Genomic DNA, 112,642 nt, shown 5'->3' on the forward strand with positions numbered 1-112,642 from the left:
GGAAGTGGGCAGATCTCATGGCCACCAGCGGGCAGTTCTACTGGCCGTCAGCGGGCAGTTCCATGGCCGCCTATGGGCAGCTTGTCATGGCCGCCGACATCAGGCATCGACATCGCACCCGCGATTCTTACTACCTGCTTGGTTCACACGCCTCCGTTGCATATCCGCAACGTACTCCACCGACTTCGGAATAACATCAATCGGCACAAACAGATTCGCATCGTCACGATCCCGACCCCCGTTGGCTACACCAGGGAGACGTGCCGTTCGCGGTCTGACACCTACTTCGTCATCATCAGAGATCGTCCAGGTCCGGGTCACTCCATTCGCAGTCCGGGACTGCGATCGTTTCCAGGTACCCGTTCTGGCTCGGGGCGGAAGCCAGCACTTCGAGATTCGAGAGGTGAGTGACGGTCTCCGACGCATCGGGTTCAGGCCACGGTGATTCTTCTGGAATGACCAGGAACGGGCTTGCCGGTGCGAGGAGCAACGTTGCAGTCACGATCGTGCCGTTGATGAGAACAACGGGAATGCGCGCGACCGCGGAGCAGCTCTTGACATTGAGGACGACCAAAAGGGCAACGAGTGCGTCACCGATTCGATCTGCCGTCAAGAACGAGGCGCCACCGAACATAATTCGTCTCATGCTCCCACGCTGAACTCGTTTGCGGCCGGGCACAAGGCCTTGCACGCCCGTGCTGGGCTTGGGGCACCTGACAGTGTCGCAACGGCCCTCGATCAGATGGCCTGCAAATCGGATATTGCCAGAATATTGCCAAACCCGAAAACGACCCTTCCGGGGCGCTTAAACAAGAAAGCCCGGTTCCCTCTATTTTCAAGGGAACCGGGCAATTGTGACCCCAGCGGGATTCGAACCCGCGTTACCGCCGTGAGAGGGCGATGTCCTAGGCCGCTAAACGATGGGGCCGTTTTTGCAACTTACCGAGTATGCCACACGGATCGGGTCCGCTCCAAACCGAGCAGACGACACGGCACGTCGTCGGCTTGCATCACCCGGCCATCTGGGTATTAGCTCGGTCCAGACACCCGACAGAACGGACCGAAATGAAACTGACCAAGCTCGAGCACGCGGCCCTGATCGTCGAGGTAGCGGGACGCAAGCTCTACATCGATCCGGGTTCCTACACGACGGCAGTGACCGACACGGCACGGGCGGATGCCGTCGTCATCACACACGAGCACCCGGACCACTGGACCCCCGAACAGCTCGACCGCATCATCGCCTTCAGCCCCGATGTGCGGATCTTCGGACCGGCGGGGGTCGTCGCAGCGGCATCGGGATACCCCGTCGAAGTCGTCCACGACGGCGACACCGTGACGGTCGGCGAGTTCACCCTTCGCTTCTTCGGGCGCACCCACGCCGTCATCCACTCCTCGATCCCCGTGATCGACAACGTGGGCGTGCTCGTCAACGACCGGTTGTACTACGCCGGCGATTCCTTCACGGTCCCGGCAGGAGTGGATGTCGACACGCTCGCCGTTCCGGCCGGCGCGCCCTGGTTGAAGATCAGTGAAGTGATCGACTACGTGCTCGCCGTGAAGCCGCGCCGCACCTTCCCGACCCACGAAATGCTGCTGTCGCGCGCAGGCAAGGACCTCTCCAATCTGCGCATCACCGCGGCGACCGAACAGGTCGGTGGGGAGTTCTTCGCCCTCGAACCGAACGAGACCCTCGACCTCTGAACCGCACCGGCCGACATCCGCTGGCGTGACACCCGGAATGCACGTCGTACGCTGGGATGACTGGGAGATGAATGTCGGCTGGTTCCCAGTCGTCTCCCAGCGAGCGCCGTGAATGTGCAGCTACTGTAAATTTATTGTCTGCGCACTGTTTTCGCCAGCATCCGCTGGCCATGACGGCTTCCGCGGGTCGAGCGAAGCGCTCCAGTCACCCAACGAAGGAAAGCCAGCATGAGTGTTCCCGTCCTGTCCGCGCAGGTCATAGGCAAGTCCTATGGCAGTGGAGCCAACCGCTTTGATGCGCTCAAGGGCGTTTCCCTCGACATCCAGGCGGGCGAGTCCGTCGCCATCGTCGGCAAGAGCGGCTCGGGCAAGTCGACGCTCATGCACCTTCTCGCGCTCCTCGACGATCCAGACTCCGGCGTTCTCCTCGTCGAAGGCACAGACGCCAAGAAGCTCAAGGCGAAGGAACTCAACCGGCTCCGCAACCAGGACTTCGGTTTCGTGTTCCAGCAGTTCTTCCTCACCGCGAATGCGACTGTGCTGGAAAACGTCGTCCTTCCCCTCACGATCGCCGGCGTCGGGGCCAAGGAGCGCAAGTCCCGCGGCATGGCCGCACTGGAACAGCTCGAACTGGCCGACAAGGCCAAGAACAAGGCGAAGAACCTTTCCGGTGGCCAGAAGCAGCGCGCGGTCATCGCGCGCGCGCTGGTGAACAACCCCAAGGTCATCTTCGCCGACGAGCCCACCGGAAACCTCGACTCCGCCACTGGAGCGGTCGTGGAAGACATCCTCTTCAAACTCAACAAGGAGAACGGCATCACGCTCATCATCGTGACCCACGACACAGAGCTCGCAGCCCGCTGCGACCGCCAGATCTTCATCCGCGACGGCCTCGAAGAGACCGCCGACTCCCCCACGGGAACCCACAAGAGAGGCGGGGCCCACTCGTGAAGTTCCTCGATATCGTCCGCTCCGCCATCCAGAACAGCTTCCGCAACAAGCTCCGCACCGGTCTCACCGTCGTCGCCATCTTCATCGGCGCCTTCACGCTGACGATCACGAGCGGCATCGGCACCGGCGTGACCGCCTACATCAACGGACAGGTTTCGGCGATCGGCGCCGCCGACGTGCTCACCATCACCAAGGCAGCGGATGCGACGGCCACGGCCAGCGACGGACCGGCTGCCTACGACCCGAGCAAGTCCACGACCGTGAGCCTCGGCAACGGGTCGCGCCCCGGCTCGACCATCCAGGCGCTGACCACGGCGGACCTCGCGAAGATCAAGGCGACCGCAGGCATCCTGAGCGTCGACCCCGCCGTGCGGGTTTCGCCGGACTACGTCGAATATGCCGGAAACGGAAAGTTCGAGCTCACGGTCAGCCAGACCGGGACCATCACGACGGCAGACCTCGCCGCGGGGGCTCAGCTCGACAACAGCAGTTCGAGCGACCAGCTCCTCCTGCCGACGACCTACCTCGACAACCTCGGCTACGCGGACGCCAAGGCGGCCGTCGGCACAACAGTCAGCATCGGCATCACCGACTACACCGGAACCCAGCAGACCGTCACGGCCACCGTCGTCGGCGTGCAGAACGAGACGCTCCTCGGCAGCGGGGCCGGGCTCAACCGGAGCCTCGTCGCCCACCTGCACACCGTCGCAACCACCGGTGAGCCCGCTGGAGTGTCCGCCGGCTATGCGACCGCGGTCGCGCACTTCGACGTCTCGGCGACGAAAGCACAGATCACCGCGATCAAGGATGACCTCAGCGCGCAGGGCTACTCCTCGCAGACAGTTGCCGACACGATCGGCGCCTTCGAGACTGTGATCAACGTCATCATCGGCGTGCTCAACGCTTTCGCAGTGATCGCCCTGATCGCCGCCGGATTCGGCATCGTCAACACTCTCCTGATGAGCGTGCAGGAACGTACCCGCGAAATCGGGCTGATGAAGGCCATGGGCATGAACGGCGGCCGCGTCTATGCCCTGTTCAGCATGGAGGCGGTCTTCATCGGCTTCCTCGGCAGCGCACTCGGCGTCATCGCGGCGATCGGTGTGGGTTCGCTCATCAGCAACCTCCTCGCGAACGGGATATTCTCGGCCCTGCCCGGTCTCCAGGTCGTGCAGTTCGCTCCGGCCTCGATCGCCATCATCGTCGGGGTGGTGATGCTGATCGCGTTCCTCGCCGGCACCCTGCCTGCGAGGGCCGCCGCACGTCAGAACCCCATCGACGCGCTGCGGTATGAGTAGCTCCGCGGCATCCACGCAGAGCACCCCCACCGGCCCGGGGCCCGACGAGGGGCTGCGCGCCCGCAAGCGCGCCGCCACCCAGGCCGCGCTCGAAGCAGCCGCGATCAGCCAGGCCAGTGAACACGGGTACCACCACGTCACCGTCGACATGATCTGCGAAGCAGCCCAGGTCTCCCAGCGCACCTTCTTCAACTACTTCGCGACGAAGGAGGCCGCCTTCCTCGGAGCGTCCCCTCCCATTCCGTCCGAGGGCGCGGTGAAGAGATTCATCACGGGCAACGGTGGATCCGTGCTCGCCGAACTCGTCCTGATGATCGAGTCCGCGATTGTCGCGAGCGAGCCGGACCGCGACGTTCTCCGGGCCAGGCGCACGCTCATCGAGAACACCCCCGAATTGTTCTCAAGCGAGATCATCCGTCTTGCCGAACTCGAAGACCGGCTCGCGGGCATCGTCCTCCAGCGTTTCGAGGCCCGCGGACGCACGGAGGCGACCACGCCGGACATTCTCGACGAGGCGCACATGGTCGTCGGTCTGGCGGTCAGCATCCTCCGCTTCGCGATGCGCAAGGCATCGGAATCCGACTACTCCGCCGATCCCCGTGCCATCCTGCGCCATGCCATCGGGCTTGTCGAGCGCATCACCGGGGTCAATCCGTTCACAACGGATGCCCGTGAACCTCGGAGAGACTAGCTCACGGTAAGAGCTCCCTGTGTATCCACACACTGCGGTTGCAAAACGTGAGGAATTGTCTACTTTGGTTCAGTAGAGACCTCACGCCGCGCTCCTGGGTGCGAACGGAATCTCGCAACTGAATCAACGCACACCTTCGACGAGTCAGCCCGTGGTAACGCTGACCAGCACAATCGAGCACAAGGAACCCGATCCCTATGCCACCAGAAACGACAGTGTCCGCTGACCCCGGCTACGCGTTCGACTGGGGCGCCATCGGGAATGCGGTTGTGCACGACGAGGCAGTCGTGGCTTCCTATTTTCCCCTGGCGATTGCCGGAACCATCGTCTGGGGACTCTGGCTCTACCGCTTCATTCTGTCGCATCGGGCCCCGCCGATCGTCACCGACTTCCGGACGTCGACCTCCGTGATCGTGCCCTCATTCCACGAGGATCCGGACATCCTGTTGAGCTGTCTCGATACGTGGCGGGCCCAGAATCCCGACGAGATCCTGATCGTGCTCGACGTCGCGGACGTCGACACCTACGAACGCATCGTCCGGATCGGCGATCCACGTGTCCGGCCGATCCTCTTCCACCACGTCGGCAAGAGGTCAGCACTCGGGGCCGGGATCAGGGAGGCGAGGCACACCCTGCTCGTCCTGACCGACTCGGACACCTGGTGGGAGCCTGACCTGCTCCGGAACGTGCAAATGCCCTTTGAAGACCCCTTGGTCGGGGCGGTCGGCACCCGGCAGAACGTCTACCAGAGCGGCACGAGCGTCTGGCGACGGATCGCAGACTGGCTGGTCGACCTGCGCTACCTCGACTACGTCCCCGCCATGGGACGGGCAGGGGCTGTGCCCTGCGTGTCCGGACGGACCGCGGTGTACCGCCGTGCCGCGGTCCTGCCCGTGCTCGACCATCTCGAGAACGAATTCTTCCTGGGCCGACGCTGCATCTCCGGCGATGATGGCCGGCTGACGTGGCTCGTGCTCGCCTCGGGCTACAAGACCGTGCACCAGGCATCCGCGCGCGCTCTCTCGATGTTCCCGACCGGCTTCCGTGCGTTCGTGAAGCAACGCGTGCGCTGGAGTCGCAACTCCTACCGGTGCTACCTCACGGCCATGGCCAGGGGCTGGCTCTGGCGGGTACCGTTCATCACCAAGGTGACCGTCCTGCAGATCCTCCTCACCCCGCTCACGATGGGTATCACCCTGTTCTACCTGGTCTTCAGTCGCCTCGAGTTGAGCGTCGCCGGGTTCGCGGCAGCCATCGGCTGGCTGCTTCTCGGCCGCGGCATCCGTGGGATCTCACACCTGCGCCGCCACCCGAAGGACCTGTTGCTCCTGCCGCTGCTCGCCCTCGCCGTCATCCTCGTCGCCCTCCCGATCAAGACGTATGCCCTCGTCACCATGAACAAGCAGGGCTGGCTCACCCGCCACAACGACACCATCGGCGGTGACGGCCAGGACGCGCGCACCCTTACCCAGGCGGCGGTGGCCCCGTGACCCGGACCAGGGTTGCGCCGGTCCGGGTTCCCCGCACCCGGACACCGAGGGTGACGGTGATCGCGAGCAGGCACCGCCAGTCGGGGCATCCTCCCGGCGCACGTTTCGTGCTGCTGGGCATGCTTGCCGGCATCCTCGCCGGGGTACTCGCGGCAGCGCTCATCCTCGTCGCAACGGGAGTGTTCCGCTCCCCCACGAGCGCCTTCGGGCGGGCCGAGATCGCGCGCAACGGAAATGTCCAGGGCGTGCTCTATCCCGGAGACCCGACCCGCGAGACGAGCCTCGTGAACGCGGAGAAGGCCCGGCTCAGTTATGTCCGCAGCGTCTCGGCATCCGCCCAGTGGCGGGTCGCCGGGCTCCAGGGCCCCTACCGACTCACCACGGGCAGTTCCGTGACCCTCGTCCTGCCGGCCCGTGCACAGCCCTACCTCGTGTCCGACCTGCTCACCCTCGCCCCGACGACCTTTGTGCGGCAACCGGACGGCGGTTATCTGCTCTCCGAGAACATCGTCGTCCTGACCGGCGCGACCCTGTCTCTGACCGCGACGGATGGGCTCACCCTGCGGCTCCGCAGCGACCCGAGCACGTTCGTGTCCGTGATCGGACTCGGCGGCTCCGTCCTCATCAACGGCACGGCGACGGCCCCCGTGGCGATCGAGAGCTGGAACACCCGGACCGGGGCGGTCGACACCGACACGTCCGACGGTCGCGCTTATCTCCGGATGATCGACGGCACGGTCTCGGTCGGGCACGCGCGCATCGCGAACCTCGGGTTCTGGAGCGGGGAGACGGGCGGGCTCGCGCTCTCAGGGACGGATGCCTCCGGTACGGACACGTCAGGAGCCGACGGCTCGGTCACGGCGGATGCTTCCGGCACGGCCGATACCTCCGCCCCGGCCGGCGCAGGCCCGCTCGCAGGCGCCCCTCTCGCCGGCGCCCCCGTGCTCCCTCCCGAACTCCTGCGTGCTCCCGCCGGATCCGTCGCCTCGAGCGGGCCCTCCGCAGCGACCCTGTCCGCCGGGTTCCAGGACGTCACGATCGACGGCAACGCCTTCGGTCTTTTCATCACGCACGCCGCCGGCGTCACCATCACCGACACCCGGATCATGAACAGCCTCGTCGACGGCCTCGTCTTCCATCGGTTCGTTACCGACACGACGGTAACCCGGACGAGCTCCGTCAACAGCGGCGTCGACGGATTCACGGTGGCCAGATCGAGCTCGGGGATCATGTTCGACCAGATCACCGCAACGGACAACGGGCGTAACGGAGTGTCGATCGACGGCCGCTCGCTGGCCGACGGTCCGAGTGCCATCGGAACCGGTGTGGAATCCTTCGGTTCGAGTACAGTGACCCGCAGCACGGTCGAAGACAACCGGAGGTACGGGATCGAACTCAGCGGAGGTCAGGCGCTCGGGGTGTACTCGAGTCTCATCGCACGCAACGATATGGGCATCGTGCTCGACGACGGGGCATCGGGTGTCGTCGTGGCCGGAAATACCCTGAAGGACCAGGCCCGCCAGTCGATCGCGATCCGGGACCGGGTCACCGACACGAGTGTGCGCAACAACGCGATCAGCGGCAGCCAGACCGGCGTGTACGTTCGAAACGCCGGTGCCAGTGTCACCGACAACACCATCCGAGCCGTCTCCAACCACGCCGTGAGCCTCGTCGGGGACGCCAGGTCGGTGAGGGTCGTGAGCAACGCGCTCTCGGGCTCCGGCGCCGTTCCGGTGTGGGACGAGACCTCGTCGGGGGCCGTCGTCGCAGGCAACAACCTCGCCGGCTGGCAGCGCGCGACGACGGCAATCACCGTTGCGCGGTTCGTGTTCCAGCCACTCACCGTGGTCTGGCTGTTGCTCGCGCTGTTGCTTCTCGTGACGGCACTCACCCGCAGCGGTCCCCAGTTCGGTGCGATCCGGCATCCGTACGCCGAGCGTGTACCGCTCACGTCGCTCTCACGCGGCATCGTTTCGCGCGAGTCCGTCGGCGGCGCCCCCTGATGCCCGATAGCGACGACCGGGCGGATGCCCCGGCGCGCCGCCGCACGCCGTCGCGCCTCCAGTGGGTGCTCACCGTCGGCATCCTCGGCCTTGCGATCATCGGCGTCGCCGTCATGGCCATCGTCGCCATCACCGGCCAGACCCAGAACATCACCCAACCCACCTCACCCCCGTCGACGGCACAGGCTCCTCCGGTACCAGAGACCGTGGCCGGCTGCCCGCCGTTCACGGTCACGGTGACGACCGCGCGCGAGCTTCAGGCGGCCCTCGACGCTGTGAATCCCGGGACCGTGATCGGTCTGGCCCCCGGCGTCTACCAGGGCACCTTCACGCTCCGCAGTGGAGGCACCGCCGATGCGCCGGTTGCGCTCTGCGGCACGGCAGGGAGCATCCTCGACGGTGGCGGCGTGCAGGGCGGATACGTGCTTCACCTCGATCGGGTCGCCTACGTGCACCTGGTCGGGTTCGCCGTACGCAACGGCCAGAAAGGCGTGATGGCGGACCAGACCCGGAACTCGCTCATCCAGGGCCTCCAGGTATCCCAGATCGGCGACGAGGCGGTGCACCTCCGCAACAACAGCACAGACAACCGCGTCGCCGACAACCAGATCAGCGACACCGGCCTCCGCCGGCCGAAGTTCGGTGAGGGCATCTATGTCGGAACGGCCGAGAGCAACTGGTGCGACGTGAGCGGGTGCGAGCCGGACCGGAGCGACCGGAACACGATCATCGGCAACAAAATCTCGGCGACGACCGCGGAAAGCGTCGACATCAAGGAGGGCACAAGCAACGGAATCCTCCAGCAGAACAGCTTCGACGGTTCGGGAATCACCAGCGCCGATTCCTGGGTCGATGTCAAGGGCAACGGCTGGATCATCGATGGCAACACCGGCGTCAACTCGCCGATGGATGGGTTCCAGACGCATGAGATCCTCGACGGCTGGGGTGTGGGCAACACCTTCCGTAACAACGAGGCCACGGTGAACGGCCCCGGCTACGGCTACGCGCTCAAGCCGGCCAACAACAACGTAGTCGAGTGCAGCAACACGTCCGCCGACGCCGGCGAGGGTTCCTCGAACGTCCGGTGCGCCGACGGTTGACCCCCGGGAAAACCAAATGTTCATTTGAGTTTTCCTCAGGACCGTGTATCGTCGTGTGAACTAAACGTTCCAAGTTTCCGGCAGCATTCTTGCCGTAATCTGCAGGCTGCTGTTGATCCCCGCCCCGCCTCTGCCATCGTGCACGCGACCGGTTCGGCTCCTGTCTTATTACAGGGTGCTGCCGATGTCACTTGCCTTATTCTGTCGACGCTTTCGTACCGTCGACGACGTTCCGTAGTGCCCTGTCCACTCCGACGGGGAGTTGTCGATCTCGTGGTCCACCCGAGGTTCGACCGGTTAGGCATTCTTCCTGTTCCACACCACAGGAAGCTGCTGATTTCGTGCTCCACTCATTCACCCACCCGTCCCGCTCATTCCCACTCTCCCCCGACACCCGGCGACTTTCGCCGCGCCGCATCGCCGCAGCCGCCCTCCTGACCGGCGCCGTCGCGGTGGCGGGGGTCGTGCTCACCCCCGGACCGGCCCACGCCGCCACGGTCACGAACGTGTCGACATCCGCTCAGTTGAAGACCGCACTCGGCAACGCGAAGCCCGGCGACACCATCCACCTCACGGACGGCACCTACACCGGCAAATTCGAGGCCTCCTCCGTCGGAACAGGTGCGGCGCCGATCACCCTCACCGGTTCACGAGCCGCCGTGCTCACCACCGGGTCGACCGGTTCCGGTTACGCTCTGCACGTCACGGGAGGACACTGGAACCTCACGGGGTTCCGGGTCGACAAGGCCGCCAAGGGCATCGTTCTGGACGATTCCGACTACACGGTCATTTCCAGCGTCGACGTCGGACACATCGGCCAGGAGGGTGTGCACGTCCGCCACAGCAGCACGAACGTCGTGCTGCGCAACTCCTACGTGCACGACACCGGACTCACCTCGGCGAGCTATGGCGAAGGCGTCTACGTCGGCAGCGCGAACAGCAACTGGAGTTCTGTCATGGGCTCCTCGTCCAGCCCGGACAAGTCCGACAACGTGCTGATCCAGGACAACCGGATCGAGGACAACCCCGCGGAGGCGATCGACATCAAGGAAGGCACGACCGGCGGACGCATCACCGGCAACACCTTCCGCCATTCCGGCTACTCCGGCGACAACTCGGCCGATTCCTGGGTCGACGTGAAGGGTAACGGCTATTCGGTCTCGGGCAACTCCGGATCCTCGACCCTCGAGGACGCGTTCCAGGTGCACTCCGTGCTCTCCGGCTGGGGCGGCGGGAACGATTTCGCCGGCAACACGGTCACCGGCGGCGTCCCCGGCTACGAGGTCAACAACGCCTCGAAGACCGCGGGCAACGTGGTGCATTGCAAGACCTCCGGTGCCGGAAGCGGCCTCACCAACAAGGGTTGCAAGTAAGTCTCACGCCTCCGCACGGAGTTGCGGAGAAAACACATTCCCACCCCCACCGAGGTGTTTTCTCCGCAACTGACCGACCGCCCAGTGGCACCTCGCATTGACCGCGCGACGCAATGGCCGCATGATGGCCACACAGGGCGAGCCGTCCTGCCGAGAGAGCGGACGAATCCCATGAGTGACACCGGTGCGTTTCAAATTGTTGTGGGCGTGGACGGATCAGAGCCGTCAGTGAAGGCGCTCGAGTGGGCGATCGTCGAGGCGAAGCTGCGGAGCGCAGAGCTCACCATCGTCACGACGTGGTCGTATCCGATCATGGCGGGGACCCCGGGAGATATCGTTCCAGAAGACTCCTTCAAAGAGGTCTGTGAGCGCATCCAGGCCGAGGCTCTCACAGCCGCGACCGATGCCGGCCTCACCGCGACAGGCCGCATCGTGCGCGGTAGTGCGGTCACCGTGCTCCTGGAGGCCGCCGAATCCGCCAGTCTCCTCGTCGTCGGCTCGCGGGGCCGCGGCGGCTTCACGGGCCTGCTGATGGGGTCGGTCTCCAACCAGCTCGTGCATCACGCCGCGTGCCCCGTGCTCGTCGTCCGGTCGAAGCGCGCCCCGCTGTCCCAGGGGTGACACCAGCGCCCGGGGCCCTGTGACTATCTACTCGGCCGGCAGAGCAGCACGATCAGGATGATCACACCGACGATCGGGAGCAACAGGAACCAGAGCCATTTCCAGGAGAAGCCCGCATCCCGCAGGCGCCGGACCGCGACTGCGAGGAACGGCAGCACGATGACCACGATCCAGAGCGTGGAGAACAACCCGAACGCCGACGTGGGATTGATCGTCGAATCCAGGGTGCTGAGCGCGAAGTCGACGATCGTCACGAAGAGCACCCACCACCAGTACTCTGAGCGGCGGGCGACTCCGGTGAACTGGCCGTATTGGCTGAACACGGACGAGATCGCTTGGCCGAAGGTCATTGGGGTTCCTGACTCAGAAGATGGATGCCGGTGCTACCGGACGTCCTTTCATCCTCCCAGATTCCGGCTAGCGGGTCTTGAGGTGGCGCATCTTGACGATGCTCACGGCGCCGGCGCCCGCAACGCCGTGCAGGCGAACGTGGACGTGATCACACGCGCTAGGTAATCCTGAAGGCCGCCATGGCGTTGTCGAGGAACTCACCGAATGGCCGCTGCTGATCCGACTCAAGCCACGCCACGCGTGCCGCCTGAACGATGGCCGCAGGTCGAGGGTCGCTCGCAGTCACGCTCCCGGCGAGCCGGGTGACCACTCGCCCGACGAGCAGCTCCTGCACCCGCTGCATCTTTTCGAGGTAGCGAGCGTTCAGCTGGGCGCTCCCCCGCACGATGCGCTCCATCGCATGGTTCGTCACCGGTTCGTCCACGGGCTTAGACCGCCCCGCGCCGGGTGTTCTTCGGCGAGATGGCCACGCAGGCCGTGCCCCACCTGCTCAACCAGCGTCTCGCCGAGCTGGCCGAGTGGAACCCCGTGTCGCTCCTCGCCGAAGGCAAATAACACCGTGGCGACCGTGCGGGCACCCTCATCAACCGAGCGATGCCCGCAGGTGAATCGCCGAGGACGGAGTCAGGAGCGGGTCGCGACCTCATCCCGCGAAAGCTCGATTCCGGCGAATGTGGGGTCGTCGTCGAAGGACTTGATGCGAGCCACCTGGTAGATGATCAACGCATAGACCGCCTTGGCGAGAATATCGGCGACGGAATAGCCGACCTGCTTGTAGACCCAGGCATCCGATCCGGAGATGTTGAGCAGCGGCAGCAGGTACGCGATCGGGTAGACGCCCCAACTGAGCAGGAGCAGGAACCGCAGCTGGCTCAGGATCTTGCGGACACCGGTCGGCTGCTGGTCGAGGGACTTGCTCAGTTGGACGAAGAGCACGAAGAGGATGTAGGCGAACGGGATGGTTGACAGCAGACCGAACAGTCCGCGAAGGCCATTGTCGCCGCTGATCTCCCCCGGATAACCGAGGATGATCATGAGCGCCGCGGCGGGAACGAGCCTCCGCAGGAGCGCCGACTGGACGGACCGCACGAGGGCGAGTACGGCGACGAGCTCGACGAGGAGCAACGGAACGGTGAGGAGCCAGTCGACGTAGCGGTAGCCCTCGTTGAAGCCGGCGCCGACGGCCTGAGAGTAGTCGCCCGTACCGCCGACGGCATCGGTCACGAACGCCGCCTTGAACGAGTCGAAGATGCGGAAGTAGTGGTAGGCGGCGATGCCGCAGACCACGATGGCCACCGTGATGGCCTGGCGGTACCGCGGCAGGATACGAGGCAGGGCGATCACGAGGAAGACAGCGGTGAAGAGCTGCGCCGCGATGACGAGCGACAGGAAGTTGTAGACGGTCTCGTACTGTCCGTGCGAGAGGATATCTGGAATCATGGCGTACTCCGTAGAAGTTCAGCGTTCCCTAGATAACTTAGTGTTTCAATTACATAGTAAGTAAGCTAAATCGTCAACATCTTTTTGGCCCGATTTCGCTAGGATCAGGTACACCAGTCGTGACGACACAAGGCTCGCTCCAGCGCAGGCCGGAGGAAACATGGACCACTCGGAACGGCCCCCGCACACGCTCAGTGGCTTTCCGGCCGCAGCTACCGAATTCGTGAGCGCCCTCGACGGCAACCGCCACCGCATCGCCGAGCGCGCCGGCGTCTCCGGAACCGAACTCCGTGCGCTCTTCCGGATCGCACGGATGGGGTCCATCACTCCGAAAGACCTCGCAACCCACCTCGGAATGACGACGGGAGCCGTGACAGCGATCTCCCGCCGCCTGGTCGACATCGACCTGCTTCATCGAATCGACCACCCCGGCGATCGCCGCAGTCTCTACCTGGAGCTGACTCCCCACGGACACGACGTCATGGGCGAGATCCACCGCGACTTCACCGACATGCTGTCGGCCTCCACCACGACACTGGACGCCGCGCAGCTCGAAGCGTTCACCGCTGCGCTCGCATCGGTAGCCGCTGAGGTGCGGATCAGATCGGCACAGCTCTGAGGCCTGGCCTGAACCTACACTGTCGGCGGATGCGTCATGTCGGTGAACGACAGAGCCGAGTCCCAGGCGAGACGACTGGAGGCCTCTCCCCGACCTGTGCGCACCCGATAAGCCGCCCACCGCGCGTAGCGCCCATCGGCCCGCCGCGCCAGCACCGGCACGGCACGCAGGTGCACGCCCTCCCTCGGCAGTTCTTCCCCCGGGAACGTCAGGGGCGTTGGACGTAGGGTGATTCCCCTCGGCAGGACGGGAACTCCGTCGCGCAGCAGTGCGGCTTTGCGCAGCGATACCTGACCGGGCGTCAACGCCACGGGTGCCAGCGGGATCCAGTGCGCGGGCACGACGGATTGCAACCTGTACGCCCGCTCCCCCTGGGTGAGGCCCTCCGGCCACGGATCGGGGACGGGCGGACGCTCGCTCGCGCGCCGCCGCGGATCCCCGCTTCGCCCCTGTACCGAGTTCTCGATGGCCCAGGCCATGTTGGCCATCTCGTCGCGCAAGAACAGCACGTCTTCGAGGGCCTCGCCCACGAGTGTGCCGACGGCCACGGGAGGCAGCACGATGCCGGGGAGCATCCGTCCGGCCGCCGAGGCAACGCCGAACATGGTGAACGCGGGATCGGCGAGCTCCGGAACCGTCACCACGTCGCCGAAGTCGTCGGTCAGGGTGACGGTTCCGACCCTGTTGACCGCGCCGAGCAGGCCGTCGACAGGCACGGCCAGCCAGTCGTCACCCGAGGACAATGCGAATTCGGCAAGGCAGAGCCGTGCGAGGTCATTCGTCTGCGCCTCGATGGCGCCCACGTCGACCGCGCCGTCCTCGAGCTGCCAGTAGCGGTCGGCCGGCATGCCGGGGAACCGCAGCGGAGTGGCGAGCATGGTCGCCTCGCTGCCGACGGGGGTGCCGGTCGGTGCCTCGTCCGGCAGCCCGGCGCTGGCGCCCTCGACCCATTCGAGGTCGCTCCAGCGTACGGATGCCGAGCCGAATTGGGTGCCCCGGGCGAACACGGCGTCAGCCTCGTCACCGAAGCGCAGCGCGAATCGGTACTCCAGGCGTTCGGTCGACCAGGCGCCCCCGGAATCCGGCTCGCCGCCGAGCCAGGCCAGCCACTCGGCGATCGCCGAACGTGCGGCCGCGGCATCCGTCGCCTCGTCGATCCAGCCGGGATCCCCGGCGCGCAGCTCGGTGGCGAGTGTTCCCCCGTCGGGAACGGCGCCGCCGAGTACGACGAAGAGGCGGGCGGCCTGCGGGTCGTCGAGTCCGAGTGGATCGTTCGGGTCGTCGTCGAGGGCGAGTGGATGGCGACCCGTGAGCGTGCGTGCGAGCGCTTCTTCGCCGACGTCCGCAAGGAGGTCCACGAGCTGGGCTCCTGCCTCGGCGCGCTGTCGCAGGCCGTCGCCGAACGCGAGCTCCGGCACGTCCTGGATGAGCTCCTCGAGAAGCGCCCCCTCGCGCCACGGCCGCCAGTCGGCGTCTGCCAGATCGATCGCGGCGCCCGGCAGGGGGGCCCAGGCCGTGATCGGCAGCGCGCTCGACGCCACGTGCACCGACACGACGGATCCGGCATCCTCGCCGCTGAGTTCGCCGAACTGCCACTGCCGACCGAGCATCCACGCGGCATCGCCGATGCGCGCCTCGGCACCCGGGGCAGGGTCGCCGGTGACCGAGTCCGGCTCGAGCCGCACCATGGCCGGCGGGTCGGCAACCTGCAGCAGCTTCAGGATCCCCGCCAGGTTCTGGTCGGTCACCGCGCTGACCATCATGTCGATGGGAATCTTGACGGCCATCACTTCACCTCCGACAGGAACGGGATGCCGACCCCGGACCATTTCACCTTGGCCAGCTCCGTGAACTGGAGCCCTGTGCGGATCTGCAGCCAGGGGCTCGCCACGTAGATGGCGGGCAGGATGGCCGCGTCCCCCGGCGTGTGCTCATAGGTCACCAGCCGGGCCTTGGCCAGTTCCACGGCTTCCAGAACCGTCGCCACGACGGAATCGGTCGTCCACCTGGTGCCGTCTGGCGACACCGCGGAGAGCAGCACCTGCGGCGCCCTGGCCGATGCCTGGTTGGCGTGTACGGCGAGCCCGGTGGTGGCCCTGGCCGCGCGCAGCGGGTTGTCCGGCGCAGCTGGATCGAATGCTTTGGGGTCTGGTTGAAACGGCAGTGTCTCGGCCCAGCCGTCGATCGCGAGTCCGGCAAATGGGCCGGCGAAGTCGTCATGGCCGCCGACGAGTTCGACGACGAGGTGGCTCGCGGATGCCGCCGGCCAGGGGACGTCGTCGGGGAGAGACCCGGCCAGCCAGCGCTCCGTGCCCGCAGCCGGATCTCCGGTGGCGTCGTCGTGCTCGGTGAGCTGCACGATGCGGAGCGGGATCGGGATGCCGAGGGCCCCTCCGAGCAGTTGCGCCTCGGCGAGGCGGCCGACGCCGGCCTGGACCGTCGCGTGATCACGCAGGAAGGCGTTGATGTGTGCATGGGCCGGCTGTTTCTTCATGGCCGGCGTTACGATGGCGGTGTGGAATGAGTCGGTACCGGCGGGCTCCGTCAGCAGGGGCAGGAGCAGGAAACCGTCGCCGAGGATCCCCTCGGCCACGGCGCGGCAGGCGTCGACGATCTCGCCGGTGGTCGCTGGGACGTCGCGCGCCGGGTCGCGCAGGGCCACGAGCGTCGCCCGTGCCTGACCCAGGCGTGCGAACGCCGCCTGCCACGCGCCGACGGCCCAGGCGACGTTCGCGGGAATCGCAGTATCCGGAATCAGGGGGACGCCGAAGGCCGCGAGCCCGCGCACGGCGTCGATCACGTCGGCCACGGCATCCTCTTCGACCGCGAGGTCGTCGGAGTCGATGGCGGCGATGACCGCCTGGCCGGAGGCGAGCACAGCAGCGAGGGCGTCGAGCACAACGCCCACACGCGCGAGCAGCTCGTCGGTGTCGATCCGGCGTTCCGGGGCAACGCCGGTGCGCACGAGGGAGTCGGGGCCGAGCGGCGTTCCACCGGCAGCGAGCGAGCGAAGGCTGCCGGCGAGAGTGGCGGCGCGCAGCAGCCCGTCGGCCAGCGGCGAGTCTCCCAGAACGGGTATGGCCGCACGCAGCTCCCGGTCGAGTGATGCCGCGTCGTCCGCGAAGACCAGGTCCAGGGCGGCCCAGCCTGCCTCGGCGAGGGTGTGACGGTTGGGGGCTTCGGTCACCGTGATGCCGGCAGGATCACCGAGGCGACGCGCCGCCCACGCTTCCAGCCTCGGTTCGGCGAGCGCGCGCGGGCGGGTGCTCGACCAGCCGGTCGCGCCGGCCGGGATGGCCGCGAACACGCCGTGGGTGAGGATGCGACCGGTCTGGCGCACGCCCAGGATACCGAGGTCTGGATCGACGGCGGCGCCGCTGGCCATGGCATCCATCGCGGCAGAGGCGCGCGACGGGTTGCCCGAAGAGTACTGCAGGACGCTCTCACTCAGAAGGGCATCCGAGACGGCGTCGAGTGTTGCCGCAGCTCCGCGCATGGCTGCGACCAGAAGGTCCCACTCAGCGTTCGACACGGGGTCCCAATTCTCGACGAAGGCGTTGTCTGGCTTCCGGGTGAGGCGGGCGCGCAACGGCGGGTTGACCACGGTGAGCGTATCGAGCGGGAACAGCCGCAGGAGTTCTGCGCCGTCGACGACATCGGCGGCGGCGACGCGCGCTGCCGCGACTTCCTGGGCCTCGTCGTTGCCGAGCTGATCGGTGGCCGCAGGCGCGATCTGCCGCAGGCTCAACTGGAACCGGGCCGCCGAGGTCCCGGCGAGGCCGCGTTCGATCTGGTACCCGAGCAGGGCGCCGATCGACTGCCCGGCCGCGACCCCTTCGAGCACGCGCCGGAGCTCGACGCCGCGCCGACTCGACAGGTCGATGGCGAACGGTTGTTTCCCCGGCAGTGCGCCGATGTTGGAGCGGTGAGCGCTCGCGAGGACGCCGGCGGCGACGGCGTGCGAGCTGCTGGGCGCGTGGATCCAGCCATCCGGATCGCTTCGGTTCGTTCCAAGACGGATCTGCTCGACGTAGCCGAACGCGCCGATGGTCATTCCGACGGGGGCGGTGGCCGCCAGGGTGGCCCGGCGTGCCGTCGCGACGCCCGTCGCCCACGCGTCGACTCGATGGGACGCCAGATCGAGCGCAGAGGCGACGGCGATGCGACGCTCGTCGAGCGTCGCCGCCGCGAGCGCGATCATGGCGGCGCGAACCTCGCCGCCCACGCCGAAGGCGTAGAGCAGTTCGGTAATGGCGCTGCTGCCGAGCCACCTCGCCTGCGCCGTGTCGCCGAGGTCGAGCGCCACCTGCGCCAGGGAGGTGCGGGCCTCGGCCACTGGTTCGATGGCGGCGATGCTCACACGCTCGGTCGGCTGGCCGTCGAAGTGCTGCACGGCAGCGACCCGCTCGGCGGCGGCGAAGAAACGCTCAGGGGCCGTATCGTCGACGGCGGCGTCGGCGGATGCCGCCACCGTGATGATCCTCCTGATCTCGGGGTCGAGCTCCACGAAGTCGATCAGCGGGCCGACGAACTCCTGGGGCGCGGCGCGGAACCTCAGTCGCTTGGCGCCGTCCCATGCGATGTCGAGCAGGGCCTGCAGCACGCTGTCGACCTTCGGTGTTGTCCCGGCCAGGATCTCGGCCACGACGTCGGCATCGCGCTCCGAAACGAGGGGCAGACCGATGGTGCGGGAGTCGTCGTGCGGCGCCGGAGTCTGCAGGATCTTGGCGGCATCGACGGAGAACTGCGCCAGCACGGCCGTGCGCAGGTGAGCCTCGGCCTGCAGTTGGGCGGGATCCGCTCCGGTCGCGGCGGCGAAGGACGCGAGCTGAGGGCCGTCGACCGCCGGTCGGGCGCGCACGCCGGTGGCCACAGGGCTGGTGCCGAGCATGTCGAGCAGGTCCTGGTCATCGAGTTGGCCTCCGGGACGCACATGGGGAACGACGGGTGATCGGCTCACCCAACGGGCGAGCGTGCGCCGGATAAGAGGTACGAGCTGCGCCGTGGTCTCGCCGGAGCGCGGCTGCCAGGCGTCGAGATCCGTGACCGGCAGCACGCCGTATGGCTGGGCGCCGATGCGCAGCGCGGGGGCCGCCCCCGCTCCGCGCACGTAGTCGCGGTGCAGGCGCCTGGCCGACTCGATGCTTCCCGGGGTGACCGCGGGGATGGCGAGGTCGTCAAGGCGCTCGAGCACAGGCTCCCAGGTCGCGAACCAGAGTGCGGTATTGGCGGCGGCCTGGGCCTCGTCCAGGGTCGAGACCGGTCCGGCGGGGATGAGATGCTCGACGGATGCGGCGTCGAGACCGAGAGCTGCCGCGAGCAGGATGGCGTCCCGCGACGGCGTGCGCGATTCCACTGGCGGGGCGCCGGCGCTCGCGGCCGGACGATAGGGCGAGCGTTCGGCATCCGCATTGTTGGTGGCGGTTCCGGCGGCCAACAGGGAGACGCCGTCGCTGAACCGGTGACTGGTGAGGAGGTCGACGAAGTCGGCGGCGTTGGCCTCCTCAGAGACCGAGTTGCGCGTTCCGACCACCACGATGCGGTCGATGAGCGTGGTGCCGCCGGGCAGCTGCACCTCCACCCCCAGGCCCGCCTTCTTGGCCGCCTCGAAGTCAACTGTCCACTCCGAGCCGACCGGCACGGTGAGGCCGGCTACCTGGCTCAGCTCGTCGTCGCCGAACGCGATCGGCGAGAGCGGCACGTCGGTCGCCACCGGCGAACCGGTCACCGTGATCGGTGCTGCTCCGTTCGGAAACACCCGCACCACGAACTGGTCGGGAAGGCAGCGGGCCACGGTGCCGTGGGCCACCTCCTCCGGTGATGCAGGGAAGATCGGGGCGCCCTGTCCTCGGGTGGCGAGGTTGGTGGGCGTCGTGACTTCGGCCACCCACCCGGCACGGCGTTCTCCCACGGCCGCGCTGAGTGCGGGCCAGGCGACCGCATCGGCGACGTCGGTCCAGACGGCCGACCAGTACGCCGCTCCGGCGGCGACCTCGGCATCCGTCACCGAGCGCAGCAGGCTGTCGATGTGCGCCTCGTCGGGCGAGATGCGCACCCGAAGCGTCGAAGTGCCCGGAGTCAGCTTGCTCTCGATGCGGACGGGTAGCAGCACCAGCGGAACCTCGGGAGACGCATCACACGGGTCGAGGCGGTCCCGCAACCCGCCGATGATCTCGCGCAGGTCGTCGTCGAGCGCGAGGATCTCGCCGCGCCGAACGTGGTCGGCCGGCCGCCGGATGAGCGTTCGGCGCTTCTCGGCAAGGGTGGCGATGCGCTCGCGAACTCTGGCCAGGACGGCTGGGGTCTCGACGGGCATGGTCTACGCCTCTCTCACGATGAGGTCCGTCGCCTGGAATGCGACCCGCACCGGACGGTGCAGGTGCTTCTCGGCATAGGCGGCGGAATGCGGTGCTGTGTCGGTGAGGTGCTTCTGGTCGGCCGGCAGCTGGGCGTCGGCCGGCCGCTGGAATCGGGTGGCGCTGGGATGCTCGGCGATGGTGATCCACCACTGCTCCCCGTCGAGCTCGTCGACGGAGAGGTCGACGCCCACGAGCGCGATGTCGGGATCGAGCACCTCGGAGAAGAGCACGGGGGCGGTCTGCTGCGGAGAGCCGACCTTCTCAAAAACCGGATCGCGCACAGTGCCCTGGTTCTTCACCGCCTGGATGATGAGATCAGGGAAACGCCGCACAAGCTCGCTCTTGACCACGATCACGGCACGGCCGTCGCCACCGCCGAGGGAGATCTGCGCCGCGAGAGGCGTCGCCGGGAACAGGTGGATGGGTGTCGCCAGCTCGTCGGCTGTCGGGTTCCAGAAACGGTGGAAGTAGGTGCCGCGCTGGTCGGTCGGGTAGCCCCGCCAGAGCAGCTCCCGGCCCATTTCGTCGCTCAGGCCGACGAAGAACGCCGCCATGAACTCACTGTTGGTGGAGAGTACAGTGACGAAGTCGCTTGCCGGCAGAAGGCCGAGCCCGGGGACGAGCCACTCACGGTCGTACTCCTCGAGTGCGCGGTACATCGGCCGGTCGAAACGCGGCGCCGCCATGATCGGTGCGATACGCGGCTGGGCGAACCAGCGATCCGCGAGGCCAACGCTGAGGTGAAGTCTCCCGGCGAGGGAGGAGCGCACGGTGTGCCGGGGATCGATCTCCCCGATGATGGCGGCGGATGCGACGGCCAGGGCGTCGCGGTGCGGCACGGCATCGATCGTGAGCAGGGCCCCGGGATCGATGAGCGACGTCATCTCGGCGCGCAGCACGTCGAGCGGAAGCTCGTTGATGCGATCAAGGGCGGGGGTGAGCTTCACCTCGGCCAGGTCTGCGAACTGGGCCAGTCCGGCATCGAGTTCGGCCACGTCCCTCATGTCGCCGAGTTTCTTGAGGTGCTGCGCGTCGATGACCCTGAGGCCGCGTCCGCCGATGAGCACGTGGCCTTCGACCGGGACGCGACGGAATTCGCCGCCGCCGAGGGGAACCCGCACCGCGCCACCGCCCTGCCGGAGGCGGCCCACCGCGCCGCCGATGGGTGATCTCCTGATGATCGGCGCGCGCGGGTTCAACGGTGCGACGATTGGGCCGACCTCGAACGGGTGCAGGTCGACAGGGTGTACGTCAACGGGGTGTACGTCAACGGGGTGCACGTCGACCGGGTGCAGGTCGACAGGGTGTACGTCAACGGGGTGCACGTCAACGGGGTGCACGTCGACAGGGTGCACGTCGACGATGCCGAGGTCGACCAGCACCCGGTCGTTCAGCTTCACGGCCGTACCTTTCAGGCGTTCGCGCAGCGGGCTGGCGATCGTCGCCTTCGAGAGCGAGAGCTCGGCGGCGAGCGGGCCGATGCGCTGGGCACGGATGGACTCGATCGCGGGAACGGATGTCGAGCGCAGCAGCCGCTCGCTCCACCTTGTGGCGAGGTCCGCGCGCAGGTCGAAGCCGGTGTCGACGGCCTTCCAGCGGCTCGGCTCGGTGAGGTAGGTGGCGAAGCCGCCCGTACCCTCGACGCGTGCGTTCGCCTCCTTCAACAGTCCGCCGATGGTGTCGATCGGAGCGCCGATCGCCGCACTGACGAGCTGCAGGTCGAGGTGGGCGACGACATCGGCCGTGAGCCGCCCGATGCCCTCGGGGTTCGCGTATACCCGGGTGAAGTCCCGGAGCCCCGCGTCCGTTCCCACGACGTTGCCCGCGCGTTCGCGGGAGGCGGCATCCGTTCTCCTGATCATCGGTCCGGCCGGGCGGGTGACCCGCCGAAAGGCGCTCGTCGTCGCTGCGACCGGGGTCGAGCTCAGGACCACATCGGCGAACAGCGTGCTGCCCGCAGCGACCGAGATCCGGGTGGCGAGAGGAGCGGCGACCTGCAGCAGGTGCCCGGCCTGCAGCTCACTGATCCTGCCGTGGAGCCTGGTGGCGAGCAGTTCTGCCAGCTGTGCCAGGCGGATGGCGCGATTCGCCGCCTCCACCTCCCCGAGCTGGGCCCACGCCGACTGCATCAGACGCTCCTGGTCCCTCTGTACCACCCGGGTTCCAAGCCCGCCCACGATGCGCTTCACCGGAGCGAGGTTCAGCTCGGCGAACCAGTCGGAGCCCTCGATGACGGCACTCCCGCGATGCAGCTTGGCGTAGATGCGCGGGCCGATGATGGGCAGGTCGGGCACGCCATCCGTCTGCTCCTGCGTGCCCTCGATGGCGGCAGGCAGATCGAGTTCGGCGCGCAGGCCGTCGACCATTTCGGCGGGCCAGACCGCCGTCTCCGCGATCTGCTGCTCAGGAGTTGACGGCGCGCTCGGCGAGAACAGGGCGCAACGCAGCACCTGCTTGCGCCCGACCTCGTCGGCACCGAGGGCCCGCAGTGGCTTGCCCGGCTGCGACGTGTCGATGAACTTGCGCCCGACCTCGTAGGGTGCGGCGATCCCCTGAAGCTTGATCGCGAGCGAGCGGAAGTCGCCGTCGGGACCGGTGCGGAACTCCCAGCTGTCGTAGACCGGGAGTCGCACCGGGTCTGGTGAGGAACTGGTCCAGGCCGGGTCGAGGGTGCCGCCCGCGAGGCCGAGACCTCCGCGCACGCCCACGTCGGTCGTCGGCACGAGGGCCGCGATGTAGTCGGTGTCCTGTTTCAGGATGCGCGGTGAGATGACCCGGGACAGGTTGACGGGAGCGTGCGCTGGTGAGAACCGGGCGGAGAGGTCCTGCCCTGTCGTCGTGGCCGGTACCTGGGCATGCGCCCACAGGTCGGCGCGAGTGAGCGTCGGCAATTGCGCGAGCGCCACCTGGAACACGGGGAGCAGTGTCCTGGACGCCGGCTCGCGCATGACCGTCGAACGCTCGAGCACGACGAGAGTAAGCCAGGGACGCATGACCGGAGCCTGCTGTGCGGCGCTGAACGCCCACGGCAGCTCGGGGCGATCGAATTCGATGTGGGCCAGCACGGTCTCCTCGGCTGTGCGAACGCCCGGGGCGGGGAAGCGCCGCACGATCTGCGCCGGGTCGATGCCGCGCACGTCGCCCGGACCGTACAGGGTCACCGAGAGGTCTGCGGATGCCGATCCCCCGGCGCTGTCGGTCAGGGGAACCTTCACCTCGGAGCTGGAACGCACCTTGCCGGGGGGCGGAGCGCTCGCCGCTGCGGAGAGGCCGCCGACGACCGTCGACGCGAACTCGAGCGACTCGATCGCAACGGCGCTCTCATCGAAGTCGTCCTCAGGAGCGATCGCCAGGGCGAAGGCGTCGCGCACCACATGAGTGGCCGTGCGGTCGAGCGGCGCGACGACGCTCGCTGCGATGGCATCCAGGTCGGCCATCAGGTCACCCCTTCACGATCATGCGCGTCGCAGTTGCGGCGCTCTCGGTGTTGATTGCCGCTGTCACGAGCGCGGCCTGCGTGGCGCTCAGTTCTCCGAGGCCGGCGAGCAGCGCCGCACCGGTGGCGGCATCCGCGATCCTCGACGAGCCCTTGTCGGAGACCGTGACACCGGCGTTCGGCGGAGCCGGCTGCGTGTACGGATTGCCGACCTCGCGCACAGCCCTGCCCACGTTGGTCTTCGTGGCATAGGAGTTCGCGATGGTGGCGAACGTCCCCGTGAACTCGATCATCGCCGATGGCTCGTCGGGATTGCGCACGTAGGTCTGGTACGCCACGGTCGCCGACGTCGGGGTTCCGACCTTCGGGGTGGTCGCCGCGGCGATGCGGCATCCGCCGGTCATGTCCTCGAAGCCCGAGCGGGCGAGCAGGGACTCGCCCTCGAGCGCGAAGAACTGCCCGGGGGCGAATGCCGTCCTGAGCTCGCTGACGGCGCCGACGAGCCCGGAGTCTGGGGTCGCCGTCGGAGTGCCGATGGTCACCATGTCGGCCTTCACCGATGCCGAGCCGATGCGCGCGATCTTGACGCCCAACGGCACCTGGGTCTGCGACACCTCGACTCCGGCCAGCGGATGCCCGATTCGGCCCTCGACGTCGTCGACCTCGGCCAGGGTGACGAGTTGCGCGGCGTGGTCGGGCAACTGTACTTTCCAGGCGTCGGGCTCGTTCATCGCCGCTGCGGCGATCTGGAGGGCATCGACCGTGGCGATGAGCGGCGGCGGCTTCTCACCCCACTCGACGGGACCGAGATCCTCATCGAAGGTGGGGAGGAACCAGACGTCGACCTTGATGTGCCCAGCCAGGCGGAACGGTTTGGTCCCCTCGAGCGAGCCGCGGAAGACGATGGAGCAGAGCGTGAAGCCGAGCAGCTCAACCTCGACGCCCACCTCGATGGTGATCTTGAAGGCGAAGCGCGGCGCCCAGATGAAGATCATGTCGAGCGTGAGCCAGGCCTTCGCCACGATGACGGAGAAGTCGGCGTTGAGGCGCCCATCGACGCCGAGCATGACCGAGCCCGCCGTGATGGCGAAATACGCCTTGATGACAAAACTGATCGCCTTGGACGGCGAAAGGTCGATGGTGACCCTGTCCATGTCACCGAGCTTCGGCTTGCCGCCCGTCAGCTTCTCGTACTCGGGGTGAAAGCCGCCGACCGAGAACTCGAACGCTCCGTTGCCCGACCACTGGATGTAGAGGCCGAGGTCACCCGAGATCTTGATGCCGGCCACGGTGGAGTCGCGCATGCTCGCGAACAGCAGCAGGTAGTCGGGGGTGATCGCCACGAAGACGTCGGCGCGGATGTCGGTGATCGGCGCCTCCTTTGTCGGCACTCGCACCCGCAGGGAGCCGAGAATGACGATCATCGGATCGGGAAGCGCGAGCACCACGCCGAGCTTCATCTCCACGAACTTCGCCTGCGAACCCCAGCCGAGTTCGACGATCGGGCCGAAGACGAAGCCGCCGTCCTTCGGCGGGAACACGTGCGCCACCTTCTCGAGCAGCTTGGGCGCCTCGGCGACGGGGTTGTCGGGGAACAACATCTTGTCGAGGATGTGCTCCTTCATCCCGGAGCGGAGCTCTTCGAGGTCGAGACCGCGGTTGAGCGCCAGGATGCCACCGATGCCGTTCAGAGTGAATCCCATGCTGAGGTCGATCGCCACGGGGAAACGCACGCCGATGACGAGCACGATGGAGAACGGGTCCGGCGAGAGGATGACTATGGCCGACAGGCCGAACTTGAGGATCTGAAGCTGGACGACCCCGCCGAACTCGACCCGCTTCACGTCCTGCCCGCCGACCTTGTATGTGCGCTCGACGCGTTGGATGAACCCGCCACCCGTGACGGGGCCTGCCTTCACTCGCAAGCCGATCGCATCCGGCCAGCGAGGCGAGACGGGGAGGTTGAAGACGGCCTGCTGCTCGGCCTCACCCTCGGGTGTCACCACGAAACCGGAGCCGACGATCTGCAGCCCGATGACATCCCCCAGCTTCGCGGCGATCGACGTGGTGAGTTCGAATCCGGTGACCTCCCGAGCCGGGTTGCGCACGAGCCCGAACGCCACCTCGCGCAGTTCGACCCCCGGGAACGAGAAACGCGTGGGCAGAACCGCCTTCTCATTACCGCGGCCGTCACCGATGTAGAACCCCTGTCCGGTGTCGAGCGAGACCGTCGTGAGGGTCGTGGCCTTCGGGTCTTCGGAGCCCGGCATGACCTTCGCCAGCAGGGGGTCGCTCGTGAGGCCGGGCTGCAGGATCGTGCGGAAGCGCAGACCGAGGATCGCCACATCGCCGATGAACCACTTGCCGTCGCGCTCCAGCAGGCTGGTCTTCTCCTCGGCCGTCGGGTTCGCGATCTCGCGGTCGCTGAACTGCAGGAACGCCTCGAACGTGACCTGGTCGAGCGTCATCGCGCCCAGCTTCACCTGGCCGGAGCGGAGGAATGTGGCAGCCAGGAGGAACTTTCCGTCGGTGCGGTCGAGGGCGAGGTTGTCGCCGAGCTTCTTCACCAGGTCATCGACGCCGAGCACGTTCTTCCCGAAGCTGTTCAGAAGCTTGCCGGAACCGGCGCCGAGATTCTTGAACGGTTGCGCCCACGGGTTCCAGAGATCCATCAGGCCGGAACGGATGGTCTCGTCGACGGTGCCGTCCGCCTTCTTGGCCAGCTCCTTGGCGACGATGTTGAACGCCTCGTCCATCGCGGCGAGGGCCATGCCGATGCGCACAGCGACCCTCGCGGCGGTATCGACGTTGAAGTCGTCCTTGTCGATGTCATCTGCCGACTCCTTCACCATCTTGGCGATGAGCTCGGTCTGCTTCTTGATCTTCTCGGCAATCGGTTCCACCAGGGCGACGGCGGCCTTGATGTCGGCCTTGAGCTTCTCGAAGGTCGGCTTGACGTCGCCGACGGCGCCGAAGGTGACGATCGACTCGAGGAACGGCACCGTGTCCTTGAAGGACGTGCCGCTCATGGCGCCGAGGCGTGAATTGGCGAAAGCTTCGATCCCGTTGAGGAATCCGGTTCCGATGTCGGTCATCGTGTCCCACTTTGTGTTCAGGAGCAGCGCTGGCCTGCAGTCCTGGCTTCGTGCGTCCGTCCGCAGTGCTGCGGACGTTTCGGCTCCGGGCGCGGAACGACGAGTGTGCAGACTCGAAGCGCGAGCGGAGGACGCCCGAACACAGCGGGCATCGCGAGAATTCAGTTGTTCCGGGGGTGGTCAAGTGGCGCGACGTTGCGGGAGCTGAGAACTGATCTGGGCAAGAGCATAGACCCGGGGCAGGGCGGGCGTCTAGAGCACCGTCCCTCCTCACGTCAGCACGAATGGCAACGTCGTACTATCGGAGAATGAAGGTCATCGCGGTCTACAGCACCAAGGGTGGGGTCGGCAAGACAACGACGGCCGTGAACCTCGCATGGGAAGCATCCCGGAACTCGCGTGTTCTGCTCTGGGACCTCGACCCGCAGGGAGCCGCGACCTTCGTTCTCAACGTCAAGCCCAAGGTCAAGGGCGGCGTGAACTCGCTCGTCACGGGCAGGACAGATGCAACGGCATCCGTTCGGGCCACGGCATACGAGCGACTCGACGTGCTGCCCGCCGATGACAGCTACCGTGACCTCGACCTCGTGCTCGACGCCGCGAAGAAATCGACACATCGTCTCGGGCGCATACTCGAGTCGGTCGCCAGAGAATATGACGTCGTCGTGCTCGACTGCCCTCCGGGATCGTCCCTCGTCGCAGAGAACGCCCTCCGCGCAGCCGATGTCGTGGTCGTTCCGCTGATTCCGTCCCCGCTCTCCCTGCGGTCGCTCGACCAGGTGGTCTCGATCGTCACGGAGTCCGCGAAGTCCACACCCATCCTGGCGTTCCTTACGATGGTCGATCGGCGCAAGACCGGGCACCGAGTCGCAGCCGAATCATTGCACGGCGCCCGACCGGAGGTGCTTGCGATCAGCGTGCCCGCGACCGTCGTGGTCGAACGGATGGGTGCCGAACGAGCCCCGGTCGCAGCCTTCGCCCCGAACACGACTGCCGCCCGCGCCTACAAGGACCTCTGGACCGCAGTCGCCGCAGCGGTGCATCTCACGAAGCCGGCCACAAAGCCCACGAAGAAGAGCCACCCCAAGGCCCATTGACACGCGACCCTGCCGGGAGGCTGTATTCGACCGCTATCCCGTGGTCTGGCGCTCTGGCCGCAGGAAACGGGTCTGCAGGGATGCCCAGGGGCTAGAACTGGGCCGGTCGAGAGGCCGAGCCATAGCCTTCGAGGGGAGGCGGGTAGCCGTGCATCGCGAGCAGCTCCGGCGCGTACTGCTCGTCACGGCCGCCAAGGATGATCGCCCAGACGAACGGCAGGAACATGCCGAGCACGAGCATCCCGGAGTCTTTTCGGAACGCGATCCCAATGCGGTACATGCCGATGTAGACGAACACGGAGGAAACCACATTGCCGCCGGGCACAAGCCCCAGCCACACCCAATTGCCGCTCTGACCGCCGAGCCGCAGCAGCGTCCACGTCTGCAGGAAGGGAACCCACGCCTTCCAGGAGGGTATTCCCGTCTTGCGGAACAGTGTCGCGAGGGACGCAGCAAGGAGGAGGTAGCCCGCGAGGAACGACACGAACACGATTCCCGCGGTCGCGGTGAGGACCACGCCCAGTGCCGGTGCGAGAGCGCCCAGATCGAAGCGGCTGAAAGGCCCCTGGCTCGCGAGCGTGGCCAGCGGCGCCGAGAGCGCGCGATCGTTCGCATCGATCGCGAGACAGGCGACAAACCGGTCTCCGACGGCCCACTCCTCTTCCGTCGGATTGAACCAGATGTACGTCAGCCAGCTGGGCACGCCGGAATCGAAAGCTGCACCGCAGCGAGATTCACCGACCGAATTCAGCTGAGCCGTCGACGGGTAGTCGCCGGCAGGGAAGGTGAACGTGTTGTACACCTCGCTGCCGTGCGGGGAACCGCAGTCAAGGATGTCGACCGTGTCGTAGACGACTGTATTCGCGGAGATGTCCGTGCACTGTCCTGGCGTGAGCTGGCTGAACGGTTCCGTGTCGACGACCAGAGAACCGTGTAGATCGGGAGCACCGGGCGCCCCGCTGCTCCCTGCAGATGACTGCGGCCACGCGCATCCCGAAAGGGCCAGAAGCGCGAGCACACCGATCATCCCGCCGAGGACTGCTCGTCGTGCCACAAGTGCGGGCCGCAGCGGGCCGGAGCGTGTCGTCATCGACATGATCCTATGGGCGCGACGAACAATGATCCGGGCACCGATTGTCCGGCGTGTCGCCGAGCCCAGACTGGCGAGAGGTTGTGGCACCCACAGCGGCACTTGTGGCGAAAAAAACCTGTGCCTGGAAACAAAAGAACCCCTGGTTTCCGCGGAAACTCAGGGGTTTTAAGCTGGGGTACCTGGACTCGAACCAAGAACAACTGAACCAGAATCAGTCGTGTTGCCAATTACACCATACCCCATTGGCCGTTGGCCTCTCCGAAGATCGGCCGACTCGTAACTCTAACCCACAGAGCGGATGCTGGCCAAACTGAGCGCCACATCGGCGGGTTGCGAGCCCCGAATCATCGGTTCACGCCCGTCAGCTCGCGACCACCGGCGAGCTCGCCGCGTCAGCGGCCACGACCGCAGAGAGCACTCCGAGCCGCGCGAGCGACTCGCCTCGGCCGAGGATCTCCATCGACTCGAACAGCGGCGGCGACACCTTCCGGCCCGAGATCGCGACGCGCAACGGCCCGAACGCGACCCGCGGCTTGAGCCCGAGCCCCTCGATGAGCGCAGCGGTGAGCGCCTCGTGCACCCGGTCGTGGGTCCACTCGGCCTCGGGAATGCTCTCGAGGGTCGTGACGGACGCCGCGAGGATCTCGGCGGCATTCTTCGGGAGGCTCGCGAGGGCATCCGCCTCGTGCACGAGCGCGTCGCTCGTGACGAACAGGAACCCGAGCATACCCGGCGCCTCGCCGAGCAGCGCGATGCGCTCCTGGATCAGCGGCGCCGCGGCCGTGAGCACGGCCTGGCGGGCGTCGCCCAGCGGCAGGTCGACGACTCCGGCGGAGACGAGGTAGGGCACGATACGCGCGGCGAAGTCAGCTGGCTCGAGCAGGCGGATGTGGTCACCGTTGATCGACTCGGCCTTCTTGAGGTCGAAGCGCGCCGGGTTCGGGTTGACGTTCTCCACGTCGAAGGCGGCGACGAGCTCGTCGACGCTGAAGACGTCCTGGTCCTTGGAGAGTGACCAGCCGAGCAGTGAGAGGTAGTTGAGCAGCCCCTCGGGGATGAAGCCGCGCTCGCGGTGCAGGAACAGGTTCGACTCGGGGTCGCGCTTGGAGAGCTTCTTGTTCTTGTCGCCCATCACGTAGGGCAGGTGGCCGAAGCGCGGCACGAAGGTCGTCAGGCCGATCTCGATCAGCGCGTGGTACAGCGCGATCTGGCGGGGCGTCGAGGACAGCAGGTCCTCGCCGCGCAGCACGTGGGTGACGCCCATCAACGCGTCGTCGACCGGGTTGACGAAGGGGTAGAGCGGATGCCCGTTGGGGCGCACCACGACGAAGTCGCTGAACGAGCCGGCCGGGAAGGTGATCTCGCCGCGGACGAGGTCGTCGAAGCTGATGTCGGTGTCCGGCACCTTGAGCCGCAGCGCGGGGGCGCGGCCCTCGGCACGGTAGGCGGCGCGCTGCTCCTCGGTGAGGTCGCGCTCGAAGTTGTCGTAGCCCTGCTTGGGGTCGCGGCCGAGGGAGACGTTGCGCGCCTCGATCTCCTCGCCGGTCGCGAAGCTCTCGTAAATGTGGCCAGAGGCCTTGAGCTGCTCGACGACGTCCCGGTAGATGTCGTAGCGCTCGGACTGGCGGTACGGCCCGTGCGGTCCCCCGGCGTCGACGCCCTCGTCCCAGTCGAGCTTCAGCCAGCGCAGCGCGTCCTTGAGCTGCAGGTAGCTTTCCTCGCTGTCGCGGGCGGGGTCGGTGTCCTCGATCCGGAAGATGAAGGTGCCGCCGGTGTGCCGCGCGTAGGCCCAGTTGAACATGGCCGTGCGAACGAGACCCACGTGCGGGGTTCCGGTCGGTGAGGGGCAGAACCGTACGCGAACATCCGTGCCGGTCGCGGTGGAAAATGGGTACACAGTGGTCTCAGACATCGGTATCGAGTCTACTTGGCGCGTCGATCACGCGGTGGGTGCACGCGGGGACAGGTGCGTGCCTGCGTGCGTGCGGGGCACTATCGGGCGGATACGGTGAGCGATACGAGTGCGCGGAGGGTCTCCCCCAGCGCCGGCACGCCAATGGCCCCGTCAGCGGTGACGGCATGGAGCGTGCGATACTCTCCCGGCCGGGTCGGACGGATCAGCACTCCCGACCGAGCGCCGACGGAGTCGATCGCGAGCGTCGGCAGCACGGCGACGCCGATGCCGGCGCCGACCATGCCGAAGACCGCGGCGACATTGTCGGTCTCGTAGGAGATGTCCGGAACGAACCCGCGCCGTTCGCAGAGCTCGAGCAGGTGCCCGCGGCAGCGCGGGCAGCCGCCGATCCAGCGCTCGCCCGCGAGATCGCCGAGGTCGATCGACTCCGCATCGCCGAACCGGTGGCCGGCCGGAACCACGAGCAGCACCTCGTCCCGTCCGAGCGTCGTGACCGAGAGCCCCTCCGCACTGTCCCGGTGCGGGTCGACGAGGTCGCCGGGGTAGCTGAACGTGATCGCGAGGTCGACGCGGTTCTCGCGCACGAGGGCGACGGCCTCGGGTGGTTCGGCTTCGACATAGGTGATCGACAGCCCCGGATGCCGCCTCCCCAGGTCGGCGAGCAGGCGCGGCACGATCGTCGCGGACGCAGAGGGAAAGGCCGCAACCCGCACCAGGCCGGCCCGGAGACCCTGGAGTTCGGCGAGGTCACCTGCGGCGGCGTTGAGGGCTCCGGTCACGGTACGGGCGTGCCGGGCGAGCAACCGGCCGGCCTCGGTGAGACGCACACCCCGGCCGACCCGCTCCACCAGGGCGAGTCCCACCCGCAGCTCGAGGCGCTTGAGTTGCTGGCTGACCGCGGGCTGGCTGTAGCCGAGGGCGCGGGCCGCTGCCGTGATCGAACCGTGCTCGGCGAGAGCCTGAACGATGCGCAGCGAATGGGAGTCGAGGGCGGAATCGGCGAGAGGCATCCTCAAGGATAACGCTGGGTTATGGTTTCTATCACTCACTGGCGATTGTCGAATGAGTGCGAGCGGCGGATGCTGGAGGAATGACCAGCCCAGCCTCCCCCGACACGACCCGCTGGCGAATCGACGGTCCGCCACTGGGCATCCCCGCAGCCCGGGCGCAGTTCCCCGGCGGGCGCGGGTACCTCGCCGCCTGCACGCTCGGGCTGCCGACGGCCGGAACGGTCGCGGCCCTTCGCGCAGACCTCGACGCCTGGGCGAGCGGCTCTGCCTCGGCCGCAGGGTACGCCGCGCTCGTCGAACGGGTGCGTGCCGTCTACGCGCGGCTCGTGATGGTACCGGTGAGCCGGGTGGCAATCGGTTCCCAGGCTTCCGTGCTCGCGGGCCTCGTGGCCGCGAGCGTTCCGGACGGGGCGGAGGTGCTCTGCGTCGACGGCGACTTCAGCTCGATGGTCTTCCCGTTCCTGAACCAGGCCCACCGCGGCGTCACTGTGCGACACGTTCCGCTCGCGCACCTGGCCGAGAGCATCACGGGTAACACCTGGTTGGTCTCCTGGTCACTCGTCCAGTCCGCGACGGGCACTGTCGCCGAGACGACGGCGATCATCGCCGATGCGCGCCGTCACGGGACCTTCACCCTGTGCGACACCTCACAGGCAGCCGGGTGGATGCCTGTGGACGCCTCGGTCTTCGACGCCACGATCTGCCACGCGTACAAGTGGTTGTGCGCGCCGCGCGGCGTGGCTTTCCTCACGATTGCCGAGGGGTTCGGCTCCGTCGTGCGCCCGGCCCAGGCCGGCTGGTACGCCGGCGAGGACGTCTGGGGCTCCTGTTACGGGCCGGGAATGCGGCTCGCGGCCGACGCCCGTCGTTTCGACGTGTCGCCGGCGTGGCAAGCCTGGGTCGGTGCGGAACCCGCCCTCGAGTTCTTCGGCACACTCGACCTGGCCGAGGTGCGACGGTACGACGTGGGCCTCGCCGACGCCTTCCGCGCCGGACTCGGCATCGACCCGACCGAACAGACCGGCCAGGCCACCGTGACGTGGGCGGATGCCGCGGGCACCGACCTCGCGCGCCTCACGGCGGCCGGACTCACGGCATCCGGTCGGGCGGGCCACGCTCGCGTGGCCTTCCACCTCTGGAACGATGCCGACGACGTTCAGGACGCGCTCCGCGCCCTCGGCCGCTGACGCCGCAGCCGCTGACAACGCGACCGCCGGCACCGCGTGAGGTGTCGCAGATCGAGGTTCGCGGGCCTCCGGAACCTCGATCTGCGACACCTCAGGCGCGCGTGCTTCTACTACTTTGCAGCGACGACGGCGATGATCCGGGCCGCGAGCTCGCCGGAGGATGCCGGGTTCTGACCGGTGTACAGGTTACGGTCGACTTCGATGTGCGCGGTGAACGGCGCCGCCTCGACGAAGTCCGCGCCGAGGTCCACCAGGCGGGTCTGCACGAGCCAGGGCGCCTTGGGCGCCAGTCCCCCGATGACCTCTTCCTCGTTCGTGAACCCGGTCATGCGATAACCGGTGAACGGCCAGCTGCCGTCCGCGCGCTTCGCGGCGAGGAGCGCGGCAGGGGCGTGGCACAACACGGCCAGGATACGGTCGGTGTCGAGCGCCTCGGTCATGAGCGCGCCGGACGTCGCGTCGACAGCGAGGTCCTCCATCGGGCCGTGGCCACCGGGGTAGAAGACCACGTCGTAGTCGGCGACATCGATGTCGTCGATGCTGCGCGGGGCGTCGAGCTCCTCGCCGATCGACCCGAGGTAGGCGATGATCTCGGCGGCCCGGTCCTCCCCGCCCGCGGCCTGGGGGGTGAGGCTGCCGCGGTCGATCGTGGGCGCGACCCCGCCGGGAGTCGCGATGGTGATGGACCATCCGGCCTCGCTGAATCGCCGGTGCGGTTCCGCGAGCTCCTCCGCCCAGTACCCGGTCGGGTGCAGGGTGCCGTCATTGAGGGTCCAGTGGTCAGCGGCGCTGACGACGAAGAGTACGTGGGCCATGATTCTCCAATGTTCAAAAATGGGTGGATGCGTGTCGTGGAGCGGGATCGAGTCGGCTCAGACGGTCGTGCGCACGACCATCTTGCCGGTGTTCTCTCCGCGCATGAGGCCCAGGAAGGCCTCGACCGCGTTGTCGATCCCGTCGACGACGGTCTCGTCGAAGACGACGGCGCCGCTCGTCAGCCATCCGGACATCTCGGTCGAGAACGCGCCGAAGTGCTGCAGGTAGTTGCCGACCGTGAACCCCTTCAGGGTGAGCCCGCGGGTCACGATGTTCGACATGTTGCGGGGTCCCGCGGATGCCTCGGTCGTGTTGTAGAGGGAGATCGCGCCGCAGAGTGCAGCGCGTCCGCCGTCCTTGAAGGCGCCGAGGGCGGCCTCGAGGTGCTCTCCCCCGACGTTGTCGAAGTACACGTCGATGCCATCGGGTGCGGCGAGGGCGAGCTGGCCGGCGATGTCGCCGTCCTTGTAGTTGAAGGCGGCGTCGAAGCCGTACTTGCTCGTGAGCAGCGCAACCTTCTCGGGCGTGCCTGCGGAACCGACAACGCGGCCGGCACCCTTGAGGCGGGCGATCTGGCCGACCATGCTGCCGACGGCCCCGGCTGCGCCCGAGACGAAGACCGTGTCGCCGGGCTTCATGCCCGCGATGTCGAGGAGGCCGACGTAGGCGGTGAGAGCGGTCATCCCGAGCACGCCGAGGTAGGCGGAGAGCGGAACGCCGGGCAGTTCGGGCACGACGCGGAAGCCCGCGGCGGGGGCCTGCACGAGGTCGCGCCAGCCGTACTGGTGCACGACGACGTCGCCGACGGACACTCCGTCGGCGGCAGATGCGACGACCCGGCCGACCGCGCCACCGGTCATGGTCTCGTCGAGTGCGTAGGGCGGCGAATAGCTCTTCACATCGTTCATCCGGCCGCGCATATAGGGGTCGACGGACACGAACTCGTTGGCGACGCGGATCTCGCCGGGCGCGAGCTCCGGCAGGTCGACGTGGACCGTGCGGAAGTCGGCCGCCGTCGGCCATCCGACGGGGCGTGCGGCGAGCTGGATCTGGGTGCTGGTATTCGCTGTCATGGGTGACTCCTGAACTTCTCTGTGCCGAACGTGGGGCTCGGAACGTTTTTGTACCGACTGGTTTACTATATGCTGAATCGAACGGTACACAAAAACCCGACCACTGACTGGAGACCGAGATGGGCCGCACGCCGAGCTTTGACGCTCCCGTCGTCGTGACCGCGGCACGCGACCTGTTCTGGGACCGCGGCTTCGAGGCGGCGTCCCTCGCCGACCTCGAGCGGGTCACCGGGCTCAACAGGTCGAGCCTGTACCACGCGTTCGGAAGCAAACGCGGGCTCTTCGACGCCGCGGTCGCGGACTACCTCGAGACGGTCATCCGCCCGCGCCTGCGCCCGCTGCTCGCCGAATCGGCCGGCCGTGCCGCCCTGCTCGCGTACTACGGCGACCTGAGCCTGGCCGTCGCCTCCCTGCCCGACGATTCACCGCGCCGGGGCTGCCTGCTCGTCAACTGTGCAGCGGGACTCGCCGGCCACGACGACCCCGCCAGGAAGGTCGTCGACGACTACCGCGCCGAGCTCACGGCGGCACTCCGCAACGCCCTCGCGGGAGCGGCGGCCGAGATCGCTCCGGGCACGGATGCCGGGGCCGCTGTCCTCGACGAACGCGCCCGCACGCTCGCCGCCTTGTCGATGAGCGTCATGCTGCTCGCCCGGGTGAACCGGGACGAGTCGCTCGCACTCCTCGCCACGGCCGCGGACCAGGTCCGGTCCTGGCACCCCTGATCTATTGCTCTAGAGGCGCTTGACCGGGTTCGTCAGGATGCCGATGCCCGGGATCTCGATCTGCACGGCGTCGCCGTCGTGGACCTTTTCGGCGCGGTCAGGGGCGCCGGTGAGGATCACATCGCCCGGCAGGAGCGTGAAGACGCTCGAGACGAACGCGACGACCTCGGCGACCGAATGCTTGTAGAGCGCAGCCGTCCCCTTCTGGAACTTCTCGCCGTTGACCCGACCGGTCAGGTGCAGGCTCGTCCAGTCGTACTCGGTGTCGATCACGGGGCCGAGCGGGCAGAACGAGTCGAAGCTCTTGGCGCGGGCGAGCTGCCCGTCGCGCTCGAGGAGATCGCGCGCCGTCACGTCGTTCGCAATCGTGTACCCGAAGATGACGTCTTCGGCGTTCTCGACCGTCACGTTCTTCGCGATCTTGCCGATCACGATCGCGAGTTCGCCCTCGACGCGCACGTCGTGGGACTGCGCCGGGAGGAAGATCGGGTCGTCCGGCCCGATCACCGAGGTGTTCGGTTTGAGGAAGAAGAGGGGCTCGCGCGGTTCGGCGTGCTCGCGTTCTTCGTCGTCGGAGAAGAACGCATGCGCCATGCCCACGATCTTGGAGCGCGGGATCACGGGCGCGAGCAGCTTCACGTCGCGCAGGGCGATCCGGTCGCCGGTCGGGTCGTACCCGGCGAACATCGGGTCGCCCTTGAGTACGACGAGCTCATCGTCGTCGACGATGCCGAAGGCGATGATTCCGCCCTGGCTGAACCGCGCGACCTTCACGCCTGGTCCGCGGGTACGTCGAGGCGGGTGAGCCAGCCGTGCCGGTCGGGCAGCAGCCCGTACTGGATGTCGGTCAGCTCCTGGCGGAGCGCCATCGTGATCGTGCCGGCCGGCGCATCCGCATCGCCGATGGCCAGGCCGCCCGGTCCCTTGAGCTGTGAGATCGGGGTGACCACGGCGGCGGTGCCGCACGCGAAGACCTCGGTGATGGCACCGGATGCGATTCCGTCGCGCCAGTCGTCGAGGGTCACGTCGCGCTCCTCGACAGTCAGTCCCCGGTCACGGGCGAGCTGGATGATGCTGTCGCGCGTGACACCCTCGAGGATGGTGCCGGTCAGTCGCGGGGTGACGAGCGTGTCGGTGCCGTACACGAAGAAGACGTTCATCCCACCGAGCTCGTCGATGTGCGAACCGGTTTCCCCGTCGAGGAAGAGTACCTGGGCGCAGTCGTTGTCGTATGCCTGCATCTGCGGCAGGAGCGAGGCGGCGTAGTTGCCACCGCACTTCGCGGCCCCGGTTCCGCCGCGGCCGGCACGGGCGTATTCGGTCGAAAGCCAGATCTTGATCGGGGCGACGCCGTTGGCGAAGTAGGCGCCCGCAGGGCTCGCGATGACGTAATAGCCGACCTTGTGGGCGGCGCGCACACCGAGGAAGCTTTCGTTGGCGATCATGAACGGTCGCAGGTAGAGACTCGTCTCATGGTCCGACGGCACCCAATCGCCGTCCACGGCGATCATCTGCCGGATCGATTCGATGAAATCGCTCTCGGAGAGCTCCGGCAGGGCGAGCCTGCGTGCCGAACGCTGGAGCCGGTCGGCGTTCTTCTCCGGGCGGAAGGTCCAGATGGAGCCGTCGGCGTGGCGGTAGGCCTTGAGCCCCTCGAAGATCTCCTGGCCGTAGTGCAGCACCGAAGAGGCCGGGTCGAGCTGCAACGGGCCGTACGGGATGACCCGGGCATCGTGCCAGCCCTCCTCGACGGTCCAATCGATCGAGACCATGTGATCGGTGAACTTTTTGCCGAAACCGGGGTCGGCGAGGATCTCCTCACGCTCGGCCCTCGTGCGCGCCATCGTGGACGGCGTCAGGCTGAAGGTCAGCGGGAAGGCGCCCGTGGTCGCGGCGTCGGTCGTGGTGCCTGTGGTGGTCTCGGTGGTGGTGTCGCTCAGTGCTGCCTGGCTCATTGGAGTCCCTTGTCTGTCATTCGAGTCACGATGGCGTCGCCCACCGCGCTGGTACCGCGCGACGCCGTGAATGCCCCATTTTCCGTACGGGCCGCGATATCGGCGACCACCGCGTCCCGGACCCGGGCCGCGGCATCCGTCAGGCCCAGGTGATCGAGCAGGAGGGCGACGGAAAGGATGGCGGCCGTCGGGTCCGCAAGCTGCTTGCCCGCAATGTCGGGGGCCGAACCGTGCACCGGTTCGAACATGCTCGGGAACCGGCCGTCCGGGTTGATGTTCCCGGATGCTGCCAGGCCGATGCCGCCGCTGATTGCGGCCGCCAGGTCGGTGAGGATGTCGCCGAAGAGGTTATCCGTGACGATGACATCAAATCTACTCGGATTTGAGACGAGGAAAATCGTCGCAGCATCCACGTGCAGGTAGTCCACCGTCACGTCGGGGTATTCGGCGGCGACGGTCGTCACGATCCGCTGCCACAGGCCGCCGGCGAAGACGAGCACGTTGGTCTTGTGCACGAGGGTCAGGTGCTTGGCGGCGCGGCCCCTGGCGACCTCGAAGGCGTAGCGTACGACGCGTTCGACGCCGAAGGCCGTGTTGACCGAGACCTCGTTGGCGACCTCGTGCGCGGTGCCCTGGCGGATGGCGCCGCCGTTGCCGACGTACGGCCCTTCGGTGCCCTCGCGCACGACGACGAAGTCGACGTTGCCGGGAGCCGCGAGCGGGCTCGGCACACCGGGGAACAGCACGCTCGGTCGCAGGTTGACGTAGTGGTCGAGCGAGAAGCGCAGCCTGAGCAGCAGGCCCCGCTCGATGTTCGCGTTCGCGAGGCGCGGGTCGCCGGGCACTCCCCCGACGGCGCCGAGCAGGATGGCGTCGTGGGCGGCGATCGCCCCGAGGTCATCATCGGTGAGCACGTCGCCCGTCTCGAGGAACCGGGTCGCGCCGAGCGAGAACCAGGTCAGCGCGAATTCGACGTCGTCGGCCGCTGTCGCTGCGCCGAGCACCTTGACGGCCTCGGCGACGACTTCGGGTCCGATCCCGTCTCCGGGAATGACGGCGAGCTTGATCTGACGGGACATGGGACTCCTGGGGGCTCGAATTGCTGTACCCAAACCCTACTGCGACGCGTCAGGTCGGGTGATCCCCGCGTCTTCGTCACTCCCGGAATCGACGCCGGCTCACCGCGCCGAGCGCAGTGCGACCCAGGCGACCATGGCCGCTACGACCACGAGTCCGGCTCCGATCCAGGCGGTGGGACCGATTCCGGTGAGGAAGGCCTCCCGCGCAGACTCCAGCAGCATCCGGCCGGCTCCTGCCGGCAGCTCGGCCGCAACGGCGACGGCCCCGCCGAGGGTCTCCCCCGCCGCGGCCCGTTGTCCGGCGCCGAGCCCATCAGGCAGCACCACCGCGGAGCGGTATGCCGAGGTGAGGATGCTGCCCAGGACCGTGGTGCCGAGAACCGCGCCCAGTTCGTATGCGGTTTCCCCGACAGCGGATGCAGCGCCCATCTTCTCCGGCGGTGCGCTCGCCACGATCAATTCGTTCGACACCGTCTCGGCAGCCCCGATCCCGATCCCGAGGGCGACGAAGGCGACGGCCACACCGGCAGGGCCGAATCCGGCTCCGCCGATCGCGAATGCCGCGTACCCGGCCGCAGAGAACAGCAGCCCGGCCGGGATCACGATCGACGGCCGGATCCGCCTGGCGATCGGGACGACGATCAATCCGGCCAGGATCATCGCCACCAGGCCGGGCACGAGTACCAGGCCGGCAGCGAGGGGCTCCAGGCCGAGGACGAGCTGGAGGTATTGCGAGACGAAGAACAGTCCGCCGACGAGCGCGACGACGCTCAGGAAGTTGACCCCGACCGCGCCGCTGAACGAACCGCGACGGAAGAGTGCGAGGTCGAGCATCGGCTCATGGAGACGCCGCTGCCGATGGGCGAAGAGGATGCCGGCAACCAGTCCCACTGCGGTCGACACGGTTCCGGCGACGCCGAACCCGGAGTCGGCGAGCGTCTTGATGCCGAAGACGATCGGGAACATCGTCAGGAGCGAGAGCAGGATGCTCGGCACATCGATCGCACCCGGGTTCGGATCCCGGGATTCCGGCACGATCAGCGGCGCCACCACGAGCAAGGGCAGCAACAGCGGGACCGCGAGCAGGAAGACGGATCCCCATTCCCCGTTCTCGAGGATGAGTCCGCCGACAACGGGGCCGAGTGCGCTGCCGGCCGCGAAGCCGCTCGCCCAGATGGCGATGGCGAGGCGGCGCTCATTGCGTTCCGTGAAGACGGACCGCAGGAGTGCGAGCGTGGGCGGCATCAGCATGGCCCCGAACACGCCCAGTGCAGCACGGTCGAGGATGAGCCATTCGATGCTCGGCGCGAAGGAGGCGATCACCGACATCGCTCCGAAGCCGGCGGAGCCGATCAGCAGCAGTCGGCGCCGGCCGATCCGGTCGCCGAGGCTGCCCATCGAGACCAGCAGCCCCGCGAGTACGAGGGGGTAGATGTCGATCACCCAGAGCAGCTGGGTGCCGCTCGGGCTGAGGGCCTCGGAGATCTGCGGCAGGGCAAGGTTCAGCACGGTGTTGTCGATCGAAACGAGCAGCACCGGCAGCATCAGCACCGCAAGGGCCCACCAGCGGCGCACGGGCGCGGCGCCGGGCTGGACGGGGATCCGGGGGCGGGTCGGGGTTGACACGGTGCAACAACTTTCCGGGCAGGGGACGGGTGGACCCGTCGCAGAAGGGGGACGGCACAAAACTATACCGTCCAGACGGTACAGTAGCACCATGACACCCTCGCCCGTCCAGCCCCCGCTCCGGTCAGCCGACCATTCCCCGACCCGGGACCGGGTCCTCGACGCGTTCACCGGGCTCCTCATCGACCAGGGCGAACGTGCGGCCACCCTCGAGGGTGTCGCCGCGGCGGCCGGCCTGTCGAAGGGCGGGCTGCTCTACCATTTCGGGTCGAAGGAGGCCCTGGTCCGGGGACTGCTCACCCGGCTCGAGGAGCTCGTGGCCGACGACATCGTACGCATCCGCTCTGCGGCGGCCGGACCCGTTGACTACCTGATCCGGACCTCGATGAGCGAGGGCACTCCCCTGGACCGCACCATCGCGGGAGCCGTGCGCCTGGCGCAGGGATCGCATCCGCTGGCCAACACGGCCGTTGTCTCAATGCGGCGCCAGTGGCTGGCCGTGATCGAGGAGACCGTCGGGGATCCGGACGTCGCAGAGGCGATCATGTTGATCAGTGACGGACTGTACTTCGGTTCCACCATCACGAGCGCGGCCTATCCCGCCGCCGACGTGGTGTCGGCGGCGAGACTGGACCGGTTGCTCGCCGTGATCGGTCGAATGACCGACCGGACCGCTAATCCGTGATGGCGATTTCGACCATCACGTCGGCCGAGATCGCGTCGCGCACGGTGGCGAGCAGGCTCGCCGAGACGGGTGAGTCGACGGTCAGCACGCTCAGCGCCTTGCCGCCGGCCTCGTGGCGGGCGATCTGCATGCCCGCGATGTTGATCTGGGCGTCGCCGAACTCGCGGCCGTAGACGGCGACGATTCCGGGGCGGTCGGTGTAGACCATCACGATCAGGTGCTCGGCGAAGGTGACCTCGACGTCGTACCCGTTGATCTCGACGATCTTCTCGATCTGCTTCGTGCCGGTCAGGGTGCCGGAGACGGAAACCTGTGAGCCGTCTGCGAGGGCGCCACGAATCTGGATGACGTTGCGGTACTCCGGCGATTCCTTGTCGGTGAGCAGGCGGACCGCGATGCCACGCTGCTCGGCGAGCAGCGGCGCGTTCACGTAGGAGACGGTCTCGCTCACGACGTTCGTGAAGATGCCCTTGAGTGCCGCAAGGCGCAGCACGCTCACGTCGTAGTCGGCGAGCTCGCCGCGCACGTCGATGTCCACGCTTGTGAGCGGGCGCTGTGCGGTGAGGCCGGAGAAGACCTGGCCGAGCTTCTCGACGAGCGGGATGCCGGGGCGCACGTAGGGGTCGATGACGCCGCCGGCGACGTTGACCGCGTCCGGCACGAGTTCGCCGGAGAGGGCGAGGCGCACCGACTTCGCGACGGAGACGCCGGCCTTCTCCTGGGCTTCGTCGGTCGATGCACCGAGGTGCGGGGTGGTGATCAGGTTTTCCAGGCCGAGGAGCTTCGACCCGGTCGGGGGCTCAGACACGAACACGTCGAGGCCGGCCCCGGCGATGGTGCCGGCAGTCAGGGCGTCGTAGAGGTCGTCTTCGTCGATGAGGCCGCCTCGGGCGACGTTGATCACGAACGCGGTCGGCTTCATGAGCTTGAACTGCGCGGCTCCGATCATGCCGGTCGTCTCCGCCGTCTTCGGCATGTGGATGGTCACGAAGTCGGACTGCGCGAGGAGTTCTTCGAGAGTCACGGGCACAACGCCGAGCTGCTGCGCACGGGCGGAGGTGATGTACGGGTCGAACGCGATGATCTTCGTGCCGAAGGCCTGCATTCGAGCGGCGATGAGGGCGCCGATACGGCCGAGGCCGATGATGCCGACGGTCTTTTCGTACAGTTCGACACCGGTGTACTTGGAGCGCTTCCACTGCCCCTCTGCGAGGGCGCCACTCGCGGCGGGGATGTGACGGGCGAGGCTAATAATGTGACCGACGGTCAGTTCTGCGGCAGAGATAATGTTCGAGGTCGGTGCATTGACGACCATGACGCCTGCGGCCGTCGCAGCCTTAATGTCCACGTTGTCGAGTCCGACACCGGCGCGGGCGATCACCTTGAGCAGGGGTGCAGCCGCGATAGCCTCGGCGTCGACCTTCGTCGCGGAGCGCACGAGCACGGCGTCGGCCGTTGCGAGCGCGGCGAGCAGGGCCGGCCGGTCCGTGCCATCGACAGTGCGGACCTCGAAGTCGGGTCCGAGTGCATCGACGGTTGCGGGTGATAATTCTTCAGCGATAAGAACGACTGGTTTTGACACGAAAACAGAACCTCCGATAGCAGCAGCAATTGTGGCTCGCGCCGCGACCGTGGGGCGCCAGTATTGGGTCGAGTCTATCGGCCGTAATATTCCCCAATGAGCACTGTTACGTTGGACTCCCTCCAGTTCGTCCTGCGCTGCCTTCTGGCCGTCTTCTTCTTCGGCGCGGGGATCACCCACTTCATCCCGGTGGTCCAGCGCACGATGGCTGCCATGATCCCGCCGGGACTCCGCTTCACGGGATTCTTCGGCGCGCGTGGCCCCGTCGTCCTGGTGATCTTCACGGGCGTCTGCGAGATGCTCGGCGGCCTCGGCCTGCCCTGGCCGCCGACCACCGGAGTCACCGGAGTCATGCTCGTGATCTTCCTGATCGCGGTCTTCCCGGCCAACGCGTTCGCCGCCCGCGACCCGCTGCGCTTCGGCCGGGCCGCGATCCCGCTCCGGACCCGGATCATCGAGCAGGTCGCGCTTATCGCCCTCGTCGTGCTGGCGATTCTCTGAGCCTGCGATCCCGGTCCGACGCCTCGATCAGACGATCAGGCTGCCGAGTCCGAACTGGTAGATATCGAGGGCGAGGGCGGATGCGAGGGCCAGGCCGACGAGGAACAGGGCGGCCTGCGCGTACAGTGGCCTGCCCCGTCCGATCCGGGCGGCGAGCAGGAAGACCAGGATCGGCAGGAGTACCCCGGCGATCAGGATTCCCCAGCCGAACCCGCTGAGCTGGGTGTCGAGGGACCCGGCGGCGAGGTTGAGGCCGATCAGGTTCCCGAGGGCCGCCCAGACATCCCAGGCGTAGAACAGTCCGAAGAAGACGGCGACGACCAGGAACGGCCAGGAAGGCCTGCGGCGCTGTGGTGCGGCGACGGTCTCGGTCGAACCGGTGCCGGACGCATCGGGACCGGACGGGTTCGGGAGTGCGACGGGCTCGCTCATGCGACGGCCCCTCCGCTCACGAGGAGCGGGAGCGGAGCGAGCAGCACGACGCCGAGGAGCAGCCAGAGGATTCGTCCGCGCGGCCGGGTCGGGGTCAGCCAGAGCGTCACCGCGAACCACGCGACGGGGGCCGCGACGGCGAGCCAGGTTCCGAGGCTGAACATGAAGCTCGCGAGAGCGTCGCCGAGCGGATTGTCGATCCGGCTCACGCCGATGAACCAGCCGATCGTGAAGAGCAGGTAGATGCCGCCGAACACCCCGAGGGAGATGAGGGTGAATGAACTCATCGGCGAGCGTTCCGAGTTGCGGGCCGCGGCATCCGCTTCGATCGCAGCGGTCGGGCCCTTGACGCTCCAGCCGTCCGGCAAAGCGGCGTAGACCGGAGCGCTGGCCGGTGCGGAGGCAACGGGGTCTGACTCGACCGGCGTGCGCGAGTTCTCGCGGGCGTCGGCGTCCTCCGACCGGGTTTGCAGGGTGGGATCGTCGTCGCCGGCCCAGCCGAGCGCGTCGTCGTCGCGCGGATTTCCGCCGCGTGGTGCTGAAGTCATAGGGCCAGATTAGCCGTCGGAGTGCGGCGCCGCGTCAGGCAGCGGGTCAGGAGACCTGGAGGGGGGCGTGGCGGTGACCGCTGTCGGGGCATCGTTCGGTGGCTGCGGCAGCCCCATGAACATGGTGTGGTGCAGGGCCTCGACGTGCGCGCGGGCGATGCGCACGGCATCCACAGGGTCGGAGCGGCGGAGCGCGGCAACGAGGTCGGCGTGGTCGTCGTTGACCCCGTGCAGGAAGGAGATCGGATAGGGCAGGAAGTATCGGTAGAGGGCGGCGAGGGCGGCACGGTAGAGGGGAAGAGCGAAGTCGAGGCCGCTCGCGACGGCGACTCCGACGTGGAAGCTCTCGTCGGCCAGGTGGTACTCGGTCCAGCTTCTGGCCTCCCGCATCCGGGTGATCTGCAGGTCGAGGACGGCGAGGTCGGATTCCGTCGCGGCGAGCGCGGCGTGGTGCACGACGGCGCACTCGAGGAGCACCCGTCGGTCGATGAGATCGTGTACTTCGGCGGCGTCTGCGAGATAGCTGCGGATCTCGGCGACGGCCGAGTGGGCGGGGACGTCGGCGACAAAGGTTCCGCCGCCTCGGCCCCTGCGGCGCACGAGCACGCCGTCGTCCGCGAGGCTTTCGAGCGCTCGCCGGGCCGTGATCGGGCTAACGGCGAGAGCCTCCGCAACGTCGTCGACGGGCGGGACACGCTCCCCGGGCAGGAGCAGGCCGAGGTCGACGGCGAGGGCGAGCCGGGCCCGCACGGTGTCGATGGCCGCGAGGCGGGTGATCCCGGTGACGGCGGCGGCGGTCAGGGCCGCGAGGCCCGATGGCGCCGCTTCAGTGTCGCCCGGTATCGATGTGGTCACGACACCACAATAATCGACACGAAACGCGCCGGTAATGTTCAAAATGATCTAATTTAGGAGAACTCGGAAGGACGAAGGATGAGAACCCTGAAAGTGGCCGCCGTGCAGGCGGCTCCCCAGCTGATCGGAGCCGCGATCGAGCCGTTCGCCGCCGAGCTGCGGTCCGTGCTTGCCGGAGCCCCCGATGCCGACGTGGTGGTGTTTCCCGAGTTGCATCTCTTCGGCTCCCCCGCGGACCGCGGCGACGTCACGTCAGAACCTGAGTCGGCCGACGCACGGAACGCGAGCCTCAGGGCATCCGCCCAGCCCCTCGACGGCCCGCTCGGCGATTCCCTCGGAGCGCTCGCCAGGGAGGCAGGCATCTGGCTCGTTCCGGGGAGCGTGTGCGAACTCGGCCAGAACGGGGAACTCTTCAACACGGCCGTGGTGTACGCCCCGACGGGGGAACGCGTGGCCTCATACCGCAAGATGTTTCCCTGGCGGCCGTTCGAACCGTACGATCCCGGCGACCGGTTCGTCGTCTTCGATGTGCCCGGTGTCGGGCGGCTCGGCCTCTCCATCTGTTATGACGCCTGGTTCCCCGAGGTGACCAGGCATCTCGCGTGGCTCGGTGCAGAGGTGGTACTGAACCTCGTGAAGACGACGACGGACGACCGCGCCCAGGAGCTCGTGCTCGCCCGCGCCAACTCGATCGTGAACCAGGTCTTCACCGTGAGCGTCAATTGCGCAGGTCCCGTCGGCCGGGGTCGGAGCATCGTCGTCGACCCGGAGGGCCACGTCCTCGACGAGAGCGCTGACACCAACTCCGACGTGCTTCTGACCACCATCGACCTCGACCACGTGACCCGGGTGCGAGTGCAGGGAACCGCGGGTACCAACCGACCGTGGGCGCAATTCGCCGACACGGATGCCCCGATCGAGCTCCCCCTGTACGGCGGCCGGATCTCTCCTTCCAGCTGGCAGCCCCAGTCCTGGTCCCCGACCTCTCCAGCCCCGCTGATCTCAGTAGTAGCCCCCGCAGTTCGCCCCGCCACCCCAACCCAGTAAGGACGACCCATGGTTACGCCAACGCACCCCAGTCCCACCCTCACTCGTTCTCTCACGCTCTCCTCTGTCGTAATCTTCGGCCTCGCCTATATGACGCCGATCATCGTGCTCGGGATCTTCGGCATCGTCGCCGAGGTCACCGGCGGCGCCACGCCCGCCGCCTACCTCGTGGCCCTCGTCGCGATGCTCTTCACCGCATCGAGCTATGGGCGGATGGCCGCCGCGTACCCGGTCGCGGGGTCGGCATACAGCTACGTGCGCCGCGCGATCGACTCCCGCGTCGGTTTCCTCGTCGGCTGGGCCGTCCTTCTCGACTATCTCTTCCTGCCGATGGTGATCTGGCTGATCGGTGGCGCGTACCTCGGCGCTCAATTCCCCGACGTGCCCGGGTGGATCTGGATCCTCGGGTTCATCCTCGCGACGACCGCGCTCAACATCATCGGGATCCGGGTGGCACAGAAGGCGAACTACATCCTGATGGCCTTCCAGGTGCTCGTGATCGTGCTCTTCGTGGCCCTCTCGATCGGCTCCGTCCTCACGAACTCCGGCCCGCTTGCCCTCTTCAGCTCCACGCCGTTCTTCAACGACACGGCGAGCCTCACCGGCATCTCCGCAGGGGCCGCGATCGCCGCATACTCCTTCCTCGGTTTCGACGCCGTCACGACGCTGACAGAGGAGACGATCAACCCGCGGAAGACCATGCCGCGCGCGATCATGCTCATCGCCCTGATCGGCGGAGCGATCTTCATCGTCGTGGCGTACACGACGACACTCGTCCAGCCGGGCGGCGTCTTCGAGAACGTGTCGTCCGCCGCCTTCGACATCGCTCTCACCATAGGCGGCAACGTGTTCGGCGCGATCTTCATCGCCGGGCTCGTGCTCGGCCAGTTCGCCTCCGGGCTCGCCGCCCAGGCCGGAGGAGCCCGTCTTCTCTACGCGATGGGCCGCGATGGCGTCCTCCCCCGCCGAATCTTCGGCACCATCAGCGAGCGCTACCGCACGCCCGTGATCAGCATCATCATCACAGGAGCCGTCGGCCTCATCGCCCTGTTCCTCGACGTGGCAACCTCGACATCGTTCATCAACTTCGGCGCCTTCACCGCGTTCACGTTCGTGAACCTCGCCGTGATCGCCTTCTTCATCCGCGAGCGCAGGGCCGGCCGGCACCACAACGTGTGGCTGTACGTGGTCGTGCCCGCGATCGGAGCCGTCATCGATGCATGGCTGCTCACCAAGCTCGACGTGAACGCGATCACGCTCGGCCTCACCTGGCTCGGCGTGGGCGTCGTCGTGCTCGCCATCCTGACCAGGGGCTTCCGGATTTCGCCGCCCGACCTGGCCTTCGAGGAGGCTGAAGAGGCCGTCCTCACCGAGCACTGACCCTGCGGGGCGTTACGACGAACGGCGGGGCTCCTCGGGTAGAGGGGCCCCGCCGTTCATGGTGCGGTGCGCGGTGCGTCGTGCGCGATGCGGTGGTTAGCGGGCGGCTTCGCCGTCGACGTAGTCGTCGTCGTTCGAGGCGTTCCACGCGAAGAGCTTGCGCAGCTCGCGGCCGGTGGCCTCGATCGGGTGCTCTTCGCCCTTCTTGCGGAGAGCGAGGAACTCGGGTGCTCCGGCGTCCTGGTCGGCGATGAAACGCTCGGCGAACGCGCCGCTCTGGATGTCGGCGAGAACGGCCTTCATGTTCTCCTTGACGTGCGGGTCGATCACGCGCGGGCCGGAGACGTAGTCGCCGTATTCCGCGGTGTCGGAGACGCTCCAGCGCTGCTTGGCGATGCCGCCCTCCCACATCAGGTCGACGATGAGCTTGAGCTCGTGCAGCACCTCGAAGTAGGCGACCTGCGGCTGGTAACCGGCCTCGGTCAGGGTCTCGAAGCCGTACTGGATGAGCTGCGAGACGCCGCCGCAGAGCACGGCCTGCTCGCCGAACAGGTCGGTCTCGGTCTCTTCGGTGAAGGTGGTCTTGATGCCGGCGGCACGGAGCCCGCCGATCGCCTTCGCGTAGCTGAGAGTCAGCGGCCAGGCATTGCCGGTCGCATCCTTCTCGACGGCGACGATGACGGGTACGCCACGGCCGGCCTCGAATTCGCGACGCACGGTGTGGCCGGGTCCCTTGGGGGCGACCATGACGACGTCGACGCCCTCCGGTGCGGTGATGTAGCCGAAGCGGATGTTGAACCCGTGTCCGAAGACGAGCGCCTTTCCGGCCGCGAGGTTCGGAAGCACGTCAGCGGCGTAGAGGTGACGCTGCACCTGGTCGGGCGCGAGGATGACGATGACGTCGGCCCACTTGGCTGCCTCGGCGGTGCTGAGGACGGTGAAGCCGACCTCTTCGGCCTTGGCCTTCGACTTCGAGCCATCCTTCAGGCCGATGACGACCTCGACACCCGAGTCGCGGAGGTTCTGGGCATGCGCGTGTCCCTGCGAGCCGTAACCGATGACGGCTACCTTCTTGCCCTGGATGATCGACAGGTCAGCGTCTTTGTCGTAGTAAATCTCAGACACGAGTGGTTATCTCCTAGTTGTTTGGTGAAGAAAGGTCGGTGAAGAAAGGGGGTGAGGGGCGGACGCTAGCTCTTGAACACGCGTTCGGTGATCGATTTGGACCCGCGGCCGATGGCGAGCAGTCCGGACTGTGCGATTTCCTTGATCCCGTAGGGCTCGAGCACGCGCAGCAGCGCCTGGGTCTTGCCGGAATCCCCGGTCACCTCGATCACGACGGAGTCAGGGGCGACGTCGACGACCCGCGCACGGAACAGCGTGACGGCTTCGAGCACCTGGGACCTCGTCGTGTTGTCCGCACGCACCTTGACCAGCAGGTGCTCGCGCTGCACGGACTGCGCGGGGTCGAGCTCGACGATCTTGATCACGTTGATCAGCTTGTTGAGCTGCTTCGTGACCTGCTCGAGCGGGAGGTCCTCGACGTCGACGAGGATGGTGATCCGCGACAGGCCGGGGATCTCGGTGTGGCCGACCGCGAGGCTTTCGATGTTGAAGCCGCGCCGGGCGAAGAGGCCGGCGACGCGGGTCAGCAGGCCGGGCTTGTCCTCGACGAGGAGGCTCAGGACATGGGAACTCATGGGCTTACTCCTCTCCCCAGGTCGGTGCGTGGTCTTTCGCGTACTGCACGTAACTGTTGCTGACGCCCTGGGGCACCATCGGCCAGACCATCGCATCGCGGCTCACGACGAAGTCGATCACGACCGGGCGGTCGTTCGTCGCGAGGGCGAGCTTGATCGCGTCGTCGACCTGGTCCGCGCTCGTGACGCGGATGCCGAGCGCACCATACGCCTCGGCGAGCTTCACGAAGTCGGGCACCATCGCCGAGCCGTGCCCGGTGTTCAGGTCAGTGAAGGAGTGCCGACCGTCGTAGAACAGGGTCTGCCACTGGCGCACCATGCCGAGCGAGGAGTTGTTGATGATCGCGACCTTGATGGGGATGTTGTTGATCGTGCAGGTCGCGAGTTCCTGGTTGGTCATCTGGAAGCATCCGTCACCGTCGATCGACCAGACCACCCGGTCGGGTTCTGCGACCTTGGCGCCCATCGCCGCGGGAACGGAGTAGCCCATCGTGCCGGCACCGCCCGAGTTGAGCCAGGAGTTGGGGCGATCGTACTTGATGTACTGGGCCGCCCACATCTGGTGCTGGCCGACGCCGGCGGCGTAGACGCCCTCCGGCCCGGTCAGTTCACCGATGCGCTTGATCACGTACTGCGGGGCGAGCAGGCCGTCCGTCGGCTCGGAGTAGCCGAGCGGGAACTCCTCGCGGAGACCGTTCAGGTAGCTCCACCACTCGGTGAAGTCCGGGGTGGTGGTCTTGAGCACCGCGGAGAAGGCGACGGTCAGGTCGGCGAGCACGTCCTTGGCGTCTCCGACGATGGGCACGTCTGCGGTGCGGATCTTGGAGATTTCCGCGGGGTCGACGTCGACGTGCACGATCGTGGCGTGCGGCGCGAACTCGCTGACCTTCCCGGTGACCCGGTCGTCGAAGCGGGCGCCGAGCGCGATGATCAGGTCGGCCTCCTGCAGGGACAGCACGGCGGGAACGGTGCCGTGCATGCCCGGCATGCCGAGGTGCTGGTCGTGCGAGTCCGGGAAGGCGCCACGGGCCATCAGCGTCGTGACGACGGGCGTGCCGGTGAGTTCGGCGAAGGCGAGGAGCTCGGCGGATGCGCGGGCGCGGATGACGCCGCCGCCGACGTACAGCACGGGCTTCTTCGCATCGGCGAGCAACTGGGCTGCCGCCTGCACCTGCTTGCCGTGGGCCTTGGTGATCGGACGATAGCCGGGCAGGTCGATCTTCGGCGGCCAGATGAACGGCGCCGTCTTCTGCTGGGCGTCCTTGGTGATGTCGACGAGCACAGGGCCTGGCCGGCCGGTCGAGGCGATCAGGTAGGCGGATGCGATCGCACCGGGAACGTCTTCCGGGCGCTTGACGAGGAACGAGTGTTTCGTGATCGGCATCGTGATGCCGACGATGTCGGCCTCCTGGAAGGCATCCGTGCCCATCAGCGTCGAGAAGACCTGGCCGGTGATGCACAGGATCGGCACCGAGTCCATGTATGCGTCCGCGATCGCCGTGACGAGGTTCGTGGCGCCGGGGCCTGAGGTCGCGATGGCGACGCCGACGCGGTTGCTCGCCGAGGCGTAGCCCTCCGCAGCGTGGCCGGCGCCCTGCTCGTGGCGCACCAGGATGTGCCGGATGGCGTCCTGGGTCATCAGCTCGTCGTAGAGCGGGATGACGGCGCCGCCGGGCAGGCCGAAGACATCCGTCACGCCGAGCAGTTCGAGGGTGCGGATGATCGCACCGGAACCGGTGAGGAGTTCGGGCTCACCGGATGCTGCCGCGGCGGACGACGTGGCGGCCGAGGTCGGCGAGGGCGTGGGTGATGGCACGGGGTTCTGTTCCGCGGTCATTGATTCAGGTCCCTAAGGTCGAGTACGAATGGTGAGCGCTACCCCGTGACGGCGCCAACGGCCGCCGATTGCACGAGCTTCGTGTACTTGGCGAGCACGCCGCGGGTGTAGCGCGGAGGGAGAGGCGCCCAGCCGACTCGTCGGGCGTCGAGCTCTTCAGGGTCGACCAGTAGGTCGAGCGTGCGAGCTGCGATATCGACCCGTATGAGATCACCATCGCGCACGAAGGCGATCGGACCTGCGTCCACCGCTTCGGGTGCTATGTGGCCGATACACAGTCCGGTTGTGCCGCCTGAGAATCTGCCGTCCGTTAACAGTAGTACATCGGCACCGAGCCCGGCGCCCTTGATGGCCGCGGTGATCGAGAGCATCTCGCGCATGCCGGGGCCTCCCTTGGGGCCTTCGTAGCGGATGACGACGACGTCGCCCTTTTCGATGGTGCCCTCGGTGAGGGCGTCCATCGCCGCGCGCTCGCGCTCGAAGACGCGGGCGGGTCCGGTGAACACGTCACTGTCGAAGCCGGCGGTCTTGACGACAGCGCCCTCCGGCGCCATCGAGCCCTTGAGGATGGTGATGCCGCCGCTCTTGTGGATCGGGTTGTCGAGCGTGCGGAGCACCTCGCCGTCGAGGTCGGGCGGGTCGATCTCCGCGAGGTTCTCTGCGACGGTCTTCCCGGTGACGGTGAGGGCGTCCCCGTGGATGAGGCCGGCCTCGAGCAGGGCGCGCATCACGGCGGGCACCCCGCCGTGGCGGTCGACGTCGTTCATGACGTACTTGCCGAACGGCTTCAGATCGCCGATGTGCGGAACCTTGTCGCCGATCACGTTGAAGTCGTCGAGGCTCAGTTCGACCTCGGCCTCGCGGGCGATGGCGAGCAGGTGCAGCACCACGTTCGTGGAGCCGCCGAAGGCCATGGCGACGGCGATCGCATTCTCGAAGGCCTTGCGGGTGAGGATGTCCCTGGCCGTGATGCCGAGGCGCAGGAGGTTGACGACGGCCTCGCCGGAGCGGTGCGCGTAGTAGTCGCGGCGGCGGTCGGCCGAGGCGGGGGACGCGGATCCCGGAAGGCTCATGCCGAGGGCTTCTGCGACGCTCGCCATGGTGTTCGCGGTGTACATGCCGCCGCAGGCACCCTCGCCGGGGGCGAAGGCGCACTCGATCCGCTTGGCGTCGGCCACGGACATCCGCCCGGCCTTGACGGCGCCGACGGCCTCGAACGAGTCGATGATGGTGATGTCTTTTTCGGTGCCGTCCGAGAGCTTGACCCAGCCGGGCGCGATCGAGCCGGCGTAGAGGAAGACACTCGCGAGATCGAGCCGGGCAGCGGCCATCAGCATGCCGGGCAGGGACTTGTCGCAGCCGGCGAGCAGCACGGAGCCGTCGAGGCGCTCGGCCTGCATGACGACCTCGACGGAGTCCGCGATGACCTCTCGGGAGACGAGGGAGAAGTGCATGCCCTCATGGCCCATCGAGATGCCGTCGGAGACGGAGATGGTGCCGAACTGCAGCGGATAGCCGCCACCGGAGTGCACGCCCTCCTTGGCCGCCTGCGCGAGGCGGTCGAGGGACAGGTTGCACGGTGTGATCTCGTTCCAGGAACTCGCGATGCCGATCTGGGGTTTGTCCCAGTCCGCGTCGCCCATCCCGACGGCACGGAGCATTCCGCGGGAGGTCGTGGCTTCGATTCCGTCGGTGACGTCGCGACTACGCGGTTTCAGATCGATCTCAGGCATGTAGTGATTCTAGAACCTGTGTTTCGGGAACTTTGCCGCAGGGTTACCGTTCGCTGGGAGTTCCGGGGGTTCCGGGAGCTGGGGCGGCCTCCCGGAGGTCGGCGATCAGCTGCAGCACGATCGGCACTTCCTCCGGTCCGCGCACCCGGTAGCCCGCGAGGGAGGTGCCTGCGCCGATCTTCAGTCCGAGGTCGCCGGGGTGCAGTGCGGTGAAGGCGTCTTCGTCCGTCACGTCGTCTCCGGCGTAGAACACCCGGTCGGCGCCCGTGTATGCACGGAGCCGTTCGAGCGCGTCACCCTTCGAGCTCGAGCGCACGGAGAATTCGAGCACATTCTTTCCCTCGCGCACGGTGAGGTCTGGCAGCACGGCGCCGAGCTGCACGCGGGCGTCGCGTTGCACGGCCTGGCCGGCCTGCGCGGTCGACTTGCGGGTGTGCAAGGCCAGGCCGGCGGGCTTCCGTTCGATCCACGCACCCGTCACGGATGCCGAGACCCGTTCGAGCACGCGGGCGAGCGTGTCGAGCTGGTCGAGTTCGTCCTGGTCGAGTCCGAGCTCTTCGCCCGGGGTGTCCAGCTGGACCTCGATGCCGTGTGAACCGGTCAGAAGCACCTCGACCTGCGGTTCGGCGACCTGGCGCAGGCTCGCGAGCGACCGGCCGGAGACGAGGGCGACACGCACGCCGTCGAGTCCGATCAGGCGTTCGACGGCCTCCCGGGTGCCGGCGACGGCACGCGAGTCCTGGGGGTTGTCGACGATCGGGGCGACGGTGCCGTCGAAGTCCAGCGCGATGAGCAGCGAGCCCGCGGAACTGAAGTCGCGGAGGGCGTGAGCGAGATCATCGGGAACGCCGGGCTGCACGGCGGCACCCTCCCGGAGTGTGCGGAGGAAGGACGACGACCAGGCGGCGACGTCGTTGTCGAACACCTTGCGGCGCAGGGCGCGCATCCGCCGCTGCCGTTCGGGGCGCGGCATCGCGATCGCACGCAGGATGGCTGCCTTCATGCCGTCGATGTCGTGCGGGTTGATCAGCACGGCCTGCTTGAGTTCGTCGGCCGCCCCGGCGAATTCGCTCAGGACGAGCACGCCGTCCTTGTCGTCGCGGACGGCGACGTATTCCTTCGCGACGAGGTTCATCCCGTCGCGGAGGGCGGTGACGAGCATGACGTCTGCGGCGAGGTACAGGGCGACCATTTCCTCGCGCGGGTAGCCGTGGTGGTGGTAGCTGATCGCGGTGTGGCTGATCGTCGAGTAGTCGCCGTTGATCCGGCCGACGGCGAGTTCGATCTCGTCGCGGAGGGCCATGTACGCTCCGACCCGTTCCCGGGACGGGCTCGCGACCTGCACGAGGGTGACGTCCTCGACGGAAATCGACCCGTCCTCGAGGAGCTCGCCGAAGGCCTTCAGCCGGTGGCCGATGCCCTTGGTGTAGTCGAGCCTGTCGACGCCGAGAATGATCGTCTTCGGGTTGCCGAGGTCCTCGCGGATGCGGCGCGCGCGGGCCTGGATCTCCGGACGTTTCGCGAGGTCGGCGTATGCGACGGCGTCGATCGAGATCGGGAAGTGCTTGGCGATCACCCGGCGGTGGTGTCCCCCGGCGCCTGGAACGTCGATCGCGACACCGCGGGTGGTGTATCCGAAGAGGCGACGGACCGCGCGGGAGAAGTTGCCGGCATCCGCCAGCCGCTGGAAGCCGATCAGGTCGGCGCCGAGCAGGCCGTCGAGGATCTGCTTACGCCACGGGAGCTGCGCATAGATGCCGTACGGCGGGAACGGTATGTGGTTGAAGAAGCCGATCACGAGGTCGGGGCGCATGTCCCTCAGCATCCGCGGCACGAGTTGCAGCTGGTAGTCGTGCACCCAGACGGTTGCACCGGCTGCCGCGGCCGCGGCGGCCGCTTCGGCGAACCGGCGGTTGACGCGCACGTACGCCTCCCACCATTCGCGGTGGAAGCTCGGCGGGGAGATCACGTCGTGGTAGAGCGGCCAGAGGGTGTCGTTGGAGAAGCCCTCGTAGTAGTCCTCGAGGTCGGCGTCGGTCAGCGAGACGGGAACGATGTTGATGCCGTCGTTTTCGAAGGGGGCGAACTCGCGGTCGGCGACGCCGGGCCAGCCGACCCACGCGCCGTCGGAGGAGCGCATCAGCGGCTCGAGGGCGGTGACGAGTCCGCCGGGTGAGGTCTTCCAGCTTTCGGTGCCGTCCTCGGCGACGACGAAGTCCACGGGCAGCCGGTTCGAGACAGCGACGAGGGCGTATGTCACCTTCGGCTCGGCGGCGGGCGTGTTAACGGCTTCAATCGAAATGGCTGGTCCGTTCCGGTACCTGCACGGCGCACGCACCTCGGTGAACTTCCAAGGATACCAGCAGCCCCGGCGGAGCCCCCTGACTATTCGGGCGCGCGACACCCGTTGTTCAGCAGTCGGGTTTACTCTGGCGCCAATGATTCGCATCGGCATGAGCACGACGTGCGCCTATCCGCTCTCGACGGAGCACGCCTTCCGGCTCGCGAAACTCGCGGGCTACGACGGCATCGAAATCATGGTCTCCCGCGACGACGTCACCCAGGATGCCGCTGCGCTCCTGGCCCTGTCGCGGAAATACAAGCTGCCGATCTTCTCGATCCACGCTCCCGTGCTCCTGCTCACGCATTTCGTCTGGGGTCGGGACCCACTCGTGAAGCTCGAACGCTCGGCGGCGCTCGCGGCCGAGGTCGGGGCGCGAACCGTCGTGGTGCATCCGCCGTTTCGCTGGCAGGCCGACTTCGCCGTCACGTTCCTCGACTCCGTGCGCGAGATCAGCGCGGACAGCGGCATCGAGATCGCGGTCGAGAACATGTTCCCGTGGAAGTTCGGCGGCCGGGGCATGAAGGCGTACTCCCCCGGCTGGGACACCACCCGGATGGACTGCGACGCCGTCACGCTCGACTTCTCGCACTGCGCCCTGAGCGGGCTCGACAGTCTCGCGATGGCGACGGAGCTCGGCGACCGTCTCCGGCATGTGCATCTCTGCGACGGCTCCGGCTCCCTCGACGAGGGCAAAGTCTTCGACGAGCACCTGCTGCCCGGCCGTGGCAGCGAGCCGGTCGCCGAGGTGCTCAACCTGCTCGCGCGCACCGGCTGGGACGGCCGGATCGTCGCGGAGGTCAACACCCGCAAGGCGCGCACCGAGCAGGAACGCCTCGTGCTGCTCGTGGAGACCCTCGCGTTCGCGCGCTTGCACACCGCCCAGCGCCGGGTGCGCCGCGCCCCGCGGTCGCCCCGCGCCCACGAGTCCCTGCGCCCCGGACAGCAGCACTAGCCCCGTCCCCACGCGCGAAAGCGGGTGAATCGTCGGTCTGGTCCGCTCAAACCGACGTTTCACCCGCTCTCGCGGAAGGAGCTCGTGCGTCAGCCGCGGGCGAGGGCCAGGGCGAAGGAGCGCGGGCCGCGCTTGGCGGCAACGGCCCAGAACGTCAGGCCGATGCTGACCACCGCGAAGAGCAGCAGGATGCCCACGGCATTGAGCGCACCTGCTCCCCCTCCGGAGACGATCCCCTGCATGCCGCTCACGGCCCAGGTGAGCGGCAGGAACGGGCTGATCGCCTGGAACGGCGCCGAGACGAGCTCGATCGGGTACAGTCCGCCGACCGCAGTGAGCTGCAGGGCGAGGAGCACGAGGGACACCACGATGCCGACCCGTCCGAACGCCACGGTGAGGAACTGGTGCACCGCGACGAAGACGAACGCGAGGAAGACCGCGAAGCCGAGTGTCGCCGGGAGCAGGGTCCAGGTCACGCCGAGCGAGGCGTGCAGCAGCGCGACGACGACGACCGCCTGGGCTGCGGCAAGGCCGAACGCCCGGCCGAAGCCACGCGAGACAAGGCGCCCTGTTGAGGCGGTCGAAGCGAGAGCGGTGCTTGTCACCGGGCGCATCACGAGGAAGATCGCGAGCGCGCCGATCCAGAGCCCCACCGGCACGAAGACCATCCCGAGGAGCGGGCCGATCGTCGCGATCGGGTTGTCGCGGCTCGTGGTGATGGCGACGGGCTCGGAAACGACCGAAGCCGACTGCGCAGGGTCGTCCTGGTTCAGCTTCTTCGCGCTCTCGGCTCCGGACGCGAGCCCGGTCGCGAGCTGGCTCGCGCCCGTCTCGAGCTGGTGCACCCCGGTGGCCGCGGCCGCGGTCCCCGTCGCGAGTTGGGAGACGCCGCTCGAGAGGCTCGAGACGCCGGAGGCGAGGCCGGTCGCGCCCGTCCGCAGCGATGCCGAACCGGCTGCGAGCTTCGCGGCCCCTGTCGCGCTCTGCGCCACGCCGCCCTGCACCCCGGTGAGGGCGGATGTCGTCTGCTGGCTGAGTCCGGCGCCCTGCGTCGAGAGGGTGTCGAGTCCGCCCTGGAACTGTTTCAGTCCGGCCTGGTAGGTGTCGAGTCCGGCCTGGTACTGGGCGATGTAGGCGTCGGCGTTTGCGGGGTCAGCCTTGATCGCCGCGGCGACGCCGGCGAACTGGCCGGCCAGCGTCGTGAAGCCCGCCGAGACCTTGGTGAACCCGGTTGCCGCCTGCGTGACTCCCCCGGTGTACTGGGCGACGCCACTGCTGAGGGCGCTGAGACCTGCCGTGCCGGTGTTGAGTTTGCCGAGGCCCGCACTGAGCGCATCCACCCCGTTCGTGTACGCGGTAACCCCGGTCGCGAAGCTCGACGCTCCTGTCGAGGCGGACGCCGCCCCGGTTGCAGCGGAGGCCGCGCCCCCGGAGAGGGAATCGAGGCCGGTGGCCACTCCGGTGACGCCCGTCGAGACCTGGCCGGCGCCATCCGCTGCCGTCGTCAGCGAGCCGCCGAGCGTTGACAGGCCGGAATACAGGCCGCTCAGGTACTGGGTCGTGATCTGCCGGCCGAAGACGCCCGTCATCGCGGAGCCGACCGTCCCTGCGACGGTTCCGGCGAGATAGGAATGCGCGTCATCGGTGCGGATGGCGAGCTCGGCCTGGGTCGGCGCTGCGGTGCCGATCGAGGTGATCGACTTGGAGAAGTCTGCGGGGATGGTGAGCACCGCGTATGCCTTGCCGGAGGCGAGTGCCGCCGCAGCGTCCGCGGAATTGGAGATCGTCCAGGCGAACCCGGTCGACGCCGTCCGCGACGAGGCCGGCGCGGTGAGCTCGGTCACGAGCAGGCGCCCGGCGAGCACGGTCTGCTTCGTGCCGTCCGCGGCCGTCGTCGTCACGAAGGTGTCGTTGTTGACGACGATCGCCGGCAGGGTGTCGAGCCGCTGGTCGGCGGTCGCGAGCGCGCCGGCGAAGACGCCTGCGACCGCAAGGGGTACCACGATCAGTCCGGCGAGTACGGCGCCGAAGGTCCAGCGGCGCTGTCCCGGCGTGTGGCTGAAGAGTCGTTCGAGCGTGGTGCTCATCGCAGTGCGGCCTTTCCATCCAGGGCGTCGGCGCCGAAGACGGCGTCGCGGGGGTCGAGGGTGTCGGTTGGCCGGGTCGCATGACGCGGCTCCGGGTCGAGCGGTGGGTATCCGCCGAGAGCTCCGCGGGCGGTGGGACCCGCCGTTTCGACGGGCTCGAGCGTTTCGAGGTCGACGACGAGCACGGCCCGGCCGGCTGCGGCGAGCGGATGCTGCGACGCCGCCGCGATGATGAGCGTGGTGTCTGCGGGGGCGAGCGTCGCGACCACGACACCGATGCTGAGTCCTGCGGGATCGGCGGGGAGTCCTTCGCCCAGGTCGATGACGACGACGCCAGGACGCTCGGCGAGCGCCGCCGCGACGAGGACCGCGGCACGGGACACGGCGGAGAGGGAGGACACCGGGGTGTCCGCGGTGAGGGGTGCGACCGGGGCACGGTCGTGGGCGATGGCACGGTTGATCCGTCCGATCCAGCCGTCGAGCTGACCGCGCCGGCTGCGGGAGCGGAACCGTGGCTGGGTGAGGTCGAGCCGCTCGGCGAGCAGTTCGCCGATGGTCAGGCCGTTGTCGCGGCTGTCGCCGACGTCGGCGAGCGCGACGACGCGCAAGGCGCGGCCGCGTTCGGAGGGCAGCGGGTAGCTGAGCACCTGGAGCCGGCCGGAGACCGGGTCGAGACGGCCGGCGAGCGTCGCGGCGACGACCCGGCGATGGGCGGTGGTCCCGGTGAGGACCAGCACCGATCCGGTCGGCACGGAGACGGTGAGCGGGCCGATCGTGCTGCCCGGCAGGCCGAAGACGGCCTGGTCCGCCGTGATGGCGCCGTCCTGGGCCTTCGCCCAGTGGCTGTCGAGCATGTGGTGGCGAAGTCCCTCGCCCTCGATGTCGACGTTGGGGAGCAGGCGGTCGAGCCAGCGCGGCAGCCACCACGCCGCCCGGCCTGCGAGGGCCATCGCTGCGGGCACGAGGGTCATCCGCACCAGGAAGGCGTCGAGGAACACGCCGACGGCCAGGGCGAATGCGATGCCCTTGATCGCCCCGGTGCCGTCGGGTACGAAGGCGAAGAAGACGAAGAACATGATGAGTGCCGCAGCGGTGACGACGCGGGCGGCGTGTGCGAATCCGTAGACGACGGCCTGGCGCGGGTCGTTGTTCTTGACGTACTCCTCACGCATGCCGGAGACGAGGAAGACCTCGTAGTCCATGGCCAGTCCGAAGAGCACGGCCATCAGCAGGATCGGCAGGAAGCTCAGGATCGGACCGGGCGTGCTCACCCCGAGCAGGTCGGCGAACCATCCCCACTGGAAGATCGCGACGGTCGCACCGATCGAGGCGAAGACGGAGAGCAGGAACCCGACCGCGGCCTTCACCGGAACGAAGACGGAACGGAACACCATCGTCAGCAGGATGATCGAGAGCCCGACGACGATGAGCGCGAACGGGATGAGGGCGTTGCTGAGCCGGTTCGAGATGTCGATCGACACGGCCGTCGCTCCCGTCACCGTGACGGGAGTCCCGAGTTCGGAGTCGATCCCCGGCGCGAGGTCGCGGATGGCCTGGACGAGATCCTTGGTCTTGGGGTCGTTCGGCGCGCTGTTCGGCATCACCTGGATGATCGCGGTGTCGACGGTGGCGTTCGGGGTGCCCTTGCCGACGAAGGCGACGTCGGGCAGGGTACGCAGCTTGGCGCTGATCGTCTCGAGGTCAGGGAAGATGTTCGTGGTCTGGGTGATGTCGACGACCACGATGAGCGGGCCGTTGTAGCCGGGACCGAAGCCCTCCTCGATCATGGTGAACGCCTTGTGCTGGGTCGAGTCGACCGGCTCGGACGCTCCGTCCGGCAGGTTGAGGTCGAGGCTGAGCGCGGGGATCGCGAGGGTGCCGAGGATTCCGACGACGAGGATGACGGCGACGATCGGCGCCTTCATCACGAGGCCCACCCAGCGGCGGCCCATCGTGGGCCTGCCCGTGTCCGGCATGGTCGCCCGGTTGTGGGCGCGCCCGCCGGGTTTCGGGGTGAGGCGGCCCTTGGCGAGGCCGAGAATCGCGGGCAGGAGGGTGATCGCGACGAGGATGGCGATGAAGACGGCGACCGCGGCTCCCACACCCATCACGCTCAGGAACGGGATTCCGACGACGAGCAGTCCGAGCAGGGCGATGATGACGGTGAGCCCGGCGAAGACGACCGCGCTCCCGGCGGTGGCCACGCTCGTCGATGCCGATTCGTGCGGCTCGACGCCCCTGGCGAGCTGGGTCCGGTGCCTGGACAGGATGAACAGTGAGTAGTCGATGCCGACGGCGAGCCCGAGCATCATTGCGAGCATCGGTGCGGTGCTCGAGACGGGCACGAACGCGGAGATCGCGGTGATACCGCCGATCGCAACGCCGACGCCGATGAGCGCCATCAGCAGGGGCATCCCAGCCGAGGCGAGCGACCCGAAGGTGATCAGCAGCACGACCCCGGCGAAGAGGAGGCCGAAGACCTCGGTGATGGTGATGCCGAAGGTGTTGGACGAGAAGACCTGGCCGCCGAAGGCGACCTCGAGACCGGCCTTCTCCGCGATCGCGGCCGTCGCCGTGACGGCGTTGAGGGTAGCGTCCGTCACATCCGCGGATGGACCGTCGAGTTGAACGACGCTGCGCGCGGTGGCCTCGTCCGTCGAGATGGCGCTCGAGGCGTAGTCGGAATACGGGGTGATCACGGACACGACGCCGGGAACGGCCTCGAGTTCGGTCGCCATGTCGGTGATGGCCGTCTTGTACGGCTCCGTGTTGACGGATGCCCCGTCCGGCGTCCTGTAGACGACCTGCACCGAGGCTCCGGCCGCCTGGGGGAAGACGGCGGCGAGCTGGTCGATCGCGTCCTGCGATTCGGTGCCTGGGATCGCGAAGGACTCGGCGGTCTTGCCGCCGAGCGCGATGCCGCCGCCGAGGATCCCGACGAGGAGGAGTGCCCAGACGCCGATGACGAGCCACGCGCGCTTGTAGGCGAAGTGGCCGATCCGATACAGAAGGGTTGCCATTGTGATTACTTCCTGGGCTGGGTGGTGCGGACGGCGACGGGGGCGAGGAGCTCGGAGAGGAGGGTGATGAGGGCGGGCCGGAGATCGTCGGTCGGCGTGATGTCCTCGTCGAAGAACGTCAGGCCGGCGACGAGGGAGTACGCGGCGCCGCCGAGCGCGACACCGAAGCGCATCCGGTCGATGGTCGTGGCGTGCTCCTGGCAGAGGGCGTCGCCGAGGCGCACGATCAGGGCCCTGGCCCGATCGATCACGGCGATGCCCTTGAGGGACTGGGCCTGATTGATCAGGACATGCACTTCGAGCCGGTACTGGAGCAGGAAGTCGACGAAGTCCTCGATGAACCGGTGCCGCGAGGCCGCGTTCTCCGAGGTCGACGTGAACCCGCCGAGGATGGCCTCGAGGCGTTCGATGGCCGGGGTCAGCACCTCGCCGAGGAGGGCGTCCTTCGAGGCGAAATGGTAGAGCACACTCGATTTCGAGTACCCGGCGGATGCTGCGATCTGCTGCAGGGAGGTACCGGCGAACCCGACGGCAGCGAACTGCTGGAGCGCCATGACCCGCAGTTCGGCTCCCGCGCCGGGGCGGACGGTCGCGGTCGCGGTCGCGGCCGCTGCGGGGACGAGGTCTTCCGGTTCGATCTGCACTGGACTACCTTACCTGACCGATCGGTCAGTTCCTGCACGGTCGGTCAGTTTGTTCACCCGACGGAAACATGCCGGATGCCTGGGACCGGGCGGCACACGACCCGGTCCCGATCCGGGTACCGTGGTCCTCGGAGGACCCATGCGAAAATTCATCTTCAGCAGCGCGATGCTCGGCGTCGTCGCCGGCGGTTGGAACATCCTGCAGGCCACCCGGCGCGGACCGCGCGACTGGCGATTGCTGCTCATGTGGATCGGCTGGGCGCTGAGCGCAGCCGTCGCCATTGGCACCATCGTCAAAGATGCCGATGAACGGCAAATCGACAGCTAGAAGGCCCCGGTTTCCCTCCCGGACTCGCGATTGACCGGCGTGTCCGCGGTTCAATCATGCCCGGGGCCGCCACACTGATAGCAGAAAGAGCTTTCGATCGAAAGGGGCTCCCGATGTTTGGTCGACGACGTCGTGCCGCGCCTGCTATTCCGGTACCGGTGCTGCCCACCCCCGAGCTCAGCGACGACGAGGTGTTCGACCTCTTCCACGGCGAGCTGTCGCGGCTGATCGGCGAGCAGGGACTCTGGACCCTCGTTCCGCGCAGCCCCGCGGACACCGACGTGATCTTCCACGGCCTCAAGGCCCGCCAGGTGGCCGCCTCCCTGACATCCGCGCTCCGCAGCGCCACCTCGGAACTGCGCGGCGAGTCCGTCGGTGAACCGGCGGCACTGTCGTTCACCCCCGCCCCCATCACCGTCTGGGCCGAACCGGATGCCGCGGCCCGCAAGCCGACTGCCCCGCAGGCGGAACGTTTCGTCTCGGCCGTGCCGCTCCCGGGGTACACCGCTGTCGAACCCGCAGAACGCGCCCGCCTCGTCGCCTGAGGATTTCCTCCGGGTCCCGGCCCGGGCATCCGCTCACGGCCGGAGGACGCCCGCGCGGTGACAGGATGTCTGCATGCCCCTGAACATCGAGGATTACGCCCTGATCGGCGATTGCCATTCAGCGGCCCTCGTCGGCAGTGACGGAAGCATCGACTGGCTCTGCCTGCCGCGCTTCGACTCCGCGTCCATGTTCGGCGCGCTCCTCGGCACCGAGGACCACGGGCGCTGGCTGCTCGCCCCGGCAGACCCCGCTGCAACGAGCACGCGCAACTATGTCGACGGCACCTTCATCCTGGCCCAGGTCTGGACGACCCCGACCGGACGTGTCGAGGTCCTCGACTTCATGCCGCACGGTGACGGCCGGCCGGACGTGCTCCGCCGGGTGCGCGGCCTGGCCGGTGCCGTTGAGATGACCGAGGAACTGCGCATCCGTTTCGGCTATGCAGTGAGCATTCCCTGGGTGCGCCAGGTCCACCAGGACGGCGAGACCGTGCTGCTCGCCGTCGCGGGGCCAGACGCCATCGCCGTGCGCGGCCCGGAACTGACCGCCGCCGATCACCGGCACACGGCCACATTCACGGTCGCGGCGGGAGAGGTCGTCGACCTGCAGCTCGCCTGGCATCCCTCGCACCGGCCGCCGCCCGCCCGGATCGACGTCGACGCCGCCCTGGCTGCGACGACCGCCTGGTGGACAGACTGGGCGCGCTCGTGCACCCACGACGGTCCATACCGGGACGAAGTCGTGCGCTCCATGCTCGTGCTGCGGGCGCTCACCCACGAGGAAACCGGCGGCATCGTCGCGGCGGCGACGACCTCGCTGCCCGAATTCCGCGGCGGCCACCGCAACTGGGACTACCGCTACGTCTGGCTCCGCGACGCGGCGCTCGCCCTCAGCGTGCTGCTCGCGCACGGGTACGCCGAGGAGGCCCAGAACTGGCGCGGCTGGCTGTTGCGCGCGATCGCCGGCGACCCGGACGACGTGCAGATCATGTACGGCCTCGCCGGCGAACGCTACCTGCCGGAACGCGAGCTCCCGAGCCTGCCCGGGTACCGCGGGTCCAGCCCCGTGCGGGTCGGCAACGGCGCCGTCGACCAGTTCCAGGCCGACGTCATCGGCGAGGTCATGGTGGCACTGCACGCCGCGCGCCACAGCGGCCTCACCGAGGGCGAATTCTCCTGGCCGCTGCAGCGCGCCCTGATCGGGTCCCTCGAACGATCCTGGTCCCGGCCGGACCAGGGTATCTGGGAGGTGCGCGGTCCGGCCCGCGAATTCACCCACTCCCGCGTGATGGTCTGGGCGGCCTTCGACCGGATGGTGCGGGGCTGTACCGAATTCGGCCTCGACGGCCCCGTCGAACGCTGGACCGCCCTCAGGGACGAGATCCGCAGCGACATCGAGCAGCGGGGCTTCAACGCCGAACTCGGCACATACACCCAGTACTTCGGCGGCACGGAGGTCGACGCCTCCCTGCTCGTGCTTCCCCAGGTGGGCTTCCATGATCCGACGGATGCCCGGATGCTCGGCACGGTCGCCGCGATCGAGGCCGACCTGTTGCGGGACGGCCTGGTGCTGCGCTACCGCACGGAGGTTCCTGTCGACGGACTGGCCGGTGGCGAGCATCCGTTTCTCGCCTGTTCCTTCTGGCTCGTGGAGCAGTACGCGAACTCCGGACGGGGTGAAGACGCCCGGGCCCTGATGGACCGGCTCGTCGGATTCGCCAACGACGTGGGCCTGTTGAGCGAGGAGTACGACGTCGGCGCGGGCCGCCAGGCCGGCAATACACCGCAGGCGCTCAGCCACCTCGCCCTCGTGCGTGCCGCCGATGCGATCACGGCGATGGAGGATCGGGCAGCCCGGCTCGCCGGGACGGGCAACGACGCCGCCACTGTGGCCGTCCCCGGCGCCGGCGGATAGAGATCCGCCGGATTCTTTGTAGGTCTCCTCTGGAAACCGCCCCCGCGCTGCTCGTACATTGAAAACCATGACCGCCAGAACCCTGACCGTGCGCGACCTCGCGCAGATCGCCATCTTCGCCGCGCTGATCGCGGCGCTCGGCGTCCCCGGACCTCTCTCCCTCGGCGTGATCGCGGTGCCGATCACCCTGCAGACCCTCGGCGTGATGCTCGCCGGCGCGGTCCTCGGGGCCCGCAAGGGCTTCTTCGCCGTACTGCTCTTCCTCGCCCTCACGGCGGCAGGGCTGCCGCTGCTCGCCGGCGGCCGTGGCGGCCTCGCCTGGTTCACGACCTCGCCGTCCGCTGGCTATCTCTACGGCTGGCTCCTCGGCGTACTCGTGATCGGGTATCTCACCGGCCGGCTGCTCCCGAAATACCCGTTCTGGCCAGCCCTCGGCGCGACCGTGCTCGGCGGCATCGTCATGATCTACGCCATCGGCGTTCCCGTCACGGCGTTCACCCTGCACCTCCCGATCTGGGGCGCCCTGGTCGACGCCTCGAAATTCCTGCCTGGAGACGCGATCAAGGCCGTGGTCACGGTGCTCGTCGCCCGGCAGGTGCACCGCGCATACCCGGGGCTCATCCCCCGCCGCCGCGCAGTCACCGCGTCGTCCGCAACCTCGACCCCGACCTCGACCGCGACCCCGACCCCGGCCCGGGCCTCGGACGAGTAGGCCACCGTGAGCACGATCGTCTTCGACGGAGTGTCGCACTCCTTCGGCGACCGCAGCGTGCTCCGCGACCTGAGCCTCACCCTCACCGAACGCCGCATCGGGATCGTCGGCGCGAACGGCTCGGGCAAATCCACCCTCGTCCGCCTGATCAACGGGCTCATCACACCGGATGCCGGGACTGTCACGGTCGACGGGCTCCTCGTCGCGAAGAACGCGCGCGAAGTACGGCGCAGGGTCGGCTTCATCTTCACCAATCCCGACAACCAGATCGTGATGCCCACCGTCGAGGAAGACGTCGCGTTCAGCCTCCGCAAACGCGGACTGGGCGCCGCCGAGATCGCCGGCCGCACCCAGGCGGCACTCGACCGCTTCGGGCTCAGCGCCCACGCTGCCCATCCGGCGCATCGGCTCTCCGGCGGCCAGAAGCAGTTGCTCGCCCTCGCCGCCGTCCTCGTCGGCGAGCCGCAGGTCGTCGTGGCCGACGAGCCGACAACGCTCCTGGACGCCCGTAATTCCCGGCGCATCGCCGACCTCTTCCGGGCCATGACCCAGCAGGTGATCGTGGTCACCCATCAGCTCGACCTGCTCGAAGACTTCGACAGGGTGATCTGCATCGAGGACGGCACGGTCGTCGCGGACGGCGCACCGGCCATGGCCATCGATGCGTACCGGGCATTGCTGGCATGATCGGCCTCTACTCCCCCGGGCATTCACTCCTCCACCGGGCGCCGACCCTGCTCAAGCTCGCCGTCCTGTCGGCCGGGGTGCTCTGGGTCGGCATTCTCGGCGAGCCGTGGCAGCTCCTGGTCGCTCTCGGCATCATCGCCGGCCTGTATCCCGTGGCCGGCGTGCCTCCGCGCGCAGCCTGGCAGCAGATCGGTCCGATCCTGTGGATCCTCCTGATCGCCGTGCCGATCCAGGCGCTCCTGTCTGGCTGGGTGCCGGCGGCGCTCATGGCCGGGCGGTTGCTCGCGGCCGTCGCCCTCGCAGCGCTCTTCACGCTCACGACCACCGTCACGGCGGTCCTCGAGGGGTTCCAGCGGCTGCTCCGCCCCTTCGATCGCTGGGTCGATGCCGACAGGGTCGGACTGCTCGTTGCGATCACTCTGCGCTGCATCCCCCTCGTCGCCGAGATCGTCACCGAGGTACTCGAGGCACGCAGGGCCCGCGGCACCCAGGGTTCCCTGCTCGCGCTCGCGGTGCCGGTCGTCGTGCGCTCCCTGTACGCAGCGGATGCGATCGGTGAGGCCCTCGTCGCGCGCGGCCTCGACGACTGATCGCACCCGTCTGACACCCGTTCTGGGTGCTTCTCCGGCACGAACGAGCCTCGACAGGCCCACCCTCCGGGACCACACTGAGAGCATCTGAACCGTCGTTTCCGACTGGAGGCCGCTCGTGAGCGCGCTCGTTGTCTTCGATTCCAACTACGGCACCACCGAATCCGTTGCAGGGGCCATCGCGGATGCGATCGGCGGCAGTGCGGTGTCCGTTTCGACCATCAGCCCGGACAGCCTGACCGGAGTGGATCTCCTCGTCGTCGGCTGCCCGATCAACGGCTGGCGTCCGTCACCGCGGATGCAGGCCTTCCTCGACCAGTTGAACCCCGGCACCCTGCGCGGCATCCAGGCTGCCGCCTTCGACACCCGGGTCCACTCGCCCCTGCACGGGGATGCCGCAGGAAGGGTGACCCGCAGGCTCAAGTCCGCAGGGGCCCACATCCTGACCCGGCCGACGGGGTTCATCGTCGACGGCAAGACCGGACCGCTCGCCGACGGGGAGCTCGACCGGGCACGACAGTGGGGCGACTCGATCGTCGCCGCCCTCGCCTCCTGATCCGTTTCCTGATCGGCCCCTGATCAGCCCCTGATCAGCCTCCGTCAGGATCCGCCTGCGTCGTGAGGCTATTTCCGCCCGGCCCTGGCACGTCGGCGCCGCGAGGCCGACCGTCGCCTGGCGACGACCGCTCCCGGTTCCACGACGCTGAAGCGTGCCGCGCGCCGGGCAAGGTGGTGGCTCGAGACCCGCTGACGGGTGGCCGTCGGCTGCTGCGCGGGGCGGCTGAAGAACCACTGCTTGGCGAACTCGACCAGGACGAGGTACAGCACGGTCATCCCGGCCAGGGCGAGGAAGAACGGCAGCGGCAGCGGGTCGAAGCCGAGGACTCCGGCGAGCGGAGAAAACGGCAGGTACATGCCGATCGCGACAACGGAGAACGCCGAGATGGTGAGCCCTCGAGAGGCCCGGCTGCGCAGGAACGGCACCCGTCTGGTGCGGATCGCGAAAATAATGAGCGTCTGCGTGGCCAGCGATTCGATGAACCACCCGGCCCGGAACTCTCCGGGCGCGGCCTGGAAGACCAGGAGCATCAGCGCGAAGGTCGCGAAGTCGAAGAGCGAGCTGATCGGGCCGAACAGGAACATGAAGCGCCGGATGTACCCGATGTCCCAGTGCGAGGGCGCGAGCAGCTGCTCCTTGTCGACCCTGTCGCCGGGAATGGCGAGCTGGCCGGCGTCGTACAGGAGGTTGTTCAGCAGGATCTGCCCCGGCAGCATCGGCAGGAAGCTGAGCACGACGGATGCCGTCGCCGCGCTGAACATGTTGCCGAAATTGCTCGAGGTGCCCATCAGCACGTACTTGATCGTGTTCGCGAAGATCCGTCGACCTTCCATCACCCCGTCTGCCAGCACTCCGAGGTCTTTGTCGAGCAGCACGACATCCGCGGCGTCCTTGGCGACATCCGTTGCGCTGTCCACCGAGATCCCGATGTCGGCTCCGTGCAGGGCGAGGGCGTCGTTGACGCCGTCGCCGAGGAAACCGACGGCACGCCCGTTCGCCCGCAGGGCGTGGATGAGCCGGGACTTCTGCTCCGGGGACACCCGGGCGAAGATGCTCGCTTCCTCCGCCCGGACCGCGAGTTCGGCATCCGTGAGGGCGTCGATCTCCCCGCCCGTCAGGGTGCCTCCCGACTCGAGGCCGAGGTCGCCGCACACCTTCTCCGCGACCCGGGCGTTGTCCCCCGTCGCGATCTTCACGGAGATGCCCAGGGTCTCGAGCCGCTTCAGTGAGGCCCGCGCGCTCTGTTTCGGGCGGTCGAGGAAGATGAGGAACCCGGCGAGCGTGAGGTCGTTCTCATCGGCCGGGCTGATGTCCGTGAGCCCGGAGCCGGTCCGGGTCGCCACCGCGACGACGCGGCTGCCCTTCGCGTATTGCTGGTCGAGCAGGTGCCGGGCGGCCGGTGCCACGTCGCGGCAGACCCGGAGCACATCCTCGGGCGATCCCTTGGTGACGAGGGTGAGCGTCCCTGCCGGGTCTCGCACGAGCACGCTTGTCATCCGGCGCTCATGGTCGAATGGGATCACGTCGAGCCGGGTGTACTCGGACACCTGCGAGGCCGGGGCCTCCGGTGCGGCCCAGACGGCCACATCGAGCGGGTTCTGGCCGACCGTCGACACCGTGCCCGTCGAGTAGTCGACCTCGGTCGCGAGCAGCCCGAACCGGAGGACGTCACCCGCGTCCACGTGCGGGGCCGCAGGGAGCGCCGTCGTGAACGAGATCTTCCCCTCGGTCAGGGTTCCCGTCTTGTCCGTGACGAGCACGTCCATGTCTCCGAGGTCCTCGATCGAGACCAGGCGCTTGACCAGCACCTTGCGCTTCGCGAGCTCCCTGGTTCCGGTGGCGAGGCTCGTAGACACGACGGCGGGCAGGAGCTGGGGCGTGATCCCGACCGCGATCGCGAGCGAGAACAGCAGGGACTCGAGCAGGGGGCGCTGGAGAAGCAGGTTTGCGACGAAGATGAGCGTCGTCAGCCCGATGGCCACCTGGAGCAGCAGCAGCGAGAAACGCCGCAGGCCGAGCTCGAACTCGGTCTGCGGCTGCCGGGTGCCGAGGCCGAGCGCAATGCGCCCGAATTCGGCGTGGGCGCCCGTGTAGACGACCACGCCGACGCAGCTTCCGGACTGGATGACCGTGCCCATCAGCACGCAGGAGTTCAGGTCGCCGAGCGCCGCTCCGGCGGGGATGGGTTCCGGCGACTTGTCAACCGGCAGTGATTCCCCGGTCAGGATGCTCTCGTCGCAGAGCAGGTCCTCACACGAGAGCAGGCGGATGTCGGCGGGGACGACGGCGCCGAGGGACAGGTGGAGGATGTCGCCGGGAACGATGTCGACGACATCGATCTCGACCAGGGACCCGTCCCTGACGGCGACGGCCTTGTGCGTCACCCGCGAATGCAGCGCCTCGGCGGCGAGCTCGGCCCGGTACTCATTGCTGAAGCCGAGCCCGACGCTCGCCAGGAGGATGACGCCGATCACGATGGAGTTGGTGACGTCCCCGAGGAGAAGCGACAGGGCGGCGGTCACGATCAGGAGGATGAGGATGGGACTGCGCAGTTGCCTGCCGAGCACGGACAGGGGACCTGCCTTGTGCGTGCGCACCGCATTGGGTCCGGTCGAGGCGAGCCGACGAGCTGCCTCGACGCCGGTCAGGCCCGCAGCCGTTGACCCGAGTCGGCTCAGCACCTCACCGGCGCTGCTGCTCGCGAAGTCCGCGAGCGTCGTCGCCTCGGGAGGCTCCGGGTTCAGCCTCGCGGTTTCCTTCGACGTGAGGTCGGGCATCTCCGTCATCTTCTTCTCGGTCCCCCGGTCAGGCGCCTCCGGCGGCGCTGATTCCGAGACTATCCCTCCCCGGCGAGAACACGGATGCGCGACGGCGAGCCCGCCCTCGAAGGGGGCGGGCCCGGCGCCGCGCACCAGGTGGGGCCTGGGTCAGTGCCTGGCGTCTTCGAGCACCGCAGACTGCGCAGCCCGTTCTGCCGCGACGGACCGCTCCGCGGGGGTGGGATCGATGGTGTGCGCCATCATCGTGGTCTCGTCGAACGGCTCCAGTCGGTCGAGGACCCGGTCGACCTGGGCCCTGTCGATCTCCCGGGTCCAGGAGCCGATCAGAACGGTGGCCACGGCATTGCCGGTGAAGTTCGTGAGTGCGCGGGCCTCCGACATGAACCGGTCGATGCCGACGATGAAGCCGACACCGCCGAGCAGCTGCGGGGCGTGGGCCTGCAGCCCCGCAGCGAGGGTCGCGAGGCCGGCACCTGACACACCGGCGGCTCCCTTCGACGCGATGATCATGAACACGAGCAGGCCGATCTGCTCGCCGAAGGCGAGGGGCTGGCCCATTGCTGTGGCGATGAAGAGGGAGGCCATGGTCAGGTAGATGGCGGTGCCGTCGAGGTTGAACGAGTACCCCGTCGGCACGGTGACGCCGACGACCGGCTTCGAGACACCGAGGTGCTCCATCTTGGCGATCAGCCGCGGCAGCGCCGCCTCAGACGACGACGTCGAGAAGATCAACAGGTATTCCCGGCCGAGGTAGCGCATCAGCTTGAAGATGCTCACGCCGGTGGAAATCTTCAGCAGCCCGCCGAGGATGACGACGATGAAGAGGATGCAGGTGAGGTAGAAGGCGCCCATCAGGGTGAAGAGACTGACCACGGCCTGGAAGCCTGTCGCGCCCACGACCGCCGCGATGGCGCCGAACGCGCCGATCGGAGCGAGCCACATCACCATGATCAGGATCCGGAAGACGAGGGCCTGCACGTTCGCGATCGCCTCGAGTATCGGTTTGCCCGCCCTGCCCATCTTCTGCAGGGCGAACCCGGCGATCAGTGCGACGAAGAGGGTCTGCAGGATGTTGCCGCTCGTCAACGACGAGAAGAGCGTCGTCGGGATGATGCCCAGGAAGAAGCCCTGCGAGTCCGCGGCGGCCGGCGGCACGTATGCCGCGGCCGCTTTCAGGTCGAGCCCTGCGCCGGGGTGGATCAGGTTCCCGACCAGCAGCCCGATTCCGAGTGCGAAGGTCGACATGACGAGGAAGTACCCGAGCGCCAGTCCGCCGATCCGTCCGACCGTCGCGGCCTTCGCGATCGAGCCGATGCCGATCACGATCGTGCAGAAGATGATCGGCGAGATCATCATCTTGATGAGTGCGATGAACACGTCGCCGAGCGGCTTGAGCGAGACGGCGAAGCCGTCCTTCCCGCCGAAAAGCAGGCCGACGGTGATGCCGAGCACGACGGCCACGACGACCGCGATGTACAGGTAGTGGGACGTGTCGATCCGTTTCGCCGGCCGGACCGGACGTGTGGCTCGCAGTGCTGCCATGAGAGACTCCTTTGTCTGGTGTTGTGCGTTTCAGAATGGTCGACGCGGCGCGTGGCGTCACGGTTGCGGTCATATTGTTCACGCGCGACGGGCATATGGTTTCATTCACATCGAGGTGAGAAGGGCGGCACGCCATGATCCGCGACTGGAGCATCGCGCGCCGGCTCTTCCTGGCCCATTCCGTCTTCATCGTCGCGCTCGCCGCCTCGGTCGGCACGGCACTGTTCATCGACGCTCGCGATCGCGGCTACGCCGAAACCGAGAGCCGGATGCTGTCGGTCGCGACGGCCATCGCGGAGAACCCGCTCGTCCTGGAGGCCAGCGGGGCCCCGGATCCGAGCGCGCTCCTGCAGCCATACGCGCTCAGCGTCACGCAGAAGGCGGGGCTCGACTTCATCACGATCATGGCGCCGGACCGAACCAGATGGACTCACCCCACCGAGTCTGAAATCGGGCGGCCGTACATCGGCACCATCGCGCCGGCCCTGGCGGGAACGCCGTTCACCGAGGTCACGACGGGAACCCTGGGCCCGTCCGTCCGCGCAGTCGTGCCCGTCGTCGATGCGCAGGGCGCCGTCCGCGCGCTCGTCGCTGCCGGGGTGAAGACCAGCAACCTGTCGATCGCCCTGACCGCCCGACTGCCCGCTGTCCTGGGCCTGGCACTCGCCCTCCTCGTGGCCGGCGCGATCGTCACGTCCCTGATCGGGCGCTACCTGCGCAGGGTCACCCTGGGCTGGGGACCGGAACAGCTCGCCCAGCTGTTCGTGTACTACGACTCCGTACTGCATTCCGTGCGGGAAGGCCTCGTCCTCGTTGATCTGAAGGGCGACCTCGTTCTCTACAACGACCAGGCCGCCGAGCTTCTCGGCATCCCGTCCCGACCGGCGAATCCGAGGGGCGGGGCCGCCGCCCCGACCCTCGGCGAGCTCGAGCTCCCGGCGGGACTCGGTGACCTGCTCCGCAGTGGCCGCCCCGTGCAGGATGAGATCCACCTCACCAGCACCCGGGTGCTCGTCGTCAGCCAGCAGCCCGCACTCGCGCCACCCGTGAGCGGCCGTGGGAAATCGACGCCGATGGGGTGGGTCGCCACGATCCGCGACCACACCGATCTGGAGTCCCTGGGCAGCGAGCTGCAGTCCATGCAGACCCTGTCCGATGCCTTGCGGGCCCAGACCCACGAGCATGCCAACCGGCTGCACACGATCGTCTCGCTGATGGAACTCGGCCGCACCGGAGACGCACTGGAATTCGCGACCAGGGACCTCGAACTCGGCCAGATGTTGACGGACGAGGTGGTCGCGTCGGTCGACGAGCCCGTGCTGAGCGCACTGCTGATGGGTAAGTTCGCCCAGGCCAGCGAGCTCGGCGTCGTCCTCGCCGTCGAGGCCACCGGCAGCCTGTCCGACACCGGGCTGCAGGCCAGGGACCTCGTCACGATCGTGGGCAACCTGATCGACAACGCCCTCGACGCGGCAATGGACGCCGCGGCGCCGCGGGAGGTCCACCTCTCCGTGCACAGCGGTGCGGCCTCCGTCGTCGTCGAAGTCGCCGACAGCGGCCATGGCGTCGATCCGGAGACGCTCGACGACGTGCTTCGCCGCGGCTTCAGCACCAAGGAACCCGGTGAGTTCGGGCGTGGGCTCGGCCTCGCACTGGTCCAACAGACCGTCAACCGCCTCGGCGGCACCCTGACCATCGGATTCCGGCGGGGCGCGGTCTTCACGGTCACGCTTCCCTGCCGGGCACCCTCAGCAGAGGTCGCCGGCGTGCGCCCCACCGGAGCGAGGGATCCGCACGATGCCTGACGCGGACATCCGCGTGCTCGTCGTCGAAGACGAGGCCATCGCGGCTGAAGCCCACGCGGTCTATCTCGGTCGCCTGGCAGGCTTCGTCCACGCCGGAACCGCGCGGGACGGACACTCCGCCCTGCGTTCGCTGGCAGAAGCCGAGTCCGCGGGCCGCCCGATCGACCTGGTCCTGATGGACATGACCCTCCCCGACCTCCACGGCCTCGACGTCAGCCGCCGGATGCGTTCGGCCGGGCTGATGACGGACATCATCGCGATCACGGCGGTGCGCGACCTGAAGATCGTGCGTGGCGCGGTGGCAGCAGGCATCGTCCAATACCTGATCAAGCCGTTCACCTACGCGACCTTCGCGCAGAAGCTCGGCCAGTACCGGGACTTCCGACTCCAGCTCGGCACCCAATCCCGGGTCACCAACCAGTCGGACGTCGACCTGGCATTCGCGAGCCTGCGCGCGCCCGCCGAGCTTCCCCGGCCGAAGGGACTCGCGGAAGGCACCCTCTCGGCCGTCGTCGACTTCCTCAAAGAGCACGAGTCCCCGGTCTCCTCGAGCGAGGTCACCGACGCACTCGGGATCTCCCGGGTGACGGCTCGCCGGTACCTCGAGTACCTCGCGGACACCGGAACCGTTCTGCGCTCTCCGCGCTACGGGACGCCTGGGCGTCCGGAGAACGAATATTCCTGGATGCGCATACCGCGCCCGTGACGCTCAGGGAGCGGCGGGACGCCGCCGGAGCACGCCGAGGCGCAGCGAAACGTAGGCGGCGAGACCGAGCGGGATCGGAAGCCAGAACTCGAGCACCCGCCAGCCGACAACGGCGAGCAGCGCCGTCGCGTGCGGAGTCCCGACCGCGACGAGGGCGGGCACGAGCACACCCTCGACGATACCGAGGCCTCCCGGGGTCAACGGCAGGAGCGCGAGGAGCCCGCCGAGCCCGTAGACCGCCAGCAGCGGGCCGATGGCAAGCGGATGCCCGAACGCGGCGAGCAGGACTCCGAGCGAAGCAGCGTCGAGAAGCCAGTTCGCGCCGGCGAGGCCGAGCGCGGCGGACATCCGCCGTCGGTCTGTGACGAGCTCGAGGACCTGCGCCGCCACGCTGCGAACGAAGACCTCGACCCGATCCTCGGAGACCAGCGGCACGCGCGCCGCCACCCGGCGCGATCCACGCACGACGAGCTCGGTCCGGCGGGTCAGGAACCAGACGCCGGCGCCCGTGCCGACCAGCAGGACCAGCACCACCGTCCCTGCCACGATGTACGTGCCCGTGACGACAAGGGTCGTGATCGACAACAGGATCCCGCCGGCGAACACGATCCCGAGCACGAGGTTCGAACCAGTGGTCTCGATGGTCGCCGTGGTGAGCGCAGCGCCGGATCGCACTCCGGCGCGGACGAGGAGCCGGAAGCGCACCGCGGCTGCCGTCGCTCCTCCGCCGGGCACCACGTGGTTCACCCCGAGGTCCGCGAGGTCGATCCGGAGGAGGGTGAAGTAGCCCGGCCGGACGGGTCCGAGCACCGCGGCGGTCAACGCGCTGAAGGAGAGCAGCGAGGACAGCTGGAGGGCAGCGGCCAGGAGAACGAGCGGCAGCGAAACGCTTTCCAGCGACGCGAGGGCTGCCTCAACGCCGGCGAACTGCGGCACGACGACGAACCAGACGATGACGAAGAGCAGGGCCGTCGACAGGAGTACCTTGAGCCACAGCGGCACGCGCGCGCGGGTCCCGGCAGGAGTTGCGCCGGCGGCGGGAGGAACGGCGCCCTGGCGCACGGCGGGGTCAGTCCCCGGAACGGACCGCCAGGCCCCGCACGAACGCGGCCTGGCCCGCGTGCTGCAGGTCGTCGGCCAGCACGCTCACCAACCGGGCTCCGAGGGTCACGGGCGGGTTCCACGAGGTGTCGACGATCCGGTCGAGGTCCTCGGGGGTCAGCGTCGGAAGATAGGCGAGGGTCCGGCTGTGCACGGCGTCGAAGTAACCGCAGAGCAGCTCGGCACTGGCCCGGACGCCGCCGACCTGTTCCGCGGTCTGGCCGTATCCGGTCTCGGAGTCGGAGAAGGGCAGGTCGAATTTCGCGGCCCAGCCGCCGCTGATCCAGACCTCGTCCTCGCCGAGAAGTTCGGAGACATGTCCGTCCTGCACCCGTGTCAGGTGCCAGACCAGCCAGGCGATCGAATTCGCCTCCGGGTCCGCCCGGTATTCGAGCAGGGCCGGTCCGGCCTGCCGCAACACCGAACGCACCACGCCGCCGACCCGGCCATAGGCCTCACTCAACAGCTCGCCTGACAGCATCCGTCTCCCCCGCTCTGGTTTGTTCCTCTCAGACTAGCTTCGAGGCGCCGAAGCGGAGAAACGCGGAAACGACGCTGGGCGCACGAAATGGGACTACGTTTCCCAATGAATCGTTGGCGGAGCCACTCGATGGACAACCCATCGAAGAGGATGGCGGGACAAGTATGAGCATCGTCGGACCCGACCCCACACCCCTGCCCCGGTATCCCCGCGGGACGCTGCTCCTGGTCGGCCTCGCAGCCGCCACGATCACGGCGATCGGGATGAGCAGCATCCGCGGCATTCTGGCGCCGGTCCTGCTCACTCTTGTGCTGTCCATCTGCGCTCATCCTGTCCGGGTACGCCTGGAGAAGCGCGGGGTGCCGCACGGCCTCGCGACCGGCTCGGTGATCCTCGTCGTCTTCGCGCTGCTGTCCGGCTTCTTCTATGTCGTCATCGTGGCCATCTCCCAGTTCGTCTCGATGCTGCCTGGCTATGCCGCGGAGATCCACGATCTCGGCGTCTCCCTTGGCGAGTTTCTCAACACGATCGGCATCGGCGACGCGCAGATCCAGGCGATGACGGAAGGCTTCACGCCCAGCAGGTTCGTCCCCTACCTCAGCGGTTTCCTCGGCAGCTTCTTCGGCATCGTCGGCTTCCTGGTCATCGTCCTGACCATGCTGATCCTGATGTCCTCGGACGCTTCCTATGCGCACACCATTCTCGGGCAGTTGAGCCAGCGCCGGCCGGGCCTCGTCGATGCCCTCAAGGTCTTCGCCGCGAACGTTCGCCGCTACATGATCGTCACGACCGTGCTCGGGTTGGTGCAGGGATTTCTCAACACCATCGCGCTGTGGATCCTCCAGGTGCCCGCCGCCCTGCTCTGGGGGCTCCTGGCTTTCCTCTGCAGTTTCATCCCCAACATCGGTTATTTCTTCGCCATCACCCCGCCCGTCGTGTTCGGCTATCTTGTCGGCGGCTGGCCGACCGTGATCGCCGTGATCATCGTCTACGGCGTGATCAACGGCGGCGTGCAGTCAATCATCCAGCCCAAGGCCGTCGGCAGCGCCGTCTCCCTCAACCAGACCATCACCTTCTTCTCCGTGCTGTTCTGGGCCGTCGTGATCGGGCCCATCGGCGCCATCCTCGCTATCCCCCTCACCCTGCTCGCCCGAACGTTCCTCGTCGACTCCGATCCCGACGTCGCGTGGGTCAGGCCGGCATTCGGCCCGACAGTCGAGACCCGACGTCTCCTGAAGGCGGCCGATGTCGCAGGCAAGAATGCGCGGAAAGCGAAGCCACCCTCATCTCCCCGCCCGACAGCCACGCAAGCGCCGGAGCCCGGGCACGAGGGGTGAGGCGCTCCCATGCTCGCCACAATCGGACGGCTGCTCCCGCTTGCACTCGCCGTCGCGCTCAGCACCACCCCGCTCCTCGTGACGGTGCTGCTGCTTCTGTCTCCGAAACAGCGCTGGTCGGCCCCCGCCTTCCTCGCGGGCTGGATCGTCGGGCTCATCGTCGTTACGGCCGTGTTCACGGCCACACTGACCTGGCTTCCCCCGGCCGACATGACTGCCCTCCAGCCGGCCATCGGCTGGACGGAGATCGTTCTCGGCGCCGTGCTGATCGGGTCCGGCGTGTGGAAACTCCTGCATCCGTCCCCTCCCCGGCTGGCCGAACCCGCCTGGCTCAACCGGATCGCGACCCTCGGGCCCGTGTCCTGCGCCGGGGTCGGACTTGTGCTCAATATCCGGCCGAAGGCCCTCGTTCTCGGCACTGCAGCGGGGCTCGCCCTCAGCGCGCACGCGCTCCCGCTTGCCGAATTGGTGATCTGCATCCTCGTCTACACGGTCATCGGGGTGTCCAGTGTCGCGGTCCCTGTGATCCTCACGCTGGCGTCCCCGCAGACGATGATCAAACCCCTCGTGGCGCTCAAGAAGCGCATCATCAATCCGTCCCAGACCGTCACGGTTGTCGTGGCCCTGATGCTCGGTGCCCTGATCCTGGGCGACGGCATGACCCGGGTCTGAAGCAGCCACGCCACCTGGTGTGGCGTGGCGTGCTCGTGACCCGACCGCCACGGGGCTACGGCGCAGGCTACTGAGCAGGCGGCTGCGGGGTGACCGGGGAGACGGGATCGACCCGCCAGCGTGACCACGGCCATACCCCGTCCATTTCGACTTCGAGCGAGAAGCTCAACACAACGCGGATCACGACGATCACGGCGAGGACGACGACGCTTTGGACGGTCGGTTCGACGAGGATGGTCCGGATGATGTCGGCCACGATCAGGACCTCGAGGCCGAGGAGGATGGCCCGGCCCAGGTCACGACGGAGGCCCACGTACGCCTGGGCACGGGTGGAGCTCCGCAGCACGCGCGGAAGGGCGACCGCGAAAGCCAGGGCCCCACCGAGCACCATGATGATTGCACCGGCAGCCTCGACGACCTGCACGCCGGCCGAAATGACCTGCTCGAAGTCCATGGACATCCCTCTCCTCGTGGTTCAGCGTGCAGACGGTCGGCGGGATGCCCGCTCAGATCACGAGTGTTTGTTCGACAAGACCTTGGGCGACGCTTGAGAGTAGCAGGCGGTTTGCCCGGGCATACGTCCTCAGCAGGGTGAACGCTTCCTCCATCGACACGCCTCGGGAGTGCGCAAGTACGCCCTTGGCCTGCTCAATGACCACCCGGGAGGTCAACGCGTTTGTCAGCTGTTCCCGGACCGACATGCTTTCCCGGAGCGTACGCTCCTGCAGGATTCCGATCGTGGCAACGTCGGCCAGCGCCTGGGAGGCCCGCACGTCCTGCTGGCGAAGTGCACCCGGAACATTCGACAGCAGGTTGAGGGCACCGATTGTCGTCTCCCGCAGCCGCAACGGTATGGCGAAGACCGCGGCAAAACCCTGCTCGCGTGCGCTGTCCCGAAAACGCTGCCACGCGGGCGGACTCTCCTCTACGTCCGTCAGGGATACGACGGCACCGGTGACAAAGCATTCCACGCAGGGGCCCGCCCGAGCGCTCAGTTGCATGACCTCGACAAGTCTGCTGGCCTCGCTCGTCGAAGCGACAACTTCCAATTCGCCATCGGCGTCGGCCAGAAGAATTCCAGCGGCCGCAATATCGAAGAGATCAGTGCAACTCTCGACCAGGGTCTGCAGGAGATCCACCACGTCGTAGTCGGCCACAAGCGTGTCGGCAAGGGTCGCGAACGTGTCGATTAAACGGTCCTCTCTCGTTCCATCAATCATGGGACCCTTCGATCTGGCTCTCGATTACCGCGAAACTCAATCGGCGGTCAATGATTTCTGCCGCAATCTCGGCCATTGACCGGCCAGCCGCAAAAGCATGGCCCTGCATGACGAGGAGGGCATCCGCGGCAGGAATTCTCAGTTGAGCCAGGACCATTCCGGTGGCTTGATGGATCTCGCGACGAGAGAATTTCTGGCGAGTGGCACTGTCGGTCTCGTTTTCGATCTCGGTGTGGGACAGTCTGATGGCTCGAGAGAGGACCAGACGACTGACCACGGTCGCAAGGCTCGAAATCTGCTGGACGCTCTGCGAGCTGAGGCGATAGGGGCGGTTGGTATACAGATCGATCGCACCGATGCGCAAAGGCCCCAGGATCAGGGGAAAAGCAAAGACCGCACCGAGGTCATCTGCAAGGATCGCTTCCGAAAAGGCCGGCCAGGTCCGGTTCGGCCGTTTGCGAATATCAGGCTCGAGGACCGGAGCCGCGGTCTGCAGTGCGTCCCAACAGGGGCCCTCGCCAAGATCGAATTGCAACTCGTCGAGACGAAACGACTGGGCGTCACTGGCCGAAATCGTTTCAGCGGCAAGAATATCGCCGAACGTCGAGACGGATGCCCCGTCCACGGGCAACGCCGCCAGGAGCGGCTCGTACAGACGCGCCTCCTGCCCGGTCAGGGCGTTCAGTGCATCCGCAGCCACGGCAAACAGATCAGGCATCGGGGTCATACCCGCGATTCTGGTCGCAACCACGATTCACTCCCGTCCGCTGCATGATCGCAACGTACTCCTCCGGCGTCGAAAAGGAATGCAGGCAGCGCTCGGGCTCTCTCCGCCACCGTCCCGGCCCCGACAACGGTGTGGGCGTGCGCACCGGGAATCGCTCTCGTGCGTTCCCCGGAGTGTGCTCGGGAGTGCAGTCGTCGTGTCGGTTCACGACTGAGACCTTATCGAATCGGGAATGCCGCTTCCAGCATCCACTCGATGGAATTCTGATTTTCGGGAGGCACGATTGCGGGCAAGAGAATCTCCCACATTTCCCGTACGCGTCGACGGAGGTCGGCACGTTCGGTGAAGACATCAGAAACCATCTGGACCCCCGTGAAAGCGGGAATGATGAAGTGCGCCAGCTTCTCGGCGTCGGTGCCTGCGCGGAGTTCGCCGGCCTCCGTGGCGGCCAGAGTCAGTGCCTCGAAGGTAGCAAGCCAATCTTCGTATGGTCGCGCCATCGACCGATCGAAAGTCGAGGTTTCGGTTGTGAGGCGGATGCCGGCACGGACGATGGGGTCGGTGGTCAATCGTCCGGCCAGATCGCTGCAGAGCCTGAGCATCGACTCAAGCGGCCCGGTTGTCGTGTCGAGTATCGCCGTCGCGGCAGCTGTCGCGATCTCGTGTTCCGCTTCGATCACGGCGAGGGCGACGTGCTCCTTGGACTGGAAATGAAAGTACAGCGCGCCCTTGGTCACTCCGGCGGCGGCCGTGATGTCCGAGAGCGTGGCCCCGCCGAAACCCTGGCGATAGAAGACGTCCGCAGCCCCCGCGATAATCTTCTCGCGAGTGAGTACGGCGCGCTCTTGTTTCACGGTCATGGTGCGCCTCCTGGCGATTCCGCATCGAACATGGACCCGACGGCACCTCTGCATCCCCGTCCGGCACCCTCACTCCGGCTCGATCAGCGCCTCTGGGTTGGGTTCCGATCTGAGCGCCGACCGAATCATCAGGACACCGATGGCCAACAACACCGAAATACCGAGAATCGGCCCCACTGCGTAGCCGAGCCAGAAGAGCGGCACGAATACGCAACCGGCGATGACGAGTGCTGTTGAAATGTCCACCAGCTGCGCGCGAGTTGATTGTTTCAAACTTCCCCCCAGATGTTTTTTCGGTGAGCGCGGCACCGGCCGAACGCGAGTTCGACTCCGTGCTCACCGACCCCCGACGGCACAGACGCCGGCGATGCGCCTTTCAGCGAACGCCGATGCCATCCAATAAAAAACCGGTTTCCCCGTTTGTTTGGTTCCCCTCGATGAGTGTATGCCATTGTGCGCAGCGACAGGGTGGTCTCACTCAAGAAAAGTGGCGACGTGGGCGAGGAACCGGGCGGCCTCAGGTACCGATGCAGGTGCCCTTACTGGTTACGCGACGCGGTCGCGGGTGATGTCGTTCCCAGCCGCATCGACGAGAAAGCGAACATCATCGCGATCAAGATGTTCGTGACCAGTGGAACCATCAGGCCCCCCGATTCCGGCCGACTGACAAAAGCGATAAGCACGTAGATCGCCTGGGAACCGAACAGGAGTGCAAACACGACACCGGATGTCCGGTGCGCCGTCATCTTCCACCACGGGCGCCTCTGTTCGACCGGTTCGTCCTCGGCGCGAAAGGTTCTCGCAGCAAAGACGACCAGGACCAGCGCGAGGACTGCTGCCGCGACGGACGCAACAGGCAGAGGGAGACCGATCGTCAGGGCCGACCCGAGAATGACGAGAACGCAACCGCTCGTCACGTAGGCGATTTTCGTTGACGTGCTCGTGATTCGAATTGCCATGGACATCCCCCTCGATGAAAAGACTGACTCGCGTAGACCTGGCTACCACATCTGCCGGACCCACCCCTGCGACCGATCAGGACGCGGTGCGTGGTGGCGCTTCTTGCACACCCGCGTGTCCGTGTTCCTGATTATGCCGCAGTGCGCTCAGCAGCCGATCACGGGACAGCGATCCGCGAGGCCCGGCCCGCGCGCGCCCGTCCGATCACCTTGTCCACTTCCACGAGCAGGAAGATGACGGCGGAAAGTCCCAGCGTGTACGCCCATTCGCGAACCCCGATCGGCGTCGAGCTGAACCAGAGGTTCATGAATGGCGTGCAGAGGGTGAGGCTCGACGCCCGGAGGCACCGGGAAGTGAACAGGAACGCGAGCCGGCTGAAGGTGGGCGTGGTCGCGGCCGTGGTCTGCGCTTTCGCGGTGGTGGACCCGATTCCCTGCTCGAGGAAGAACACCCCGACGGTCGCGGCCGTGATCAGGTTGACCCACAGGATCTGCGTCGGTTGGAGCGGCAGCGCGAATCCGAACAGCACGGCGAGCAGGAGCACCAGGGACTGGGCTGCGGTCGTGGGCAGGATGAAGACGATGGATTTCTGCAGGTTGTCGCGGATGCGACGGCCTTCGTGAACTGCACTCTGGATGGTGGCGAAGTTGTCGTCGGCGAGCACGATGCCTGCCGCTTCCTTCGTCGCTTCGTGCCCTTGATCCCCCTTGCCAGTCCGACGTCCGCTCGACGAAGCGCGGGCGCGTCGTCGACCCCGTCGCCGGTCATCGCGACCTCCTCCCGGTGTGGCTGGAGGGCCTTGGGGAGAAGTTGTCCACAGAAATCTTTTTTGACCAGGTATTCCACAGGTGGCTTGTGGGGTGGCGGATGCCCCGGGAATGTCGGTGGTGGTCCGTAGAGTGACCGGTATGACAGCTGAAGAACCCTCAACTATTCGTTCGGAAAGCACGGCGGAACCCCCGCCCGGGATCCCTCCCGACTCGTACCTCAACCCCCGGCATCTCAGCCTGGTGGAGCCGTCCCTGCCCGAGGTGTATGACGCGATCCGGGAGGCGGACCGGGAGATGAACCGGGCCGCCGCGAAGCGGGCCGCCGCGATCTATGCGGCGCAACGGGTCCTGGCGGATGTCGGCCGGGCCCGCGCGGACGCCGCAGAACGCGCCGGCGGGCCGCGCCCGCCGTGGTCGCCGGAAGAAGCCACGAAAGAGGAGTTCACCTGCGAGGTCGGCGCCCTGCTTCGGCTGCCCAGGCGCACGGCGGAGACCCTGATCGAAGCCAGCCGCACCCTCGCCGAAGACCTCCCCGTGACCCGGGAGGCCCTGGCCTCCGGGGTGATCAGTTACCGGCACGCCCAGGTGATCATGGAGCAGGCCTGGGGCATCCGCGTCGATGATGACCCGGAAGCGGCCGCGCGGGCCCGGGCCGTGTTCGAGGAGGTCCTCGTGCCCGACGCGGAAGTGCTGACCGTGGCGAAGCTCGCCGATCGGGCCCGAAGGGTGCGGGAACGCACCCACCCGGAGACCATCACCGCGAGGCACCAGAAAAGCGTCGAGGACCGGCACGTGGTGTTCCAGGCCCTCGACGACGGCATGGCCTCCCTGTATCTGACCGGGGACGCGGAGAAGGTGCAGGCCGCGTACCACCGCACCCTCGACACCGCGCTGACCCTGCAGGGCCCGGACGAGGTCCGCACCCTGACGCAGATCGCGGCGGACGTGCTCACCGATGTCCTGATCAGTGGGGTCACCCCGGACGGACTCGGTGCCGGGGTGGCCGCGCAGGTCAACGTGACCGTNCGTGACCGTTCCCGTGCTGACCCTGCTGGGGAAGAGCGAGGAGCCCGGGTATCTGGCCGGGTACGGGCCGATCGACCCCGACACCGCGAGGCGTCTCGCGGCCGGGGCGCCGAGCTTCACCCGGCTCCTCACCCACCCGGAAACCGGCGTCGTGCTCTCGATGGGACGCGACACCTACAAACCACCCGCCGCGCTCAAGAAATGGCTCGAGGTGCGCGATGAAACCTGCACCTTCCCGGGCCGCCGGCGCTCCGCCAAACGATCAGACCTCGACCACAGTGTGGAGTGGCAGCACGGCGGGGAGACCGACGCGATGAACCTCGCCCACCTCTGCCCGTATCACCACGCGGTGAAGAGCTACACCCGGTGGTCGCCGAAACACCTCGGCGACGGTCGCATCGAATGGACCTCCCCGGCCGGGTACAGCTACATCGTCGAACCCTCCGCCGATATGAGACCACCCCGGAAACCGAAACCCGCACCGAAACCACCAGCCCCGATCGTTGACGTCTGGAACCTCGACCCCACACCCGAAGACCCCGACGACCCGACACCCTTCTAGAGCGCAGGGCGTTGCCCGGCAGGAAGTATTGCTCGTGGCGTGCGGTCGTGAGCCTCAAAGTCATGGTCGAATCTGGCGGACCTGCACATGTCGCAGACATGGCTGGATCTCGATGCAACAAAAAAGGGCCCCGTTCGTGAGAACGGAACCCTTCGCTGATCTGGCTTTACTGGTGCACCCCCCGGGACTTGAACCCGGAACCCACTGATTAAGAGTCAGTTGCTCTGCCAATTGAGCTAGAGGTGCGTATTTGTTTCTCCGGGACGACCCGAAGCGACTCTAGAGAATAACACCGGAAACGTCCCCGGCGCCAATCGAGGCCGCGCACCGGTGAGTCGCGCGGAAATTACTATCCTTGGGAGTGTGACCGACGCGACAATTCCTCCCCGAAACAGTGCCTCCGACGAGGCCTCGACCTACAGCCTCGACGATGACCTGGCCCTCGCCATCGAACTCGCCGATGCCGCGGATGCCATCTCCCGCGACCGCTTCACCGCGATGGACCTCGTCGTCACGACCAAGCCGGACCGCACCCCCGTGACGGACGCCGACCAGGCCGTCGAACGAGCCATCCGTGCCCTCCTCGCGGAACGACGTCCGAACGACGGCATTCTCGGCGAGGAATACGGCACCGCCGGCTCGACCGTGCGCCAGTGGATCATCGACCCGATCGACGGCACCGCCGGTTTCCTGCGCGGCGTGCAGATCTGGGGAACTCTGATCTCCCTCGCTGTCGACGGTATCCCCGTCGTCGGAGTGGTGAGCTCCCCCGCCCTCGGCAAGCGCTGGTGGGCGCGAGCCGGCGCCGGCGCCTGGTCCAGCGACGAGCGCACCCCCGACGCAGCCCCGCGCCGGCTCCAGGTCTCCGGCGTCCCGACCCTCACCGACGCGTCCCTGAGCTACAACAGCATCCAGCAGTGGGACCAGACCGGCCACCTCGACGAGCTTGTCGCCCTCTCCCGGTCGGTGTGGCGCACTCGGGCATACGGCGACATGTGGTCGTACATGCTCCTGGCCGAAGGCGTGCTCGATATCGTGGCCGAATTCGACCTCAAGCCATACGACATGGCCGCGCTCGCCCCGATCGTCCAGGAGGCCGGCGGCACCTTCACCTCGGCCGACGGGCTCGAGGGACCCTGGCACGGCAGCTCCCTCGCCACCAACGGACTGCTGCACGCCGCGACCCTCGAGGTCCTCCGTGCGTCCGCGGCCGGCACCGCCGGCACGGCCCGTCACGGCTGATGCCACCCTCGCGCCCCGGGCCGGTCCGGGTTGCCCCCCTCTCTGCCCGGCGCGCCGTCATCGCGCGAGCCGCGGCCACAGCAGCACTCGCCCTCGGCCTGTCGCTTACGGTGAGCGGATGCGCCTCCGTCGCCCGTCTCGCCCCCTCGGCCAGTGACGGGGCCGCCTCGCTTGCCGCATCAGCCACGGCCGTGCCGATCGAGGTGTCAAAGGTCGTAGTCGGGGACTGCCTCGACAACGTCGGGGACGCCGAAGTGGCATCCGCTGTCACCGTCACGCTGGTGCCGTGCGCCGAAGTGCACGCCTTCGAGGTCTACGCGGGCTTCGACCTGCCGATGGAGTCGTATCCCGGCGAAGACGCTGTCGTCGCGGCGGCCGAAGACGGCTGCGGAACCCGGTTCGAGACCTTCACCGGCAGCGCCTATGACGGCTCCCAGCTCGATTACAACTACTTCGTTCCGCCGGAGGACGGCTGGACGATCTCCGGCAGCCACCTGGTCTCGTGCCTGATCGACGACCCCGCCGGCCCCGTGACCGGAACCCTCGCCCAGGCCCGCCGTTGATGCCCTGACATCACGAGGTCAGGCGTCACGGTCCCACTGCGTGCCGTCGAGGTCGCCCCGCAGCGTCCCGGTCGCCGCGTCGACGGCAGCGCCGACGGTGTCGGCGAATCGTTCGGGCGGGAACCGTTTGCCGAGGCCGTATCGACGCAGGACGTCTTTCACGGGACCCTTCATCTCCGCGAAAACGAGGGTGGCGCCGCGCTTCTGCAGGAACTCATCCAGTTCGAGCAGTTCGTCGACGGCGGTGGTGTCGATATCGGTGATGGGTTCCGCGGCCAGGATCACGGTGCGCACGTCGGCGCCGGCCGCGCTGACGGTCGCCCGGACGTAGTCGTCGAAGATCCCACCATTGGCGAAGAAGAGCGGCGCGTCGAAACGCACGATGACGATTCCGGGCAGGCGCTCGCCTTCCGGGTGCCGTGACAGGTCGTGGTAGCCCCGGAGGCCATGAATGCGACCCAGCTCCGCACGATACGGCCGCCAGGCGTGGCCGACGAATTCGCCGAGCGACAAGACGACCGCGACGATGATCCCTTCGATCACGCCGACGACGAGCACGCCGAAGAAAGCAGCGACGGACAAGAAGGCATCGGTCCTGCTCATCCGCACGAGGGCGACGAATCCCGTGATGTCGACGAGCCCCGCCGCCGCAACCATCACGACGGCCGCGATCGTGGCGGATGGCAGGAAGTCCGTGAGGCCGGGTGCGAGCAGCATGAACAGAACGAGGAGGACAGCCCCGGCCACTCCGGCGAGTTGAGAGCGCGCCCCGGCGCTCTCAGCGGCGGCAGTACGCGACGACGACGCCGAGATGGGGAACCCGCCGAACAGGCCGGCGAGCAGATTCGAAGCGCCGACCGCCACCATCTCCTGGCTGCCGTCGACGTTGTCCCCGCGGCGCGCGGCGAAGGTGCGGGAGAGCACCGCGGTGTCCGCGAAGGCGATGAGCGCCATCCCGAGCGCGGGAAGGACCAGGCCGACGACATCCGCCCCCTGCAGGCCGGCGAGGGCGGGTGCCGGAAGGCCGGCGGGGAGAGCGCCGACGACGGGGAGGCCGTCGTGGAGGCCGAGGGCGAACGTCAGCACCATCGAGGCCACGACCGCGACGAGGATCCCAGGGATCCGGCTCTTCGTCCAGACCAGGACGACGATGACACCCAGTGAGCCGATCCCGAACAGCATCGCGGTCGGGTTCACCTGGCCGCCGACGATGCCGGTGACGATGGCGATCGCATCTCGCAGCGGCGATGCCGACGAGAGAGAGAATCCGAGGAGCGGCGGGATCTGCGACAGAATGACGATCACCGCGAGTGCGTTGAGGTAGCCGACCCGGAGCGGCTTGGAAAGCAGGTCGGTCACGAACCCCAGGCGCAGCAATCCGCCCAGGATGAGTACCGCGCCGACCATGATTCCCAGGAGTCCGGCGAGGGCAACGGCACGGGCGCTGTCCCCGGCGGCGAGCGGCAGGATGGCCGCGGCGATGATCGGCGCGAGAGCCGAGTCGGGAGCGAGCACCAGGATCCGGGACGGCCCGACGACGGCGTAGACGAGAAGAGGAACGATCGTGGCGAACAGGCCGGACTCGGGCGGAAGGCCGGCGACCTCGGCATAGCCGATGCCGACCGGGATGAGCAGGGCGGTCAGGATCGCACCTGCGCGCAGATCGGGCAGCAGCCAGATGCGCCGATAGCCCAGCGCTGTAGCGACGCCTGGCGCCCATTTCCGCAGTCCGGTGTCGGCCATGAGACTCCTCGTCCGAGGTCATCATGCCCCGAAAGCGCGCGGCGGACTACCGAGCCGTGCGACGGGTGAAGACCAGATGGACGACTCCGGACGGAGAAGGGGTCGCCTCGATGTCAAAGCGTTGCTCGAGCCCCTCGAGTCCGTCCCACAGCCGTTCGCCCCGGCCCAGGACGATCGGTACGAGGACGATGTGCATGTGATCGATCAGGTCGGCCTCGAGGAACTGTCGAACCGTGCTGACGCCGCCACCGACCCGGACGTCGCGGTCGCCGGCCAGGGCGCGAGCCTGTTCGAGCGCCGAGACGGGGTCGGAATCAACGAAATGAAAGGTTGTTCCGCCGTCCATCACGAGCATCGGCCGCGGATGGTGCGTCAGCACGACCACGGGGGTGTGGAACACCGGGTTGTCGCCCCACCATCCCTTCCACTCTTCGTCCTCCCAGGGACCACGCACCGGGCCGAACTTGTTGCGGCCCATGATCTCCACGCCGATCCCGGGACCCCAGGCGCTGGCGAACGCATCGTCGACGCCGAAGGATGCCGCAGACTCCCCGTGAAGGCCCATCTCGCGGAAGGTGCGTGTCGCGATCGCCCATTCCAGGAGCCGGGAGCCTGCGTGTCCGAAGGGAGCGTCGAGTTCCTGGCCTTCTCCGGTGCCGAAGCCGTCGAGGGAGACCGAGAAGTTGTGCACGCGGACGAGGGACATGTCATCTCCTGGAGTCGTGGTCGTAGGGAATCACACTATGGTGATTCGACCCACGGGCTCAAGGGGTCACGAGCTCACGACCGACGGTCCGAGACTCGAGGACTCAAGAGCGTGTGACAGGAACCGATGGTGGAGATGGGGGGAATTGAACCCCCGTCCACTGCTGTGGTCATATGCCTTCTACGGGTGTATCCAGTGAAGTCGTTCTACTCGGCTCCGGAATTTGCCACTGTCAGCTAATCCGACGAGCCCAGCCCTCGTTTAAGTCCCCCTACACCCCGCGGCTCAGAGTAGGAGCAATCTCTCTAAATGACGTCAGGGTCCGGGTAGAGAGCATTCCCGGCCTGACGGACTCTCTAGTTGCTTTACTTAGGCCGCGAGGGCGTAAGCAGAAGCAGAGTCAGTGCGGTTTGTTTTGGCACTTATTGTTTTGCAGGGAGCGTTAACGAGTTAACCCTGCATCCTCGACCCGCTTCTCACAATTGCGCAGGCAATGTCGAAACCGATCATCCCCATGAGCACTCGTCGCCATTGTTCGGCGCCACCGACGTGCGGCGGAATGAGTGGGTCCTGTCACACACTGTTGAGTTGTCAATACTGCACTCGTTCTTTTCGAACTGATCGTGCAGCCTTTCAGTCTACAACACTTCTGCCGGAATGCGGGGCGACGGCCAGCAGGACGCGCTCGGCCTCGGAGTCGCCGGGAACGATCACATCGATGCGCGCAGCACCAGACCGGACCGTGACGATACTCGCCTCGGCGTAACGCGGATGCCGCTGCACGGTGACCGACTCCAACCGCGCCAGGAACACGATCAGCCGGGAGCTCGACAATTCGGACCGATCGGCCAGACCGAACCAGTCGCGACGGGACAGCACTTGAACCTCCGCGTCGGTCCCGCAGACGATGGCGCCGTGCAGCACAGTCGGACGGAACAGGTTCAACACCCGCGCCATGAAGCCGCCGGTCGCCCGAACCCGCTCACGCGGATGCGCGGCGTAGAGGTGGAGTTCCGGCTCGCGATCCCGCAGATTCGTCCAGTCCGCCATCAGGTCCGCGTCGGTTGCCCGGAATACGGCAGAGTTGAGGACGGCATTGGGCCGCCGGTCGATGGCGGGGCCGACCGGGAAAGTCAGCATCGAAGCAGCGGCCGTTGCGGCGTCGTGTGAGCCGAACGTCACTCCCAAGCCCAGCGACATGTCACGGAGCATGTCGACGAATCCGCTGACGACCTCGCGCGAGGAGCCGTTGTAGCCGACCTGGAGCACGCTGCCGTCCCGGGAGTACACCCGAAGGCGCCCGTCGGTGAGGTCGACGCTGTCCTCGATGGCAACGACGGCGTCGTAGGGCAGAGTCGAGCCGGCGTATGCCGAACCTGTCCTGCTCAGCACAGTGAGGGCGTCGCTCCCCGCGATGATCAGGTGGTCATAGAGGTCCATGGTCGGATCCGCGTCCCTGCGCGGGATGTTCCGCGGCACCTTGAGCACGAGGCGCTCCGACGTGGGATCGCACCCGAAGTCGCGAAAGAGCCGCGGGACCTCATCCAGTGTCCGCACCGCGTCCACCCAGGGGCCGAAGGCGTTGTATTCCGCGTCGGCTGTACTCATTGCCTTCATCGTAACGCCCCGCATCCGCCGCATCGACGCGTGCGGATGCCGTCGCCCGCTCGTCCGACGGGCGGGCGATTCAACCGGGTGTCAGTCGCCGATGTGCTTGCGCGCGGACATCGCGCGGTCGGACTCGCGCTTGTCCTGGCGCTCACGGAGCGTCTGGCGCTTGTCGTATTCCTTCTTGCCCTTGGCGACGGCGATCTCGACCTTGGCCTTGCCGTTGCTGAAGTAGATCCGCAGGGGAACGAGCGTGTAGCCGCCCTCCTTGGTCTTGTGGCTGATCTTGATGATCTCCTGCTTGTGCAGCAGCAGTTTGCGCTTGCGCCGCGGCGGGTGGTTCGTCCAGGTACCGGCCATGTATTCCTGGATGTGAACGGCGTCGAGCCAGGCTTCGCCGCCCTCGATGAAGGCATAGCCGTCGACGAGCGAGGCGCGGCCGGCGCGCAGGGATTTCACCTCGGTCCCGGTGAGCACCATTCCGGCCTCGTACGTCTCCTCGATGAGGTAGTCGTGGCGTGCCTTGCGATTGGTCGAGACGACCTTTTCGCCGATTTCCCTGGGCACGGGTTACTCCTCAACGTCGGTGGGTGGGCAGACCGGTACCGGCCAGCCCACCAGTCTAGCTCTCGGCCTCGAGCCGTTCGGACGAACGGCTACACCTTCAGGTAGCGGGTGATGGCGAAGTTGGCGGAGAAGGCCGCGAGTACCGCGCCGACCACCAGCAGGATCGGCACGACGAGGAGCGCATCCTGCATGCCCACAAGCGAGAAGCCTGTCAGCCGGGAACCGAGGAAGCCCTGGACGAACCATTGCACGAGGGCAAGGACCGCACCACCTGCCAGAAGCGATCCCAGCAGCGCCGCAAAGACGCCCTCGAGGATGAACGGCGTCTGGATGAACCGGTTCGATGCACCGACGAGTCTCATGATGCCGAGCTCACGCCGCCTCGAGAAGGCCGACAGCCGGATGGTGGTGGCGATCAGCAACGCTGCAGCCACGAGCATGAGCGAGGCGATACCGATCGCCGTGTAGCTCGCCGCATTGAGCACGGAGAAGATCTGGTCGAGGTACTTGCGCTGGTCAGCGACGTTCTCGACCCCGGCCACGCCGGACAGGCTCTCCACGAGCACATCCGATTGGGACGGGTCCTTGAGGTTCACCCAGAAGGTCTGGTTCAGTTGCTCCGGAGTCACATAGTCGGCGACCGGGTTGCCTGCGAACTGCTTCTTGAAGTTCTCGAAGGCCTGTTCATGCGTCTCGAAATAGTACTTGTCCACGAACGGCGAGAGCGTCGGCGACTCGAGCTGGGCCTTGACGGCGTCGATCTGACCCTGGCTCGCCTCTCCCCCGGTGCAGGTCTCCCCCGGTGAGATCGCGGTGCACATGTAGATTCCGACCTGGGCGCGGTCGTACCAGAAGTTCTTCATCTGGCCGATCTGCATCTGCATCAGGATCGCAGCGCCGACGAAGGTCAGCGAGATGAAGGTCACGAGCACGACAGAGACAACCATCGAGGCATTGCGACGCAGGCCGTTGGCGGCTTCGGAGAGCACCAGTCCGAGTCTCATCGGGTGGGTCCCACATTCTGTTCGCCGGTCTGGTCTGGTTTTTCGCCGGGAGCACGAAGCCCCAGCCTCTCGGCCAGGGTGAGCTGGTCGAGAACGTCGTCCTGGGTAGGTGCCATCGGACGCGACATGTACTTCGGTTGCTCGGCAGCACCCGCATCTGACGGGGAATCGTCTGCACCGGTCCCGGTTGGCGTCGTCGCGGCATCCGCCTGCTGCTCGCGGCCGGGCAGGAAGATCGCCGAGGTCAGCGGGAGGGGCATGCCGGAATCTGAGGCAATAGCCATGGCCTGCTCGCCGAACGGCTGCGGAATGGCGGCGGGCGGCGTGGCCGGGGCCGCAGCGTCTGCGCCCGTCTCGGCGAGGGCGCCCGCACGAGCCGGGGCGTCGGGGACGATGACGACCGGCGTGATGGGTGCAGCAGGAACGGGAACGGCCGCTGGCACGAGCGGCGCGGGCACGGGTGCGGAGGGGTGGGTGAGGGCAGGAGTGGCCGGGGCCATCGGGTTCGCCTGGTTTGCCTGGTTCGCCGGGTTCGCCGGGGCGAACACCGACGGCAGTGCGCTCGGCGCAAGTGCTGACACGGTGTGCTGCGGGTCGATGGCCGGCTTCCGGTGCAGGCCAGCTCCGAGCGGAATGATCGGGATGCCTGCGGTCGCGTAACCACCCTGGCGTTCGTCGCGCACGATCTTGCCGCCGGAGAGCTCGATGACCCGGCGCTGCATCTGGTCGACGATGCCGGCCTCGTGCGTGGCCATGACCACGGTCGTGCCGCCCGCGTTGATGCGCTCGAGCAGGGCCATGATGCCCGCGCTCGTGGTGGGGTCGAGGTTTCCGGTCGGCTCGTCGGCGAGAAGCACCTGGGGCTTGTTGACGATGGCTCGCGCGATCGCGACCCGCTGCTGCTCACCTCCGGAGAGTTCGTGGGGCAGCCGGAGCGCCTTCTCGGCGAGTCCGACCATCTTGAGCGTGTCAGGAACGGCCTCCTGGATGAAGCCGCGCGACTTGCCGATCACCTGCAGGCTGAAGGCGACGTTCTCGAACACGCTCTTGTTCGGCAACAGCCGGAAGTCCTGGAAGACGACTCCGAGGTTGCGCCGGAAGTACGGGACTTTGCGGTTCGAGATCGACCGCAGGTCCTGTCCGAGCACGTGGATGCGCCCGCTCGTGGGTTTGTCCTCCTTGAGGATCAGCCGCAGGCAGGTTGACTTACCCGAACCGGATGCACCGACGAGGAAGACGAACTCGCCGCGCAGAACCTCGACGTTGATGTCGTCGAGGGCCGGTCGGGTCGTTCCCGGATATTTCTTAGTGATGCTGTCAAAACGGATCATGGCCCCTTGAGCCTAGGCAGGCATCCTGTGTTTTGCCAGTTCGACATACCGGCAAGCTTTTCCTCACAGGCAGGAACCGCCGAATTGGGCTCAATCCTGCGGTGCCTGCTTCCGCCAGCGGATGCCGGCGGCGATGAAACCGTCGAGGTCGCCGTCGAAGACCTGGGTGGGATTGTTGACCTCATAGTTGGTGCGGAGGTCCTTGACCATTTGGTACGGGGCGAGCACGTAGCTGCGCATCTGGTCGCCCCAGCTCGCCGTGATGACGCCGGCGAATTCCTTCTTGGTCGCGGCTTCCTGCTCGCGCTGGATCAGCAACAGCCGGGACTGCAGCACCCGCATGGCGGCCGCGCGGTTCTGGATCTGGCTCTTCTCGTTCTGGCAGCTCACCACCGTGCCGGTCGGGAGGTGGGTGATCCGGACGGCGGAGTCCGTCGTGTTGACGGACTGGCCGCCGGGTCCGCTCGACCGGAACACGTCCACGCGGATGTCGGTGTCCGGGATCTCGATCGACTCGGTCTGCTCGATGAGCGGCACGACCTCGACGGCGGCGAAAGAGGTCTGGCGCTTGCCCGCGGAGTTGAACGGGCTCATCCGCACGAGCCGGTGGGTGCCGGCCTCGACGCTCAGCGTGCCGAAGGCATACGGCGAATCGATCTGCAGGGTCGCGGACTTGATGCCGGCCTCTTCCGCGTATCCGACGTCCAGCACCGTCACCGGGTAGTCGTGCTGTTCGGCCCAGCGCAGGTACATCCGCATCAGCATCTCGGCGAAGTCGGCTGCGTCGACGCCACCGGCGCCCGAGCGGATGGTCATCACGGCGGGTCGTTCGTCGAATTCGCCGTTGAGAAGGGTGTGCACTTCGAGTTCGCCGAGTACCTTCTGCAGGCTCGCGAGCTCTGCGGTGGCTTCCTCGGCCGACTCCTCGTCGCCCTCGCCGTCGTTGGCCATCTCCACGAGGACTTCGAGGTCGTCGAGCCGGGACTCGATGCTCTCGATGCGCGCGAGCTCCGACTGGCGGTGGCTGAGGTCGCTCGTGACCTTCTGGGCGTGCTCCGAGTCGTCCCACAGGTCGGGGGCGCCGGCCTGGTCGTTCAGGTCGGCGATGTCGGTGCGCAGTTGATCGATGTCGATCACGGCCCGAATGTCGCCGAAGGTGGCCCGCAATGCGGCGATCTGCTCCGAAATGTCCAGCTCAATCATTTGTTGCCCAGCCTACCCGGCGTCGCAGGTCGCGGGCTGGTGCCCACCCGGGCGCGGCTGCGCACCCGGGTAGCATCGAGGAGTCATGACAAGCACCGAACGCCCCTTCAGCCTGCGCTCGGTGGCCCTTGCCGCCTTCCTGCCGACGTTCCTCTTCTCCGTCGGTGAGGGTGCGATCATCCCGCTGATCCCGATCGTGGCCAACAACCTCGGGGCGTCACTCGCCATGGCGGGGTTCATCGCCGCGATGATCATGGTCGGCGAGCTCATCGGCGACATCCCGAGCGGCTGGGTCGTCTCCCGGATCGGCGAGCGCAACGCGATGATCTGGGCATCGTTCCTCGCGATCATCGCGATCCTCGTCTGCCTGGTCGCCCCGAACCCGCTCGTGCTGGGCGTCGGGATCTTCATCGTCGGCCTCGCGACGGCGATCTTCTCCCTCGCCAGGCATGCCTTCATGACGAGCTACGTGCCGGTCGCCTACCGGGCGCGTGCGCTGTCGACCCTCGGCGGAATCTTTCGCGGCGGCTGGTTCGTCGGCCCCTTCATCGCGACCGCGGTCATCCGCTTCACCGGGGGCACCCAGGCCGTGTTCTGGGTGTTCGTCGTCGCGTGTCTGGGCGCGGCCCTCGTGCTCCTGCTGTTGCCGGACCCGGAGAGCACCTTCGGCACTCCCGAACTCGCGACGTCCCCGGATGGAACCGTGCGCCCGGCCGGCCAGGAACTCGCGGAGGAGGAGAGCCAGGGCCTGTTCCAGACCATCTGGAGCTTCCGTGGCGTCCTCCTCCGGCTCGGCACCGGCGCGGGCCTCGTCGGCGCGATGCGGTCGGCCCGCGCCGTCCTCATCCCGCTCTGGGCCGTCAGCATCGGCATCAGCGAGCCGGACATCGCGCTCATCATCGGCATCGCCGGCGGCATCGACTTCGCCCTGTTCTACGCGAGCGGCCAGATCATGGACCGTTACGGTCGCATGTGGAGCGCGCTCCCCTCGATGATCGGCCTCGGCCTCGGCCTCCTCGTCCTCGCGTTCACGCATGACCTGTCCACCAACGTGCAGTGGCTCATCGGTGTCGCGATCTTCCTGTCGGTCGCGAACGGGATCGGCAGCGGAATCCTGATGACACTCGGCGCCGACCTCGCCCCCAAGGACAACCCGGCACCGTTCCTCGGAGCGTGGCGGTTCACCGGCGACTTCGGCAGCGCGGTCGCCCCGGTCGCCGTCGCCGGGCTCACGATCGTGTCGATCTCCCTCGCGAGCGGCGTGATGGGCGCCTTCGGGCTGATCGGCGCCGTGCTGCTCGGCCGGTACATCCCGCGCTACGTTCCCCGCCGCCCCCGGCCCGGAATCAAGCCCGGACCAGCGTCGGGGACCCCCGGAACGCTGCCCGGCCGGGAATGACCGATGTGGAATGTTCCCCAGTGCAGTGACGTTTAATGGTGTCATGCCCCTCATCGGAGAATATGAACCCAGCCCACAGCAGTGGGTCCGCGACCAGGTCGCCCTCTACGAGAGCTCAGGCGGCGAGCAGGGCACCACGATGCGCGGCATGCCCGTCATCGTGCTGACCACGCTCGGTGCGAAGTCCGGCAAGATCCGTAAGGCCCCGCTGATGCGCGTCGAGCACGACGGCAGCTACGCGGCGATCGCCTCGCTCGGCGGCGCACCGCGGAACCCGGTCTGGTACGCCAACGTGGTCGCCCACCCCGAGGTCGAACTGCAGGACGGCACCCGGAAATGGGACATGGTCGCCCGCGAGGTCACCGGCGACGAACGCGCCGCGTGGTGGGAACGCGCCGTCGCGGCATACCCCGACTATGCCGACTACCAGGTCAAGACCGAACGGATCATCCCCGTCTTCGTGCTCGAGCCCCTCGCCGCAGAGCCGGTAACCGCAGAGCCTGTCTCCGCCGTTCAGAGCCCCGCCGCACCCGCGGCGCAGGACTGAGCGTGGCGCGCGCCCGCTCCGGCACCAGACCTCCCCTTCTCGACCCGATCCGCCTCGACGACCTCACGGATGCCGATGGCTCAGAGCTCGTCTCTGGCGCCGACGTCGAAGCACAGCGTTTCAGCGGCTGCGACTTCGACGGACGGGACCTCACCGGGGTCGCCTTCCGCGAGTGCGAATTCCACACGGTGTCGCTCAACGATGCGAAACTGCGCGGCGCAACCCTGTCGGAGTGCGTCGCGGGCGAACTGCACGCGGCCATCTTCAGCGCACCCCGCTCGGTCTGGCGCGACGTGCGCGTCGAGCACTCTCGCCTCGGCTCCGTCGAACTCTACGAGTCGAGCCTCCGGTCCGTGCAGTTCGACGGCAGCAAGCTCGACTTCGTCAACCTGCGGAACGCCCAGCTGCACGATGTCCTGCTGAGCAATTGCATCATCGAGGAGCTCGACCTCGGCAGCGCGACTGTGCAGCGCCTCGAGCTCCGGGACTGCCGGATCGGCACTCTCGACGTGACGAGGGCCACGCTCAAGGACGTCGACCTGCGCGGAAGCGATTTCAGCGTCATCCGTGGTCTCGAGGGTCTCCGCGGAGCCACGGTCGACGACTCCCAGCTGAGCCTCCTCGCCCCGATCATGGCGGATCACCTGGGCATCATCGTCGAGTAGCGGCGCCGAGTAGCGGCGCCGCGCTCGGTTCCGGGCTGTAGCCGAGCGCGGGTATTCCGCCGCTCCGCGTCTGGTGCACCACCCGCGGAGCGGCGGAACACCCGCGTTCGACCTTGCCGGCCCGGTGCGGGCTCAGGACTTCCGTGAACCGCCCGACTTCGCCGGCTTCCGAGACTTCCCGGCCTTCGACTTTGCGGATTTCTTGTGGGACTTCGCTGGCTTCGGGGACTTCGCCGGCTGTAGCGAAGCGGACGGGACCGCAGAAGGGAGGGAGGCAGCCTGCGCGCCGCTCGGGTCGGCATCCGCTGCACGTGTCGCCGGCACCGAATCGGCCAGCGGATCACTCTCCCCCGCCGCAGCCCGGCGGTACCCCTGCAACCAGGCGTCGAGATCGTCGAACACTGTGGGCGCGAGCGAGTAGATGCGTTGCTGGGCGCGAGGCTCCACCGCGACAAAGCCCGCCTCGCGCAGCGCGCGCAGGTGCCGGGAGGTTCCGGGCTGGCTGAGGCCCAGGTGCGCCGCGAGTTGGCCGGTGCTGCGGTCGCCGAGTCGCAATTCGGCGAGAATCGCGCGGCGGTTCCCGTCGACGAGGACATCGAAGGCGGTTTGCAAGTCCAAGATGTGCATGCATTCAGTATGTACTCGGCTTATATAAGCCTCAAACGCATATACGAGACACTTCCTGGCTAGGGAATGGCGCCCGCTGTCGCCTCCAGGTCGGAGATCGGGCGGTCGCGCTGGGTCGCGATCGCGGCGCCCGCGGCCACGCAGACCACGACGATCGCGATCTGCTGCTGGAGCAGCAGAGTCTCCCCGAGCACGAGCACACCGAATATCGCCGCGATGACCGGTCCGAAGCTCGTGATGATCGCGTAGAGGCGCGGGGTGATCCGGCGCAGGATGTACGTGTCGAGCACGTACGGGAATGCAGAGGAGAGCACCCCGATCGCGAGCAGCAGCCCGAGCACACCCCAGTCGAGCCGGGTGTAGTCGACGGTGAGGAGCGCAAACGGCACGAGCAGGGTGAGACTGACGACGCTCGCGACCGAGATGCCCTCGAGGCCGGGGAAGGTCACGGCGACCCGTCGGGTCAGCAGGATGTACCCGGCCCACGCCGCCGCCGCGACGAGGGCGTAGAACAGGCCGAGCAGGTTGATCTCTCCGGAGGACCAGGTCAGCAGGAAGACTCCCCCGGCCGCCGTGGTCGCGCAGATGAAGTCGAGCGGTCGCCGCGAGGTGAAGAGGGCGAGGGAGAACGGGCCCAGGAATTCGATCGTCGCAGCGATGCCGAGCCCGAGCAGGTGCACCGCCTCGTAGAAGGCGAGGTTCATCACGGCGAGGTCAAGTCCGAGAAGGAGCGCGGGCCAGAGCAGCCGCCACGTCAGGGTCGACAGCTTCGGTCGGTAGAACGGCAGGACCGCGCAGGCCATCACGATCTGCCTGGCCGCGACGACGACGGGGGAACCGACGATCGGGATCGCGAGTCCGGCGAGCGAGGAGCCGTAGTTGATGCTGACCTCGGTGACGAGCTGGGCACCGGCCCCCGCCAGCCGTTTGGATTTCGCCGTCACGCCGGGCGCCCCTGTCTCGTTCACGATGTCGTGCCGCGCGGATCGCGCTCGAATTCGAGGCTAGCGGGTGACGGGACGGTTCAAGGCCCGGCCCACGCCTCGGCCAGGAGTGTGACCGTTTCGTCATCGGAGAGCTGGTGGAAGTCGACGTAGAACTGGCCGATCGCCCAGAACTGCTCGGGGGTCTGCACCACGACGACGTCGTCCGCGAGCCCGCGCATCTCCTCGACGACATCGGCCGGGGCGACGGGCACCGCAAGGACGATACGGGCGGCGCCCTGGCGCTTCACTGCGGCGAGGGCCGCCTTGGCCGTCGCTCCCGTGGCCAGCCCGTCGTCCACGACCACGACGACCCGTCCGTCTGGGTTCACCCGGGGACGGTCTCCGAGATAGGCGGCGCGCCGCCGCTCGATCTCGGTGAGCTCCCGGCGCCTGGCCCGGCCGAGTCCCGCGGCGTCGGCCCCGGTCTCGACGAAGACGTCCTCGTTGACGATCATCTGGGCGTCTGCCCCGTCCACGACGGCGCCCATCGCGACCTCGGGGAATCCGGGTGCACCGAGCTTGCGCACGAGGATCAGGTCGAGGGGAGCGTGCAGGCGCCGGGCGACCTCGAGGGCGACCGGCACTCCGCCGCGTGGCAGCGCATAGACGACGGGGTCGGTGAGGTCCAGCTCGGCGACGAGCTCGGCGAGCAAGCGGCCGGCGTCGCGGCGATCGGTGAACATGGGGCCTCCCGGTTCCTCCCGGTTCCTCCCGGACTCTCCCGGTTCACTGTGGAGAGTAGCCCCGCGTGCGCCTCTACCGGAAGACCGAGCGGGCGACGGCCGACACCTCGAGGGGAACACCCGCCGGCAGCACGAGGGTGAGGATGGGCGGGCGCCAGTACGCACTCAGGGACACCGTCGCACTCTGACCGTCTGCGGATGTTGCCCGGCTCACGACCAGTTCCTCGAGGGTGGGGTGCGGGGCCGCCGCGAGGTAGGCATCCGCTGCCGTGCGTACCGCACCGGAATCGAGTTCGGTGCGCAGCGGGACCGCCGAACCATCCGGGGCGATGGTGACCGCGTCCAGGGTGTACGCCTCAGCTGCGGCGAGCGCGGCACCGTCCGCGAGGGTGAGCAGGCGTTTCCGCTCGAGGTAGAGGGACGATGCGGCCACGACCAGGAGGATCACGACGAGCGCGAGAAAGCCGTAGAAGATGGTGAGCAGGAGGGTGGAACCGGTGTCGTCCGACAGGTCGTCCGGCCTGTCGGCGGCTCGCACCTCGGGCGCCCGGCGTCGTGGTCGCACGGTCATGGTCCGGTCCCCGGCTGCCAGAATCGGGACACGGTCTGGGTCGCGTTCGACTCGAGGGGCACGCTCGCCGTCCCGGCCAGCCCAAGCACGTCCGGTACAAGGGGCAGGGACACCCGCAGGCGCACGGTGACCGTCACTGCGGTGCGGCGTTTCAGGCATCCGCCGGCCGCGGCCGCGCAGTCGATCGACACCTGCGCGTCCCCGGCCGGAAGGCCGTAGTCGGCGAGGGCGAAGTCGACCGCGCGCTGAGCGCGCTCCGCCGCGACTGCCTCGCTCGGCGCGCGCACATAGACCCGGGCGGCCTGCCGGGCGGCGCCCTCCACGGCGAGCGCGCCGCCCTGAAGCACGGACATGGCGAGCACGAGGTAGACGAGCGGCACAAGGAGAATCATGCCCGTCGTGATGAATTCGAGGGACGCTGACCCGTGGTCAGAGCGCAGTCGGCGGGAGATTCGTTTCACAAAACCGGCGGGGGCTGAATGACGGGTGGCGTCTGCCTCAGTCCGAGCCTTCGACGACGGCACGCCCGATCACCTCCAGGCTCCGATCGGGGCCGAGCAACCCGAGCAGCGGAAGCGGGGCGACCACCCGCATCCGCACGGTTGGGAAGCCTCTGTCACTCGCGTAGGTCGCGGTCACGTCGGTCGCGAAGGCGGGACCGAGCGCGGCCACGATCAGGTCCCGGGTGCGCGCGGTGCCGGCATCGAGGCCGGTGTCGGCGAGCGAACCGTAACGTGCGCCCTCGGCGGCGGCATCGAGCACGGTGTTGCGCACGTGCAGCGCGAGTGCGAGTTGAAGCACGGTCAGGGTCAGCACCGTCAGCAGTGCCGCGACGAGCACGAACTCGGCCGGCGAGGAGCCGCGGTCGGCACCGAAATCGAGGCGCAGCATCCCTCGCCGACCGCCGGTCTGCGGCGCGACGCCGTGCGCCGGGCGGGCCGAACCCGTCAGAGTCCGCTCACCCGGTTGATCGCCTGTTGGAAGATGCCGCTCAGCGCCGGCCCGGCGAGACCCCAGATCACGATCACCAGCCCGGCGGTCATCAGCGTGATCAGGACCCAGCCGGGCACGTCCCCGGTGTCGTCGTGCCTCGCCGTCCACTGCCTGCGGATGCGCCGCGTCAGGGTATGCATGTTCGTCTCCTCTTCTCGGTGGTCGTCGTGTCGGTGCTTGTCGTGCAGGTGGTGAGGGTGCCAGGGTGCGGTCCATATATGCGGTCGAGGCCGGCACGGTCAGAAACCGGCCTGCAGGATGAAAAGGCCGGGGAAGATCGCGAACAGGATCGTCATGGGGAGGATCAGGAATACGAGCGGAACGAGCATCGCGACCTCTTTCTTCCCCGCGACCTCGAGGAGCTCGCGCTTGGTCTCCTCGCGGGCGTCCTGCGCCTGGGCGCGCAGCACCTCGGCGAGCGGGGTGCCGCGGTCGAGTGCACCGCCGACCTGGTCGACGAAGCGGGTCAGCGCCGTCAGTTGCAAGGACCTGGCGAGTGACTGGAGGGCCTCGACGAGCGGGATCCCGGAGTGCACCTCGGCGACGACGCCGGCGAATTCGCGGGACAGCTCCCCCGCGCTCGTGCGGGACACCCTGGCCAATGCATCGAGGATGCCTTCCCCGGCCGACAGGGACAGGGTGAGGAACTCGAGAATGGTCGGCAGCTCGGCACGCATCCTCGTGAGTCGGCTGTGTGCGGCTCGGCGCAGGAGCCCATCCCAGAGCAAGGCACCGCCGAGCCCGACGAGCACGGGGATCGCGGCAGCCGCCAGCACCGGGAGGGCGTGCAGGGCGGGGACGAACACGACCGCGACGAGGCCGGCGGCCAGGGACAGGAGTGCGCAGACGAGCTGCTGGGAGCGGAACTCGTCGAGGCTGCGCCGGTACCCCGATTGCCGGAGACGCCGTTCGACGGTGTCGGAACCGCCGAGGAGAGCCGCGAGTCCGCGTCGAAGCCGGCCGAAGACCGGCACGAACAGGGTGCCAAGCACCGGGATCGGATCGACGGTGGTGCGCCCGACGAACGCGCGGGCCTCCGGCGACACGTCCAGGATGTACGGGGCCAACCGGTCGGCCAGCCGGGGCCGGCTGAGCCGGGGGAAGACGCTCACGAGCGACCAGAGCCCGACACCGAGCACCGCGCCGAAGAACACACCCCACGCGAGCGGGGCGCTCACCGGAACCACCGGCGTTCCTCGGGCAGGCGGCCGATGAAGACCATCAGGCGGTATGCGATCACCGACACCACAAGTCCGGAGACGATCACGGCAACCCCGCTGCCGGTGTTGTATGCGACCGCTCCCTCCGGCCGGGAGGACAACAACAGGAGCACGATCCAGGGTGCGGCGACGCCGAGCCTTGCGGCGTTGACGACCCACGACTGCCGGGCTTCCACCTCCGCCCGAATCGCGGCATCCTGCCGCAGCCAGGCCGCGAGGTCACGGAGCACGAGGGTGAGGTCACTTCCCCCGACCTCCCTGGCCATCCGCAGGGTCTCCAGAATGCGGTCGGCCACCGGATCGGCAAGGCCGGCCTTGAGCCGGTCGACGGAGTAACCGAAACTCCCGGTCGCGCGGTAGTCGCGGGCGAAGTCGGCGAAGGCGGCCCTCGTCGGCACCGGCCCGGATTCGGCGAGCGTGCTGATGCTGTCCGGCAGGGCGAGGCCGGAGCGCACGCCCGAAACCAGGTGGTCGACGACGTCCGGCCAGACCGTACGGTGCGAGCGCCGCCGCTCGCGGGCCCGCCAGAGCACGATCGTCATCGGCACCAGGGTGCCGACAACGCCGGCGACAAGGGCGAGCACCCTGACTCCGATCAACGCCTGGGCGAGGGCAGCGCAGGCCAGGCCCAGCAGGAGCGAAATCGCCGTGAACGCCGGGAGCGGCAGCGAGCCGAGGCCGGCAAGGGCGAGGGACCCGCGCAAGGTCGCAGGGCCGCGCGGCTGGGGCCGTCCGCTTGCGCCGTCAGCCGGGCTCGGGGGTGAATCCTGTGCGCCCGCCGCCACCCGGCGCCGCGGCCAGAGGAAGGGCGCGGCCATGAGCAGCAGGCCGGCGCCGAGGAGGCAGCCCAGCGCGAGCCTCATGCGCGGTCCGCCCGCAACACGATCGCGGGGTCGAGCCCCACCGCCCGGAACTTGGCCAGCTTGCCGGGGTGGCCGCCCGTCGGCGTGAGCCCGCCCCGGTCGGCGAGGAAGATCGGGCTCGCCTCGATCACGGTGCCGGCGAGCCGTCCGCTGACCGCGAGGATCTCCGTCACCCGCCGGCGCCCGTGCCGGTCGATCTCGCAGTGCACGACGATGTCGATGCACCCGGCGACGGTCGGCAGCACGAACGCGGAATCGATGTTGCGCCCCGCGAGCAACGGCAGCGTGCAGAGCTTGGCGAGGGCGTCCCTCGCACTGTTCGCGTGGATGGAGCACATCCCCGGCAGGCCGCTGTTGAGGGCGATCAGGAGGTCGAGGCTCTCGGCCTCGCGAACCTCGCCGACGACGAGGCGGTCGGGGCGCATCCGCAATGACTCCTTGATCAGTCGCCGCAAGGTGATCTCGCCACGACCCTCGAGGCTCGGCTGCCGGCACTGCATCGACACGACGTCGCGGGCGGACAGGTCGAGTTCGAAGGTCTCCTCGACCGTCACGATCCGTTCGTTGCGCCGGGTCGCCGACAGCAGGGCGTTCAGCATCGTGGTCTTCCCGGTCTGGGTGGCTCCCGACACGAGGATGTTCTGTCCGGCGAGCACGCACATCCGCAGGAACTCCGAGGCCTGCTGGGTGAGCGAGCCGAGGCCGACGAGCTGGTTCAGGTCGCGGATGCGCCGGGTGAACTTCCGGATGTTGACCGACCACTCCCGCGTGATGTCGGGAATCACGACGTGAAGCCGCGAACCATCCGGCAGGGAGGCGTCGACGAACGGTGAACTCAGGTCGACACGACGGCCGGAGGCCTGCAGCATCCGTTCGACGAGGTCGCGCACCTCCCGTGCGGTGAGGACCATGTCGGTGAGTTCGGGTACGCCGTCCCGAGCGACGAACACCAGGGACGGTCCATTGATCCAGATCTCCTCGATCTCCGGATCGTCGAGGAGCGGCTGGAGCGCCCCGAACCCGGTCAGCGAAGCGACGACTTCCCTGGCCGCCTGATGCTCGTCGGAGATGAGCGGATGCGCCCCGCCGAGCGCCCGCTCACTGTAGCGCTGGAGCTCGGCGCGCACGTATCGCTCGGCGAGGTTCTCGTCGGAGGCGAGGTCGACGCCGTCACGGCGCACCCGTGAGCGCACCTGCTCGGTGATGATGCGCACGGCCTCGCTCATGCGCACAGTGTGCCCGGACGGCCGGATCCCCGTTGAAGTTATCCACAGGCATCCGCCGTCCGGGCCGCACACCGGAATGGGCCAGTCGGATCAGCGGGCCGACCAGCCGCCGTCCATGCCGTAGCTCGAGCCGGTGACCATCGCCGCGTCCGTCGAGGCGAGCCACGCCACGAGCGAGCCGACCTCCGCCGGTTCGACGAGGCGCTTGACCGCGCTCTCGGTGAGCATGATCCGACTGAGCACCTCCGACTCGGGGATGCCGTGCACGACGGCCTGGTCGGCGATCTGTTTCTCGACCATCGGCGTGCGCACGTAGCCGGGACTCACACAGTTGCTCGTGACACCGTGGTCACCGCCCTCGAGGGCGGTCACCTTCGAGAGCCCCTCGAGCCCGTGCTTCGCCGAGACGTATGCGGCCTTGAACGGCGACGCACGGATGCCGTGCACCGAGGTGACATTGACCACCCGTCCGAAACCGCGTTTGTACATCCCAGGGAGCGCCGCCCGGATCAGCAGGAACGGGGCCTCGAGCATGAGGGCGAGGATCAGCCGGAAGTCGGCGGGGTCGAAGTCGGGGATCGGGTTGATGCGCTGGATCCCCGCGTTGTTCACGAGGATGTCCACGTCGCCGAGCACGTCCGCGAGCCGGGCGTCCGTCAGGGCCGGAGTGTCGGCGAGGTTGACGACCCACGTCGAACCGTGAACCTCCGCGGCGAGCACCGAAGCACTCGCCGCGTCGATGTCGGCGACCGTGACGTGGGCTCCGCGGGCAGCGAGGGAGCGCACGACGGCCTCGCCGATGCCGCTCGCTCCCCCGGTGACGAGGGCGCGCCTCCCTGCGAGGGACTGTTCCACGGTCAACGCAGCGCCGGGGCCGGTTCGAGGCCGTGCCTGGCGGCATCCGCTGCGTCGACGTCGCGGAGCGAGATGCCGTTGGTCTCCTTGAGTGTCACAACGGCGACGACCGTGATCGCACACGCGATCACGAGGTAGAACGCGACCGGCAGCCAGGACTTGTACTGCTGGAGCAGCGCCGTCGCGATGATGGGCGCGAGCGAGCCGGCGAGGATCGACGTGACCTGGTAGCCGAGGGAGACGCCGGAGTAGCGCATCCGGGTCGGGAACATCTCGGCCATGATCGCCGGCTGCCCGGCGTACATGAAGGCGTGGAAGCACAGCCCGATCGTGATCGCGGCGACGATGACGACCGGGTTGAGGGTGTCGAACATCGGGAAGGCGAAGAACGCCCAGCTGGCCCCGAGAATCGCGCCGGTGAGGTAGATCGGTTTGCGGCCGAAGCGGTCGGAGAGCCTGCCGACCTGCGGGATCACGAGGAAGTGCACGACGTGGGCGATCAGCAGGGCAAGGAGCAGCTGGCTGGTGTTGTACTTGTGCACCGTGACGAGGTACACGATCGAGAAGCTCACGATCGTGTAATAGAGGATGTTCTCGGCGAACCGCAGCCCCATCGCGCCGAGGATGCCGCGCGGGTACTTGCGGACGACCTCCATCACGCCGTAGCTGATGGCCTTCTCGGCCTCGACCTGGGCGCGGGCCTCGAGGAAGATCGGCGCTTCGCTGACATGGGTGCGAATGTAGTAGCCGATCACCACGATGATCGCGGACAGCCAGAAGGCCACCCGCCAGCCCCAGCCGAGGAATTGCTCCGCAGGCAGGATCCACGACATGGTGAGCAGCACGAGGGTCGCGAGCAGGTTGCCGACCGGGACGGCGGCCTGCGGCCAGCTCGCCCAGAAGCCGCGGGACTTGTCCGGGCTGTGCTCCGCGACGAGCAGCACGGCGCCGCCCCATTCCCCGCCGACGGCGAAGCCCTGGATGAAGCGGAGTGCAACGAGCAGCGCGGGCGCCCAGTATCCGATCGTGTTGTAGCCGGGCAGGCAGCCCATCAGGAAGGTCGCGGCCCCGACGAGGATGATCGTGACCTGGAAGGTGTGCTTGCGGCCCAGGCGATCGCCGATCTGGCCGAAGACGATGCCTCCGAGCGGCCGGGCGATGAAGCCCACCGCGTAGGTGAGGAACGCGGCGATGATCCCGTCGAGTTCGCTGCCCGCGTTCGGGAAGAAGAACTTACCGAAGACGAGGCTCGCCGCGGTCGCATAGAGGAAGAATTCGTACCATTCGACGACCGTGCCGACCATCGAGGCGGCCACGATCTTCCTGAGGCCGGAGGTCTCTTCCCGGTCGTCGCGGGATCCCGCGCCTCCGGGGCTGTCGGCAGTGATGCGTTCGTTGACGCTCATGTCTGTCTCCTTCGGTGTCTTCGCTGACACTGTCGCTGGATGCCGGGGGCGGGTCGCCGCCCTGGCTCCACCGAGTATCGCCGCCCGTCGGCTCTGCGGCCATGACCACTTCCGAAGTCCGTGTGTGCATAATTGCAGATATGACCGGACCCCGCCCCACCCTGCCGCCGAACGCCGACGACCTTCTCGTGCTGCTCGCGGTCGCACGCAGCGGCCGTTTCGTGACCGCGGCGGAAAGCCTCGGCCTCAATCACACCACGGTCTCGCGCCGCATTGCAGCCCTCGAGAAGGCGCTCGACGGCCGGGTGCTGTCCCGCACGGTCGGCGGCTGGGAGCTCACGGAACTCGGCTCCCGCGCGGTCAACGCCGCGGAAAACGTCGAGGCCGCCGTCTCCCTGCTCGGCGGCCCTCCCGGGCAGGCCGCTCAGCTCTCCGGCGTCGTGCGGCTCTCGGCGACGGATGGCTTCAGCGCGTACATCGCAACGCCGGCGGTCGCCGCGCTGCAGCGCCGGCATCCCGGCCTGCGGGTCGAGATCGTCACGGTGACGCGGCGCGCGCTCCAGCACCGGTCGGGACTCGATATCGAGGTCGTCGTCGGAGAGCCTCAGGTGCACCGGGCCAACGCGATCCTGCTCGGGCACTATGTCCTGGGCATGTATGCGTCGCGGGACTACCTGGCCGAGAACGGCACGCCCGTGAGCGTTGCAGAGCTCACCGAGCATCCGCTCGTCTACTTCGTCGATTCGATGCTGCTCGTCGACGACCTCGATGCCCCCAGGCGGCAGGTGCCGTCGATGCGCCCCTCGCTGAGTTCGACCAACGTGTTCGTGCACGTCGAAGCGACCAGGGCGGGAGCAGGGATCGGTTTCCTGCCGTGTTTCATGGCCGACCAGCACCCGGACCTCGTGCGCCTCCTGCCGGACAAGTTCAACGAGGAACTGCCGTACTGGATGGTGCTCCGCGCCGAGTCCCTGCACCAGCCCGCCGTCGCCGCCGTCGTCGACGCCCTCCGTGCCCGAACCGCGGCGTTCACCCACGCCCTGCAGGGCCGCGGAGGGGCAGGCTGACCAGACGATCTGGCTACACTGGAACGGCACAAGCGGGAGTGGTGAAATTGGCAGACACGCAGGATTTAGGTTCCTGTGCTTTCGAGCGTGGGGGTTCAAGTCCCCTCTCCCGCACATGATGAGCACATCGGCCCTCGACGGCCAACTGACCGATGTGCTCGCGAACACGGGCGTCATCGTGTTCTACCTGCTCGTCTGGGCCCTCGTCTTCGCCGGGACCGCGGTATTCCTCGGAGTCTTCATCCCGTTCATCACCGGGGATTCGCTCCTGTTCGGGTCCGGGCTCGTCGCGGCATCGGCGGCGAACGTCGACATCGTCGTGCTGATGATCGGAACCGGAATCGCCGCATTCCTCGGCGACCAGGTCGGATTCCTGCTCGGGAGGCATTTCGGCCGCGGCTACCTCGATCGCCGCGGTGGCCGTCGCACCCGCGCTGCCATCGTGAAGACCGAGGCCTTCTACCGCAAGTACGGCTGGTGGTCGGTCGTGATCGCCCGGTTCATGCCCTGGGCGCGCGTCTTCGTGCCCGTCATCGCAGGGGTCGGCCGGATGAACTACTACCGGTTCCTCTCCAGTAACCTCGTCGGCGCACTCGCCTGGGGCGTCGGGCTCACCCTGACGGGATACTTCGCGGCGAGCCTGCCCGGCGTGAAGAGCGCCGCGTACGTCATCGCCGGGGTCTTCATCGCGGCATCCATCTTCTTCGGAGGCCGCACCTGGCTCGCCGACCGCGCCGAGAACCGCCGGGACGCGGCCGGCGGCGGCCGACCAGACGGCCCGGCCGATACCCCGGCCGACGACCCCGCGGCCGGGTAATTCACGGGTTCCACCCTCCCTTTAGCGCTAGCCTGTAACAGACCATCCCTGCTCATCACCGTGCGGTCGCCATGGCCACCACCGACTGGAGTCATCTTCGTGCTCAACACTGCTCTCAACCACGCCGGACTCATCCCGTGGCTTGACCCGGTAAACCTCATCGACGGGTTCGGTCCATGGGCCCTGCTCGGAGTGTGCGCGATCATCTTCGCCGAAACCGGCCTTCTCGTCGGCTTCCTGCTGCCCGGCGACACCCTCCTCGTCATCACCGGCCTCCTCACCTTCGCGGGCGTCATCCACATCAACATCTGGTGGGTCGCCCTCGCCATCGGCTTCGCGGCGTTCCTCGGCGGCGAGGTCGGCTACCTGATCGGTCACAAGCTCGGCCCGCGCGTCTTCGAACGCAAGGAATCCGGACTGTTCAGCGTCGAGAACGTGCAGCGCACCAACGGTTTCTTCGAACGCTTCGGCGGCTTCGCCGTGATCATCGCACGGTTCGTGCCGATCGTGCGCACGTTCGCACCCGTCGCCGCGGGCGTCGGCCACATGAACTACCGCAAGTATTCCCTGTACAACCTCGTCGGCGCCATGATCTGGGGCGCCGGCCTCACCTTCGGGGGGTACTTCCTGGGGTACATCCCGCCGGTCGCCGACTTCGTCACGCACTACATCGACCTGATCCTGATCGCGGCCGTGCTCGGCACGCTCATCCCCACCGCGTTCCACTACGTGCAGTCCTCACGCAAGGCGAAGAAGGCCAAGGCGCTCGCCGCGGCCGCGCCGGCGACGACCGACACCGGCAGCCTCGTCCTCGACGCGGATGTCTTCACCGGCCACCCCAAGCACGACGACTAACACTCCCCATCGCGGACTCCAGCGCGCGCTGCGTTCCGAATTCAGGAGCTGAGCCCGGCTGAACCGCTTCAGGAGTGCGTTGATCCCGGTTCCGGGCCTCAACTCCTGAATTCGGAACAGGCACGGACGTCTTTGAGGCGCGCGCGCGGAGCGTGGAAGCGGGAGGTCGGGGTCAGCGGTGCGGGAAGTCCTCGTGATCGGCATGCTCGGCCGGCTCGAGCTGGAACGTGGAGTGCTCGACATCGAAGTGGGTGCTGAGGCACTCCGAGAGGGCGTCGAGCAGCGCCCCTGAGCCGCCGGACTGCAGTACGGCGGGTTCGACGACGACGTGCGCACTGAACACGTGCGCGCCGGACGTGATCGCCCAGACGTGCACGTCGTGCACCGCTGCTACCCCCGGCGTTTCGATGAGGTGCCTGCGGATCTCTGCGACGTCGGTGTCGACGGGCACCGATTCGCTGAGCACCCGTACGACGTCTCTGAGCAGGGTGAAGCTGCGGGGCACGATCATGGCCGCGATCAGCAGGGACGCAATCGAGTCCGCCTGCTCGAAACCGGTGGTGAGGATGACCCCGGCCGCGACGATGACCGCGACGGAGCCGAGAGTGTCTCCGAGTACCTCGAGGTAGGCGCCACGCATGTTGATCGAGGAGCCGGCAGCAGGGCGCAGCAGGAGCAGCGCGCCGATGTTCGCGACGAGGCCGATCACGGCGACCCAGAGCATCGGTCCGGCCTGAACGTGGCCCTCGCCGGGCCCGAGCAGCCGGGAAACCGCGCCGATCACGACGGACACGGCGACGCCGAGCAGGATCAGCCCATTGATGAGCGCGCCGAACACTTCGGCGCGCTGGTAGCCGAACGTCTGCCGGTCCGTCGCCGGCCGGGCGGCCACGACGGTGGCGATGAGGGCGATGATCAGGCCGGCAAGGTCCGAGAACATATGCCCGGCATCCGCGAGCAGCGCAAGCGACCCGGTCAGCCAGGCCCCTGCGACCTCGACGAGGAGCACGAGGGCGACGATCCCGATCGCGAAGGACAACCGGGTGCGATTGGTGGCGGATGCCTGCCCGTGCCCGTGCGCGTGATCGTGGCCCATGCCTCCACGCTAGGCGGTGCCGGGGCGCGTCGCCAGTTCAGCGCCCAGTTGGGAATGAGAGCCGTTATCAGGGCTTGAGCGGCGCCTCCGCCGGTATCGAGACCGGTGCCGGTGCCGCTGCCGGATCAGCCGAGCAGCTCCCGCAGTACGGGGACGAGCCCGTCGAAGGCGCGCGCCCGGTGGCTGTCGCGATTCTTGACGGATGCCGTCAGCTCCGCCGCCGAGATCGCATAACCGTCCGGGAGGAAGATCGGGTCGTACCCGAAGCCGCCGGCCCCCGCGGCCTCGGTCAGGATCCGGCCAGGCCACTCCCCCGTCACGACCCGTTCGGTGCCGTCCGGCAGCGCCAGGGCGGCGACGCAGGTGAAATGCGCGGTGCGGTGTTCCTCCGGCACGTCCCCGAGCTGCCAGAGCAGCAGGCGCAGGTTCTCGCCGGAATCCCTGGCCGGGCCCGACCAGCGTGCGGAGAAGATGCCCGGCGCGCCGCCGAGGATGTCGACGCAGATACCCGAGTCGTCCGCGATGGCGGGCAGGCCGGTGTGTGCCGCGGCTGCACGAGCCTTGATGAGGGCGTTCTCGGCGAAGGTCGTTCCGTCTTCGACGGGTTCAGGGCCGTCGTACGCGAGCACGTCGACCCCCGGGAGCTGCGGCGCGAGAATGCGGCGCAACTCGTCGACCTTGTGCGCGTTGTGGGTGGCCAGTACGAGCCGCATGGTGTCAGCGCCCATCCGTCAGCGCCCGAGGGCGGCGTTCTGCAATTCGGTCAGGGTGACGGTCCCTGCGAGGGCGAGGTCGAGCAGCGAGTTCAGCTCCGCACGATCGAAGGGGGCGCCCTCCGCCGTGCCCTGCACCTCGACGAAGGAGCCCCGGCCGGTGACGACGACGTTCATGTCTGTCTCGGCACTCGAGTCCTCGGTATATGCGAGGTCGAGCATGGGAACGCCTTTGATGATGCCGACGGAAATCGCGGCGACGCTGTCGGTGAGGGGCTGCGCCTTCTGGCCGATGAACTTCTGCTGCCGACCCCACTCGAGCGCGTCGAAGAGTGCGACGTAGGCTCCGGTGATCGCGGCGGTACGGGTGCCGCCGTCGGCCTGGAGCACATCGCAGTCGATCACGATGGTGTTCTCGCCGAGCGCCTTCATATCGACGACCGCTCGGAGGCTGCGGCCGACAAGACGGCTGATCTCGTGCGTTCGGCCGCCGATCTTGCCCTTGACCGCCTCGCGGGCCATCCGCTCGTTCGTGGAACGCGGGAGCATCGCGTATTCCGCGGTGACCCAGCCCTTGCCCTTGCCGCTCATCCAGCGCGGGACACCGTTGGTGAACGACGCGGTGCAGAGCACCTTCGTGCGTCCGCAGGAGATGAGCGCGGACCCTTCGGCCTGGTCGCTCCAGCCGCGTTCGATCGTGACCGGCCGTAGTTCGTCGATTGCCCGTCCGTCTGCGCGCACGATGTCGGTCATGAGGTCTCCTTGGTGTGCCGGGCATCCCTCGGGTGGAGGAGGGACGCTGCGTGGTTGTGCTCGGAATTAGGGTGGGTTGCTGCGAACTCGACGAGCTCGCTGAGACTGAAGACACCGGTCTCGACCAGGTCGACGGTCGAGACCTCCGGGCCGGCCAGGCGATGGGCGAGGTCGAGGAAGTCATCGGCGCTGTTGCCCGTCGCCTCGTAGCGGTAACTCGGCGGTGCCTTCTCGGTGCGGGCGAGGCCCTGCCCGACGAGGATCCGGTAGACGTCGTTGGCGGTCTCGGTGTCGCTCGAGACGATCGACACGGCGTCGCCCATCACGTACGAGATCGCGCCGCGCAGGAACGGGTAGTGCGTGCAGCCCAGCACGAGGGTGTCGATGTCCGCAGCGCGCAGGGGGGCGAGGTATTCCTCGGCGACGGCGAGCACCTCGTCGCCTGTCGTGACGCCGGCTTCGACGAATTCGACGAATCGGGGGCAGGCCCTGGTGAAAAGCCTGATGTTCGTCGCTGCCGCGAAGGCGTCCTCGTATGCCCGTGAATTCACGGTGCCGATCGTGCCGATCACACCGACCCTGTTGTTGCGGGTCGTGCCGACCGCGCGTCGCACGGCGGGCTGGATGACCTCGACCACCGGGACGCTGTAACGCTCCCGCGCATCTCGGAGCACAGCGGCCGACGCGGTGTTGCAGGCAATTACCAGCATCTTCACGTCCTGGGCCACGAGGTCGTCGAGAACCTTGAGTGCGAAGCCGCGGACGTCGGCGATCTTCTTCGGCCCGTACGGCGAATTGGCCGTGTCTCCGATGTACAGAATCGACTCGTTGGGCAGCTGGTCCTTGATCGCCCGAGCGACGGTCAAACCGCCGACGCCAGAATCGAAAATTCCTATGGGTGCATCCGTCACGACAATCGAGCTTAGTCGGCCCGGCTGACCGAGGCTCCGAGGCCGTGCGGGCGCCCGCGTGTACCACGCCGGGAATATGGCCGTAACTACACTCGAAAGAGGGTTCCCGCCAACCGACGGTCGCCGCGCAGGACGGCGTCAGATTCGCCGTCGAGGAGATGATCGTCATGATTGACCGAGTCGTAATCACCGGGTTGGGCGCTCTCACGCCCCTGGGCAACACCTGGCGGGAGACCTGGTCCGGCCTCACGAACGGTCGCAGCGGCGTCGCACGCATCACCCAGTTCGACCCCTCCGGATTGCCCACCCGCATCGCGGGCGAGGTCAAGAACTTCATCGCCTCAGAGCGGATGCCGTTCAAGCAGGCCAAGCGCGCCACACGTGCATCACAACTCGCCATCGCCGCGGCACGCGAAGCCGTCCAGGACGCAGGGTTCGGCGAATCCATGGAAGGCATCGACACCGCCGTCGTCGTCAACAGCGCCGTCTCGGGATATGCAGAGATCCAGGAGGCGACGGAACTCGTCAACTCGGGCGGCTCACGCCGGATCCCGCCGCGCTTCGTACCCTCCTCCCTGCTCAACATGGCCGCATGCGAGGTCGCGATCGACCTCGGCGTGCACGGCCCGGTCAACGCGAGCGCGCTCGCCTGTGCGAGCGGCGCATACGCCCTCCTCGAGGCACGCACGATGCTGATGATGGGCGACGCGGACGTCGTCATCGCCGGTGGCGTCGAAGCGGCGATCACCCCGGTGATGTTCGCCGGCCTCAATGCGATGCACGCGGCATCCACCCACAACGACTCGCCCGCCGAGGCAAGCCGCCCCTTCGACGCCGACCGGAGCGGACTCGTCTTCGGCGAGGGCGCCGTCATCTTCGTGATGGAACTCCTCTCCCACGCCAGGGCACGCGGAGCGAAGGTCTACGCCGAGGTGCTCGGCGGGGCGCTCACGAGCGACGGCTTCAGCATCGTCGCCCCTGACCCCACCGGACAGTACGCGAGCGCCGCGATGACGAAGGCGCTCACGAAGGCGAAGCTCAACCCGAGCGACATCGACGTGATCTGCGCGCACGGCACCTCGA

Annotated in this window: 104 protein-coding genes, 4 tRNA genes and 1 other RNA gene (1 of these 109 cut by a window edge); 42 read left to right on the plus strand and 67 right to left on the minus strand. The window is 67.7% G+C overall.

Features of this window, described 5'->3' with window-relative positions; all coding sequences use genetic code 11:
• Nucleotides 1–194, plus strand: a 194-nt coding sequence (locus E3O50_RS19500) for a hypothetical protein (RefSeq protein WP_206750885.1), incomplete at its 5' end; no start/stop codon positions are given.
• Between the two features lie 101 nt (nucleotides 195–295).
• On the opposite strand, the gene E3O50_RS13955 is transcribed toward E3O50_RS19500, so the two are convergent.
• Together E3O50_RS13955 and E3O50_RS13960 are read right to left on the minus strand one after the other, a co-directional pair.
• Nucleotides 296–634: a hypothetical protein gene (locus E3O50_RS13955; RefSeq protein WP_134559357.1), complete on the minus strand. Its 339-nt coding sequence runs from the start codon at nucleotides 632–634 to the stop codon at nucleotides 296–298.
• Between the two features lie 221 nt (nucleotides 635–855).
• Nucleotides 856–928, minus strand: a tRNA-Glu gene (locus E3O50_RS13960).
• Between the two features lie 137 nt (nucleotides 929–1,065).
• On the opposite strand from E3O50_RS13960, the gene E3O50_RS13965 reads away from it, so the two are divergent.
• The 9 genes from E3O50_RS13965 (at nucleotide 1,066) to E3O50_RS14005 (ending at nucleotide 11,231) form a co-directional block, all read left to right on the plus strand.
• Nucleotides 1,066–1,704: an MBL fold metallo-hydrolase gene (locus tag E3O50_RS13965; protein ID WP_134447433.1), complete on the plus strand. Its 639-nt coding sequence runs from the start codon at nucleotides 1,066–1,068 to the stop codon at nucleotides 1,702–1,704.
• 228 nt (nucleotides 1,705–1,932) lie between these two features.
• Nucleotides 1,933–2,655: an ABC transporter ATP-binding protein gene (locus E3O50_RS13970; RefSeq protein WP_134447432.1), complete on the plus strand. Its 723-nt coding sequence runs from the start codon at nucleotides 1,933–1,935 to the stop codon at nucleotides 2,653–2,655.
• The gene (locus E3O50_RS13975; RefSeq protein WP_134447431.1) at nucleotides 2,652–3,953 is read left to right on the plus strand and encodes an ABC transporter permease; all 1,302 of its coding nucleotides are present in this window, start codon (nucleotides 2,652–2,654) and stop codon (nucleotides 3,951–3,953) included. The genes E3O50_RS13970 and E3O50_RS13975 overlap by 4 nt, the downstream gene beginning before the upstream one ends.
• The gene (locus E3O50_RS13980; protein ID WP_134447429.1) at nucleotides 3,946–4,644 is read left to right on the plus strand and encodes a TetR/AcrR family transcriptional regulator; all 699 of its coding nucleotides are present in this window, start codon (nucleotides 3,946–3,948) and stop codon (nucleotides 4,642–4,644) included. Before E3O50_RS13975 ends, E3O50_RS13980 begins: the two co-directional genes overlap by 8 nt.
• Before the next feature lie 197 nt (nucleotides 4,645–4,841).
• Nucleotides 4,842–6,134 (plus strand): glycosyltransferase, encoded by a 1,293-nt coding sequence (locus tag E3O50_RS13985; RefSeq protein ID WP_134559359.1) that lies wholly within the window; start codon nucleotides 4,842–4,844, stop codon nucleotides 6,132–6,134.
• On the plus strand, nucleotides 6,131–8,137 hold the full coding sequence (locus E3O50_RS13990; protein WP_134559361.1) for a right-handed parallel beta-helix repeat-containing protein: 2,007 nt from the start codon (nucleotides 6,131–6,133) through the stop codon (nucleotides 8,135–8,137). Before E3O50_RS13985 ends, E3O50_RS13990 begins: the two co-directional genes overlap by 4 nt.
• Entirely contained in the window at nucleotides 8,137–9,237 is a 1,101-nt protein-coding gene (locus E3O50_RS13995; RefSeq protein WP_134559363.1) for a right-handed parallel beta-helix repeat-containing protein, read from the plus strand. Before E3O50_RS13990 ends, E3O50_RS13995 begins: the two co-directional genes overlap by 1 nt.
• 341 nt (nucleotides 9,238–9,578) lie before the next feature.
• Nucleotides 9,579–10,610: a right-handed parallel beta-helix repeat-containing protein gene (locus tag E3O50_RS14000; protein WP_166790660.1), complete on the plus strand. Its 1,032-nt coding sequence runs from the start codon at nucleotides 9,579–9,581 to the stop codon at nucleotides 10,608–10,610.
• A gap of 207 nt (nucleotides 10,611–10,817) precedes the next feature.
• A complete protein-coding gene (locus E3O50_RS14005) occupies nucleotides 10,818–11,231 on the plus strand; it encodes a universal stress protein (protein WP_241975375.1) in 414 nt (137 codons plus the stop codon).
• Nucleotides 11,232–11,254: 23 nt separating this feature from the next.
• Here E3O50_RS14005 and E3O50_RS14010 read toward each other — a convergent pair whose 3' ends face one another.
• From E3O50_RS14010 to E3O50_RS14020, 3 genes are all read right to left on the minus strand, one after another.
• A complete protein-coding gene (locus E3O50_RS14010; RefSeq protein ID WP_134559367.1) occupies nucleotides 11,255–11,581 on the minus strand; it encodes a DUF805 domain-containing protein in 327 nt (108 codons plus the stop codon).
• Between the two features lie 158 nt (nucleotides 11,582–11,739).
• Complete coding sequence (locus tag E3O50_RS14015) at nucleotides 11,740–12,006, minus strand: hypothetical protein (protein WP_134447415.1); 267 nt, start codon at nucleotides 12,004–12,006, stop codon at nucleotides 11,740–11,742.
• Nucleotides 12,007–12,206: 200 nt separating this feature from the next.
• Nucleotides 12,207–13,022 (minus strand): bacteriorhodopsin, encoded by an 816-nt coding sequence (locus E3O50_RS14020; protein WP_134447413.1) that lies wholly within the window; start codon nucleotides 13,020–13,022, stop codon nucleotides 12,207–12,209.
• A 160-nt stretch (nucleotides 13,023–13,182) separates the two neighbouring features.
• On the opposite strand from E3O50_RS14020, the gene E3O50_RS14025 reads away from it, so the two are divergent.
• A complete protein-coding gene (locus E3O50_RS14025; RefSeq protein WP_134447412.1) occupies nucleotides 13,183–13,641 on the plus strand; it encodes a MarR family transcriptional regulator in 459 nt (152 codons plus the stop codon).
• Between the two features lie 14 nt (nucleotides 13,642–13,655).
• Here E3O50_RS14025 and E3O50_RS14030 read toward each other — a convergent pair whose 3' ends face one another.
• The 4 genes from E3O50_RS14030 to E3O50_RS14045 are packed head-to-tail and all read right to left on the minus strand — an operon-like array spanning nucleotide 13,656 to nucleotide 26,531.
• On the minus strand, nucleotides 13,656–15,428 hold the full coding sequence (locus E3O50_RS14030; protein ID WP_134559369.1) for a hypothetical protein: 1,773 nt from the start codon (nucleotides 15,426–15,428) through the stop codon (nucleotides 13,656–13,658).
• Complete coding sequence (locus E3O50_RS14035; RefSeq protein WP_134559371.1) at nucleotides 15,428–19,957, minus strand: hypothetical protein; 4,530 nt, start codon at nucleotides 19,955–19,957, stop codon at nucleotides 15,428–15,430. Before E3O50_RS14035 ends, E3O50_RS14030 begins: the two co-directional genes overlap by 1 nt.
• 3 nt (nucleotides 19,958–19,960) lie before the next feature.
• On the minus strand, nucleotides 19,961–23,437 hold the full coding sequence (locus E3O50_RS14040) for a hypothetical protein (RefSeq protein ID WP_134559373.1): 3,477 nt from the start codon (nucleotides 23,435–23,437) through the stop codon (nucleotides 19,961–19,963).
• 4 nt (nucleotides 23,438–23,441) lie between these two features.
• Nucleotides 23,442–26,531 (minus strand): DUF6603 domain-containing protein, encoded by a 3,090-nt coding sequence (locus E3O50_RS14045; protein ID WP_134447405.1) that lies wholly within the window; start codon nucleotides 26,529–26,531, stop codon nucleotides 23,442–23,444.
• Nucleotides 26,532–26,839: 308 nt separating this feature from the next.
• Here E3O50_RS14045 and E3O50_RS14050 point away from each other — a divergent pair, with 308 nt between their 5' ends.
• Nucleotides 26,840–27,628 carry a ParA family protein gene (locus tag E3O50_RS14050; protein WP_134447403.1) on the plus strand — a complete coding sequence of 263 codons (789 nt, stop codon included), beginning with the start codon at nucleotides 26,840–26,842 and terminating at the stop codon, nucleotides 27,626–27,628.
• Nucleotides 27,629–27,719: 91 nt separating this feature from the next.
• Here E3O50_RS14050 and E3O50_RS14055 read toward each other — a convergent pair whose 3' ends face one another.
• From E3O50_RS14055 to E3O50_RS14070, 4 genes are all read right to left on the minus strand, one after another.
• On the minus strand, nucleotides 27,720–28,718 hold the full coding sequence (locus E3O50_RS14055) for a DUF5684 domain-containing protein (protein ID WP_166790661.1): 999 nt from the start codon (nucleotides 28,716–28,718) through the stop codon (nucleotides 27,720–27,722).
• A gap of 173 nt (nucleotides 28,719–28,891) precedes the next feature.
• Nucleotides 28,892–28,963: transfer RNA gene (locus E3O50_RS14060), tRNA-Gln, on the minus strand.
• A 119-nt stretch (nucleotides 28,964–29,082) separates the two neighbouring features.
• Nucleotides 29,083–30,633 carry a glutamate--tRNA ligase gene (gltX, locus tag E3O50_RS14065; RefSeq protein WP_134447399.1) on the minus strand — a complete coding sequence of 517 codons (1,551 nt, stop codon included), beginning with the start codon at nucleotides 30,631–30,633 and terminating at the stop codon, nucleotides 29,083–29,085.
• Between the two features lie 80 nt (nucleotides 30,634–30,713).
• Nucleotides 30,714–31,646: a LysR family transcriptional regulator gene (locus tag E3O50_RS14070; RefSeq protein ID WP_134559377.1), complete on the minus strand. Its 933-nt coding sequence runs from the start codon at nucleotides 31,644–31,646 to the stop codon at nucleotides 30,714–30,716.
• 80 nt (nucleotides 31,647–31,726) lie between these two features.
• On the opposite strand from E3O50_RS14070, the gene E3O50_RS14075 reads away from it, so the two are divergent.
• A complete protein-coding gene (locus tag E3O50_RS14075; RefSeq protein ID WP_134559379.1) occupies nucleotides 31,727–32,833 on the plus strand; it encodes an aminotransferase class V-fold PLP-dependent enzyme in 1,107 nt (368 codons plus the stop codon).
• 110 nt (nucleotides 32,834–32,943) lie between these two features.
• On the opposite strand, the gene E3O50_RS14080 is transcribed toward E3O50_RS14075, so the two are convergent.
• Together E3O50_RS14080 and E3O50_RS14085 are read right to left on the minus strand one after the other, a co-directional pair.
• Nucleotides 32,944–33,648 (minus strand): type 1 glutamine amidotransferase domain-containing protein, encoded by a 705-nt coding sequence (locus E3O50_RS14080; protein WP_134447394.1) that lies wholly within the window; start codon nucleotides 33,646–33,648, stop codon nucleotides 32,944–32,946.
• Between the two features lie 57 nt (nucleotides 33,649–33,705).
• The gene (locus E3O50_RS14085; RefSeq protein WP_134447392.1) at nucleotides 33,706–34,722 is read right to left on the minus strand and encodes an NADP-dependent oxidoreductase; all 1,017 of its coding nucleotides are present in this window, start codon (nucleotides 34,720–34,722) and stop codon (nucleotides 33,706–33,708) included.
• Nucleotides 34,723–34,841: 119 nt separating this feature from the next.
• Here E3O50_RS14085 and E3O50_RS14090 point away from each other — a divergent pair, with 119 nt between their 5' ends.
• The gene (locus E3O50_RS14090) at nucleotides 34,842–35,447 is read left to right on the plus strand and encodes a helix-turn-helix domain-containing protein (protein WP_134447390.1); all 606 of its coding nucleotides are present in this window, start codon (nucleotides 34,842–34,844) and stop codon (nucleotides 35,445–35,447) included.
• A 9-nt stretch (nucleotides 35,448–35,456) separates the two neighbouring features.
• On the opposite strand, the gene E3O50_RS14095 is transcribed toward E3O50_RS14090, so the two are convergent.
• The 4 genes from E3O50_RS14095 to E3O50_RS14110 form a co-directional block, all read right to left on the minus strand.
• Entirely contained in the window at nucleotides 35,457–36,221 is a 765-nt protein-coding gene (locus E3O50_RS14095) for a fumarylacetoacetate hydrolase family protein (protein ID WP_134447388.1), read from the minus strand.
• On the minus strand, nucleotides 36,218–37,402 hold the full coding sequence (locus E3O50_RS14100) for a branched-chain amino acid aminotransferase (protein WP_134447386.1): 1,185 nt from the start codon (nucleotides 37,400–37,402) through the stop codon (nucleotides 36,218–36,220). The genes E3O50_RS14095 and E3O50_RS14100 overlap by 4 nt, the downstream gene beginning before the upstream one ends.
• A complete protein-coding gene (locus E3O50_RS14105) occupies nucleotides 37,399–38,481 on the minus strand; it encodes a 3-isopropylmalate dehydrogenase (RefSeq protein ID WP_134559381.1) in 1,083 nt (360 codons plus the stop codon). The genes E3O50_RS14100 and E3O50_RS14105 overlap by 4 nt, the downstream gene beginning before the upstream one ends.
• 99 nt (nucleotides 38,482–38,580) lie before the next feature.
• Nucleotides 38,581–40,107, minus strand: a complete 1,527-nt coding sequence (locus tag E3O50_RS14110; protein WP_241975376.1) for an MFS transporter — start codon at nucleotides 40,105–40,107, stop codon at nucleotides 38,581–38,583.
• A gap of 91 nt (nucleotides 40,108–40,198) precedes the next feature.
• Between E3O50_RS14110 and E3O50_RS14115 the strand changes: the two genes are divergently transcribed.
• Nucleotides 40,199–40,792 (plus strand): TetR/AcrR family transcriptional regulator, encoded by a 594-nt coding sequence (locus E3O50_RS14115; protein WP_134559385.1) that lies wholly within the window; start codon nucleotides 40,199–40,201, stop codon nucleotides 40,790–40,792.
• Here the strand turns inward: E3O50_RS14115 and serA are convergent.
• On the minus strand, nucleotides 40,782–42,374 hold the full coding sequence (gene serA / locus E3O50_RS14120; RefSeq protein WP_134559386.1) for a phosphoglycerate dehydrogenase: 1,593 nt from the start codon (nucleotides 42,372–42,374) through the stop codon (nucleotides 40,782–40,784). The genes E3O50_RS14115 and serA overlap by 11 nt on opposite strands.
• 96 nt (nucleotides 42,375–42,470) lie before the next feature.
• Here serA and E3O50_RS14125 point away from each other — a divergent pair, with 96 nt between their 5' ends.
• Nucleotides 42,471–42,875 carry a hypothetical protein gene (locus tag E3O50_RS14125; RefSeq protein ID WP_134559388.1) on the plus strand — a complete coding sequence of 135 codons (405 nt, stop codon included), beginning with the start codon at nucleotides 42,471–42,473 and terminating at the stop codon, nucleotides 42,873–42,875.
• A 27-nt stretch (nucleotides 42,876–42,902) separates the two neighbouring features.
• Here the strand turns inward: E3O50_RS14125 and E3O50_RS14130 are convergent, their stop codons facing one another.
• From E3O50_RS14130 to E3O50_RS14140, 3 genes are read right to left on the minus strand one after another with little or no spacing between them, the layout of a single operon-like run.
• Complete coding sequence (locus E3O50_RS14130) at nucleotides 42,903–43,307, minus strand: hypothetical protein (protein WP_134559390.1); 405 nt, start codon at nucleotides 43,305–43,307, stop codon at nucleotides 42,903–42,905.
• Nucleotides 43,304–43,855 (minus strand): DNA polymerase III subunit gamma/tau, encoded by a 552-nt coding sequence (locus E3O50_RS14135; RefSeq protein WP_134447373.1) that lies wholly within the window; start codon nucleotides 43,853–43,855, stop codon nucleotides 43,304–43,306. The genes E3O50_RS14130 and E3O50_RS14135 overlap by 4 nt, the downstream gene beginning before the upstream one ends.
• A 9-nt stretch (nucleotides 43,856–43,864) precedes the next feature.
• Entirely contained in the window at nucleotides 43,865–44,710 is an 846-nt protein-coding gene (locus tag E3O50_RS14140) for a GntR family transcriptional regulator (RefSeq protein WP_241975377.1), read from the minus strand.
• A 78-nt stretch (nucleotides 44,711–44,788) separates the two neighbouring features.
• On the opposite strand from E3O50_RS14140, the gene E3O50_RS14145 reads away from it, so the two are divergent.
• Both E3O50_RS14145 and E3O50_RS14150 read left to right on the plus strand, forming a co-directional pair.
• A complete protein-coding gene (locus E3O50_RS14145; protein WP_134559392.1) occupies nucleotides 44,789–45,757 on the plus strand; it encodes a carbon-nitrogen hydrolase family protein in 969 nt (322 codons plus the stop codon).
• A gap of 9 nt (nucleotides 45,758–45,766) precedes the next feature.
• On the plus strand, nucleotides 45,767–47,137 hold the full coding sequence (locus tag E3O50_RS14150; RefSeq protein WP_134559394.1) for an APC family permease: 1,371 nt from the start codon (nucleotides 45,767–45,769) through the stop codon (nucleotides 47,135–47,137).
• A gap of 96 nt (nucleotides 47,138–47,233) precedes the next feature.
• On the opposite strand, the gene ilvC is transcribed toward E3O50_RS14150, so the two are convergent.
• From ilvC to E3O50_RS14175, 5 genes are all read right to left on the minus strand, one after another.
• Complete coding sequence (gene ilvC, locus E3O50_RS14155; RefSeq protein WP_134447367.1) at nucleotides 47,234–48,262, minus strand: ketol-acid reductoisomerase; 1,029 nt, start codon at nucleotides 48,260–48,262, stop codon at nucleotides 47,234–47,236.
• Nucleotides 48,263–48,327: 65 nt separating this feature from the next.
• On the minus strand, nucleotides 48,328–48,837 hold the full coding sequence (ilvN, locus tag E3O50_RS14160; protein WP_134447365.1) for an acetolactate synthase small subunit: 510 nt from the start codon (nucleotides 48,835–48,837) through the stop codon (nucleotides 48,328–48,330).
• Nucleotides 48,838–48,841: 4 nt separating this feature from the next.
• Complete coding sequence (locus E3O50_RS14165) at nucleotides 48,842–50,674, minus strand: acetolactate synthase large subunit (RefSeq protein WP_134559396.1); 1,833 nt, start codon at nucleotides 50,672–50,674, stop codon at nucleotides 48,842–48,844.
• A 38-nt stretch (nucleotides 50,675–50,712) separates the two neighbouring features.
• Nucleotides 50,713–52,407 carry a dihydroxy-acid dehydratase gene (gene ilvD / locus E3O50_RS14170; RefSeq protein WP_134559398.1) on the minus strand — a complete coding sequence of 565 codons (1,695 nt, stop codon included), beginning with the start codon at nucleotides 52,405–52,407 and terminating at the stop codon, nucleotides 50,713–50,715.
• Nucleotides 52,408–52,450: 43 nt separating this feature from the next.
• Nucleotides 52,451–54,667: a bifunctional alpha,alpha-trehalose-phosphate synthase (UDP-forming)/trehalose-phosphatase gene (locus tag E3O50_RS14175; protein ID WP_241975378.1), complete on the minus strand. Its 2,217-nt coding sequence runs from the start codon at nucleotides 54,665–54,667 to the stop codon at nucleotides 52,451–52,453.
• A gap of 178 nt (nucleotides 54,668–54,845) precedes the next feature.
• Between E3O50_RS14175 and E3O50_RS14180 the strand changes: the two genes are divergently transcribed.
• Nucleotides 54,846–55,703, plus strand: a complete 858-nt coding sequence (locus E3O50_RS14180) for a sugar phosphate isomerase/epimerase (RefSeq protein ID WP_134559402.1) — start codon at nucleotides 54,846–54,848, stop codon at nucleotides 55,701–55,703.
• An 89-nt stretch (nucleotides 55,704–55,792) separates the two neighbouring features.
• On the opposite strand, the gene E3O50_RS14185 is transcribed toward E3O50_RS14180, so the two are convergent.
• Genes E3O50_RS14185 through E3O50_RS14195 form a run of 3 tightly spaced genes read right to left on the minus strand, consistent with a single transcriptional unit; the run spans nucleotide 55,793 to nucleotide 61,454 of the window.
• Nucleotides 55,793–57,790, minus strand: a complete 1,998-nt coding sequence (locus E3O50_RS14185) for a YhgE/Pip family protein (RefSeq protein WP_134559404.1) — start codon at nucleotides 57,788–57,790, stop codon at nucleotides 55,793–55,795.
• Nucleotides 57,787–60,810, minus strand: a complete 3,024-nt coding sequence (locus E3O50_RS14190) for an MMPL family transporter (protein ID WP_134559406.1) — start codon at nucleotides 60,808–60,810, stop codon at nucleotides 57,787–57,789. Before E3O50_RS14190 ends, E3O50_RS14185 begins: the two co-directional genes overlap by 4 nt.
• 5 nt (nucleotides 60,811–60,815) lie before the next feature.
• Complete coding sequence (locus tag E3O50_RS14195) at nucleotides 60,816–61,454, minus strand: TetR/AcrR family transcriptional regulator (protein WP_134447353.1); 639 nt, start codon at nucleotides 61,452–61,454, stop codon at nucleotides 60,816–60,818.
• A gap of 139 nt (nucleotides 61,455–61,593) precedes the next feature.
• Between E3O50_RS14195 and E3O50_RS14200 the strand changes: the two genes are divergently transcribed.
• The 7 genes from E3O50_RS14200 to E3O50_RS14230 all read left to right on the plus strand — a co-directional run bounded on the left by E3O50_RS14200 (nucleotide 61,594) and on the right by E3O50_RS14230 (nucleotide 66,787).
• Complete coding sequence (locus E3O50_RS14200; RefSeq protein WP_134447351.1) at nucleotides 61,594–61,782, plus strand: hypothetical protein; 189 nt, start codon at nucleotides 61,594–61,596, stop codon at nucleotides 61,780–61,782.
• A 113-nt stretch (nucleotides 61,783–61,895) separates the two neighbouring features.
• A complete protein-coding gene (locus tag E3O50_RS14205; protein WP_134559408.1) occupies nucleotides 61,896–62,327 on the plus strand; it encodes a hypothetical protein in 432 nt (143 codons plus the stop codon).
• 73 nt (nucleotides 62,328–62,400) lie between these two features.
• Nucleotides 62,401–64,242 carry a glycoside hydrolase family 15 protein gene (locus E3O50_RS14210; protein ID WP_134559409.1) on the plus strand — a complete coding sequence of 614 codons (1,842 nt, stop codon included), beginning with the start codon at nucleotides 62,401–62,403 and terminating at the stop codon, nucleotides 64,240–64,242.
• A 67-nt stretch (nucleotides 64,243–64,309) separates the two neighbouring features.
• A complete protein-coding gene (locus tag E3O50_RS14215) occupies nucleotides 64,310–64,954 on the plus strand; it encodes a biotin transporter BioY (protein WP_134559411.1) in 645 nt (214 codons plus the stop codon).
• A 6-nt stretch (nucleotides 64,955–64,960) separates the two neighbouring features.
• Nucleotides 64,961–65,641 carry an ABC transporter ATP-binding protein gene (locus E3O50_RS14220; protein WP_134559413.1) on the plus strand — a complete coding sequence of 227 codons (681 nt, stop codon included), beginning with the start codon at nucleotides 64,961–64,963 and terminating at the stop codon, nucleotides 65,639–65,641.
• On the plus strand, nucleotides 65,638–66,231 hold the full coding sequence (locus tag E3O50_RS14225) for an energy-coupling factor transporter transmembrane protein EcfT (protein ID WP_134447342.1): 594 nt from the start codon (nucleotides 65,638–65,640) through the stop codon (nucleotides 66,229–66,231). Before E3O50_RS14220 ends, E3O50_RS14225 begins: the two co-directional genes overlap by 4 nt.
• 118 nt (nucleotides 66,232–66,349) lie before the next feature.
• Nucleotides 66,350–66,787 carry a flavodoxin family protein gene (locus tag E3O50_RS14230; RefSeq protein ID WP_134447340.1) on the plus strand — a complete coding sequence of 146 codons (438 nt, stop codon included), beginning with the start codon at nucleotides 66,350–66,352 and terminating at the stop codon, nucleotides 66,785–66,787.
• 68 nt (nucleotides 66,788–66,855) lie between these two features.
• Here E3O50_RS14230 and mgtA read toward each other — a convergent pair whose 3' ends face one another.
• Together mgtA and E3O50_RS14240 are read right to left on the minus strand one after the other, a co-directional pair.
• Entirely contained in the window at nucleotides 66,856–69,567 is a 2,712-nt protein-coding gene (mgtA, locus tag E3O50_RS14235; RefSeq protein WP_134448038.1) for a magnesium-translocating P-type ATPase, read from the minus strand.
• Between the two features lie 150 nt (nucleotides 69,568–69,717).
• Nucleotides 69,718–71,112, minus strand: a complete 1,395-nt coding sequence (locus E3O50_RS14240; protein WP_134559415.1) for a cation:dicarboxylase symporter family transporter — start codon at nucleotides 71,110–71,112, stop codon at nucleotides 69,718–69,720.
• A gap of 134 nt (nucleotides 71,113–71,246) precedes the next feature.
• Between E3O50_RS14240 and E3O50_RS14245 the strand changes: the two genes are divergently transcribed.
• Entirely contained in the window at nucleotides 71,247–72,917 is a 1,671-nt protein-coding gene (locus tag E3O50_RS14245) for a sensor histidine kinase (protein WP_134559417.1), read from the plus strand.
• Entirely contained in the window at nucleotides 72,910–73,623 is a 714-nt protein-coding gene (locus E3O50_RS14250; protein ID WP_134447334.1) for a response regulator, read from the plus strand. Before E3O50_RS14245 ends, E3O50_RS14250 begins: the two co-directional genes overlap by 8 nt.
• Before the next feature lie 3 nt (nucleotides 73,624–73,626).
• Here the strand turns inward: E3O50_RS14250 and E3O50_RS14255 are convergent, their stop codons facing one another.
• Nucleotides 73,627–74,685 carry a YbhN family protein gene (locus E3O50_RS14255; RefSeq protein ID WP_134447332.1) on the minus strand — a complete coding sequence of 353 codons (1,059 nt, stop codon included), beginning with the start codon at nucleotides 74,683–74,685 and terminating at the stop codon, nucleotides 73,627–73,629.
• A 7-nt stretch (nucleotides 74,686–74,692) separates the two neighbouring features.
• Nucleotides 74,693–75,205 (minus strand): DinB family protein, encoded by a 513-nt coding sequence (locus E3O50_RS14260; protein ID WP_134559419.1) that lies wholly within the window; start codon nucleotides 75,203–75,205, stop codon nucleotides 74,693–74,695.
• A gap of 164 nt (nucleotides 75,206–75,369) precedes the next feature.
• Here E3O50_RS14260 and E3O50_RS14265 point away from each other — a divergent pair, with 164 nt between their 5' ends.
• Complete coding sequence (locus E3O50_RS14265) at nucleotides 75,370–76,542, plus strand: AI-2E family transporter (protein ID WP_134447328.1); 1,173 nt, start codon at nucleotides 75,370–75,372, stop codon at nucleotides 76,540–76,542.
• A gap of 9 nt (nucleotides 76,543–76,551) precedes the next feature.
• Nucleotides 76,552–77,214, plus strand: coding sequence for a GAP family protein (locus E3O50_RS14270; RefSeq protein ID WP_134447326.1), 663 nt, complete (start codon nucleotides 76,552–76,554; stop codon nucleotides 77,212–77,214).
• A gap of 67 nt (nucleotides 77,215–77,281) precedes the next feature.
• On the opposite strand, the gene E3O50_RS14275 is transcribed toward E3O50_RS14270, so the two are convergent.
• The 7 genes from E3O50_RS14275 to E3O50_RS14305 all read right to left on the minus strand — a co-directional run bounded on the left by E3O50_RS14275 (nucleotide 77,282) and on the right by E3O50_RS14305 (nucleotide 81,645).
• Nucleotides 77,282–77,668, minus strand: a complete 387-nt coding sequence (locus E3O50_RS14275) for a DUF1622 domain-containing protein (protein WP_134559490.1) — start codon at nucleotides 77,666–77,668, stop codon at nucleotides 77,282–77,284.
• Nucleotides 77,669–77,720: 52 nt separating this feature from the next.
• Nucleotides 77,721–78,434: a GAF and ANTAR domain-containing protein gene (locus tag E3O50_RS14280; RefSeq protein WP_134447324.1), complete on the minus strand. Its 714-nt coding sequence runs from the start codon at nucleotides 78,432–78,434 to the stop codon at nucleotides 77,721–77,723.
• Nucleotides 78,427–79,161: a GAF and ANTAR domain-containing protein gene (locus E3O50_RS14285; RefSeq protein ID WP_134447322.1), complete on the minus strand. Its 735-nt coding sequence runs from the start codon at nucleotides 79,159–79,161 to the stop codon at nucleotides 78,427–78,429. Before E3O50_RS14285 ends, E3O50_RS14280 begins: the two co-directional genes overlap by 8 nt.
• Before the next feature lie 218 nt (nucleotides 79,162–79,379).
• A complete protein-coding gene (locus E3O50_RS14290; protein WP_134559421.1) occupies nucleotides 79,380–80,021 on the minus strand; it encodes a ScbR family autoregulator-binding transcription factor in 642 nt (213 codons plus the stop codon).
• A 69-nt stretch (nucleotides 80,022–80,090) separates the two neighbouring features.
• Nucleotides 80,091–80,330, minus strand: a complete 240-nt coding sequence (locus E3O50_RS14295) for a hypothetical protein (protein WP_134447318.1) — start codon at nucleotides 80,328–80,330, stop codon at nucleotides 80,091–80,093.
• 230 nt (nucleotides 80,331–80,560) lie between these two features.
• Nucleotides 80,561–80,980, minus strand: coding sequence for a hypothetical protein (locus E3O50_RS14300; RefSeq protein ID WP_134559423.1), 420 nt, complete (start codon nucleotides 80,978–80,980; stop codon nucleotides 80,561–80,563).
• Between the two features lie 158 nt (nucleotides 80,981–81,138).
• The gene (locus E3O50_RS14305; RefSeq protein WP_134559425.1) at nucleotides 81,139–81,645 is read right to left on the minus strand and encodes a hypothetical protein; all 507 of its coding nucleotides are present in this window, start codon (nucleotides 81,643–81,645) and stop codon (nucleotides 81,139–81,141) included.
• 244 nt (nucleotides 81,646–81,889) lie between these two features.
• Between E3O50_RS14305 and E3O50_RS14310 the strand changes: the two genes are divergently transcribed.
• Nucleotides 81,890–82,999, plus strand: a complete 1,110-nt coding sequence (locus E3O50_RS14310; protein ID WP_166790989.1) for a DUF222 domain-containing protein — start codon at nucleotides 81,890–81,892, stop codon at nucleotides 82,997–82,999.
• Complete coding sequence (locus E3O50_RS19190) at nucleotides 82,989–83,339, plus strand: HNH endonuclease signature motif containing protein (protein WP_166790988.1); 351 nt, start codon at nucleotides 82,989–82,991, stop codon at nucleotides 83,337–83,339. The genes E3O50_RS14310 and E3O50_RS19190 overlap by 11 nt, the downstream gene beginning before the upstream one ends.
• A 170-nt stretch (nucleotides 83,340–83,509) precedes the next feature.
• Here the strand turns inward: E3O50_RS19190 and E3O50_RS14320 are convergent.
• Nucleotides 83,510–83,585 (minus strand) — tRNA-Lys (locus tag E3O50_RS14320).
• 117 nt (nucleotides 83,586–83,702) lie between these two features.
• Between E3O50_RS14320 and E3O50_RS14325 the strand changes: the two genes are divergently transcribed.
• Together E3O50_RS14325 and E3O50_RS14330 are read left to right on the plus strand one after the other, a co-directional pair.
• Nucleotides 83,703–84,581: an inositol monophosphatase family protein gene (locus E3O50_RS14325; protein ID WP_241975380.1), complete on the plus strand. Its 879-nt coding sequence runs from the start codon at nucleotides 83,703–83,705 to the stop codon at nucleotides 84,579–84,581.
• Nucleotides 84,581–85,144: a septum formation family protein gene (locus tag E3O50_RS14330; protein ID WP_134559430.1), complete on the plus strand. Its 564-nt coding sequence runs from the start codon at nucleotides 84,581–84,583 to the stop codon at nucleotides 85,142–85,144. Before E3O50_RS14325 ends, E3O50_RS14330 begins: the two co-directional genes overlap by 1 nt.
• A gap of 18 nt (nucleotides 85,145–85,162) precedes the next feature.
• Here the strand turns inward: E3O50_RS14330 and E3O50_RS14335 are convergent, their stop codons facing one another.
• From E3O50_RS14335 to prfB, 8 genes are all read right to left on the minus strand, one after another.
• Entirely contained in the window at nucleotides 85,163–86,887 is a 1,725-nt protein-coding gene (locus E3O50_RS14335) for a SulP family inorganic anion transporter (RefSeq protein WP_134559432.1), read from the minus strand.
• A 46-nt stretch (nucleotides 86,888–86,933) separates the two neighbouring features.
• The gene (locus tag E3O50_RS14340) at nucleotides 86,934–87,593 is read right to left on the minus strand and encodes a dihydrofolate reductase family protein (RefSeq protein WP_134559434.1); all 660 of its coding nucleotides are present in this window, start codon (nucleotides 87,591–87,593) and stop codon (nucleotides 86,934–86,936) included.
• Nucleotides 87,594–87,720: 127 nt separating this feature from the next.
• Nucleotides 87,721–88,107: a transfer-messenger RNA gene (gene ssrA / locus E3O50_RS14345) on the minus strand.
• A 119-nt stretch (nucleotides 88,108–88,226) separates the two neighbouring features.
• The gene (locus tag E3O50_RS14350) at nucleotides 88,227–89,201 is read right to left on the minus strand and encodes a hypothetical protein (protein WP_134447305.1); all 975 of its coding nucleotides are present in this window, start codon (nucleotides 89,199–89,201) and stop codon (nucleotides 88,227–88,229) included.
• 90 nt (nucleotides 89,202–89,291) lie between these two features.
• Nucleotides 89,292–89,768, minus strand: a complete 477-nt coding sequence (gene smpB, locus E3O50_RS14355) for an SsrA-binding protein SmpB (protein WP_134559436.1) — start codon at nucleotides 89,766–89,768, stop codon at nucleotides 89,292–89,294.
• Nucleotides 89,769–89,857: 89 nt separating this feature from the next.
• Nucleotides 89,858–90,772, minus strand: a complete 915-nt coding sequence (gene ftsX, locus E3O50_RS14360) for a permease-like cell division protein FtsX (protein WP_134447301.1) — start codon at nucleotides 90,770–90,772, stop codon at nucleotides 89,858–89,860.
• Nucleotides 90,769–92,103, minus strand: a complete 1,335-nt coding sequence (ftsE, locus tag E3O50_RS14365; RefSeq protein WP_134559438.1) for a cell division ATP-binding protein FtsE — start codon at nucleotides 92,101–92,103, stop codon at nucleotides 90,769–90,771. The genes ftsX and ftsE overlap by 4 nt, the downstream gene beginning before the upstream one ends.
• A gap of 90 nt (nucleotides 92,104–92,193) precedes the next feature.
• On the minus strand, nucleotides 92,194–93,306 hold the full coding sequence (prfB, locus tag E3O50_RS14370) for a peptide chain release factor 2 (RefSeq protein ID WP_134447297.1): 1,113 nt from the start codon (nucleotides 93,304–93,306) through the stop codon (nucleotides 92,194–92,196).
• 85 nt (nucleotides 93,307–93,391) lie between these two features.
• Here prfB and E3O50_RS14375 point away from each other — a divergent pair, with 85 nt between their 5' ends.
• Genes E3O50_RS14375 through E3O50_RS14385 form a run of 3 tightly spaced genes read left to right on the plus strand, consistent with a single transcriptional unit; the run spans nucleotide 93,392 to nucleotide 95,917 of the window.
• Nucleotides 93,392–94,705 (plus strand): MFS transporter, encoded by a 1,314-nt coding sequence (locus E3O50_RS14375; RefSeq protein ID WP_134559440.1) that lies wholly within the window; start codon nucleotides 93,392–93,394, stop codon nucleotides 94,703–94,705.
• A gap of 43 nt (nucleotides 94,706–94,748) precedes the next feature.
• Entirely contained in the window at nucleotides 94,749–95,252 is a 504-nt protein-coding gene (locus E3O50_RS14380; RefSeq protein ID WP_134559442.1) for a nitroreductase family deazaflavin-dependent oxidoreductase, read from the plus strand.
• A 2-nt stretch (nucleotides 95,253–95,254) separates the two neighbouring features.
• On the plus strand, nucleotides 95,255–95,917 hold the full coding sequence (locus E3O50_RS14385; RefSeq protein WP_134559444.1) for a pentapeptide repeat-containing protein: 663 nt from the start codon (nucleotides 95,255–95,257) through the stop codon (nucleotides 95,915–95,917).
• 132 nt (nucleotides 95,918–96,049) lie between these two features.
• Here E3O50_RS14385 and E3O50_RS19470 read toward each other — a convergent pair whose 3' ends face one another.
• The 12 genes from E3O50_RS19470 to E3O50_RS14445 all read right to left on the minus strand — a co-directional run bounded on the left by E3O50_RS19470 (nucleotide 96,050) and on the right by E3O50_RS14445 (nucleotide 105,347).
• Nucleotides 96,050–96,544: a metalloregulator ArsR/SmtB family transcription factor gene (locus tag E3O50_RS19470; RefSeq protein WP_206750886.1), complete on the minus strand. Its 495-nt coding sequence runs from the start codon at nucleotides 96,542–96,544 to the stop codon at nucleotides 96,050–96,052.
• A 59-nt stretch (nucleotides 96,545–96,603) separates the two neighbouring features.
• Nucleotides 96,604–97,488, minus strand: coding sequence for an EamA family transporter (locus E3O50_RS14395; protein ID WP_134559445.1), 885 nt, complete (start codon nucleotides 97,486–97,488; stop codon nucleotides 96,604–96,606).
• An 80-nt stretch (nucleotides 97,489–97,568) separates the two neighbouring features.
• Nucleotides 97,569–98,213, minus strand: coding sequence for a phosphoribosyltransferase family protein (locus E3O50_RS14400; RefSeq protein WP_134559447.1), 645 nt, complete (start codon nucleotides 98,211–98,213; stop codon nucleotides 97,569–97,571).
• Nucleotides 98,214–98,286: 73 nt separating this feature from the next.
• A complete protein-coding gene (locus E3O50_RS14405) occupies nucleotides 98,287–98,784 on the minus strand; it encodes a pilus assembly protein TadG-related protein (protein WP_134559448.1) in 498 nt (165 codons plus the stop codon).
• Nucleotides 98,781–99,176: a hypothetical protein gene (locus E3O50_RS14410; protein WP_241975381.1), complete on the minus strand. Its 396-nt coding sequence runs from the start codon at nucleotides 99,174–99,176 to the stop codon at nucleotides 98,781–98,783. The genes E3O50_RS14405 and E3O50_RS14410 overlap by 4 nt, the downstream gene beginning before the upstream one ends.
• Before the next feature lie 106 nt (nucleotides 99,177–99,282).
• Nucleotides 99,283–99,675 (minus strand): TadE/TadG family type IV pilus assembly protein, encoded by a 393-nt coding sequence (locus E3O50_RS14415; protein WP_134559449.1) that lies wholly within the window; start codon nucleotides 99,673–99,675, stop codon nucleotides 99,283–99,285.
• A 56-nt stretch (nucleotides 99,676–99,731) separates the two neighbouring features.
• Nucleotides 99,732–99,917 carry a hypothetical protein gene (locus tag E3O50_RS14420; protein WP_134447281.1) on the minus strand — a complete coding sequence of 62 codons (186 nt, stop codon included), beginning with the start codon at nucleotides 99,915–99,917 and terminating at the stop codon, nucleotides 99,732–99,734.
• Between the two features lie 99 nt (nucleotides 99,918–100,016).
• Nucleotides 100,017–100,964, minus strand: coding sequence for a type II secretion system F family protein (locus E3O50_RS14425; RefSeq protein ID WP_241975382.1), 948 nt, complete (start codon nucleotides 100,962–100,964; stop codon nucleotides 100,017–100,019).
• The gene (locus tag E3O50_RS14430; protein ID WP_134559450.1) at nucleotides 100,952–101,860 is read right to left on the minus strand and encodes a type II secretion system F family protein; all 909 of its coding nucleotides are present in this window, start codon (nucleotides 101,858–101,860) and stop codon (nucleotides 100,952–100,954) included. Before E3O50_RS14430 ends, E3O50_RS14425 begins: the two co-directional genes overlap by 13 nt.
• Nucleotides 101,857–103,086: an ATPase, T2SS/T4P/T4SS family gene (locus E3O50_RS14435; protein ID WP_134559451.1), complete on the minus strand. Its 1,230-nt coding sequence runs from the start codon at nucleotides 103,084–103,086 to the stop codon at nucleotides 101,857–101,859. Before E3O50_RS14435 ends, E3O50_RS14430 begins: the two co-directional genes overlap by 4 nt.
• A 90-nt stretch (nucleotides 103,087–103,176) precedes the next feature.
• On the minus strand, nucleotides 103,177–103,941 hold the full coding sequence (locus E3O50_RS14440) for a 3-hydroxybutyrate dehydrogenase (protein ID WP_134445808.1): 765 nt from the start codon (nucleotides 103,939–103,941) through the stop codon (nucleotides 103,177–103,179).
• Between the two features lie 2 nt (nucleotides 103,942–103,943).
• Nucleotides 103,944–105,347: an MFS transporter gene (locus E3O50_RS14445; RefSeq protein WP_134559453.1), complete on the minus strand. Its 1,404-nt coding sequence runs from the start codon at nucleotides 105,345–105,347 to the stop codon at nucleotides 103,944–103,946.
• A gap of 140 nt (nucleotides 105,348–105,487) precedes the next feature.
• On the opposite strand from E3O50_RS14445, the gene E3O50_RS14450 reads away from it, so the two are divergent.
• The 4 genes from E3O50_RS14450 (at nucleotide 105,488) to E3O50_RS14465 (ending at nucleotide 108,086) form a co-directional block, all read left to right on the plus strand.
• The gene (locus E3O50_RS14450) at nucleotides 105,488–106,414 is read left to right on the plus strand and encodes a LysR family transcriptional regulator (protein WP_241975383.1); all 927 of its coding nucleotides are present in this window, start codon (nucleotides 105,488–105,490) and stop codon (nucleotides 106,412–106,414) included.
• Between the two features lie 32 nt (nucleotides 106,415–106,446).
• A tRNA-Leu gene (locus E3O50_RS14455) sits at nucleotides 106,447–106,528 on the plus strand.
• Between the two features lies 1 nt (nucleotide 106,529).
• The gene (locus E3O50_RS14460; protein WP_134445811.1) at nucleotides 106,530–107,231 is read left to right on the plus strand and encodes a DedA family protein; all 702 of its coding nucleotides are present in this window, start codon (nucleotides 106,530–106,532) and stop codon (nucleotides 107,229–107,231) included.
• Nucleotides 107,232–107,330: 99 nt separating this feature from the next.
• On the plus strand, nucleotides 107,331–108,086 hold the full coding sequence (locus tag E3O50_RS14465; protein ID WP_166790663.1) for a VTT domain-containing protein: 756 nt from the start codon (nucleotides 107,331–107,333) through the stop codon (nucleotides 108,084–108,086).
• Nucleotides 108,087–108,258: 172 nt separating this feature from the next.
• Here the strand turns inward: E3O50_RS14465 and E3O50_RS14470 are convergent, their stop codons facing one another.
• The 4 genes from E3O50_RS14470 to murI all read right to left on the minus strand — a co-directional run bounded on the left by E3O50_RS14470 (nucleotide 108,259) and on the right by murI (nucleotide 111,559).
• Entirely contained in the window at nucleotides 108,259–109,182 is a 924-nt protein-coding gene (locus E3O50_RS14470) for a cation diffusion facilitator family transporter (protein ID WP_134445812.1), read from the minus strand.
• 125 nt (nucleotides 109,183–109,307) lie between these two features.
• Nucleotides 109,308–109,910, minus strand: coding sequence for an RdgB/HAM1 family non-canonical purine NTP pyrophosphatase (gene rdgB / locus E3O50_RS14475; protein WP_134445813.1), 603 nt, complete (start codon nucleotides 109,908–109,910; stop codon nucleotides 109,308–109,310).
• Nucleotides 109,911–109,913: 3 nt separating this feature from the next.
• Nucleotides 109,914–110,648 carry a ribonuclease PH gene (rph, locus tag E3O50_RS14480; RefSeq protein WP_134445814.1) on the minus strand — a complete coding sequence of 245 codons (735 nt, stop codon included), beginning with the start codon at nucleotides 110,646–110,648 and terminating at the stop codon, nucleotides 109,914–109,916.
• Entirely contained in the window at nucleotides 110,645–111,559 is a 915-nt protein-coding gene (gene murI, locus E3O50_RS14485; RefSeq protein WP_134445815.1) for a glutamate racemase, read from the minus strand. Before murI ends, rph begins: the two co-directional genes overlap by 4 nt.
• 167 nt (nucleotides 111,560–111,726) lie before the next feature.
• On the opposite strand from murI, the gene E3O50_RS14490 reads away from it, so the two are divergent.
• Nucleotides 111,727–112,642: the 5' portion of a beta-ketoacyl-ACP synthase II gene (locus E3O50_RS14490; protein ID WP_134559457.1), read on the plus strand. Its footprint extends 317 nt past the window's final position; only the first 916 of its 1,233 coding nucleotides appear in the window; its start codon is at nucleotides 111,727–111,729; the stop codon falls past the right edge of the window.

The sequence above is a fragment of the Cryobacterium sp. MDB1-18-1 genome (assembly GCF_004402735.1).
GTDB lineage: Bacteria > Actinomycetota > Actinomycetes > Actinomycetales > Microbacteriaceae > Cryobacterium > Cryobacterium glucosi.

What these genes read in the sequence shown, in the direction of transcription:
- E3O50_RS13955 (WP_134559357.1), bottom strand. Translation starts at nt 634, where the DNA reads ATGTTCGGTGGCGCCTCGTTCTTGACGGCAGATCGAATCGGTGACGCA.
- E3O50_RS13965 (WP_134447433.1), top strand. Translation starts at nt 1,066, where the DNA reads ATGAAACTGACCAAGCTCGAGCACGCGGCCCTGATCGTCGAGGTAGCG.
- E3O50_RS13970 (WP_134447432.1), top strand. Translation starts at nt 1,933, where the DNA reads ATGAGTGTTCCCGTCCTGTCCGCGCAGGTCATAGGCAAGTCCTATGGC.
- E3O50_RS13980 (WP_134447429.1), top strand. Translation starts at nt 3,946, where the DNA reads ATGAGTAGCTCCGCGGCATCCACGCAGAGCACCCCCACCGGCCCGGGG.
- E3O50_RS13985 (WP_134559359.1), top strand. Translation starts at nt 4,842, where the DNA reads ATGCCACCAGAAACGACAGTGTCCGCTGACCCCGGCTACGCGTTCGAC.
- E3O50_RS13995 (WP_134559363.1), top strand. Translation starts at nt 8,137, where the DNA reads ATGCCCGATAGCGACGACCGGGCGGATGCCCCGGCGCGCCGCCGCACG.
- E3O50_RS14010 (WP_134559367.1), bottom strand. Translation starts at nt 11,581, where the DNA reads ATGACCTTCGGCCAAGCGATCTCGTCCGTGTTCAGCCAATACGGCCAG.
- E3O50_RS14020 (WP_134447413.1), bottom strand. Translation starts at nt 13,022, where the DNA reads ATGATTCCAGATATCCTCTCGCACGGACAGTACGAGACCGTCTACAAC.
- E3O50_RS14025 (WP_134447412.1), top strand. Translation starts at nt 13,183, where the DNA reads ATGGACCACTCGGAACGGCCCCCGCACACGCTCAGTGGCTTTCCGGCC.
- E3O50_RS14030 (WP_134559369.1), bottom strand. Translation starts at nt 15,428, where the DNA reads ATGGCCGTCAAGATTCCCATCGACATGATGGTCAGCGCGGTGACCGAC.
- E3O50_RS14035 (WP_134559371.1), bottom strand. Translation starts at nt 19,957, where the DNA reads ATGCCCGTCGAGACCCCAGCCGTCCTGGCCAGAGTTCGCGAGCGCATC.
- E3O50_RS14040 (WP_134559373.1), bottom strand. Translation starts at nt 23,437, where the DNA reads ATGGCCGACCTGGATGCCATCGCAGCGAGCGTCGTCGCGCCGCTCGAC.
- E3O50_RS14045 (WP_134447405.1), bottom strand. Translation starts at nt 26,531, where the DNA reads ATGACCGACATCGGAACCGGATTCCTCAACGGGATCGAAGCTTTCGCC.
- E3O50_RS14050 (WP_134447403.1), top strand. Translation starts at nt 26,840, where the DNA reads ATGAAGGTCATCGCGGTCTACAGCACCAAGGGTGGGGTCGGCAAGACA.
- E3O50_RS14055 (WP_166790661.1), bottom strand. Translation starts at nt 28,718, where the DNA reads ATGACGACACGCTCCGGCCCGCTGCGGCCCGCACTTGTGGCACGACGA.
- gltX (WP_134447399.1), bottom strand. Translation starts at nt 30,633, where the DNA reads ATGTCTGAGACCACTGTGTACCCATTTTCCACCGCGACCGGCACGGAT.
- E3O50_RS14070 (WP_134559377.1), bottom strand. Translation starts at nt 31,646, where the DNA reads ATGCCTCTCGCCGATTCCGCCCTCGACTCCCATTCGCTGCGCATCGTT.
- E3O50_RS14075 (WP_134559379.1), top strand. Translation starts at nt 31,727, where the DNA reads ATGACCAGCCCAGCCTCCCCCGACACGACCCGCTGGCGAATCGACGGT.
- E3O50_RS14080 (WP_134447394.1), bottom strand. Translation starts at nt 33,648, where the DNA reads ATGGCCCACGTACTCTTCGTCGTCAGCGCCGCTGACCACTGGACCCTC.
- E3O50_RS14085 (WP_134447392.1), bottom strand. Translation starts at nt 34,722, where the DNA reads ATGACAGCGAATACCAGCACCCAGATCCAGCTCGCCGCACGCCCCGTC.
- E3O50_RS14090 (WP_134447390.1), top strand. Translation starts at nt 34,842, where the DNA reads ATGGGCCGCACGCCGAGCTTTGACGCTCCCGTCGTCGTGACCGCGGCA.
- E3O50_RS14100 (WP_134447386.1), bottom strand. Translation starts at nt 37,402, where the DNA reads ATGAGCCAGGCAGCACTGAGCGACACCACCACCGAGACCACCACAGGC.
- E3O50_RS14105 (WP_134559381.1), bottom strand. Translation starts at nt 38,481, where the DNA reads ATGTCCCGTCAGATCAAGCTCGCCGTCATTCCCGGAGACGGGATCGGA.
- E3O50_RS14115 (WP_134559385.1), top strand. Translation starts at nt 40,199, where the DNA reads ATGACACCCTCGCCCGTCCAGCCCCCGCTCCGGTCAGCCGACCATTCC.
- E3O50_RS14125 (WP_134559388.1), top strand. Translation starts at nt 42,471, where the DNA reads ATGAGCACTGTTACGTTGGACTCCCTCCAGTTCGTCCTGCGCTGCCTT.
- E3O50_RS14130 (WP_134559390.1), bottom strand. Translation starts at nt 43,307, where the DNA reads ATGAGCGAGCCCGTCGCACTCCCGAACCCGTCCGGTCCCGATGCGTCC.
- E3O50_RS14135 (WP_134447373.1), bottom strand. Translation starts at nt 43,855, where the DNA reads ATGACTTCAGCACCACGCGGCGGAAATCCGCGCGACGACGACGCGCTC.
- E3O50_RS14145 (WP_134559392.1), top strand. Translation starts at nt 44,789, where the DNA reads ATGAGAACCCTGAAAGTGGCCGCCGTGCAGGCGGCTCCCCAGCTGATC.
- E3O50_RS14150 (WP_134559394.1), top strand. Translation starts at nt 45,767, where the DNA reads ATGGTTACGCCAACGCACCCCAGTCCCACCCTCACTCGTTCTCTCACG.
- ilvN (WP_134447365.1), bottom strand. Translation starts at nt 48,837, where the DNA reads ATGAGTTCCCATGTCCTGAGCCTCCTCGTCGAGGACAAGCCCGGCCTG.
- E3O50_RS14165 (WP_134559396.1), bottom strand. Translation starts at nt 50,674, where the DNA reads ATGACCGCGGAACAGAACCCCGTGCCATCACCCACGCCCTCGCCGACC.
- ilvD (WP_134559398.1), bottom strand. Translation starts at nt 52,407, where the DNA reads ATGCCTGAGATCGATCTGAAACCGCGTAGTCGCGACGTCACCGACGGA.
- E3O50_RS14180 (WP_134559402.1), top strand. Translation starts at nt 54,846, where the DNA reads ATGATTCGCATCGGCATGAGCACGACGTGCGCCTATCCGCTCTCGACG.
- E3O50_RS14185 (WP_134559404.1), bottom strand. Translation starts at nt 57,790, where the DNA reads ATGAGCACCACGCTCGAACGACTCTTCAGCCACACGCCGGGACAGCGC.
- E3O50_RS14190 (WP_134559406.1), bottom strand. Translation starts at nt 60,810, where the DNA reads ATGGCAACCCTTCTGTATCGGATCGGCCACTTCGCCTACAAGCGCGCG.
- E3O50_RS14200 (WP_134447351.1), top strand. Translation starts at nt 61,594, where the DNA reads ATGCGAAAATTCATCTTCAGCAGCGCGATGCTCGGCGTCGTCGCCGGC.
- E3O50_RS14205 (WP_134559408.1), top strand. Translation starts at nt 61,896, where the DNA reads ATGTTTGGTCGACGACGTCGTGCCGCGCCTGCTATTCCGGTACCGGTG.
- E3O50_RS14210 (WP_134559409.1), top strand. Translation starts at nt 62,401, where the DNA reads ATGCCCCTGAACATCGAGGATTACGCCCTGATCGGCGATTGCCATTCA.
- E3O50_RS14215 (WP_134559411.1), top strand. Translation starts at nt 64,310, where the DNA reads ATGACCGCCAGAACCCTGACCGTGCGCGACCTCGCGCAGATCGCCATC.
- E3O50_RS14225 (WP_134447342.1), top strand. Translation starts at nt 65,638, where the DNA reads ATGATCGGCCTCTACTCCCCCGGGCATTCACTCCTCCACCGGGCGCCG.
- mgtA (WP_134448038.1), bottom strand. Translation starts at nt 69,567, where the DNA reads ATGCCCGACCTCACGTCGAAGGAAACCGCGAGGCTGAACCCGGAGCCT.
- E3O50_RS14240 (WP_134559415.1), bottom strand. Translation starts at nt 71,112, where the DNA reads ATGGCAGCACTGCGAGCCACACGTCCGGTCCGGCCGGCGAAACGGATC.
- E3O50_RS14245 (WP_134559417.1), top strand. Translation starts at nt 71,247, where the DNA reads ATGATCCGCGACTGGAGCATCGCGCGCCGGCTCTTCCTGGCCCATTCC.
- E3O50_RS14250 (WP_134447334.1), top strand. Translation starts at nt 72,910, where the DNA reads ATGCCTGACGCGGACATCCGCGTGCTCGTCGTCGAAGACGAGGCCATC.
- E3O50_RS14260 (WP_134559419.1), bottom strand. Translation starts at nt 75,205, where the DNA reads ATGCTGTCAGGCGAGCTGTTGAGTGAGGCCTATGGCCGGGTCGGCGGC.
- E3O50_RS14265 (WP_134447328.1), top strand. Translation starts at nt 75,370, where the DNA reads ATGAGCATCGTCGGACCCGACCCCACACCCCTGCCCCGGTATCCCCGC.
- E3O50_RS14270 (WP_134447326.1), top strand. Translation starts at nt 76,552, where the DNA reads ATGCTCGCCACAATCGGACGGCTGCTCCCGCTTGCACTCGCCGTCGCG.
- E3O50_RS14275 (WP_134559490.1), bottom strand. Translation starts at nt 77,668, where the DNA reads ATGGACTTCGAGCAGGTCATTTCGGCCGGCGTGCAGGTCGTCGAGGCT.
- E3O50_RS14280 (WP_134447324.1), bottom strand. Translation starts at nt 78,434, where the DNA reads ATGATTGATGGAACGAGAGAGGACCGTTTAATCGACACGTTCGCGACC.
- E3O50_RS14285 (WP_134447322.1), bottom strand. Translation starts at nt 79,161, where the DNA reads ATGACCCCGATGCCTGATCTGTTTGCCGTGGCTGCGGATGCACTGAAC.
- E3O50_RS14290 (WP_134559421.1), bottom strand. Translation starts at nt 80,021, where the DNA reads ATGACCGTGAAACAAGAGCGCGCCGTACTCACTCGCGAGAAGATTATC.
- E3O50_RS14300 (WP_134559423.1), bottom strand. Translation starts at nt 80,980, where the DNA reads ATGGCAATTCGAATCACGAGCACGTCAACGAAAATCGCCTACGTGACG.
- E3O50_RS14330 (WP_134559430.1), top strand. Translation starts at nt 84,581, where the DNA reads ATGCCACCCTCGCGCCCCGGGCCGGTCCGGGTTGCCCCCCTCTCTGCC.
- E3O50_RS14335 (WP_134559432.1), bottom strand. Translation starts at nt 86,887, where the DNA reads ATGGCCGACACCGGACTGCGGAAATGGGCGCCAGGCGTCGCTACAGCG.
- E3O50_RS14340 (WP_134559434.1), bottom strand. Translation starts at nt 87,593, where the DNA reads ATGTCCCTCGTCCGCGTGCACAACTTCTCGGTCTCCCTCGACGGCTTC.
- E3O50_RS14350 (WP_134447305.1), bottom strand. Translation starts at nt 89,201, where the DNA reads ATGAGTACAGCCGACGCGGAATACAACGCCTTCGGCCCCTGGGTGGAC.
- ftsX (WP_134447301.1), bottom strand. Translation starts at nt 90,772, where the DNA reads ATGAGACTCGGACTGGTGCTCTCCGAAGCCGCCAACGGCCTGCGTCGC.
- ftsE (WP_134559438.1), bottom strand. Translation starts at nt 92,103, where the DNA reads ATGATCCGTTTTGACAGCATCACTAAGAAATATCCGGGAACGACCCGA.
- prfB (WP_134447297.1), bottom strand. Translation starts at nt 93,306, where the DNA reads ATGATTGAGCTGGACATTTCGGAGCAGATCGCCGCATTGCGGGCCACC.
- E3O50_RS14375 (WP_134559440.1), top strand. Translation starts at nt 93,392, where the DNA reads ATGACAAGCACCGAACGCCCCTTCAGCCTGCGCTCGGTGGCCCTTGCC.
- E3O50_RS14380 (WP_134559442.1), top strand. Translation starts at nt 94,749, where the DNA reads ATGCCCCTCATCGGAGAATATGAACCCAGCCCACAGCAGTGGGTCCGC.
- E3O50_RS19470 (WP_206750886.1), bottom strand. Translation starts at nt 96,544, where the DNA reads ATGCACATCTTGGACTTGCAAACCGCCTTCGATGTCCTCGTCGACGGG.
- E3O50_RS14400 (WP_134559447.1), bottom strand. Translation starts at nt 98,213, where the DNA reads ATGTTCACCGATCGCCGCGACGCCGGCCGCTTGCTCGCCGAGCTCGTC.
- E3O50_RS14405 (WP_134559448.1), bottom strand. Translation starts at nt 98,784, where the DNA reads ATGACCGTGCGACCACGACGCCGGGCGCCCGAGGTGCGAGCCGCCGAC.
- E3O50_RS14410 (WP_241975381.1), bottom strand. Translation starts at nt 99,176, where the DNA reads ATGATTCTCCTTGTGCCGCTCGTCTACCTCGTGCTCGCCATGTCCGTG.
- E3O50_RS14415 (WP_134559449.1), bottom strand. Translation starts at nt 99,675, where the DNA reads ATGCTGCGCCTCGATTTCGGTGCCGACCGCGGCTCCTCGCCGGCCGAG.
- E3O50_RS14420 (WP_134447281.1), bottom strand. Translation starts at nt 99,917, where the DNA reads ATGCATACCCTGACGCGGCGCATCCGCAGGCAGTGGACGGCGAGGCAC.
- E3O50_RS14430 (WP_134559450.1), bottom strand. Translation starts at nt 101,860, where the DNA reads ATGAGGCTCGCGCTGGGCTGCCTCCTCGGCGCCGGCCTGCTGCTCATG.
- E3O50_RS14435 (WP_134559451.1), bottom strand. Translation starts at nt 103,086, where the DNA reads ATGAGCGAGGCCGTGCGCATCATCACCGAGCAGGTGCGCTCACGGGTG.
- E3O50_RS14445 (WP_134559453.1), bottom strand. Translation starts at nt 105,347, where the DNA reads ATGAGCGTCAACGAACGCATCACTGCCGACAGCCCCGGAGGCGCGGGA.
- E3O50_RS14450 (WP_241975383.1), top strand. Translation starts at nt 105,488, where the DNA reads ATGACCGGACCCCGCCCCACCCTGCCGCCGAACGCCGACGACCTTCTC.
- E3O50_RS14460 (WP_134445811.1), top strand. Translation starts at nt 106,530, where the DNA reads ATGATGAGCACATCGGCCCTCGACGGCCAACTGACCGATGTGCTCGCG.
- E3O50_RS14470 (WP_134445812.1), bottom strand. Translation starts at nt 109,182, where the DNA reads ATGGGCCACGATCACGCGCACGGGCACGGGCAGGCATCCGCCACCAAT.
- rdgB (WP_134445813.1), bottom strand. Translation starts at nt 109,910, where the DNA reads ATGGGCGCTGACACCATGCGGCTCGTACTGGCCACCCACAACGCGCAC.
- rph (WP_134445814.1), bottom strand. Translation starts at nt 110,648, where the DNA reads ATGACCGACATCGTGCGCGCAGACGGACGGGCAATCGACGAACTACGG.